This window comes from Algibacter miyuki (genome assembly GCF_030409805.1).
Taxonomy (GTDB): Bacteria; Bacteroidota; Bacteroidia; order Flavobacteriales; family Flavobacteriaceae; genus Algibacter; species Algibacter miyuki.
In genome coordinates, this window is the sequence record NZ_JAUFQP010000013.1 from 963,872 (window position 1) to 1,079,214 (window position 115,343).

The window sequence follows — 115,343 nt, forward strand, 5'->3', positions numbered from 1 at the left end:
AACAGCAAGTAACCCCGAGAAATTAGTTTTGGCAGTACCTTATTATGGGCAACAATGGAAAACAGATACTAATGCATCTGAATCGACAACAATTTCACATGTGGGGTCAACAAGATATAAGAATACGGTAACCGAAGCAGATACCCACGGTGGTTTTATTTGGAATGCCAATTTTGAATACCCGTGGTACACTTGGAATGATGGTGTAAATTGGAATCAAGTTTGGACAGATAATGAAATCAGTCTTTCAAAAAAATACGATTTAGCTATAGAAAATAATTTAGGAGGCATAGGTATTTGGGCTTTAAATTACGATGGCACACGTCCGGAACTTTGGGAACTTATAAACACAAAATTTGGAGAAACAGCTTCTTTAGATGATGCTTATGTAAAAGAAAATATTCAGGTTTACCCAAACCCTACTAGTACTGTAATCAATATATCCAATACAAACAATTTAACATTGAATAACATGGAACTTGTTGATGTATTAGGGAAATCTATTATGACGGTTAACTCTAAATTAGAATCAATTGATGTTCAACATTTATCAGAAGGCATTTACTTTCTGAAAATTGAAATTAATGGCGGAAAACAAGGAGTATTTAAAATTTTAAAATCAAATTAATTTTTTTATTAAAACGAACTTATGCAAACTAATTTAACTCATATAAAATACGTTCTTATATTATTTGTTTTTACATCCTTTTCATGTAATTCGAATACTAAAAAAAATACGGCTAACAATAGTGCTGTTGTAAAAGAAATTGTAAAAGATATTCCAATTATAGTAGGCGCTAATCAAACGGAAGATTACCTATCTATGTTAAAAGGGAAACGTGTAGGAATTGCAGCCAATCAAACAAGTGTTATTTTTAAGGAAAATAAAGATTACATACATTTAGTAGATTCTTTAATAAAAATGGATATCAGTATTTCAAAAGTATTTGCTCCAGAACATGGATTTCGTGGTAAAGCAGATGCGGGAGAGCACATAACCGATGGCATAGATGCTGAAACGGGTTTACCTACTGTTTCTCTTTACGGAAGTAATAGTAAGCCATCAAAAGAACATCTAGAAAATGTTGATGTTATGGTGTTCGATATACAGGATGTTGGTGTACGTTTTTACACTTATATTTCAACACTTCATTATATTATGGAAGCTTGTGCAGAGCTAGAAATTCCTGTTATTGTTCTAGATAGACCAAACCCGAACGGACACTATATTGATGGTCCCATGTTAGAAGAAAATGTCAAAAGTTTTGTAGGTATGCATCCTGTTCCTATTGTTTATGGTATGACAATCGGTGAGTATGCAAAAATGATTAATGGTGAAAAATGGTTAGAAAATGGTATTCAATGTGATTTAACAGTAGTATCGTTAGAAAACTACACACATCATTCTGAATACGATTTACCTATCCTGCCTTCACCAAACCTTCCAAATGCAACATCTATTAATTTATACCCAAGTTTGTGTTTTTTCGAAGGTACAGATGTTAGTTGTGGTCGAGGTACAGAAACACAATTCCAAATATTTGGAGCACCTTTTTTACCTAAAGAATCATTTGATTTCAGCTTTACGCCAGAACCAAATTTTGGAGCAAAATCTCCTAAGCATCAAGGAGAATTATGTTTTGGTAGAGATTTAACACAAACTAAAAAATTAAGTAAAATTGATTTAAGTTGGTTAATAGAGGCTTACAGTTTAGCACCACAAAAAGAAGCGTTTTTTAATAAATTCTTTCCTAAATTAGCAGGAACTACGGCGTTACAAACTCAAATAGAAAAAGGAATGTCTGCTGAAGAAATTCGAGCTACTTGGGCATCTGGATTAAAAGCATTTAGTGACGTTAGAGAAAAATATTTACTATACAAGTAAAATAATATATGGCAGCAATTTTAGAAAAGGGTTTTAGCGAGTTATCAAATAGTTTAGAAGGGGATCTTTTTAATGATGTATTGCATAAAACGATTTATGCGACAGATGCTTCTGTTTATAGAAAAATGCCTTTGGGCGTAGCTTATCCTAAAAACAATCAAGATCTAAAAATATTAGTTGAATTTGCATCAAAAAATAAGATATCTCTTATTCCTAGAACAGCAGGAACTTCTTTGGCTGGCCAATGTGTGGGCGATGGCCTTGTGGTGGATACCTCTAAATATTTCACCAAAATATTAAGTTTTGATGAAAAGAAAAAAACGGTTACCGTGCAACCGGGAATTATTAGAGATGAATTGAACCTGTTCTTGCAACCATACGGGCTCTTTTTTGGTCCGAATACCTCGACCAGTAATCGCTGTATGATTGGTGGTATGGTTGGGAATAACTCTTCCGGAACCACGTCCATTAAATATGGCGTTACCAGAGATAAGGTTGTCGAATTGAAAACGATTTTAAGTGATGCTTCCGAAGCTGTGTTTAACGATTTAAAAAGTGAAGACTTCTTACTGAAAATGGAAGGAGAAACGCTAGAGAGTAAAATATATAAAAATATTTATAATGAACTCACTAATGTTGAAGCACAATTGGAAATAAAAAATCAATTTCCTAAAAGTTCAATTCACAGAAGAAATAATGGTTACGCGGTTGATGAATTATTGAGTTCAAATTTATTTGGAGGAAATGAAACTCATATAAATTTATCGAAGTTGCTGGCCGGTAGTGAAGGTACACTTGCTTTTACAACGGAAATTACCTTGCAATTAGACGATTTACCACCATCAAAAAATATTATGGTGGCAGGGCATTTTACTAGTATAGAAGAAAGTATGGAGGCTGTTGTGATTGCGATGAAGCACAATCTGTATACCTGCGAATTAATGGATAAAACCATTTTAGATTGTACTAAAAATAATAGAGAACAGATTAAAAATCGATTTTTTGTGCAAAGTGACCCCAAAGCGATTTTAATGTTCGAAATATGTACAGATGATGATGAGCAATCTAAAATACAAGCCAATGCATTAATTGCAGATTTAGAACAACACAAACTAGGCTATGCTTTTCCGAAGCTATCTGGCAATGAAATACATCAAGCCTTGGAGTTGCGTAAAGCAGGACTTGGTTTATTAGGGAACATAGTTGGCGATAATAAAGCTGTGGCCTGTATTGAAGATACAGCTGTGGAATTAAAAGATTTACCAAACTATATTTTAGAGTTTTCTAAAATGATGGAAGATTTTGGACAACAGGCTGTTTATTATGCGCATGCTGGAGCTGGCGAATTACATTTACGTCCTATTTTGAATTTAAAGAAACAGGAGGATATTGTTCTGTTTAGAGAAATAACCTCTAAAACGGCAGAATTAGTCAAAAAATATGGTGGCTCATTCAGTGGCGAACATGGTGATGGTATCGTACGGGCAGAGTTTATTCCTAAAATGATTGGAGAAAAAAACTACCAACTTTTAAAGCGTATTAAAAACACCTTTGATCCTGATAATATTTTCAACCAAGGAAAAATCGTTGATGCGTTTCCTATGGATAAAGATTTAAGATATGCACCCGACAGAAAAGAGCCCGAAATTGAAACTATTCAGGATTTTTCAGATAGTTTAGGGGTTTTAAGAGCAGCCGAAAAATGTAATGGTTCCGGAGATTGTAGAAAACTTCCATCAGCAGGCGGCACCATGTGTCCAAGTTACAGAGCAACCAGAAACGAAAAAGATACAACCCGGGCTAGAGCGAATACGTTAAGAGAGTTTTTAACAAATTCAGAAGAACAAAATAAGTTTAATCACAAAGAATTGTATGATGTTTTTGATTTGTGTTTAAGTTGCAAAGCATGTGCTAGCGAATGTCCAAGTAATGTAGATATCGCCGCTTTAAAATCTGAATTTTTATATCAATATTATAAAACAAATGGAGTGCCAATACGAACCAAACTCATTGCAAATAATACCAAACTAAACAAACTAGGCAGTATTGTTCCAGGTTTAACTAATTTAATTTTAGGTTCGAGTATCACAAAAAATATACTCGGAATAGCTACAGAAAGAAATCTCCCTAAATTAGCTAAGACAACGGTATTCAAATGGTATAAAAAGAACGAAAAAAGAATCCTTGAAAAACCAAAAAGTAAAGGAGAATTGTTTTTGTTTATTGATGAATTTACCAATTATTATGATGTTAATATCGGTATTGATTGTATTGAGCTTTTAACCGATTTAGGATATAAGGTTGCTATTACTAATCACGAAGAAAGTGGAAGAAGCTTTATTTCTAAAGGCATCTTAGACGAAGCAAAAAGAATAACCAATTTTAATATATCGTTTTTCAAAAATCGTATTACAGATGAAGTACCTTTAGTGGGTATAGAACCTTCAGCAATTTTAACCTTTAGAGACGAATACATTAGGTTGGCAGATGATAAAAAATCGGCCATAGAAATTGCAAAAAACACGTTTACCATTGAAGAGTTTATTAAACGAGAATTTGATGAAAATAACATTTCGGCAAAACGTTTCACTAGTGAAAAGAAAGTAGTGAAAATTCATGGACATTGCCAACAAAAATCATTGAGTAATATGCAACCAACATTTACCATGTTGTCGATTCCTGAAAATTATAGTGCCACTATTATAAGTTCTGGTTGTTGCGGTATGGCAGGATCTTTCGGTTATGAAAAAGAACATTACCAAATCAGTATGCAAGTAGGCGAGGATACCTTGTTTTCAAAAATTCGTAATACTAATAATGATGTAATTATTGCAGCGGCAGGGACTAGTTGTAGACATCAAATAAAAGATGGAGTTAATCGAGATACTGACCATCCAGTGAGTATTTTAAGAGCGGCTTTGTTATAGTGAAAAAATCAAAAAAAATATCTTTAAAAAATAACATTAAATAAAAAATATAAATCATGCTAAAGAGTAGTATAGACAAAGCGACAGGATTTGAAAAGCGTTTCGAGAATATTGGAACGTTGGTTTATGAAGATTCAGCAAATGCATCAAAAGCTGTAGCGCAGGAAATTGCAGATCTTATTAAGGTTAAACAATCGCAAAAGCAACCTTGTATATTAGGGTTGGCTACAGGATCGTCGCCAAAAGGGTTGTATGCCGAACTGGTGCGTTTGCACAAAGAGGAAGGTTTGAGTTTTAAAAATGTTATATCTTTTAACTTGGACGAATACTATCCAATGGAACCAGATTCTGTAAATAGTTATGTGCGTTTCATGAAAGAACAATTATTTAATCATGTGGATATTTTGCCAGAGAATTATCATATTCCAGACGGTACATTATCCAAAGAAAATATAGCGAGTTATTGTGATCAATATGAAGTGAAAATAGAAGCCTTAGGCGGTATCGATTTACAAGTTTTAGGTATTGGCGGTAATGGTCATATTGGTTTTAATGAATCGGGATCGCTTCAAAATTCAAGAACTCGTTTAGTGGCTTTGGATCATATTACAAGAGTGGCGGCAAGTAGTGATTTTTCAGATTTAGAAAACACGCCTAGAACAGCCATTACCTTAGGGGTTAAGAAAATAATGGAAGCTAAAAGAGTGATTCTTCTTGCTTGGGGAGAAAGAAAAGCAGACATTATAAGAAAATCTACAGAAGGCGAAGTAACAAGTCGCGTGCCTGCATCGTATTTGCAGGAACATAATAATGCAACGTTTGTTTTAGATAAAGCTGCGGCTTCAAAGCTAACTCGTATTAATACACCATGGTTGGTTGAGAAAATTGTTTGGACAGATAAATTAATTAGAAAAGCGGTATTGAGTTTAGCGCTTCACGTAAAGAAGCCTATTTTGATGCTAACCGATGACGATTATATCGAAAACGGAATGAGTGATTTATTAGCAGATTCTGGGCCAGCTTACGATATTAATATTAAAATATTCAATAAACTACAAAATACGATTACGGGATGGCCAGGAGGAAAACCGAATGCCGATGATGACAAACGTCCAGAACGTGCAGAACCAGCCAAAAAACGTGTGCTTATTTTTAGTCCACATCCCGATGATGATATCATTAGTATGGGCGGTACATTTAAGCGATTGGTTGAGCAAGGACATGAAGTGCATGTGGGGTATCAAACTTCAGGAAATATAGCTGTTGCCGATGATGAAGCCTTACGTTTTGCTAGTTTCGTTTGTGATTATAACGATAAATTCGGAATAGAAAATAAAGAAGCGAATGTTATTTATAAGAAAGCTGCTGAATTTCTAAAAAATAAAAAATCGAGTGAGATTGATACTGCAGAAGTGCGATATATAAAAGGATTGATACGAAAAGGTGAAGCAAGAGCTACCTGTCACTTTATAGGTATTCCAGATGAACAAATCCATTTTATGGAACTTCCATTTTATGAAACGGGAGCCATTAAAAAGAACCCTATAGGTATAGCAGATGTAAAAATAACTTCTGATTTAATAGAAAAAATAAAGCCGCATCAAATTTTTGCAGCAGGCGATTTAGCAGATCCGCATGGTACACATCGCGTTTGCTTAGATGCTGTTTTTGCATCGGTAAAGGAGTTGAAACCCCAAAAGTTTATGAAAGATTGTTGGTTATGGCTTTATAGAGGCGCATGGCAAGAATGGGGCATTGATGAAATTGAAATGGCGGTGCCTATGGGGCCAGATCAAGTACTGGAAAAACGAAAGGGTATTTTTAAACACCAATCGCAAAAAGATGGTGTTGTATTTCAAGGTACAGATAGCAGGGAGTTTTGGCAACGTGCAGAAGATAGAAATAAGGAAACGGCAGATCTTTATGATCAATTAGGATTATCGCATTATGCAGCGATGGAGGCTTTTGTAAAATGGGAATATTAATTTCTTAAATTTATTAGCCAAAGTAATTAAAGTTAAGGTTTGATGAGAGGTTTCCCTAAACAGACATTAAACAACTCATTTTTTTTAAATTACTTGACCGCCGAAATAAGCTTTGGAATGTAAATGGATATTAACTGAGTAATTATTAATAGCAGCCTTTTATAAGAATATGTTTTAATCATATAATTGTAAAAGGCTTTAATATTTTAGATACTCCAAAATAATTTCAAAAAAAAACATTCCAATTTTATTTTTTATCGTTAAGTGGTAAATGTTTTAAAAAAAAGAAGAAATATTTAAATGATAAATTAAGAGAATTGTTGCTTTTTTTTTATTTTTACTGTTGTAGGTTTTTTTTTAAGTAAAATATAAGAAGATATTTATAAAAAAGATTAACTTTTTTGTTGTTAAGAGGTTTGATTACAGTGTTTTATGTTGGTGTTGTTTTTTATGTCAATTAATTTGTGACTTTTTATATTTCTTGTGTCTTATTATTAGCACGTTTTCTACGTAGTATATTATACCTGAATTTTAAATATATGTGAACTTTATTTTTTTATGTTTTTACTTAAAAAGAGATTTTTTTTTATTGTTTTTTTGTGTTTGTTCAACTTTTTAAAGGCACATAACTCCGATGATATTGATAATGTTTTAATAGAATCAAAACAAGAGTTTAATCAATTAAACTTCTTTAAATCCATTGAGTTAGGGAAAGAAGCCTTACAAGCTTCAAAAGATATAAATTACTCAAAAGGTATAGCTACCTCCTCTATATATTTAGCTAAAGCTTTTATTGAATTAGGTAATTATAATAAGGGATTGTCTTTATTATCAGAAGCAGAAAAAGAACCCTTTTTCTCAAAATATATAAATTTTCAAGTAGAGAGTTATAGGTTGAAAGGTCGCATTTATGGCTACCTTGAAATGTATGATTTGGCTGTGGCTCAATTTTATAAGCAATTACATCTTTCTGAAAAAATAGAACCGCTTGAAGTAAAGCGGTTATCTACTTTATGGGCATATCAAAATTTAACTCATATATATAATAAAAAGAATAATAATGATTCCATAAATAAATACTTATCACTTCAGGAGAAAAGTTTGGTTTTCTTTAATGGAAGTCATGATTATTATAATAAAATTGGTACTTACAACCAGATTGCTGAACAACGTATTAAAGAAGGTGATTTTGAAAGTGCCGAGCGATATGTTACACAGTCCTTAGAGCTTTTAGCAAGTAATAAATCTACTTATTTTTATCCTTCTTTAGAAATTTTGGGAAAGCTAGAGGAAGCCAAAGGAAACATTGATACAGCGGGAAATCATTATAAAAAAGCGCTCGATAACGCATTGGAAATTAATGATAAAGATGCTATTAGTCATTGCTATAAAGTGTTGTCTGATTTTTATAAGGAGCATCAACCTAATATGTTAGAGGGGAAAGTGTATTATGAAAAACATAAAAAAATAGAAGACTCATTAAAATTAATAAACAGCAATATATTAGATAAGGTATATCGAGAAATTATAAAAGAAGAAAGAGCAAATAATATAGCAAGGGATAATTATAAGTATTATTTCCTAGGAAGTATTTTAACGAGTGCAATGGTTATTGGTGTGCTATACAAAAGGAAAAAAAGGTTCAGAAATTTATTAAGTAAAAAGAAAATGGAGGCGGATTTAAATGAGCAAAAAGTTGCAAAGCTAAAAGAAGCCTTAGAAAGTAAAAAGTATGAAGATTTGATTCATATGTCAAAAAATAATAATCCTGAGTTTTTAAACGCATTTAAGGAGCTTTTTCCTTCCGAAATAGAAAGTCTCAAAGAAAATAATCCCAACACAACCACTTCAGAGATGTGTTTTTGTGCTTTGTCATATCTAAATTATTCAACTAAAGAAATTGCAGAGATTCAAAATGTAACTATACGTGCGGTACAAGTGCGTAAGAATAGAATTCGGAAAAAATTTAATATACCATCCGAAATAGATTTTAACATTTGGATGATAGAAAATTTAGGTAATATATAGATTCTTAAAAGTATTTAGTACATAGCTTAAGCTTAAAAAAAACTCAGGATTGAATTTCAATTCTGAGTTTTTTTTTATTTAACAGTAGAGGTTAAATCTCGTGCCTTTTTAGAGTGTTTTTTTTGTTTTATACATTGAATTATATTCCGTACTAAGCCTTTAAAATAAAGTTGAAGATATATGTGTTCCTTTTTTGTATTTTTATAAACACTTTTTGTGCGCGTTTTAATTTGTGTAAAAGTAGAAACTGAAAATAGCCATCAACATTATCTGTTTTTATTATTACTGGTGTTGCTCTATTGAGTTGTAATGCCTATTATTTGATATTAAATTAAACCATAAAATTATATGAAGCCCACCCTCATTATTATCGTGATTTTTCTTTTTTTTGGATGTAAATCAAAACAAGAAAAACCTTTTGATAGTGATGCTATTTTACAAGAGCGCTATAAAAAAATAGCCGATTATCAAGTCGATTCTTTAAACTTTCCTCGAAGTTATTCTTTTAAAGAAAATACCGTTAATAAGGTAGGATCTAAAGATTGGACTAGCGGATTTTTTCCTGGTAATTTATGGCAAATTTATGAATTAACAGGTGATGTCGCTTTTAAGAATAAAGCAAAAATATGGACCGCTTTTGTAGAAAAAGAGAAGTACAATAATAGAACGCATGATATGGGGTTTAAAGTGTTTTGTAGTTTTGGAAACGGTTTAAAGCACGAAGACAATCAAAACTATAAAGATATTATTGTAAAAAGTTCACAGACGTTAATATCGCGTTTTAACGCTACTATTGGCAGCATTCGTTCGTGGGATTTCAATAAAGAAACTTGGGATTTCCCGGTGATTATTGACAATATGATGAATTTAGAAATGCTTTTTGAAGCAACTAAAATTACCAAGGACAGTATGTTTCATAACATCGCGGTAGATCACGCCAATACCACGTTAAAAAATCATTTTAGAAATGATAATAGCTGCTATCATGTTGTAGATTATAATCCTGAAAATGGAGATGTTAGAATGAAAGTAACCCACCAAGGATTTAATGATGAATCAGTTTGGGCAAGGGGGCAAGGCTGGGCTATTTATGGTTATACTATGGCATACCGATATACAAAAGATGCAAAATATTTGGCACAGTCACAAGCCACGGCCAACTTTTTTATCAATCATAAAAACTTACCAAAAGATGGTATTCCATACTTGGATTTCAACGATCCGGCTATACCCAATGCCCCCAGAGATGTTTCGGCAGCAACAGTGGTGGCTTCTGCGATGGTAGAATTATATCAATACACTAAAAATGAAACTTATTTAGAGTATAGCAAGAAAATAATAAACACGTTAAAAACGCCAGAGTATCTTTTAGAATCGACAATCGATGCTCCATTCATTTTAAAACATAGTACAGGAAACTGGCCAAAAAAAGACGAAGTAGATGAGCCTATTGTTTATGGGGATTATTACTTTTTAGAAACGTTATTAAGATTAAAAGCACTTTAAATGTAGGAAGCTTTTTATTGTTTCAAAAAAGCATACATTTTTTTGAAACATAAAGAACTTTAAAGTCAATTGATAATATTTGGAAATGAGCATGCCTTAAAAAGGAAGCTCATTTTGTGTTTAATTCATTCTAAAAGAAAACATAGTAAATTATTAAAAGATAAAATGTCCAAGAGATTCATTTCAAACTATTTAATGATAATAGTGATATCTTAAAAACATTTTATACTCCTTTAATTTTTATTGTTGATTATTCTCACAATAAGGCTTTGAAAACAATAATTATATCATTTGTTTTATAAAATGGTTCATATGTTCTAAAGTATCAGCGTTCCATAGTTTATTTTTGAATTTAAATTTTCAAAAACAAGGACTGTAAAATCATTTTTTCAAATCTGTATAAAAATAATAGTATTTCAAAAAAATAAAATTTATTAAAACAAAAAAACAACCAACCTAAACTAAATAAAATGAAGATTACAACAGTATTATTTTTATTAATAACCCAATTAACTTTTTCGCAATATAAAGATGTAAAAGTTGAAGGTGAACTTCAAAAATGGAAAAAAATAACCTTGAGTTTTAAGGGGGATACTTTTACCGAGAGCCAAGAAGACAATCCGTTTTTAAATTACAGACTTAATGTTGTTTTTAAACACAAAAATAAAACATATAAAGTACCTGGTTTTTATGCAGCCGATGGTAATGCCGCAGAAACAAGTGCAAAAAGCGGAAACATTTGGCAAGTACGTTTTACTCCAGATGAAGTAGGTGAGTGGACTTACGAAGTGTCTTTTAGAAATGGAAAAAACGTAGCTGTCAATGATGCGGCTGATGCTGGTAAACCGGCTGCTTTTGATGGTTTACAAGGACGTTTTGAAATTGCGGAACCCGAAGCAAAAGCTAAAGGTCGATTGGTTTATACCGGTGATAGATATTTACATTACGCAGAAGATAATACGCCATTTTTAAAAGGAGGAACAGATAGTCCTGAAAACTTTTTGGGCTATTATGAGTTCGATCAAACACCGCCAAGCCATAAATATGAACCTCATGCTAAAGACTGGAAACAGGGCGACCCTACGTGGCAAAACGGTAAGGGAAAAAACATTATTGGCGCTTTAAATTATTTAGCATCGAAAGGTATGAACTCGGTTTACTTTTTAACAATGAATGTACAAGGTGATGGTAAAGATGTATGGCCATGGACCGATGAAAACGAACGTTACCGTTTTGATTGTAGTAAATTAGATCAATGGGAAATTGTATTTAATCATATGGATAATTTGGGCTTAATGCTTCATATTGTAACCCAAGAAACAGAGAACGAATTGTTGATGGATATTGGAGAACTAGGCGTGCAAAGAAAATTATATTACAGAGAACTTATCGCCCGATTTTCACATCATTTAGGAGTAACTTGGAATCTAGGTGAAGAAAATGGTCCGGTGCATTGGTCTCCTAAAGGACAAAATGATAAGGATAGAAAAGCAATGGCTAAATACATTAAAAAACAAGATCCGTATCAAAGTTTAGTAGTGTTGCACACACATGCTGTTCCAAAGTCGCAAGATTTATTTTTAGAACCTTTGTTAGGTTATCAATTTCTTGATGGGCCTTCGCTTCAAACACATAAGCCAGAGTTAGTGCATAACATTACTAAAAAATGGATAAGTGAATCGCAAAAAAATGGTAGAAACTGGGTGGTTAATCAAGATGAAATAGGACCAGCTGATACAGGAGCAAAACCAGATAAGGATGATCCTGGTCATGATGGAATTAGACATCAGGTATTATTGGCTAATTTAATGGCAGGAGGCGCTGGAGTAGAATGGTATTTCGGTTACAAGTTTGCACACAACGATTTAAAGTGTGAAGACTGGCGCTCTAGAGATATACTTTGGGATCAAACCAGATATGCTATAGATTTTTTTCAGCAGTATTTGCCGTTTACCGAAATGCAATCTGCCGATGATTTAACGGATAATAAAAACGATTTTGTTTTCGCTAAAAATGATAATACCTATGCTATTTATCAAGCAGAAGTTAAAGCGACAACGCTTAATTTATTTGGTTCTAAAAACAGTTTTGTTGTAAAATGGTTTAATCCAAGAACGGGAGAAGCACTTCAGAATGGTACAGTAAGAAAAATTCGTGGAGGTGGAAAAGTTGATATTGGTTTTCCTCCAAAAAAAGATAAAGATTGGGTGGCGTTAATAACATCGAAAAGTCAGTCTCGTAAAGGAATCTCTAATTCTAAAAAAGAAGTGGTTAAGCTAGATGCTTTAAAAGATTTTACTATTGATGAGCCTAGTGATAATACCGTATATTATAGTGATGAAGCTAATGGTGTTTTAGCAATTAATGCGGCCGATACAGCACAACGAGCAAAACTAGCTTACGCGAGTACAAGGTTTGAAAAATTATCAGGACTCTATAACTTGTCGTTTATTTCTATGGCCGAGAATGATGGTGAATCAGAATATATTATTTTCAAAAATGGTACGCCAATAGCTACTGTTACTAACCCAGAAACAGATAAAGCATTTAAAGTAGCAACTCACGATTTAGGTAAATTTTTTATTGCTGAAAACGATATTATCCAAATCGCATCCAAAGCAGTAACCAATAATAAAATTCCTGAGAATAACGAGACCGCATGGTCTAGAGGACGATGGAGTCGTTTAGTTTTAATTCCAGAAGGTGTTTCTGCAGCAGCTGCTTTAGAAGGTAAAAAGCCTTTTGAAGAGAAAAATGGATTATTAGAAATTGAAGCTGAAGCGTTTCATTTTAGTTCAAAAAACGGAACAGAAAGAGCGTGGGTTATTAAAAGTCATTCTGAAAAAACAGACCAAAGTGAAACAGCAAGCAAGAACACTTACATACAGGCCGTTCCTGATACTAGAGTAACACATGATGATGTTTTAATTGAAGGTGAGAATTTTTTTCCGTTTGCAGGTGTGGGCGGTGTTGTTTCATACAAAATAAAGATTAATAAGCCTGGTCGTTATTATGTATGGGCAAGTGTTTATTCTAGTGGTTCGGAAGATAATGGAGTGCATGTTGGGATTAATAATACATGGCCAGAAAGTGGAGCGCGTATGCAATGGTGTGCAGGAAAACATAAATGGACTTGGTCTTCGGCGCAACGTGTGCCTGAAAACCATTGCGGTACTCCAAAAACAATATATTTAGATTTAGAAAAGGGTGAAACTATTTTATCGTTCTCTATGCGTGAAGATGGTTTGAAAATGGATCGTATTATTTTAGCTAAAGACGCTAGTTTTAGTCCAAATTAAGAGGTGTAAACTATCCATTAAAAACGAATGCTAAGGTGTGTTTTTAATGGATAGTTATATTAATTTATGATATTTTTATTTAAAGCTGATGTACAATTTTAATAATGGTAAACTCTGCAGGTTTTATTGTAGCTACCCCAATTTGAATTATCATTTTTCCATCTTGAATATCTTGAGTGGTCATGGTACGGCCTAAACCAATAGCAACAAAATAAGCCTCGCTGGGAGTAGAACCTTGCAGTGCACCTTGCCTCCATAATTGATTCAAATAATTTTCAGTTATTATTTTTACGTCTTGCCAAGTATCAGCAGTATTGGTTTCAAAAACCGTAAAATTTGTTGCTTTTTTTACTGATTCTTCTATTGTATTTGATAAACGTCTTACAGGGACATAACGCCATTCGCTATGGTTTGCCTCTAAAGTACGTGCACCCCAAACCATAGTACCTCTTCCGGTGAAAAAAGCAATTGGATTAATTGATTTTCCTGCAACGCCATCATTAGTGAGATAGGCCTGCTCCGCGCTTGTTAACTCTGGGGATGGCTTTGTAACTCCAGTAATACTTGCGTTTGCTGGGGCTTTCCATACACCACGATCTCTATCTGTTTTAGTATATATCGCTGTCACAGCTGCACTCGGAGGCAAAATTACTATGTGTTTTTGTAAGGCCGTTTTTATCAATTTATAAGCATTGGGGTTTGTTTTTTTTAATGAAATTAAATATGTTGTATGCTTTTCAATGGTATGAATACCTTCAAAAGCGACTTCTATTTTACTTTCATCATAACCATAAGAAAATGTGCTGTTCAGAAAAGGCATGTAGGCAGCACCATATTTTAAATCGCCTACTAAACCGGTTCTAAAATCAGTTACTGATGTTCTAAGATCATCTAGTGTAGCAACGTCAAAAATAGCAAAACGATCTCTTAACTCAGAACATTGATTTAGTGCAGCATAACAATAGTTGTAGTAGCCAGAACTTAAATGTACCGCATCAGGACTTACCAATAAGGTAACTTCATCTATTTGACGAACTGCCGAAAGAGCTTCAATGTAGGCCTCCGATTCATCGCTAAGATGTCGTTTTTCTAAATCGACATCATTGGGGATGGGAATAATATAACAAGCACCTCCGCCATTCATAAAGTAAAGGCGAAGTGCGTAATACATAGTCTGTTTTTCGGCTTCGCTGTCTGTGCCTAAATCAATTATTTTAACCGTATTGTTCGTTGCGTTTTGTTTTACTTTTATCTGATATTGATAAGGTTTGTAAGTACCGAAGTAAGACTCGTACTCATGCATACTACTAATTTTAACAGGAACTAAATCTCCATCTATCGGGTAAGTTGCTGTTTTTCCAATAAAAGCAGGTATTGCTGTAGCAACTTGAGCAACAGCAGGAGGTAAGGAAGAAGTTTCTTCGATGTAAACACCTGGAGCTTGGTATTCCGAGGCAGGACTATTCATTTTTTTCCAAGTGCCATTATCATAAATTAAAAGTGAGTCTCCTTTTTCGGTAACCGCTTTTACTTGTGCAGAAACTTGTAAACTAAAGATAAGGAGGAAGATAATATGGATTAATGTTTTCATAGTTTTGGTCGTTTTTGAACATATACATAAACCTCACTGTAATTAAAAAGCGAAGTGAAATATTTGCAACTTCTTTTTAGTTAGAATGTTAAGTTAAAGATATGGAAAAAGAAGTTATTTTTTCAAGCTGAAAAAATATTGACCAATTTTAATCTTTCTGTAAAAATATTTTTATCTAAGATTGATAACTTTTTATGATTTTCTGCACATCCATATTATCATTTTGTGGAATTAGGAAATTTTCTAATGCTTCATCCGAGGTAATTTGTTCCGAAGCATCAATAAAACCATAACCTAAGTAAATATTGTTCTTTATAAGCACAAAGGCTTCTTCTTCGGCATGTCTACCGTTTTGTTTGATAACAATATCTTTAGATTTTTCAAGCGTGTCGTTTATTGCTTTTTTTACTCGGGTATTATATGCGTCTACGGCTTCATTTTCGTTACAAATACCACGACAGGTTTCAATACTATAGTGCGAACATTGTGCAACACCTTCTTGTAAGTGACAGTATTTCGGGCACAGTTCAAAAGTGGTGCAAAGGCGCTCTAAAAATTGTCTGCAATCAGTAATACTATAAAAGGTGAATAATGGATTAGGGGTTGCTTTTAAGGTGTTGTAAGCTAGATGAATAATGCCTTTTCGGTCCTCAAACTTGGTAATGCCAAAAGCTTTTGGGTTTCTTTTAGAGACCTTGTTGTATTCTGGAAAATGTTCTTTAATTGCGGCATCTTCCATGAGTAACGCGATGAGTTCGCTTCCCGATAATTCAAAATCGATATCTGCGGTTTCACGACATAAGTTTAGTTCTTTTAATGATTTATTATAAAAATGACTTAACACGCGCTTTTTTAAATCTTTGGCTTTGCCAACATAAATAATGGTGCCTTTTTTGTTTTTGAAATAATATATTCCAGCTTCATTCGGGATTTTATTAAAAACAGCACTCGGCAGGTTAGGAGGCAAGGTGGCTTCTTTGGAAGTACTTTTTAGGAAATCGGCAAAAACGGTTTCTGAATTGTCTGCTTTTAATAACATTTCAAACAAAATCACTGTGGCTTCAACATCACCTTTGGCTCTATGGCGTCCATTTATATTAATATTTAAGGCTTTGCATATTTTTCCTAAACTGTAAGATTTATGCCCAGGAATTAATTTTCTAGAGAGTCGAACCGTACAAAGTTTTTTCCTATTGAAATCAATACCAATGTCTTTAAACTCGTTACGGATTGCATTGTAATCAAAATTCACATTATGAGCCACAAATATGGTGTTGGCTGTAATTTCTAGAATATCTTTTGCTATTTCTGCAAATGTTGGAGCGTTGGCAACCATGCTGGCATCAATTCCGGTTAAGGCTGTAATGTGCTCCGGGATGTAAGATTCCGGATTTACTAAGGATGTAAATTCCTTTATCGTTTGCGAGCCATCGTATTTAAAAATAGATATTTCTGTTATTTTATTTCCCGGACCCGTAGTCTCAACATCTATAATTGTGTACATTAATGTGCTCGTTTTCTTTAATTTAACGCCTAAAACATATGGTAAGTGTATCTTACTTAAAATGCAAGCGTACTACAAATGTAAGCAATAAATACTTTTAAATGTAGTTAAATGTTGTTCGGAGTGTCAAAGGTTTGATATATTGATTGTTATCTTTTATTATTTAGGTTTAGTAATCAGAAAACGATTTGAGTAATGATAAACAGCAGTCTAATTTCCTTTTAATCGCTGCCATAAATCACCCATGAGCTTTTTACCATCACGAGATGTTTTTTCTTGTTCAATAAAATGAACTGTTCCTGAGGCGTCCACGTCAATTTGATATTTAAAAACGAAATTTTGAGATTGTTTTTCAAAATTCATCACACCAAAACGTAAATCGTTATAGTATAATTTTCCGTTTACTTTATTAATAGTGTACCAACCTTCAGAAATAGCAATCATACGTTTCACTTTTTCGTTTTCTTTAAGTTTACCTAACCATTCGTGATGTTTTGGATAGGTTTCAAACTCGATGGATTTTGTATCAAAAAAAGAGTAATTTCCTAATAAATAAGCATCTTCAGTTTCAATATTAGCGCTCCATAAAATGGTGTTTAATGGCGATGGCCTTGTGTCTATTTGCTTATAATCAATGTTCTGAGTTTCGAGAGCTTCTTCAAATTTATGAAAAGCAACTCCTTTTAAAACAAAGGTTAATGCTAAATAAAGCGTGCTCATGGTAAGCCCTAAATAGTTATAAATTCGTCGTTTTTCCGAAGTTCTTTTTTGTAGCATGGCTAGTATTAAAAAGACTAAAAAAGGCAACGTATAAAGTGGGTCTATTACAAAAATGGTTTTAAAAGCCAAACGCATATCTATAGGCCAAAATAATTGTGTGCCCCATGTGGTGTGTGCATCTAAAATGGGGTGTGTTACTAATGCCCAGAAAAATAGCCAACTCCATCCTTTAAAGTCTTTATAGGTTTCATAACGCGATACGAGCCAACCAAAAAGCGGTGCAAAAAGTAAAGAGAACACTATGGAATGGGTAAAGCCACGGTGTATGGATAAGGCAGAAACCGTATCCGTAAAATAGGATGCGAAAACATCAAAATCGGGAATAGTACCGGCAATGGCACCATATAAAATAGCTTTATTACCAACTTTTTTGCCTAAAACAGCTTCGCCAACGGCGGCCCCTAAAATAATTTGCGTGAGTGAATCCATAATACAACACAAAAGTAAGGTTTAAGATTGAGAGTGAGGTTATCAAAAAAATGACCGTTATGTTTTATATAAATGAGGTGCGGTTTAATTGTTAAAAACGCAAAAAAAAGCACTGTTTTTTACTGATTTTCGGCTTAATTAGGTGGTTGTGTTTTTGTTATGTGTTTTATACTACCTAAGCACTGAGATTGTTGATGTGTTTTATATGTGTTTGATTTTCTGTGAGTTGTTAATTGTTTTAAAGCTAGTACATATGTTGTTTTTGGTAACATGAATTCTACAATGTAACAAAGTTACTACAAAACGGGAACGTTCGTTTTAATTCTATTCAGGGTTAGTCTTTAATTTTGATAAATAACTTTTTTTCACCGGTAACTAGGTGTCTATTAGTTTCTATAGCCATAGGAGTAGAAGTGTTTTTTTATTCCAAAAATATGGTCTCAACTAAAACGAATTACTAACCAAAACTAAATTTAATTGAATGAAACAGCATTTACGTACATTACTCAAAATAATGTTCTTTTTTAATTTAATGATGTCCACATCGTATACCACTTATGCGGCAAACGCAGATGGTGATATGCTAGACATTTTAAATGAACAGGAATTAATAATCGAAGGAACCGTCATAGCATCGGATAATGGTTTGCCCTTAGCAGGTGTAAATATTATGATCAAAGGGCAGAAAAACGGAACGTCTACCGATTTTGATGGAAACTTTATTTTGAAAGCAAAAGCTACCGACGTTTTAGTGATTTCTTATGTCGGATTTTTAAAACAAGAAATTCCTATAGGAGGGAAAACTAAGTTCGACATTATTCTAGAAGTTGATACGGCTAAATTAGACGAAGTTACTGTTGTAGCTTACGGACAGCAAAAAAAGGAAAGTGTTGTGGCTTCTATAACCACAGTAAAACCACAAGAATTAAAAATACCTTCTAGTAATTTAACGGCATCATTCTCAGGGCGAATTCCTGGGGTTATTTCTTATCAAACATCAGGAGAACCAGGAAATGATAACGCCGAGTTTTTTATCCGTGGTGTATCAACATTTGGGTATAGAACGTCACCATTAATATTAATTGATGGTATGGAATCTAGTGTGGACGATTTGGCCAGAATGGATGTAGATGATATAGAAAGTTTTTCTATTATGAAAGATGCATCAGCAGCAGCATTATATGGTTCTCGTGGCGCAAACGGTGTTATTTTAGTTAATACAAAAGAAGGAAAAGAAGGAAAGGCTAAAATATCTTTTAAATATGAAACCTACCTATCGTCTAACGTAAAAGATATTGAGTTTGCAGATCCTGTAACCTATATGAATTTATGGAATGAAGCTGTTTTTACATCTAGTAATGGAGGAGAAATTGTAAACCGTGTGTTTACACAAAACGAAATTGATAATGTGCAAAACAATGTAGATCCACAAATATATCCTTCAACCGATTGGTATGGTACGTTATTTAAAGATCATGCTATTAATAAGCGGTTAAACTTGAATGTTTCAGGTGGAGGTAAGGTTGCCAAGTATTATTTATCTGGAACCTATACTAATGATACAGGTATATTAAATGTAGATGAGAGAAATAATTTTAATTCTGGTATTAGTTTAAATAAAATACAAATACGTTCAAATAACAATATTAACATATCACCGAGCTTTAAAGCAAAAGTACAGTTTTATCTAGCTTTAGATGATTATACAGGACCTTTAGATGGTGCGCAAACGGTTTTTGATATGGTAGGGAAAACAAGCCCTGTTTTATATCCAGCATATTATGAGCCAGATGCTGCTAACCAGCATGCTACACAAATATTATTTGGAAATTACTTAGAAGGTGCCGATTATATTAACCCTTATGCAGAATCTGTAAAAGGATATAGAGATTACACCAGATCTAAATTAAGTGGACAAATTAATCTAGAAAAAGAATTCTCTAAAGATTTTAATGTGAGGTTAAAAGTAGGTTATGATAATTCTTCTTATTTTCAAACTAGAAGACAGTATAGACCTTTTTATTACAATATAGGGCGGTATGATAAATACACTGGAGACTATACATTAGCATGGCTTAACGAAGAGAGCAACCCGGAAGATGCTATTGATTATTCGCCGTCTTCAAGTCAAGTGTCTGCTGTTTTTTATTTAGAAGGCGCTGCTAATTATAGCAAACAATTAAATGATGATCATCTAATAGGAGGTACCTTGGTTTATACCATGCGTGAAGAAAAGAATAATACAGCTTCTAATTTACAAAACTCTTTACCTAATAGAAATTTAGGTTTAGCTGGTAGATTAAATTATGCTTATAAAGACAGATATTTTATCGAAGGTAACTTTGGGTATAATGGATCGGAACGTTTTTCTGAAGATAATAGATTTGGTTTCTTTCCATCTATTGGAGCAGGCTGGTATGTTTCTAAAGAAAAATTTTGGGAGCCTTTAGAAGATGTGGTGAACAAATTCAGAATCCGATCGTCTTATGGTTTAGTTGGTAATGATGCTATTGGTAGCGCTAGTGATCGTTTCTTTTATTTATCAGAAGTAAATCTAAACAATAGTGGTAATTCTGCAACCTTCGGAGAAGACCGAGAATATACTGTAAATGGTGTTGCTATTAATAGATATGCTAATAGTGCGATTACATGGGAGAATGCTGAGAAATTTAACTTAGCGGTAGATTTAGGCTTGTTTAATAGCAAAATAGATATTACTGCAGAGTACTTTTTTGATAAACGACATGATATTTTTATGGAGCGTTCAGAAATTCCTGCAAGTTTAGGATTATCAACAAATTTATATGCAAACTCAGGGGAAGCTGAGAGTCGTGGATTTGAGTTTTCATTAAAAGGAAACCATCATGTAAATAAAGATTTCTGGATTCAAACCATGGCTAATTTTACTTATGCAACCAGTGAGTTTTTAGCTTATGATGAGCCAGATTATACCAGTGCACCATGGAGAAGTAGAATAGGGCAACCTATTAGACAAAATTATGGTTATGTAGCCGAGCGTTTATTTTATGATGAAGATGATGTAATAAATTCACCATTACAAATAGGTGTGCAAAATTCTTATGAAGGTTATGGTCCTGGAGATATTAAATATAAAGATATTAATGGCGATGGCGTTATTGATAGTGAAGATAGAGTGCCAATTGGCTATCCTTCATCTCCTGAAATAAACTATGGATTTGGATTTTCAACAGGATATAAAAACTGGGACTTTAGCTGTTTCTTTAATGGTATAGCGCGTACATCCTTTTTTATAGATTCTTCTGGAACACAACCATTTTACCAGTATAGTGTTGATGAAGGGGAAGCTATCAATCAATTACTTGATATTTATGCACAAGATCATTGGTCGGAAGATAATAAAGACCCTTATGCACTTTATCCAAGATTAACACATGCTAGAAGTGATAATAATCGTGTAAATAGTACATGGTGGTTAAGAGATGGCTCTTACCTAAGGTTAAGACAAGTGGAACTAGGTTATAATATTTCTAAAGATTTTATAAAAAGTAAACTACCGTTATTACAAAGCGGAAGACTTTATTGTTCTGCAACAAACTTATTTACCATTAGTAAGTTCGATTTATGGGATGTGTCACTTTCTGGAGATCCATACAATTACCCAGTTCAAAAAGTATTTAACTTAGGGATTAGACTTGAATTTTAAAAAACAGCAATATGAAAACTAATATAAAACACATATTTATAATATTTACACTATCTGTGTTTATCACAGGGTGTTCAGATTATCTCGATATTGTACCAGATAATGTAGCAACAATAGCCGATGCTTTTGATGATGAAAACTCGGCAGAAAGCTTTTTATTTACTTGCTATAGCCATATGCCAAGATTAGGAGAGCCTAAAAATAATGTGGGCTTTTACGGAGGAGATGCATCATATAGAATAAATTCTGTAATTAGGGGAGATGAGCCAGCACATTTAGTGAATTCCGAGTTAGCATTAGGCGCGCAAGAAGCCGATGTTTCTTATTTGGATTATTGGAGTGGTGGTAAAAATGGAACCAATTTATACCTAGGTATTAATGATTGTAACGTATTTCTAGAAAACATCAACAGCCTGGTGTATATGGATGAGGATTTAAGAAAACGTTGGATTTCTGAGGTTAAATTTTTAAAAGCATACTATAACTTTTATTTATTTAGAATGTATGGACCAATTATTATTAATGACACTAATTTACCAATAGATGCTGATATTTCTGAAATTCATAAATTTAGAAGTCCAGTAGACGAATGTGTCACTTATATTGCCGATTTATTTCTTGAAGCTAGTGATGGTTTACCTTTACTAATAAACGATAGAGAAACGGAATTGGGTCGCGCAACAAAAGGAGCGGCATTAGCCATGCGCGCTAAAGTATTAGCTACTGGAGCTAGTCCGTTATTTAATGGGAATGCAGAGTATGCCAATGTAATTGATGCCAACGGGACACGTCTTTTTTCTGATTATGATGCTAATAAATGGCAATTAGCTGCCGATGCTTGTAAAATGGCTGTAGATACTTTAGAGTTTGCAGGTGTTCAGCTTTTTAAGTTTGATACTAGTGATATGCAATATCTACCAGCCAATGTTAACCGAGATGAAGTACCAGAAGAAATAGTAAATGTTTTAACTATACAGCAGTCACTATCAGAGCGTTGGACGGATGAGAAAATATTTGTTTCTACTAACGGAATAGCAGGAAGAATTCAAAATCATGCTCAAGCAAGAACACATGTTAAATTTCAGGGTAACGTTGAAGCTATGGGGTTCTATTCGCCTACTTTACGTATAGCCGAAATGTTTTATACTAAAAATGGAGTGCCAATTGATGAAGATTTAACATGGAATTATGCAGATCGTTATGGCTTAATCGATTATGATGTTGATAATGATAGCGATACAGATGGAAATGGAGTGCCAGATAATCAATATTTTGTAAAAGATGGTGAAACTACTGTAAACCTACATATGAATAGAGAGGTACGTTTTTATGGTAGTTTAGGATTCGATAGAGGAATTTGGTATGGTAACCCAGCACAATATAATTCTTCTGGAGGACAGGCAGGATTTGAAGATCATTATGTAGAAGGTAGAGCTTTAGAATATTCTGGTACGGCCATTGGTTCTGGGGTGTATTCTCAAACGGGGTATTTTCCTAAAAAATTAGTAAACTACGATAATGTTATTAGTAGTGACGATATGGATTACAGTAGAGAGAGTTACGCTTTTCCAGAGATGCGTTTAGCAGATTTATATTTATTATATGCTGAATGTGCAAATGAGGTAGATGATAGAGCAACGGCCTATATTTATATAGATAAGGTGAGAGAAAGAGCAAATTTAAAAGGCGTAGTGGAATCTTGGGCAAATTATTCTTCAAGTCCTAGTAAACCATCAACTAAAGAGGGATTTCGTGATATTGTGCGTCAAGAGCGTTTAATTGAATTGGTTTTTGAAGGACATAGATTCTGGGATTTAAAACGATGGAAATTAGCAGAATATTATATGAATATACCTTTTAGAGGTTGGAATTATTTAGGTAGTGAGCCTGAAGATTTTTATGTTCCAAATGTATTAGGCGTACCAACATATTCATTTAAAAATAATTTATGGCCTATAGAAACAGGTGAAATTTTGTCTAACCCTAATTTAATTCAAAATGGCGGTTGGTAGTCTTATTTTTAATTCAAAAACAACAATTATGAAAACTAAATATAAAATATCCTTTATTACCCTTATGGGCTTGTTTACTTTTATCGTTGCTTGTGGTAGCGAAGAGTTTATTGGTCAGCCAGCATCCGATGGGACAGCACCAGGCATGATATCAAATGTTTTAAGTGAAAGTACGCCCGGAGGCGCCAAAATAACTTATGATATTCCTACCGATGAGGATTTTTCTCATGTAGAAGCCGTGTATTATGTTGGCGAAGGTCAAGAAAGAAAATCTGTAGCCACTAAATACACACAAGAGTTATCTGTTAATGGTTTTGGAGACACACTTCCTAAAGAGGTTGAACTTTATGCGGTTGATAAAAGTGGCAATAGGTCAGAGAAAGTAGTGGCTGAAATAATACCGTTAACACCACCCTATATTACTATGAGGGAATCATTAGAAGTTTCAAGTGATTTTTCTGGTGTTTTGTTAAAATGGGAAAATGAAGCACAGGCTGATAATCTTGGAATTACAATTTTAAGATATGATGAATATGGCGATTTTGTGCCTTATGAAACGGTTTACGACGATGTTTCAAATACGAATTTTCAAAACGTAAGAGGCATGGATACGTTGCAAGTGGAATTAGGATTTTATGTAAAAGATCAATGGGGAAACATAAGTGATACACTTATTGGAGAGTTTAAGCCACTTTACGAAATACAATTAGATAGAACAAAATGGAAAGCCTTACGATTAGATACCGATATACCAGAGGAACAAAGTTCGCAACGATTTGAAAAAGCTTTCGATGGAGATATAACTAAATCGCGGTCTAATGCATTTAGTACTGTTTTAAATAAGGAAGAACAATATTCTCCGCTGCATTATACTATGGATATGGGAGAGATAAACTTATATAGTCGTTTTAAAATTTATGCTACAGAGTGGAATGGTTATTCACGTGGAGGAATGCATTTCTTTGAGATGTATGGTACCAATGATCAAAGTTTGATTGATAGAGAAACTAATGGCGCTTGGGAATGGTCTAATGGTGACAATCCACATGAAACAGGTAATTGGAGAGAAGAAGGCATGGACGGCTGGGAGCTTATTGGTGAGTTTGAAGTACTAAAAGCATCAGGGTTACCTGGGATAGAGAAAATTAATGCTATTGATAGACCATTTTCTGAAGGCGGTATGGAATTCCTTATGCCAGGAGGAACACCTCCATATAGGTATATTAGAATAAGACAAATTGAAAACTGGGATACAGTATACAAGGAAGTAACTTATGCCGAAATTGAATTTTTTGGAGCGCCCGTTAATAACTAATAAAATACAGACCAATGAAAAAAATATTAATAATAACATTAGCTCTAATTGCATTTTATAATTGTTCCGAAATGAACGATTTACATCAGCCATATTTAGATAAAGGTGAAGCCATTTATCCTGCAAAACCAGATTCTTTAATTTCTTTTTCAGGACATAATCGATTAAAACTACAATGGTTTGTACAATCGGATTTGAGCATAAAGGGCGCAAGAATCTTTTGGAACGACAAAGCCGATTCTCTTGATATTCCTATTACGGTAACTCCTGGAGTAAGAGATACTATTGGCGCCGTAGTTGAAAACTTGCCAGAAGGCGGTTATGTTTTTGAAGTGGTTAGTTTAGATAGCTATGGAAATAAATCTATTCCGGTAATTAGGTCGGGTAAATCTCTTGGCGATATATATTCGTCATCCTTAAATAATAGACAAATTCTTTCGTATAAAACAACCACGAATAATATCACTTTTACCATGAGTTCTAGTGATCCTGCCGATTATATTTACAGTGAGTTTCTTTATTATGATGAAAACAATGTTGAAGTAACAGCAGCGTTAGCATTAGATAATTTACAAACTATTAAAATTCCTTTAGATGAAATTGATATCACTAAAAACATAAAGTTTAGAAGTGTTTATCAACCGTTTCATAATGCTATAGATTTATTTTATACAGATTATAAAGAATTTATTATTGAAGAATAAACATAATCTCGATAATACTCAATCAATTATTATTTAATAATGATTAAAAGGTGTTTTCTCAAGGTTGTTGTGTTTTTCTTTTAAAAAGTATAATAATATATAGACATATTGTTTATACTACAACAGGCTTATATACATATAAGCCTGTTTAGTTTGCTATGTCTTCAAATTGATTTTTAAAATCTCTTAAACAGACCATGAGAAGATGCTTTTTGATAAATAAAAAGCACAAAAAATGAAAACAAATACTTTTAATTTAAAAAAAACAATAGCATCACTTTTATTTACTTTATGCTTTAGTTTTTTTAACGTTTACGCCACAGATTATTACATCGATGCTACAAATGGAGACGATTCAAATAACGGAACCTCTGCATCCACAGCATGGGAAACTTTAGCAAAAGTAAACACGACTATCTTTCAACCGGGAGATGCTATATTGTTTAAGGCTGGTGAGTCTTGGTATGGCACAATAAAACCACAGGGTTCAGGAGCTGTAAATAACCCGATAGTTATGGGTAAATATGGTTCGGGTGCTAATCCCGCAATACATGGCGATGGAACTGTAAACTGTTCAACAGAGACAACTAAAGTAAGATATTGCACCCTATATTTAAATAACCAAGAATACTGGGAAATACGTGATTTAGAGCTTACTAATTTTGATAGTTCCGAAGAAGGAGGGATTTCCTTAGAACAGTGGGAAATTAACAATACTAACAATTATGCAAACGTTCTAAAACCTGAAAAATATGCAGGTGTTAACTCTAATAAAGTTGCTATTTTAGTTGAAGCAAAAAATATGGGTGCCATTAACCAATTACATTTTATAAACCTTGAAATACATGGTGTAAATGGCGATATTTCAGATAAAGATAATGGTGGTATTTTTTTAGAAATATATAAAGGCGACAAAACGCCAACTTATTTTGACGATTTATTATTTGAAAACTGTTATATACACGATGTAGACAGAACAGGACTTTCTAATGTGTCGTATTTTGATACGCGTACATTAACTGAAAACACCAATTGGACGCCAACTTTAAACTTTGTAATACGTAATTGTACTTTTGAAAAATCGGGAGCTAATGCACTAATATTTAGAGCCGCAGAAAACCCTATAGTAGAGCATAATTTATTTACCCATTGTTCTATTAAAGAAACAGGTAATGCAGCTTTTAATTTTAATACCGATAATGCCGTGTTTAGATTCAATGAAGCACGTTTTACCAAATATAATGTTGGAGATAACGACGCAGGAGGATTAGATAGTGATTACCGCACAAAGAATACCACTTTAGAATATAATTACATTCATGATAACGATTTTGGAATATTAATAACAGGTGGTCCAGGTTCAGGAACAGGATTTAATGATAATACTATTTTTAGATATAACATTTTAGAAAATGATGGTGTTTTAGAAACCGAAGGTTACGGTGCTTGGGCTTTCAAAATATCTGGTAATGCTACAAATACGCATGTTTATAATAATGTGATTTATGTGGGGACTTCTAAGAGTTATACGGATATTGTTTATCATAAAAACTGGAATGGCGGGCAACCAGATGGTTCTTTTTATCATAATAATATATTTTATAATGAAGGAGCAGATACAGCATTTAACATTACAACTAGTACAAATAATTATTTTTCAAATAATCTGTTTTACGGAAACACCATGTTATCTGTACCATTAGATATTAATAAAATAATAGCAGACCCTAAGTTGAGTAATCCAGGAGGTGGCGAGTCTGGCTATACATTAGCATCAGACTCACCTGCTTTAGCATCGGGCGTACGTTTATCAACTACACCTGATAAGGATTTTTACCAGAATACCATTCTAGAAGCGGCTTCTATCGATATAGGAGTAGAGCAGATTACAGAAGACTTTGTTTTTCAAACAAGTAATAACGTTTTAGTTATGGAAGATAGTTTTGTAAGAGGAGGTTCTAATTATGAGACTAATTATGATGGAACCCTAATGGAAATAAAAGAAAGCAGTACTGGGAACTTAGATTTTGCTAGACGCGTGTGGTTAAAATTTGATGTGAGTGCTTATAGCAATATAGCAGCTGCGACATTGCATATTTCAGGAAATCAATCAGCAGGTACGCCTTTCAATATAAATGTTAATGAAGCAGCTGATTTATGGACAGAAGAAACTATAACATGGGATAATGCTCCTGCAGTATCCTCACTTATTGGAACTTTTGCTACCCCTGGAGATATTGATAGCGCCTATCAAGATTTAGAAATAGATATTACTAATTATGTTAAAAGTCAAATAGCAGGTGATAAAATAGTGTCTTTAAATTTAGCAGCGGCAGAAGCTTCTACGAATACTTTTAAAATCAATCATAAAGAAAATACTTCTGGCGTAGCAGCGTATATACGAATACAAGGTACTACACTTGGACTTGATAGTAAAATGAAATCGGAATTCGTTATGTTTCCAAATCCAGCTCAAGAGTCTTTTTTAATACAAACTTCAAACGCTGAAATCAGTCATGTAAAAGTGCTCTCTATCAATGGAAGTCTACTTTATAATATAAATGATGTAAACTCTAAAAGCTTAACGGTTGATGTTTCTAATTTTCAAACGGGAGTCTATTTTGTTCACATTAAAAATACACAAGGGGAGCTAAGTGTTGAGAAATTAATTAAAAATTAGACGTACACCTTAAAAATATGAGAAATTATAAAGCACAAATTTTAAAACGACGTGTGATAAGAATCAACTTATTGGCTGTAATTCTATTATTGTCTACAGCGTCATTTGCTCAAAACCCGAACTATCAAGCCATTCGATTAAACAATGGAAATCCAATTGTTGTACCAGCAATGTTTAGTAACCCGGCTGATGGAGAAAATATTAACGGACCATCTCTAATTCGTGTTCCAGATTGGATACCATTAAGTGAACGTGCCGATGTAACGGCGCAATACTATTTATACTTTGCGCACCATTCAGGAGATTATATACGTATGGCTTGGGCGGCAAATATAGAAGGTCCTTATAGTTTGTATAACGATTTTGTAACCGTTGGAGATAGAGGCGTTTTAGATAATAATGGCAGTAATATTGTCTTGGATAATAACATCTATATTGAAGAAAATCACCTGGCATCTCCAGATGTTATGGTTGATGATGCAAACCAGCGCATTATCATGTACTTTCATTCAGGGTCTTCTTATTATGTAAACAATGTGGAGCAGAATGATCAAGTGACTTGGGTATCAACATCACCTTATGGTTTAGAATTTTATGATGGTATTGAATCTGTTCAGTTAGGAAGTTCTTATTTCCGTGTGTTTGAATATGATGGAGATTTGTATGCTTTTGATAATGGAGCAAAAACTAATAAAGCTTTAGATGGCGCAAATCCATGGGCAGTGCCATCAGGGCACGATTTTACCAAACAATTATGGGATAGAGCTTCAAATAACGTATTTGCAGATGATATTCCTGTACCTAGTGGCGATTTAAGAATCCGTCACACGGGTGTTCATGTTGATGGAAATCAATTGCAAACATTCTATTCCAGACGGGGAGATCTTCAAGAAAGAATTCAATTATCGACTATAGACCTGACGGTAGATTGGGAGTCGTGGGACCCAACATACGCGCCAATAGAAATTTTAACACCAAACCCAGGTTGGGAAGGAGGAGAGCGCACTCTGGCTAACTCTGAAACAAGTTCGGGTGTGGATTTAAATCAATTAAGAGATCCTGACGTTTTTGAAGATGTCGACGGACAATTATATGTCGTTTATACAGGAAATGGAGAAGGCGGACTTGGAATAGCAAAACTATACGAAGCACCACCAATAACTAAAACCTTAACAACAACAGCAGATGCTCATGTTAGAGAAGGTAATACGTCTAATTATGGCGCATTAAATAATTTAACAGCATCAGCCGGATCAAGTACTACTAGTAATAGAATGATTTATATGAAGTTTGACTTAACCGGAGTTACAGAAATAGAACATGCCGTAGTGCGTTTGTATGCAAATACCACTAATAGTGGTACCTCCGTTCTTGATTCAGGAGGGCCTTTAACTGTTTATGAAACATCAAGTAATTGGGATGAAGGCACAATAACTTCAAGTAATGCGCCTGCATTAGGAGATGTAATAACCACAAACTATTTAACAGATGATGATAAATATTATGAGTGGAACATTACCGAATATGCAAAAGCAAATTTAGGCTCGGAAATAAGTGTTGTTTTCGATATTGCACCAGATAATACGGCAAGTCATAAGTTTGATAGTGTGAATAAAGATGGGGGCAACCCAGGACAATTATTAATATCAGATAATATCACATTATCAGCAAAAGCGCTATTGAGTAATGCGGAATTAACAACATTAAAAGCTTACCCAAACCCATTTGTAGATAATTACACGTTAGAATTAACAGATTATGATGGGCAAAGTAAAGTTGAAGTGGAATTAATTAGCTTATCTGGTGGTGCGTTAGTATTTAAAGAAACGTACAATAAATCAGTAATTAATTTCAAAAACAAGTCTTTAGAAACCGGAGTTTATGTTTTGAAAGTATCTTATAACAATGGTAAAACCTTAATTAAAAAAATGCTTAAAACAGATTAATAAGCATACTAACTATTTATACTAATTATCAACTAAACGAGTTAAACCTGTTGTGCATTTCGTTAGAAATGAGCAACGGGTTTTTTTCTAACTATGATGTCGTTCAGGTTGAAAAATTAGTTCTTTTTTGGTCCGCGTTTTGCTCTGTTTCTATTAAATCCAGCAGTAATGGCGCCTTTATTCTCAACTGTTAATGTAATGGTGTATTCATGCGTCATAGCTTCACACATGGTGGGTGTGCAGCCAAAATAATGTAAAGAAATCTTAATATTATCTCCAGCTTTAGCATTTTTAATATCAACTACAAATTGGCGTGGTTTGGTATCGCTGTCTCCTTCACCTTTGTTAGCGGTGGCTTCTATCGGTGTGGCCTGCATAGTATTTAGTAATGTTAGTTTATACTTCATAGGAGGGACTAAGTTATTCCAATGTGTATCATAAATAGGGTCTGGAAAAAAGCTTAAATATAATTTTCCTTCTGTTCGATTTAAATCTAACGGATCCATTTCTGCACGTAATTTTACATAATAGGTTTCATTAGGTGTGCTAGGTGTTATGCTTAGTGTTTTTAGGCTTGTAGGGCGTTCTACTTGCAACGCGTTAGTCACGTTTCCTGGTAAAACAGAGCGTTTTATTCTAGGAAGGTTTAATGTACTTGCTAATGTTGTAGTGCTACTAGGTCCAATAAACTGCTCTAAGGCATTACGTAATTCAGCCTCGTTTATATTAGAGGAAGCGTACAAAATTTTTCCTTTTGGCGAAATAAGATATACCGATTCAGAATTAGACAATAGAGCTGTTTTTATGTCGTCCTGCATCGTATCGGCAAGCCATGGCACTTTGGTATTTAACTTCTTTTTTGCGGCTTCAATGTGCAGTAAACGTTCCGAAATATTTTGCGATTCAACATAGCCATTAAGTTCCGGGTGTCTTAAGCTTTTATAGAAATATGAAAAAACCACATTTTGATTAGCATAATCAGCGTATGCCGTTTCAATGGCGCTGTAATCTCTGTGGAAATGTGGACAGGTTAAGCAACCAGAAGATAATACCAGGTATTTATCTTGCTGAATAGCTTTGAGATTGATTAATTTACCAGAGGTGTTATAGGCTTTTAGTTCGGGTATGGTTGTACCAATTAGCGTTTCGGGCATTAAGCCGCGTCGTCCTTTATTGTTCTGTTTTTGTTGTGCAAATGTTATAGCTGTTGCAAAGCCTAAAATTAATAGAGCAAATTGTTTTAAGAACATGTTATGATCGTTTAGTTCATCGTTGGACTCCAATACTCAAATAAAGTTTAATTATTGGGAGCTTTAATTTTGAAGAAAACCGTTTCTTAAAAAGTCAAATAGCTAAGTGTAATTTTTTTTAGATGACATATCTCAATTCAAATAATTTCTTAAAAAAAAAATTATTCTTCGGAAACGTCAAAGTTTTCCTTGATAAATTCCGAAGGTGTTTTTCCATATTGCTTTTTAAACGATTTAGAAAAGTAGTTGTGCGAGTTAAAACCAACGGCAAATCCAATTTCATTAACTAAATAATCGCCTTGTTTCATCAGTTCAACCGCATGTTTTAATCTAATACTTCTAATAAATTCGGTCGCCGATTGGTTGGTTAACGAAGTTAGTTTTCGGTGTAAATGAGTTCTACTTAGATGTAATTTTTCAGTTAAATATTCTACAGAAAAATCAGGATTACTAATGTTTTTTTCTACCAAACTAATGGCGTTTAAAAGGAATTTCTTATCTAAATCAAGTACTTCAATATCGCTTTCCCAAACCTCTTGCTGTGTTGAAAATAAAGAGCGAAGGGTTTTTCTAGAATTTAATAAATTATGTATTTGTGCCACTAAAATATCTTCATTAAAGGGTTTCGAAACATAAAGGTCGGCACCCGAATTAATACCCGAGATTCTGTCTTTAACCGTGTCTAAGGCTGTGAGTAATACCACGGGCGTATGGCTAATTCTAATATCGTTTTTAATTTTTGCACATAATTCTATACCGTCCATTTCTGGCATCATAATGTCTGAAATTACTAAATCTGGAAACAAAGAATGTATTTGTTGGTAGGCTTCGTTACCATTTTTTGCAGTTGCAATCCGGAAATGGTTTTGTAAAGAACTTGATAGAAAATCTAATAATTCAGGGTTGTCTTCTGTAATTAATATTAAGGCTTCTTGGTTTTTTGTCTGTTCTTCTGCTTGGTTTTCAGTATTTATTATTTGTGAAGTTTCAAAAGAAATAGGAGTAGGGTTCGAGGTGTTTTCGTTATTAATAATGGTTTTTAATGCATTTGGTTGGTGCTGAGGTATGCAAATGCAAAATGCAGAACCTTCGCCTTCTAATGTGCTTACAATCAGTTGTCCGTTGTGCATGGCAATGTAATTTGTAGATAATGAAAGACCAATACCTGTGCCTTTATTATAATTATTTTCTGTTTGGAAAAAGCGTTCAAATATTTGAGGCAGGGTCTCTTCTGAAATGCCATAACCAAAATCCGAAATATTAATAGAAATATAATCGTCATTAATATGGTCTCCAACCGTATAAATGTTCCAATTTGGCTTAAAGGCTGGCTTCTGGTTGTTTTTTATGGTTAAGGTTATTGTGGTATTATCGGGCGAATATTTAAACGCATTCGATAGCATGTTTACCAAAATCTTATCTAATTTATCGGTGTCAAAATCTATTTTTAAATTTGGAACTTCCGATATAAACTGGAAATTTATACCACGTTGCTTAGCGTGTTCTTCAAAACAATCAAAAACATTTTTGGAGAAAGAAATAATATCGGCATTAACCGGGAGTAGTTTTAATTTACCTGAGTCGGCACGTCTAAAATCAAGAAATTGATTAATAAGCCTTAATAATCTATCGGTGTTGTTTTTAATTAAGGCTAATTGTTTATTCGTGGATGCATTGTTTGTTGTACTTTTTAAAAGTCTATTTACGGGGCCTTGAATTAATGTTAATGGCGTTCTAAATTCGTGAGAAATATTTGTAAAAAACTGAAGTTTCATTTGGTGCAGTTGTTCTTCATTTTCGCGATGTATTTTCTCCATACTTATTTGAGAGCGTAAATTCTGACGGTTTATTACTTGTTTTCTGAAATAATAAATAGACGCTACAAAAGCCAAAAAGTAAGCTAAATAAGCATACCAACGCTGCCAAACGGGCGGGATGATATTAATGTTTATTTTGGTAGAAGTCTCGTTCCAAACGCCATCATTATTAGCTGTTTTAACTTCAAAAATATAGTCGTTTGGCGGAATATTTGTAAAATTAGCTTTGCCATTATAGTCGGTTTCAATCCATTCATCTGTAAACCCTAAAAGCCTATATTTAAAGGTGTTTTTCTTAGGGTTAATATAGTTATTGGAGGTAAACTGGAAGCCAATAAAATTTTGAGTATGATGAAGCTCTAGAGCTTTATTGGTATTGAATAGAATATCTTTATTATTAACCTGAACTGATATAATATGTGCTTTTGGAGGCTTTGGGTTTTTTATAATTCGAGTTGGAGCAAAACGAATAACCCCGTTAGAGCCTCCAAAAAACAAATCGCCATTTGTTGCTTTTAACGCCGATGTTGGATGAAATAAATCGCTTTGTAAACTGTTATTGGTGATATAAGATTGCCCTACGTTGGTTTGTTTATCAAATTTACATAAGCCGTTTTCGGTAGTTAGCCACAGGTTTTTTTCGCTGTCCTCAAGTATCGAAAATACTTCATTTCCAGATAGACCTTCTTTAATACTGAAATTTTCAAAATCACCAGTTTTAGGGTCAAATTTATCCAGTCCGGCACCATTAGTTCCTATCCATAAATAGCCTTCACTATCTTCGTGAATACAATATATATAGTTATTAGAAACGCCTTTCGGGTCATTTTTATTTTCAAAGTAACGAATAAATTCTCGTGTGCCTTTTTTTAATTTATTGAGTCCGTTTCTGGTAGCAAACCAAATATTTTTATTGTTATCTTCAAGAATGTAATGTATGCTATTGTTAGAAATGGATTTGATGTCGAGCGGATTGTGTCGGTATCTAGAGATTTTTTTTGATTCAAAATTATAAAAGAAAGCACCTGAAGGATAGTCGCTTACCCATATCCCGTCATCTGTAGTTAAAATATCTAAAGCTTGAAACCCTATATCAAACGCTGCATTTAATCGCTCAAAATTAGTGGCGCCTTTTTTTAGATATAGCACGCCCTCGCCGTAGGTACCTACCCATAAGGTTTCGTTTTTATCATAAGCTAATGCTTTTATATTTTCAATTTTTCTTCCTTCATAAGAAATGGGAAAAGTAGAAAACGCATTAGTTTTTGGGTTGTATTGGTTAATGCCACTATCATCTAAGCCAATTAAAACGTTGTCGCTATTAGGTACTTGAGCAAAACAACTAACAATATTACCATTTAAAGTTCTTTTTGTGGTAGACTGATTGTAGCGAATAAAGGAGTTGTTAAAGTCGCTATGAAAGGCTAAACCGCCCATCCAAGTGCCCATCCAAATGTTTTTTTGAGAATCTTTATATAAAGACCAAATGGAATGGTTAGGCAGTTCGGAATAATTTTGTTGGTCTATTTGGTAAGTTATTTTAAAGTCTTTAATTAAAGTAATGCCATTATAAGTTGCTACCCAAATTCTGTTATTTTCATCTTTTAATAAGCTTCTAACTTGGTTGCTAGGTAATTTAAAAGCATTATTTTTTGTTTCTGAAGCGGAGTAGTGCTTTTTTTTATTGTTAATTATATTGATAGAGAGCAAACCTTTAGATTCGTAGCCAATCCAGATGTAATCATCATCTATTAAAACAGACCGCACCATATTGCTTAACCCTTTTGTTAAAAACTGAAAGGTGTTAGAGCCTGCTGTTGCAAAATAGATGTCTCCATCATTATAAAATACCCAAAGTGTTCCTTTTTCATCAATAGAAATACAACTCACACGGGCGTTTATATTATCCGTTTTTTTGTAAAAAGCTCTGTTTTTTTCAGGATCTAAAATACCAAAACCATGCTCATCTGAAAACCAAAGATCACCTGTTTCATCTTGAAGAATAGAGGTGATGTTTTTACCAATATTGTTATCATGTTGATCTTTTATGGTATATCTTTTAAAATTATCTTCATTGGGATTATAATGGCAAAGTCCATTTTCGGTAGCCACCCAAATACGTCCATTATGGTCTTTATAAAGTTTGTTTATTCTATTTGTAGGCAGTGAAAGATCGTTATTTTGTAAATGACTATAGCGTTTTGTTTTAATTGAATTGTAAGAGAAAACCCCATTATTTGTGCCAAACCAAATAAAGCCCATATCATCTTCTACAATTGAAGTTACTTGAGAGTATGCTACACCGCCATCTGGGGTTACTTTGCATATGGATATGAAAGGATCGGTGGTAGCATGAAGTAGCACTGTAAATAAAAGATACAGTAAGGCGCAAGAAAAAAGTCTCATTATAGGGTTGGTTTAAAAAAACTAAAGTACAAATAATATCAAGTTTAGGCTTTAAGTGTTATTAGTAAAAGCTAGTAATTATGTTGTTATTTGGAACATTTGTATCCTAATGAAACATAATTGATACTAATAGGGAACGATAATTATAAATTTAAGAAATATGATGGGGTATTTTTGTTAATCTAAAATTTTACTGTATGAAACGGATTCCTATTTTATTACTATTTATTGTTTTGTTGCAATCATGTCAAGTCTCTAAAAACAAAAAGGCTGGAGATGATAAATTAATTAATACCATATCAGAACAACTTTCTTATTTTCCTGAAATAAAAGATACTTTAGATCTTAAATCTTCTCGTCGAATTTTTCCACGAACTCTAACGGCATCAGGTAAACTTCATTTAGTAGGAAAAAGAGATTGGACTAGCGGTTTTTATCCTGGCGTTTTATGGTACATGTATCAATTAACAGGAGAAAATAGTTGGAAAGAAAAAGCAGAATATTATACTTCCCAATTAGAAAGTGAACAATTTAATGACTCAAATCATGATTTAGGTTTTAAAATGATGCCAAGTTATGGAGAAGGGTATAAGCTTACTAAAAACGAAAAATATAAAGACGTTTTAATACAATCGGCAAAAACATTAATTACCAGATTTAATGAGAACGTTGGAAGTATTCGATCTTGGGATCATAATACGGATAAATGGGATTTTCCGGTAATTATAGATAATTTAATGAATTTGGAATTATTGTTTTGGGCATCTAAAGAAACTGGCGACCCTGTATTTTATAACATCGCCGTTACGCATGCCAATACCACCATGAAATATCATTTTAGAAGTGATTACAGTTCGTACCATGTGGTAGGTTATGATCCTGAAACAGGAGAAGTTATTTCTAAAAACACACATCAAGGTTATGCTGATGAGTCTTCATGGTCAAGAGGCCAAGCTTGGGCACTTTACGGATACACCATGATTTATAGAGAAACTAAAGATCCGAAGTATTTAAAACAAGCAGAACACGTGGCGAATTATATTTTAAACATAGAAAAATTACCAGAAGATTATGTGCCACTTTGGGATTTCGATTTAAAAGATTTTACAAATGAACCTAGAGATGCTTCGGCAGCAGCTGTTATGGCCTCTGCTTTTTTAGAACTTAGTGAATATTCAGAAGATAATAGTAACACTTACATAACTACAGCTGATAATATTTTAACCTCATTATCGTCAAATAAATATTTTAGCGCAAAAGGTACTAATAAAGGTTTTTTATTAGCGCATTCCACAGGGTCTAAACCAAAAGATTCCGAAGTTGATGTTCCGTTAATCTATGCAGATTATTACTATTTAGAAGCTTTACTAAGACAAAAAAAACTTGCTAACTAAACTAAACTAACCAACTAAACTAAAACTAAAACTAAATTTATGATGAAAAAGCAACTATTAATCAAACCCATATGTTTGGCGTTTATTTTATTTACCTTTTTTGGGTATGCTCAAAATAAAACGATAACAGGACAGGTTTTGGGTGAATACGGCGGTGCATTACCAGGTGTTTCTGTACTTTTAAAAGGTACTAACACTGGAGCAATGACAGATTTTGACGGAAATTTTACTCTGCAAATTTCGGGAGAAGCAAATACGCTTATTTTTAGTTACATAGGTATGGAAACTCAAAATATCGAAATTGGTAATAAAACCGTTATTAATACGGTAATGAAAACCTCTGAAACAGCCTTAAATGAAATTGTTGTTGTGGGGTATGGGACTCAGAAAAAAAGTGATGTTACAGGATCGGTAGTGTCCGTTAGTACAGAAACACTTGAATCTCGACCTAGAACCAGTTTAGAGCAAATGCTTCAAGGAACAATGGCAGGTATGAATATCAGTGTTAATGCTTCAAATGCTGAAGGATCAAGTAATTCGATGTTAATTCGTGGACAAAATTCTATTTCAGCTTCAAATGGGCCTTTAATTATTTTTGACGGTGTGCCTTATGCGGGAAACCTATCGGAAATTAACCCGAAAGATGTGGGCTCTTTAGAAGTTTTAAAGGATGCTTCTGCGGCAGCAATTTATGGATCTAGAGGTGCAAACGGTGTTATTCTTATTACTACGAAAAAAGGTAAAGAAGGACAAATGACTGTGAATTATTCGGTTTCTACAACATTCAACCAACCGATAAATATTCCTAGTTTAATGGATGGTAAAACATTTTATGAAGCTAAAATAGGCAGAGGCTTATCAACTTCACTTGTGGAAGATGAAGGTTATGCTGAAGGCAGAAATACTGATTGGGTGGATCTTGCTACAAGAACAGGGCAAACCTTACAACACGATTTGTCTTTTTTAGGCGGTTCAGAAAAAACAAAATATTATGTATCGATGTCTTATTTAAATTCCGAAGGTGTTTCTCTTGGGGATGATTTTAAGCGTTATACTTTAAGATTAAATTTAGATCATAAATTATTGCCTTGGATGACGTTTAACACAAGTACACAATATGGTTATTATGACCGTAGTGGAAATAATGCGAGTTTTTCAACAGCATTTAGCATGAATCCTTTAGGTGTTCCATTTAATGAAGATGGTACTCAAACATTAGAAACTTGGGACGATGGTGTTTTTGTTGAAAACCCTTTAGCAGGATTGTTATATGATAATAAAGATATAACAAGACGATTTACTTCTAATAATAGTATTTTAATAGATGTGCCTTTTATTAAAGGTTTGTCTTATAAAATAAATACAGGTTACGATTATCGTTCTAGATTAGTACAAACTTACAGAGGAAGAAATACGCGCGCAGGTTTAAGGGTTGGAGGATCGTTAGATTTAGCTAATGAGTATGATGAAGATTGGCTTGTTGAAAACATTATCAGTTATAAAAATACATTTGGTAAGCATTCTATCTTTTTAACCGGATTATATAGTGCACAAAGCGAATGGGCAGAAAATCATGATGTAAGTGCAGAAGGTTTTCCAAATGATGTGATGACGTATTATCAAGCCGGTAAAGCTAGTTTAATAGAGCCAACGGCTTCATATAATAAGCAAACACACCTGTCTCAAATGGTTAGAGCTAATTATGCGTTTGATTCTAGATACTTGCTAACATTAACGGCTCGCCGCGATGGGTATTCAGCATTTGGAACCGATAGTAAGTTTGGTATATTTCCATCGGCAGCATTAGGTTGGAATATTTCAAACGAGAAATTTTTAGAAAATTCTAACACGATAAATAATTTAAAATTAAGATTATCTTATGGTGAAAGCGGAAATGAAGCCGTTTCGGCATACTCCACATTACCAACGCTTTCATCTGTAGATTATGTAGATGAAAACGATGGAACATTATTCGGGTTTTACCCAAGTAGATTAGGAGATCCTTCTTTAGGTTGGGAAACTACGGTGTCGTTTAATGCTGGTCTTGATTTTGGACTATTTAAAAATAAAGTAAGAGGTTTAATTGATGTGTATTCATCTAAAACTTCAGATCTTTTATTGAGTAAATCAATATCAAATGTTAATGGTACAGGTTCTATAACTCAAAATATTGGTGAGACTTCAAATACAGGGGTTGAATTTCAAATATCAACTGTAAATGTGAGAAACTCCAATTTTCAATGGAAAACAAATTTTAATATAGCGCATTATAATACTAAAATTGTTAATGTAGGTTTAACAGATGTTGATGGAAACTATATTGATGATGTGGATAATGAATGGTTTATAGGGGAACCAATTAATGTTAATTTTGATTATGTATTTGATGGTATATATCAAGAAGATACTGTTGGTACTCCACAAGGCGATGTGGATGCTGGAGATATTCGTTATTTAGATTTTAATGAAGATGGCTCTATAACACCAGATGATAAGCAAGTTATTGGACGTCAAATTCCTGATTTTATAGCAGGATTAACCAATACTTTTGAATATAAAAACTGGACGTTTAGTTTCTTTTTAAATATGGTTTCTGGCATTACACAAGCGAATGCATTATTATATACTCAAGATAATGATCTTAGAGAAAATAGATATAATGTAGATTTTTGGACTCCAGAAAATCTAAGTAATACGTACCCAAGAAATGATAGAACGGCAAGTGTAAATCCTCGTAGCATGGGGTTTTATCGTAGTACCGATTTTATAAGATTACAAGATGTAACATTGAGCTACCAATTTCCAACAGATGCATTGGATAAATTGAAAATTGATAACCTTGAGCTTTTTGCTAATGTTAAAAACTTATATACGCAAACAGATTGGATTGGTTTAGACCCTGAGTTTTCAAATAGTTCATCTCAACAAACAGCAGTGCCTCAAACCACTTCTTTTTTACTGGGATTAAAAATTAGCTTATAATTTAATTATATAAAAATAACAACATGAAAAAAATACTGATATTATTCACGATTATTGGTGCCGTTTTTATGAGTTCTTGTAATGAAGAAACTTTTTTACTTGAAGAACCTAAAGATGATATTTTTGCCGAAAACCTTTTTCTTAATTATGATGGTTTTGTAAATGGTTTAAATGCCTTATATGCCTTGGTAAGAGAGGATAGAGAAACGCAAAGTAATGTAGTGAGAGCCTCATTATGGCAAATGGGTACAGACAATGCCTTTGTAAATAACGGGGCGTCGCAATCCGATCCATTTAATGATTATAATGATTTAAATTCTGAAAACAATCTAGTGTCTGCAAATTTTAATTGGCTGTATCGCATTATTAATTCTTCAAATTTAATTATTAACCGTGCAGAAAACACGCCTGTAGATTGGATGGGCGGAAGTGATGCTGGTAATTTAACAAATCAAAATAAAGTGATAGCACAAGCCAGAGTTATGCGCGCTTGGGCATATAGACATTTACGTTATGGTTGGGGCGCCGTGCCTTTAAGTCTTGAAGAAATTGACGGAACAACTTACCGTAATGATTGGGAACGAAACTCTATCGAAGAGATTAATGCTCAAATGGAAATAGACTTAATATTTGCTACTAAAAATTTAGAAATGAAAGAGCAAACAGGTCTAGTTAATGCCGCAGTGGCAGGTACCATGTTGGCCGAGTTGTATTTAGATATGGGAGAAAATGGAAAAGCAGAAACAGAGGCCCTTAAAGTTATAAATAGTCCGGAGTATGAATTAATGACTTCGAGATTTGGAGTAAATGCTTCAAAACCTGGAACGGTGTTTACCGACTTATTCATGAACCCGATGCCTAATGATGGCAATAAAGAAGTATTGTGGGTATTAAATAATGCCTATGCCGATGTCGTTGGTAATTCTTATGTAACCATTAAAAATATTTGGATTAGCTATTATTCAAAAGATTCAAAACTTAAAAAGTACAATTTAGATGTTTTATATACTTATAATGGCGGAAAAGGTTCAGGTAGAGCTTCAGTAACCGACTCTGCTTTTGGATGGTACGAAGCTACCGATGATAGATACTCTGAGTATGCTGTGAAAAAAGAATTTATTTTCCCAACAGATGATACGGCTACAGCTTTTGAGGTTATTGGCTCTACTAATATGGATTATGATAATCCAGACGATTTAGAAGATAATTTCCTTTGGCCATACGTAACAAAATGGACTTATAATGATCCTTTTGTTTTAGATAATGCATCATTATCAGGTCAATATAATGATCAAATGTATATGAGATTAGCTGAAACGTATCTTATTGCTGCCGAAGCTTTAATGAAAAATAGTAAACCAGATATTGCAGCTAATTATTTAAATGATTTAAGACGACGCTCAAACGCATCAGAAATAGAAGCTGATGATGTAACCTTGGAACTTATTCTTGAAGAGCGTTCTAGAGAGTTAGTTACCGAAGAATATAGAAAACACACCTTGGTTCGTACAGGAACTTTCTATGATAGAACAGTTTTATACAATCCGAGATTAGATGCTACTAAAGTATTTGATTATAATGAGTATTTTCCAATTCCACAAGGTATTATAGATGCCAACACGGGAGCAGAAATGGAACAAAACTTAGGTTATGATTAATTTTAAAAAAACAGCCTCATTTTATTGAATAAATAATTCAATAAGCTAAATAAAAAAACATGAAAAAATTAAGTTCTACTAAGCTACTGTTTACCATTGGAGTTTATTTAATGGTGGCCAACGGTTATGCCCAAAAGAGTGCATCTATTAAAAAGAAACCCAATATCATTCTTATCATGGCCGATGACCTTGGTTATGGTGATGTAGGGTTTACAGGCAATAAAAAAATTATAACACCGCATTTAGATAACATGGCTAAAGAAGGTGTTGTACTGTCTAACTTTTATGCGGCGGCACCACTATGTTCTCCAACACGTGCTAGTGTTTTAACAGGAAGAAGCCCTTTCAGACAAGGCATATTTGCTGCGCACACAGGAGCCATGCGCCCTGGAGAAATAACAATTCCGGAGTATCTAAAAAAAGAAGGCTACCAAACAGGCTTTTTTGGTAAATGGCATTTAGGTTGGGTGGAGCCAGATAAAGTGGAGTCTAGAGGAAGTTATTCTCCGCCATGGCACCATGGGTACGATGAAACATTTGCAACTAAAAGCGCAGTGCCAACTTGGAACCCAACTAAAACACCAAAAGGTTGGACAAGCTGGGGATCTATGGATGATGGATCTTGGGGAGGCTCGATATACGTTGAAAATGGAACTCCTGTTACTGATAATTTAGAAGGAGATGATAGCCGTATTATTATGGATAGAGCCATTCCTTTTATTGAACAATCTATAGCTGAAGATAAGCCCTTTTTAGCAACCATTTGGTTTCATACACCACATGAACCAGTTGTTGCTGGTCCAGAATATTTGGCTAAATATCCAGATCTTCCTGAAGGTCAAAAGCACTTATATGGTTGTATAACGGCAATGGATGATCAAATTGGTCGTTTACGTGATTTCCTAAAATCGAAAAATATAGATGAAAACACTCTTATTTTCTTCACTAGTGATAATGGCCCTTCTGGTCCAATTACCAGAAAAGGAATTGCGTCTGCAGGCCCATTTAGGGGCAATAAACACCTGATGTATGAAGGCGGTTTACGTGTGCCTTCCATAGCATTATGGCCAAAGCATACTCAATCTGGGTTAGTGTCTAATTTTCAGTCATCAACAGTAGATTATTTACCAACTATTTTAGATATCCTGGATATTCGAGCAAAAAAGAAAATTCCTTTAGATGGGGTTAGTTTTAAATCGGTGATTTTAGACGGTAATTCAGAAGAAAGACAGGTTCCTATTGCTGCAGGTTATAAACGATTATATGGCGGTACCGATATTTATGCTTTTGTAAGTGGCGATTTTAAAATTTGTATTCCAAATAAAGGGGATAAGATGATGCTTTTTAATTTGAAAAAGGATCCAGGAGAAAATAATGATTTAGCTGAAGAAAATCCGGAATTATTAAAAAAGATGTCAGCAGAATTAGAAAAAGTTAAGGATTCATGGCGCTTAAGTAACGAAGGAAATGATTATCAATGGTAAACCGATTTCGGTATTAAAATAACCTTTTTGACAACATGATTTATGCAAAATACATCGGATACTTTAAGAACTAAACAATTTAAACGAATGAAAGGTAACTTGCTTTTATGTCTCATCATTAGCACGCTTAGTCATTTTTGTAATGCACAAGGGCAGCCGAATATTTTATTCATATCGGTGGATGATTTAAATGATTTTCCAGCTTATGCCAATCGATACGAAGGTGCAATTACCCCCAATTTGGATAAACTAGCGCGTCAAGGTACGGTGTTTAATAAAGCGTATTGTCAATATGCGGTATGTGGACCATCTCGTGCAAGCGTAATGTCTGGCGTTCATCCTAATAAATTATCAGGAAGTTTAAACGATGATGAGGTTGTGCAAAAATCAACTCGAAAACTCGGGTCTGAACTTATGCATACTTGGTTTCAAAATAACGGTTACAAAACGCTAGCAGTAGGTAAAATTTTGCATAGCCATTTGCCCGATGGTACATTAGATGATACTGGTGGGCGTGGACTCTTCAGTTCAGGACTTGGGAAATTAAAAAGAAACTGGCATCAAAACGGTACCATGACAGATTGGGCTAAAGGCCCCGAAACTGATGAACAAATGCCAGATCATCAAGCGGCTAATTGGGCCGTTGATAAGCTCAAGGAGAAACACGATAAACCATTTTTTCTAATGGTTGGGTTTTTACGTCCTCACAATCCTTGGTATGTACCAGAAAAATGGTGGGATATGTATGATCGAGAAAAGATAAAATTACCACCATATAAAAAGGATGATCTTGATGATATTCCAAAATTAGGACTTAAAAATATCAAAAAGCAGATGCCAAGAACAGAATGGGCTATTGAAACAGATCAATGGAGAAATATTGTGCATTCTTATTTGGCTTCAATCACTTTCGTAGATCATCAAATTGGAAAAGTGATTCAGGCACTCGAAGAAAGCCAATACAGCGACAATACCATAATCGTTTTATGGTCGGATCATGGCTATCAGATGGGGGAAAAAAACACCTTTCAAAAAGCATCGTTATGGGAGAGATCTACTCACGTGCCATTAATATTTGCAGGGAACGGTGTTCCGAAAGGAAAAAGTAGTGATCGCGTAGTGAGTTTACTTGATATTTATCCAACATTGGTAGAAATGAGTGGATTGCCAGAGAATTCAAAAAACGAAGGAAGAAGTTTGGTGCCTTTAATAAAGGAGCCATCAAAAATATGGCCATATCCATCCGTTACAGGTTATGGTGAAGATAGTTATGCTGTTCAAAACGAGCGCTACCACTATATACAATATGCCGATGGGAGCGAAGAGCTGTATGACCACAAAAATGATCCAAATGAATGGACAAACCTTGCGGGAAAACTTAATCTGACGGAGATAAAAGCCGATTTAGCCAAGCATATCATAGAAGTTAAGTCGAAGGATAATTAGATTTTTTTCTGAATATTCTTAAGTAAATAATAAACATAAAATTGAAAATACGATAACACATAAACTATGATTCTATTGAGAATTAAAAACCTTATTATAATACTCTTTTTGATTTTTGCTGTGAATACCAGTTATGCAACAACAAAAGATCCTTCGCCTGAGCGTGTCATCTTATTTATTATAGATGGTTTGTCTCCTGAAGCTCCGGCAAGAATTGATATGCCGAATTTCAATGCACTGAAAACACAGGGCAGTTATTATAAAGAAATGCACCTAACGTTACCAGGACATCCTGAGAAGAGCAATGCTTATCCATGGTCGTGCTCTATGCCGAACCCAATGCTAATGGCGGGAACGCCTTTTATTGGAAAGGATGAGGTTCGAAAATCAATGATACAACATGCTTTCAAGGATAAAGAGACCGCTTTTATAGTTAATGCCCGTGCATATCAAGACGTCAGCGAAGGATTTGGTACTTATCTTTCAAGTTCTTTTAATCCTGATGCTTTGGTTATTAATTTAAGTAAGGAAATTATGGAAGTTTCCGACCCTAAGTTTATGCGTGTTCATCTTCAGCGTTCCGGAATCGAAGGGCTTAGAGTGTCAAAAAACTGGACAGAGGACGAACCGTATCATCGTAATATCTGGCATAAAGCGTCTCCTTATAGAAAAGCCGTTACAGAGGCAGACCGTCAGTTAGGACGGTTTGTACAATATTTAAAAGATAATAATAAATGGGAGAACACGGTACTTATAATTTGTAGTGATAATGGGCAAGCCGATGAAGGTTGGCACGACCCATACAGTCCTAAATCTAGTGTTACACCACTTTTGATGGTTGGGCCTGGTATTAAGAAGGATGCTACTTTTGAGTATTGCGAGATTATTGATATTGCACCAACTATTACCAACATCCTAAACAGGAAGATACCAGAATTATCTGTCGGACGAGTTTTATCCGAAGCATTTATAAGTAATCAAGGCACGACTCCAATAGTTCCTGAAAATATTAAACGTCTCAATAAAGTATTGATTGAAGCTCATAATTTATCCGAGGAAAAGAAAGCTCTCCTTACCAAATATGGATTTATCACTATAGATGATTTGGGCCAATGGCACACTACACCTGCAGGTGATAACTTCAATCATTTTGTTATTCAACAAGAAAAAATATTAGAACAGGTACAATGAAAAACTAGAAACTCACTCTAAAGATTATTTGGTTAAACTGAATTTCATTAGTGCGTTATGGTCAAAAAAAACAAATTATCTCTGCCCATTACATGGGTTAACAAATAAATTATAAGCAAATGAAAAATATACTACTTTTTGCCTTGTTATGGTCTACATGCATAAGCTGGGCTCAGACTAATTATTATGTAGATAATGTTGGAGGAGATGATACTAATTTGGGTACAAGCGAGGCTACTGCTTTCCAAAGTTTAACAAAAATAAATACACTAACATTTTCAGCAGGAGATGCTATCCTTTTTAAAAAAGGCGGTGAGTGGACAGGCACATTACGTCCTTTAGGTAGTGGTGCTGTAGGAAGTAGAATTGTAATTGGATCTTATGGCTCTGGAGATTTACCAATAATTGATGGCGGAGGAATTCAAGCATATTCAGATTACATGTCGGCAGCCATTATATTATTTAATCAAGAATATTGGGAAATTAGAGATATAGAAGTCCGAAACTTAGAACCTGGTAATCCAACCAATCCCATTGAAAAAGCGGGGATTCTAGTTTTAGGAAAAGACTATGGAACATTACATGATTTCAAATTAGAGAATTTAAAAATTAACAAGGTAAACGGCTCTTTAGAAACTAGGGAAAATGGCGGTATTTTCTTTGATATTAGTACAGGGAAAGTGGCCGATAGGTTACCAACAAATTTTGATGGTATTCATGTTAATAATTGCTATTTTCTGGATGTAGATCGTGGCGGTTTTTTAAATCAATCTTATTGGAGTAGACGCGATTTAACTTCCAATTTTGGAGAAGAAAATCTTGACGGAACAACTAATAGATGGTATCCTAGCTACAATATTGTTGTTGAAAATTCAAAGTTTGAAAATATAGGTGGTAACGGATTGGTAATACGTGTGGCCGAAGCGCCTTTAGTAAAGCACAATTTATTTGTGAAAAATGGATTAAAAACTACAGGTAACGCCTCTTACCCATACAATTGTGATAACGCTTTGTGGCAATATAATGAAGCTTGCTATACCGTTTACAACGATGGCGATGCCGATGCTAGTGGGTTTGATAGCGATTACATGTGTAAAAACACAACTATAGAATATAATTACAGCCATCATAATGATTGGGGTGGATTGTTGGTGTGTTCCAATTCTGGTTTAACCAATGCTTTTAATGATGGTACGGTAGTACAAAAAAATGTTTTTCAGGATGAAAGTAACCATATGATTCGGTTTTCTGGTAATATCACCAATTCTACAATTTTTAATAATCTTTTTATTACCGATGCTAAAATTGATCAAGAAATGATGTGGTATAAGCACTGGGGAGGTACATGGCCAGAAAAAACAGAAATCAACGATAATATTTTTTATAATGAAGGTACTCCCGATTTTTTAACAATAGGGAGTACCATTGATAATTCGTTTTTAGGAAATGTATTATTCGGAAATGAATTTAGTGATTTTACCGATTTTGTACCTAGTAAAAGTGAAGATGAGGCAGATCTAGAGTCTAAAATTGATCAAGTGAGAGCTATTGGTAATCGTAGTGAACTTTTAGTATCGCAAGCAGAAAATGTTATTAATATTATATGGGATGAAGGTGTAAATTCTACAATAGTTGATATTCCTACACAAGTTAATGTTTCTGTAAAAGAAGATAGTTATGTAAGAGGCGGTACGTATGCAGATGATAATTTGAATGGGCCACTTATGGAAATAAAACAAAGTGGTAGTAATAACGAAAATTATATAAGAGACGTTTTTTTGAAATTTGACATCAAAGATTACAACGCCATAAGCTCTGCGATATTACACGTTTCAGGAAACCTTTCTGGTTCATCAGACTTTAATGTAAATGTTCGTAAAGTCGTTGACGATTCCTGGGAGGAAGGTACCTTAACATGGAATAAAGCACCAGTAGCATCGGCATTAATTGGTAGTTTTTCTACACCGGGAGATACTGAAGCTGTTTTTCAAGATGTCCATATTAACGTTACCGATTATATACAAGAGCAATTAGAAGCGAATGATGATCTTGTTTCTTTTAATTTGTCGGCAGCAACATCTTCTAGTAATGCTTTTAAAATAAAGGCTAAAGAAGGGACAGGCATTGTGGCTTATTTAAGTATCATTGAAGGCGCAACATTGAGTGTTCAAAATGAAGCTGTGATTGAATCTAAATTTACGGTTTATCCAAATCCTACTCAAAATTCATTTGTAATACAAACTTCAAATTCAGAAATAAGTAATGTGAACATATTTTCAATAAATGGAAGTGTGCTTTATAGTAACAATAATGTGAATTCAAATCGTTTTACGGTCGATATTTCTGCTTTCGAAACAGGAGTTTATTTTGTTCAAGTTAAAAATACTCATGGGGATTTAAGTGTTGAAAAAGTAATTAAAAAATAAGAAACTTTATAAAATGAAAAATAGATTCCTTTTAGTTTTATTAAGTTTTGCTTGCTTAGGTCATGCTCAAACCCAATATTATGTAGATAATGTTGGAGGAAATGATAGCTATACAGGAACCAGCGAAAATAATGCTTTTAGGAGTTTGAAACATATTAATGCTCAAACGTTTACTCCAGGAGATACTATTCTATTTAAAAGAGGCGGAAATTGGACAGGAACATTGAAACCAAAAGGAAACGGTAAAGCAGGAAATCCAATTGTAATTAGTGCTTATGGTGCGGGGCAATTACCTATAATAGATGCACAGGGGAAAAGTGGTGAAAACAATGCCATGTCTGCTAGTATCATGCTGTATAATCAAGAATATTGGGAAATTAGGAATCTAGAAGTACAGAATTTTGAAAAAGGAAACCCTGCGAGACCAACACAAAAAGCAGGTATTTTAATTTTAGGAAAAGACGCAGGGACTTTAAAGGGTTTTAAGTTCGAAAACTTAAAAATATCCAATGTTAATGGTTCTCTAAAAACAAGAACTAATGGCGGTTTGTTTTTTAACATTATTGCCGATAGTATCCCCGAAAATAGAATACCAACCAATTTTGATGGTATTTATGTTAATAATTGTTATTTCTTAAATGTAGATCGTGGCGGATTTATAAATCAATCGTTTTGGAGAACACGAGACATGGACTCTAAGTTTGGCGAGTTGTGTAAAGACGGAAGAGTGAACAATTGGTTTCCAAGTTATAATATCATTATTGAAAATTCAAAATTTGAAAATATAGGCGGAAATGGTTTGGTTACACGAGTAGCTAAAGCGCCTTTGGTGCAGAACAACCTATTTGTTAAATGTAGTTCTAAAACCACTGGTAATGCATCATATCCTTATAATTGTGATGATGCTTTATGGCAATATAATGAAGCTTGTTATACCGTTTATAATGAAGGAGATATTGATGCCAGCGGATTTGATAGCGATTATTTATGTAAAAACACAATCATACAATATAACTACAGCCATCATAACGATTGGGGGGGATTATTGGTTTGCTCGTGGGGAAAAGTTGTAAATGCTTTTAATGATGGTACCATTATTCGGAATAATATTTTTCAAGATGAAAAGCATCACATGATTCGTTTTTCAGGGAATATTACAAACACCGAAATTTCCAAGAATCTTTTTGTAACAGATGCTGAAATTGATGATGTTATGATGTGGTATAAACATTGGGGAGATGTCTGGCCAGATAAAACGGTATTAAAAGATAATATTTTTTACAATGAAGGAACTTCTAATTTTTTAAAGTTAGGAGAAACGAGTAATAATACATTTACAGGAAATATATTATACGGGAGTGAATTTATAGATTTTAACGCATTTGAATCTGTTCGTGATAAAAAGGATTTAAAATCAAAAATAAAAGAAATTAAAAAGGTTGGTAAACGTAGAAATTTTTCAACTTCAGAAGCAGAACACGTTATTCAGATAATGTGGCCTGATATTAAATAAAGGGCGCAATTATTAAATTAAGAAAGTCAGCTCAAATTATTATACTAATGGTTACAAGAAAGTAACAACAAAAATTAAATTACAATGAAACAAATTATTTCTATAGCCTTAGTTGTTGTGCTGTTTGGGTGGAATGTTACTAAGGTGTATGCTCAAAATAATACCAAAGAACCCTTTATTTTAGTAGACGCAAAAGTGAAATTATACCATAAAGATGGCACTAGAAGCTATAAAGATTATCAGCCATTTGAGACACGGACTTTAGAGTTTCTTTCAGATTTCGATGCTGAAGAAAGATTACCAAAACTAAGCAAGTACGGCGGCGATTTAAGGCATCAAATGGATGAAGCAACAGGTTTTTTTCATGTAAAAAAAATAGGAGATCGTTGGTGGGGCATTGATCCGTTAGGCTATAAATATTTTAATGCTGCATTAAACGGTGTTACTAATGGAAAATCAAAAAGAACCAAAGCCGCTTTTGCTGAAAAGTTTGGAACTAAGAAAAAATGGATTAATGAAACCGTTGATATGTTACAAGAAAATGGTTTTAATTGTGCTGGTTCTTGGAGTGATGTAGAGACAATTGTAGAAGCGAATAAAACCTTAGAAAAACCATTACCATATACTATTATTTGGAATTTCATGAGTAGTTATGGGCGTAAACGTGGAGGAACACATCAGCAACCAGGGCATACAGGATACCCGGAAGATGCTATTTTTGTTTTTGATCCAGAATTTGAAACTTTTTGTGATCAACACGCTAAAAAACTTTTAAAATATAAGGATGATCCTAATTTATTTGGTCATTTTTCAGATAATGAAATGCCTTTTAAATTTAAAGCTCTAGATAATTATTTAAAATTACCTAAAGATGATTTCGGATATTTAGCTGCAAGTAAATGGTTGGTAAACCATGGTATTACTAAAAAGCAAATCACCGATGAACATCGCGAATTATTTATGGCTTTTGTGGCCGATAAATATTTTTCTGTAGTGTCTTCAGCAATAAAAAAGTACGACCCTAATCATATGTATATTGGTTCTCGTTTTTATAGTTCGGAGAGAAATCATCCTGAATTTATGAAAACAGCAGGGAAATATTTAGACGTTATTTCAATTAATTATTACAACCATTGGACTCCAGATTTTGAGGATATGAGGAATTGGGGAAAATGGGCAAACAAGCCATTCTTAGTTACAGAGTACTATGTTAAAGGTGAAGATTCTGGTATGGGTAACACTAGTGGAGCAGGTTGGATTGTACGTACACAAGAAGATCGTGGTTTGTTTTATCAAAATTATAACTTGGCTTTAATAGAATCGAAAAACTGTGTAGGTTGGCATTACTTTAAATATCAAGATAACGACCCAACGGCCAAAGGTGTCGATCCTTCAAATGTAGATGCTAATAAAGGAATTGTTAGTAATGAATATGAAATTTGGACACCAATGATGGAAAAAATGAAAGCATTAAATATTAATATTTATGGGCTTATAGAATACTTTGATAAAAATGAAAAATAAAATGATATCTAAAAATAAATTATACTGGTTTGGTTGTTTTCTTGTTTTTATAGGAGCTATAGGTTGTGGATCTACTTCTAGTACTAAAAAAGGATATGAAAATGTCTTTGTACGCTCAGAAAATAATTTGATGATTTATCCAGAAATGGAAGGTTTAGAGGGGCGATTAGGCGAAAATATAAATGGGCCTTCAGTGATAAAAGTTCCCGATTGGATTGAAAATCCTTTAGGTCAATACTATATGTACTTTGCCCACCATCATGGAAAATTTATTCGCTTGGCGTATTCTGATAGTCCAACTGGGCCTTGGACGGTATATAAACCAGGCGTACTGCATATCGATAAAACAGCAGCCAAAGGACATATTGCTTCTCCAGATGTTATTATAGATGAAGAAACTAAAACCATTAGAATGTATTTTCATGGATACAATCAAGACAAATCAGGACAAAAAACATTTTTCAGTACTTCAAAAAACGGATTGGATTTTATAGCTTCTGAAACTGTTTTGGGGCCTTCTTATTTCCGTGTTTTTAAATACAAATCCAATTATTATGCTTTAGTAAAAGGCACGTTTTATCAATCTGAAGATGGTATGAAAGCCTTTAAGAAGGGCGCTTTGATTTTACCTAATGCTAGGCATACAGCCTTAAAATTAAATGGCGATAAATTAGAGGTGTTTTATTCTCAAAAAGGAGATGCTCCAGAACGAATACTAAGTTGCGAAGTCGATCTTTCTGAAGATTCGTGGCAAGGTTGGAAGGCTAATGCTCCAAAAGAAGTTTTAAAACCAAAAATGGATTATGAGGGTGTTAATCTTCCTATTCAAAAATCGGTAAAAGGCTTTTCTAGAAAACCATTACACGAATTAAGAGATCCTGCTATTTTAATTGATAATAAGGATGTATATCTCTATTATTCAGTTTCAGGAGAATTTGGAATTGGAGTAGCAAAACTCGAAAAATAACAAATAACATTATACTTAATAAATTAATTATGAAACAAATCATCACCGTTTTTATAAGCATATTACTTTTTTTAAGTTGTTCTTCAACTAAAAAAAAAGATACTATAGCAGATACAAAACCTAATGTGCTTTTTATTTCAGTAGATGATTTAAACGATTGGGAAAGCGCATTACTTGGGCACCCGCAAGCTATAACACCCAATATGGATAAGCTTTTTGCGCAGGGTGTTTTATTTACAAATGCACATGCTTCGCAACCTGTGTGTACGGCTTCTAGAAATTCTATACTTAGTGGTATTCATCCAACATCGTCAGGTTGGTATAGTTCTACGGCTAATATGAAAAAAAACTATGAAACGGTTATGGCTAACCATAGTATGTTACCAGAGCATTTTAAAAACAATGGTTATAATACCTATGCTACAGGGAAAGTTTTCCATAGTGGCGAGTCGGATTATAAGAATAAAACCGATGATTTCTGGACAGCATATTCTCCTCATTTCTGGAATAATATGGAACCCCACATCAAAGAAAATGGTTTTGGATATCGAGGTACTATGTTTTATCCGTTTCCAAAAAATGGCGGACAACTGGTACAATTGTATGGCGAAGATGATATTATTAAAAACTATAAAGATACTAACCGGTTCTATTCTTTATGCGGAGGTCCTTTAGAAGACGAAGATATTCCTGAAAAAGGCATGTACGATGAGCAAATAGCCAATTGGGCGATTGATAAACTTAACGAAAAACAAGAGAAACCATTTTTTATGGCCGTTGGTTTTATTCGTCCGCATGTACCGTACAGTGCACCAAAAAAATATTTCGATTTATATCCTATTGAAGATATTGTAGTGCCCGAAGTTCCCGAAAATGAGTTTGAAGATATTCCTATTATGGGAAAAGCTATCGCTTATGGTTATACGCCAAGAGGTGGTTGGGGTGATGTGACTCAGAGAAAAGAAATTTTACCAGAGTTGGTGCAATCGTATTTAGCGTGTGTCACGTTTGTCGATGAGCAAATAGGAAAGGTTATCGATGCGTTAGAAAAAAGTCCGAACGGTAAAAACACCATCGTTGTGTTATGGTCAGATCACGGCCAGCATTTAGGCGAAAAAAGACATTTCAGAAAACAAGCCCTTTGGGAAGAAGCCACAAAAGTACCTTTGTATTTTAAAGTACCAAATAATAAAAACAACGGCCAAAAAAGTAGTCAAGTGGTAAGTCTTTTAGATGTGTATCCTACCTTAACAGAACTCTGTAATCTTCCTAGTTTACCAAAATTAGAAGGCAAAAGTATGGTGTCGCTTATTAATAATCCGAAGAAAAAAGAAGACCGTTCTGTATTAACCACATGGTATTACAAAAATCACGCGGTAAGAAGTAACGATTGGAGATATATTCGATATCGTAATGGAGGTGAAGAATTATACAATCATAAAACAGATCCAGGAGAACATACTAATCTAGCAAATAATCCAGAATATGCAGAGGTTATTAAAGCACATAAAAAGTGGTTACCAAAACAGGATGCTATACCGGCTGGTTCAACTGAATGGGAAGGTGATAATTTGGATGAGTTAGTAAAAAAGTGGGAGACAAACGATGCTATTCCCGCTTGGTTGAAATAAGACATTAAAAAATAAAGATTATAACATTTGATAATAATATTCTATGAAACGATTCCTTCTCCTTTTTATAAGTTTAGTACTTATTGTAAGCTGTTCTTCATCTAAAAAAGTAAAAACAGAAAAAAAACCGAATGTACTTTTTATTGCGGTAGATGATTTGAATGACTGGGCAGGCTATATGGGCAATAACCAAACCATTACACCTAATATGGATGCGTTGGCTTCTCAAGGCACATTTTTTAATTCAGCCCATTGTCAATATGCGGTTTGTGGACCTTCGCGAGCAAGTGTCATGTCTGGAATGTACTATCATAACCTAGGTTTTGGAATTGAAGGAAGTTTACAAAGAAAGGATGAGGAAGTTGTTAATGCAGCTAAAAGGAAAGGGTCTTCACTTATTTATCAATATTTTTCAGATTATGGCTATAAGACGATGGCTGCTGGAAAGCTTCTTCATCACCACGTTCCCGAGGAAACCGTTGATGTATCTCACGGGCGTGGTTCATGGGACTTCAATTTTGATGAAAATGGAAAAAAGAAAAGACTAAATTGGTTTGGTTCAAAAGGGCTTTTGGATTGGGGGCCTATAAATAAACCGGAAAATGAAATGAGTGATTATAAAGCGGCTGAATGGGCTGTAGATCAACTCTCTCAAAAGCATGATAAACCTTTCTTTTTGATGACTGGTTTTATGCGTCCGCATACGCCTTTATATATTCAGCAAAAGTATTTAGACATGTATCCTTTAGATGAAATCGAGCTTCCTCCGTACAAAGCAGACGATTATGATGACATCCCTGAAGCGGCTAAAGCGGTTTGGAATTCCTATCCAGACGTACCTTGGGCGATTAAAAATAATCAATGGAGGAAGATGCTTCAGGCTTATATGGCTTGCATTACGTTTACAGATACTCAGGTTGGAAAAATATTAGAAGCCTTAGAAAATAGCCCATACAGAGATAATACCATTGTCGTTTTATGGTCGGATCACGGGTTTCATATGGGAGAAAAAAGCAGATTTCAAAAGCATACGGCGTGGGATCGTTCTACAAAAGTGCCCTTAATTATAAAGGACCCAAGATCGGGTTCGGTAAATGGTTTAACAAAACCGGTTGAGGCTAATGTGGAGCTTATTGATCTTTACCCAACATTATTAGAGCTATGCGGACTTCCGGAAAATAAAGTAGTCGAAGGGCGTAGCCTCGTACCTTTAATAAAAAATCCAACACTTAAATGGGAGCACCCAGCTTATACTTTCAGAAGAGGGAAATATGCTACCGTGAAATATGGTTCTTATCGATTCACAGAATATTTTGATGGTTCTAAAGAACTTTACAATCAGGAAAACGACCCAAATGAATGGAATAACTTGATCCACTCAACTAACGATAAAGACAAAGAGGTCATGAAACATATGAATGGATTATTTCAAAAACCGGAGGTCATATTGGGCTACGAGGAGTCTAAATAGAGGTGAAGCTCTAATTTTAAAAGTGAAGAATTAGCGGTTAATTATTATGCCGATACTAGAGTAATTAAGCATAATAAATCACTTAAATAAATGATATGTAGTTGGTTAGGCGCAAAATTGGTTAAGATAAAATAGACTACTGGGAAGTATGGAACGTACTCAATTCATCTATATTCAAATTAGGATTTAATTTAATTGATATTACTAATGGTATATCAGGGTAATATTTAATAAATATTAAAAAATGAAAAGACGCGAATTTACAAAGTTAGGTTTAATGGCATCTGGTGCATTTGTTTTACCAGTAGGCTTTTATGAGGGTTCAACATCTCCAATATTTGGAGGAGATGAAAAGTTGTTTCTAAATGAGCAAGATTTTGAACGGATTAAAGAAAATATAAAACAATTTGATTGGGCAAAGAAACGCTTTGAAGTATTAAAGCATAATGTTTATGGGGCAGAAGATGAGTTTTATAAAAGTCATTGGAAGGGAAGCTGGCGCCAATGGTCAACCGGACAATATTTGAAATATATAGCAATACATTATCGGCTGACTGGTGAAGAAGCAAAATTGATTGAGATTAAAGATCATTTGATTAAAGAATTTAAGTTGGATCAGATGGGAGTCCCCTATAATAAATTAGGCTTGCCTGCTAACAAGCAAATTTGGTCATGGGGTATGTCTAGAATGAATTATTTCTGGGCATGGGATTTGGTCAAGAACCATCCACTGATGAGTTCTATAAAAGATGACTTAATGATTCGTTTTGAGGAAGTTACTCAGCAATATTTTCAATATGAAGATAAATTTATTGGGAGATTGGGGAATACTCAGTTTTGGGGTATATCAGCAATGGGTGTTATGGGGTTTTTAACGTCAAATGAAGAAGCTATTGATCGTTCCATTAACGGTAAATTTGGCTTGAAAACTGTTCTTGAAAATAAATTACGGGATGGAAAGTTTTGGCCCGAACCAACCAACTACACCATTCACTACGTATTATGTGCGATAAGCTTATTGGCAGAAGCTTCAAGAGTAAATGAATATGAGGATTTATATCATTATGTATCTCCAAATGGAGGCTCTATAAAAGGTATGATTGATGGATTATTTGAACTGTGCTATCCGGTAGGTTTATTAGCTTCAAATGGAGATGCAGCTCATCTCGTCATCAAAAATTCAAATGGAGAAATACTCAGAAATCAATATAGTGGAGGCTATTTGTTTGATGATCCGTCCGATCGCGTAGTTAACAAATTTGAGATTTTTTATAATGTTTATAAGGACCCAAAATATGCATGGGTGATTAACAAACAAAAAGATCGTTTTTGTTTAGATGTGACTGTGTGGGGTGATAATACTCTTACTCATGGTATACCTTTTGGAAAGGAAGAAGCACCGTCTTTTAAAAGTTCTGTATTTAAGGAACATGGGCATGCTTTAATTAGTACTGTAGAGGGGGCAGATTATTGGAATGGAAAAAGCAATGTTTTACATGTTAGAAATGGAAATACCACTCAATACCATGGGAATGATGACCCTTTTCATTTCGATCTTATTGTAAATGGAAAAATGATATATCTTGACTGGGACATAGGCTGGAACTATCTGGCACCAAGGCCTTCAAGAGGCCATCGAAATAAAACACCAATTTCTCATTACAGTTTAGGTCATAATACGGTTGTGGTGGATAAAAAAGGACCAGATAGAAGACGGTATCAGCTTATTCAGAAAGCTGAAGAATTTAGCGATATTGTTTTTTCTGATATTGAAGATAGTGGGCGTATGAAAACAATTTCTCTTAAGGGTACAATCTATAAAGGTGTCACCCAAAGACGTACACTAGGGATTACTCCCGATTATCTTCTGGATGTATTCGAGTGTACCAGTGATGATATTCATACCTATGACTATATTTTACATAATGAAGGCCATTTTGAATTTTACACAAAAATAGATTTAGAAGATTATGATGGTTTTAATAAAGATTATAAACTAGAACCTATAGATTCTGAATCTAAGGAAGAAGGGAATTCTTGGCTGAGAAAAGGTAAAAAAGGTCTGGTTCATGAATCTTGGCAGGGTGGTTTTACCGACAGTGATGGAAAACGTGTTAGGCTAGATGTTGGAAGCGAGAAAGGTACCGAAGTTTTTGTAACAAACACCCCGATGGATGTAGGTAATGGATGGGATGATACACCTGACAACATCAAAAGAATATCCAAGCCAATGCTTATTCTAAGAAGAAAATGTAAATCAACGAAATTCATCGTGGTACATCAACTGAAAAATTTGGATAAACCGTTTAAGGTGAATAGGAGTGAAAATAAAATTGAGATTATTACAGATGATTTTTCAGATATGATAGAGCTAAAAGGAGATAGTATATTATTTGCATCAAAATAATGATTGACAATTTTAGCAGTGAAATTAACTAACATTTAAAAATAAAAAAAGACTTTAACATACACACTTGAATAATAATAATTATGAAAATAACTTGTACCCATTTTAGATTAGTTTTAATAATACTTTTTTGTACTGTATTTATGCCACATCAAGGGTATTCAGGAAATATTATTGATACTGCCGATTACGATTATTGGAGAAACTTAGCAACGACTTCTAAAATGTTTGCAGCCATGAAAACCAGTGCTATTACTATAGCAAGCGAAGGCGATGGTGAAACTAGAGATGTTTTGGGGGCTAATGCGCTGGCTTACATTCTCGACCCTGAAAATAAGAGTCAATATATAAATGCTATTAAAGATAAATTTGAAACTAGAATTCGAACTATTGAAATTGGTAACGGTGCAGCAACATCTTCTGTGCGTTCGCATGAATTGTTTTATGCCCTTTTAGCGCTCGATGTTATTCGATATGATTTAGATGCAGACGTACTTTCGAAATATGAAGGTTGGTTAGAGTCTAAAATTATGGCATTGGTAATTGGTAAATGGGATCCGCATGGCTGGGCTATGCGCATGCTATATTACAAATATATTGGTGATGAAACCAAATTTCAAGAAGCAAAAAAAGAGTTCGATATCGGTTTGTCAGAGCACTATATGCCTAATGATGGTGTGTCTCCAGCTGGTAATGGCTATTGTGTACAACGCTGGAATTCCATTGAACGTACAGTTAAAAATTCTACGCCAGATATCATGGAGTATATGGGGTATCATGATTATTACACAAACCCAGGAATTGTTGGATTAAAAGAGTTTATGTATGGCTATGCTACGGCTCCTTTCGGGAGAATTTTACTTTATGGTGATTCTCGGAATACTGAAGTGCAAAAACCATGGGATATTGAGGACGGGAATATTATTTTATCTCCACATATTGTGTCTGCAGCACGATTTTCTCCTGAAGCTTACAAATACGCGATGTGGACGTTACGTGAAGGTGCTGGAGTTTCTAAAGGGATTTTGAAAGGGCACTTGTCAAATTACCTCATTATGGCCGGAACAGCTGCAAATAATAATCCTATAGAATTTAATACGGATGATGCAGAGTTGGCACCAAGTCGTTTATTTGAAAATTACGGAGCTTTAAAATCAAGAGCACAATCTGTCAATGGCCTTTACTTGAGTATGCTTAATCTAAAAGGGAATATAGAATATCATACCCATTATGAGACTAACGCTATCGCATTGGCTGGCTATGGTGAAATTTTAATGAGAAATGCTGGGTACGATGGACCAAATAATGATGCCACTATAGATGGGGTAACAGCTACTTTCGATTTCATACATTCAAATTCAGAAGCAGGTAATAATTTAATGATAGGAGGAAAACGACATTCCTCAAAAGTGGGAGATGGAATTACAGAAGGCATTGTTGGGGAAGGTATCGAATATTTTAGAGGTTCCAGTTCCGAAGCTATAGAAGGTACTCATTTTAGAGATGTTGTATTTATGCAACCTTCAAATGATGTTAATGGGTATTATGTGGTTATGGATCATGTGAAAACGGATAAAGCAGAAGATAATGTTAATGTAGTATGGCATCCTAATTCAGCGATTTTAAATACGGTTAAGAATGCAACAGAGTATTTTTCTGAAATTAAAATAGAAAAAGGACATGTAGGACCTCGTTTGTATTCTGAAAATAAAGCGACATTAACGACCTTTTTAGGAACAAAACCGGCTTCGGTAGAAGTAAAGAAGACAGTAAATCAGGACCGGTCGGGATATGCTTTTGCTTCCGATTATATGTATGTAAATTATAATACACTTAACCAGCAAGCTGATATTCTTACTGTACTTTTTCCAGGGGATAAAACACATAAAGCAGGAAGTTTAACAAGAATTGTAGCTGGAGATTATTCAGGTAGTGAAATTACTCAAAAGGAGATTGTTGATGTGGCATTAACTTCTAATGGGAATAGTGTTGAAAAATACGGTTCAGAGACTTTTCAAGGTGAAAATATTTTATACAGAAAAGCATCAGGGAAATTGATTTCTTATTTTCTGAAAGGAAAATCATTCAAATCAGGACAAGGAAATTCAATAGGTTTTAAATCGGATAACTCGGTTGCACTATCTATGAATTGCGATGTTGATGGTAAAGGAATGAGTGGTAAGATTATTTCCCCTGGGACTAAAGTCACGTTTTATGCTCCTAGTATTTCATCAGTAAAAATAGATGGAATAAATGTTCCTATTGATGTTTTAAAAACAAATAGTGTTAGTTTTAGCATTCCGGAAGGGACTTTTAAACTAGAACTGTTCTAATAGCTTTTGTATCAAAAGAGGAAAGAAAATTAATTAAAAATAGAAATATTAAATGAAAAATTACAAAATACTATTATTGGTGTGTGTGGGATTGTTTTATCAATGTAAATCAACAAATAGTTTAACTAAAAGCGAAGCCAATTCAATGGATCTTTATTTGTGCATTGGACAATCTAATATGGCGGGCCGTGCTCCCATAGAGTTACAAGATCAAGATAGTATTCCAAATGTATTTCTATTTACAGGAAATGAAAACACACCATGGGAAAAGGCTGCAAATCCGTTTAATAAGTACTCTACAATTAGAAAAGATATAAAAATGCAAAAAATAGGACCGAGCTATGGTTTTGCAAAAGAAATGGCACATGCCATGCCTAACAAAAAAATAGGATTAATTGTTAATGCCAAAGGAGGTACCTCTATAGAGCAGTGGGAGCCAGGAAAAACGTTTTATAATGAAGCGATAAGTCGGGCTAAAAAAGCGATGAAAGGCGGTGTTTTAAAAGGAATTATTTGGCACCAAGGTGAAGCTAATTCTAGGAAATACAAACAATATATGCCTAAAATAATGGCATTGATTGAAGCGTTAAGAAATGATTTAAACGCACCTGATTTACCTTTTGTAGCAGGACAATTATCGGCTGATAAACCACAACGGATTAACTTTAATAATATGATTTTAGAGTTGCCAAAACATGTTAAAAATACAGGTGTGGTTACCACTGAAGATACTTCAACTATTGATGAAACCCATTTTGATAGTGCAAGTCAGCGATTGTTAGGTAAGCGATATGCTACTGAAATGTTAAAGTTAATTTCTAACAAATAAAATAATCATGATACTTAAAATTGTAAAAAAGTGTTCTGTTTTGTTTGCATTTATTTTTCAATTTAGTAATGCGCAAACCACTTATTTTGTAGACAATCTTATTGGGGTAGATACAAATAATGGTACTGCTATGGCTACACCGTTTAAAAGCATCGCAAAAATCAATCAATTAGAATTAAAACCAAGCGATTCTATACTTTTTAGAAGAGGCGGGCAGTGGATTGGGAATTTTGTTCCAAAAGGCAGCGGTGCTAAAAATAAACGCATAGTTATTGGTGCTTATGGTTCAGGATCAGCACCGATTTTAGATGCTCAAGGGCGTGTTTCGAAAGGTGAAATAGTTTCTTACACTATTCAGTTATTTAATCAAGAATACATTGAGCTACGCGATTTAAAAATAAAAAATTATGCAGTTTCAGAAACGCCAAGAGCTTATCCGTTAAAAAATAATATTACATACGTTTATGCGCCTAAAATGGGTATTTATATTGAAGGAAGGGATTCAGGAACACTTCACGATATTCAACTTATTAATTTAGAAATTAGCGATGTGAATGGCGATATGAGCACCAAAGATAATGGCGGTGTTTTTGTTGAAATTACAAGAGATAAAAACATTTCAAAACAAGTGAAATCTAATTTTGACGGCTTGTATGTCGAAGGTTGCTATATACATAACGTAGATAGAACGGGCTGGTCTAATAGGTCGGTTTGGGATCGAAGATCTTTAAAAAGTAGTTGGGGAGAAACTTTAGCAAACGGTAAAATCCATAATTGGTATCCAAATACAAACGCCGTTTTTAGAAATAATAAATTCGAAAAAGCGGGCGCCAATGCCTTAATTGTTCGCGTAGCAAAATCCCCTTTAGTGGAGCATTGTTTTTTCACTCACAATGGCATTAAGGGTAGTGGTAACGCTTCATTTCCGTTTAATTGTGATGATGCTCTTTTTCAATATAACGAAGCATCTTACACTTATTATAATACAGAAGCCGATGGTTGGGATCATAAACCAGACGTGGATGCTGGTGGTTTTGATAGCGATTGGAATTGTAAAAACACCATCATTCAGTACAATTACAGTCACCATAATGGGCATGGTGGCATTCTTATTTGTAACGATGGATCTAGTAAAACAAGTTTTAATGATGGCACAATTATCAGGTATAATATTTTTGAAGATAACGGACATCATATTGTAAGAAATTCAGGAACTACAACCAATACCAAAATTTATAACAATGTGTTTTTTGCTGGAAAAATGAATGATTCCGTGCAACTTATTTATCATAAAAGTTGGAACGGGTATCCAGATAAAACCGAGTATAAAAACAATATTTTCTATTCTTTAGGAAAAGGAAATAGATTTGAATTTACCGAAAGCACCAATAATACTTTTGAAGCAAATACTTTCTTCGGAAACATAAAAAACGAACCTGAAGATTTAGCTAAAAGTAAAAAGAATCCACTGTTTAAAAGTGCCGTGACTTCGGGAACACAATGGAAATCGTATTTACGGTTTTTGTTAAAAAATGAATCATCAGATATTAATCAAGGTGTTAAAATTGAAGGCCATCCGATGGAGGATTTTTTAGGAAACCCTATAAAAGGAAGCCCAGACCGCGGCGTATTTGAAAACCAATAACTAAAATATAACTACTAAAAATGACTAAGAAATTATATCTTTTATTATTTGCACTTACTGCTGTGTTTAGCTTGTATGCGCAATCACGTCAAACTTTTACAATCAATAATAATTGGAAATTTTATAAGGGAGATTTAGAAATTTCTAAAAGTTATGCGCTTTCAAAGCAAAATAATACCGATTGGGATATTATTGATATTCCGCACACTTGGAATAATATAGATACTACAGACGATACACCAGGTTATTACCGAGGTGTGGGTTGGTATGAAAAAAGTATTTTTATTACCGAAGAAGAAAACACGAAAACTTTAATCTATTTTGAAGGCGCAAACCAAGTTACCGATGTTTATGTAAATGGTAGTTGGGTAGGGCAGCACAAAGGTGGATACACCAGATTTCATTTTGATATTACGTCTTTTCTAAAATATGGTCAAGACAATATTTTGGCCGTTAAAGTAGATAATAGTCATAATATAGAAATTCCGCCACTATCAGCAGATTTTACATTTTTTGGAGGTATTTATCGCGATGTGTTTCTAGTTAAGCTTAGCGATGTACATTTTTCAATGGACGATTATAGCTCGTCAGGAATATATATAACAACTCCGGAAGTGTCAAAAGCAAAAGCAAAAGTTGAAATAAAAAGCTTAATCAAAAATGAATCGAACCAAAGCAAAACAGTACATGTTGTAAACCGAATTATCAATAAAGATGGCCAAACAATTTCTAAAACAACTAAAAAAGTTAAATTCAGTAAAAGTGAAGAAAATAAAACTGTTTTAGAAGAAATCACTATTGAAAGTCCAGAATTATGGTCGCCAGATCGTCCTTATTTATATCAGATTATCACTCAAATTAAAGATGGGAAAACGGGGCAGTTGTTGGACGAGTCGATTGCCCCTTTAGGGCTTCGCTGGTTTAAATTCGATGCTGAAAAAGGATTTTTTCTAAACGGTGAATATTTAAAATTAATTGGTACCAACAGGCATCAAGATTATTTGAAAAAAGGAAATGCATTATCAGACGAGATGCACATGCGCGATATTCGTTTACTTAAGGAAATGGGTGGGAACTTTTTAAGAATTGCGCATTACCCACAAGATCCAACGGTGCTTGAAATGTGCGATAGACTCGGGATTTTAACTTCTGTAGAAATACCTATTGTAAATGCCATAACCGAATCGGAAGCCTTTACTGAAAATTGTCTTTTTATGGCAGAAGAAATGGTGAAACAAAATTATAACCACCCATCGCTTATTATTTGGGCATATATGAATGAGGTGCTTTTGCGTTTACCGTTTAATCAAAAAACAGAAAAAGACCGTTACGAAATTTACGCCAAAAACGTAACTAAACTCGGGGCTCAAATAGACAAGCATATCCGAAAATTAGACCCAAGTCGTTATACTATGATTCCAAATCATGGAGCGATTAGTCGCTATAAGGACGCCGGTTTAACAAGTGTTCCCATGATACTCGGTTGGAATTTATACCAAGGGTGGTATGGTGGTGTTTTTGATGGGTTTGATAAAAGCCTAGATAAATTGCATAAGCTATTTCCTAATCAGCCTTTAATTGTAACAGAATATGGTGCCGATGTACATCCTAGATTGCATTCCTTCGATTCTAAACGATTTGATTACACGGTTGAATATGGTAATAAATACCATGAACATTACTTAAAGGCTATAGTCGAAAGACCTTTTATTGTTGGAGCTAATATTTGGAATTTAAACGATTTTTATTCAGAATCTAGAGGTTATGCCTTGCCTCGTGCCAATTTAAAAGGGATTACCACTCTAGATAGAGAAAAGAAAGATACTTGGTGGTTGTATAAAACGTTTTTGTCTAATGAACCTGTGGTGAAATTTGGTCAAAATCAATGGAAGATTAGAGGTGGCGTTGCCGAGGCAGGAAAAGATTATTGTACGCAACCTGTAACTGTTTATAGTAATGGTGATGCGGTAGAATTATATCATAATAATATAAAGTACACTGCGCAAGTTCATGATAATATAGCGCGTTTTTCAGTGCCATTTGTAAATGGAGAAAATAGGCTAGAAGCAAAAAGTACTATCAACTCAAAAGAATATATTGATATCTTGGATGTTGATTTTAGGTTAACTCCTAATTTGTTTTCAGAATTTAAAGATGAGTTTTATCAATTAAATGCACTTCTAGGTTCAAAAAGAATGTACGAAGATAAAATGCAAAGTATCATTTGGATTCCTGAAAAGGAATATCAATCTGGTAGTTGGGGATATGTTGGAGGAGAGTCTTACCGACCAAAAACAAAATATGGTGGTTTGCCAAGTTCGGAATTAGATATTATAGATTCAGAAGACGATCCCGTGTATCAAACACAACGCGTGGGCATAGAGCAATTTAAACTCGATGTTCCTGATGGGAAATATGCCGTAACTTTGCATTGGGCAGAATTAGAATCCGATAAAGAACATGAGAAATTGGTGTATAATTTGGGAGACGATAAAGTCTCGGAACGTATTACAGATCGTGAGTTTAATATCCTTGTAAATGGTGACTATATTGAAAGAGGTTTTAATTTAAGAGCACGTTACGGATCGGAAAAGGCTGTTCAGTTGAAATATCAAATATTTGTTTCAGATGGAAAAGGAATTAATATTGATTTTGAAAAAGTTAAAGGTCAACCTGTACTAAATGCCATTCAAGTTAGAAGGCTGTAGAATAAAATTCAAGTAAAATAAAAAAGCATCTCATTATTTTTTCATTTGTATGAAAAAGGGTGAGATGCTTTTCTTTTGTTGTAATTAAAACGTCTTTAATCTGTAAAAACGAGGTCTGTTAGTTTGTCTAAAGTAATCGGTTTTACAATATATTTACTGTCTATATTATAGTTTTTAGCACGTTCAATATCTTCCTCGTTGTTTGAACTTGTAAGGATATAGATGTTTATTTGTTCTTTAGTAGGTATCTGTTTAAAGGCATCTAAAAATTGCCACCCATCCCAAACAGGCATATTTAAATCTAACAATATTAATTCTGGTAGACTATCTCCATTAGCAATTATAGCTTTTAGTTTGTCAAAAGCATCTTTGCCGTTAGAGCATATTAAAATGGACTCTACAAGTCCGGTTAATTTTAAAAAGCGTTTTGTAATATAAACGTGTGTTGGATCGTCTTCTATTATGCAGGCCAGGTTAATTTTTTTCATGATTTAAATATACTTTAAATGTTGTTCCTTTATTTACTTCGCTCGTGACTTCTATTTTTCCACCCAAAGTTTCAATTTGATTCTTGGTAATAAATAAACCAATACCACGTGCATCTTCGTTGCCATGAAATGTTTTATACATACCAAAAAGTTTTTTTTGATGTAATTTTAAATCAATGCCAATTCCATTATCGGAAAATGTAATTACCGTAAATTTACCTTTTTTCTCCGAATTTATATGTAGAAAACTGTCTCTTTTTCCGGAACTATACTTTATGGAATTTGTTATAAGATTTAGTACAATACTTTCTAAATATGCGGGAACACCAAGTACTCGCGCACTGTCGTTTACGGTACTGGTTATGGTAACTTGTTTTTTATCGGCTAGTGGTATTACGGACTCTATTTGTTTATCAATAATGGAGCTTAGCGGTAATACGCTTAAATTTTCTTCGGAAGAAAGGTTTATTTGAACTACTTCTGATAAATGATCGATGGTTTCGTTTAAATTAATGGAAGAGGTTTCTAGTAATTGAATCATTTCATTTTCAAAAAAGCTAGGTTCATCATCTTTTAAAATTTGTAAAAGAGCTGAAATACCACCAGAATGCGATCGTAAATTATGAGATACAATGTGTGCAAAATTTTTCAGACGTTCATTTTGATCTTGAGTAATAGATATAATACGTTTTAATGCATTTTCTTGCTCTTTCAAAAGGGTGATGTCAATAATTTGTGATACAAAATGAAGCACTTGGTCATCGATATCTCTAACAACTGAAACCGCTAAGTGGATAAATATAATTTGTCCGTTTTTATGAAAATAGCGCTTGTCCATTTTATAATGGTCTCTTTCACCACTAATAATTTCGGTTAATAACTTTAAGTCTAGGTCTAAATCTTCAGGATGTGTTATTTCTTGAAAAGATAATTGGTGTAGCTCTTCTTGTGTGTAACCTAATATATCGCAAAGGGTTTGGTTTGTTTTAATCCATTTGCCATTTTTATCTAGTAAAGCCATACCAATGGCTGAGTTTTCAAAATTACCTCTAAAAGCTTGTTCGCTTTGTTCTAGTTTTATTTGAGATATTTTTAAATCGTTAATATCTTGAATTGTGCCATAAACACGTTCGTTTACTTTTCTGCTTCTGTCAGGTATGCCAAGTACTTTAACCCATCGAGTTTCTCCTTGTGCTGTTACAATTTGCAACTCCTGAGTAAAAGGTTCGCTAAAGGATAGCGCTCTAAAAACAAGGTCGGAAATTTTAGTTCTACTATAGCCTTCTTTGTAGAAATCAATACCGGTTTCTAAGCTCGGTTTATAATCTTCTGAGACGCCATGAATAGATTTTGTGGTATTACTCCATGTTATGGTTTTGTTTTCTGTAGATAAATCCCAAAAGCCAATATTGGCTTGCTGGTTGCAACGGTGTAAGAATTCTTCTTTTTCCTTTAACTCCGTAATTTCCGCATGCGAACCAAACATTCTAGTAGGTGTGCCTGCTTCGTTGCGTATCGCAAAACCTTTACATCTAATCCAAATGGTTTTACCCGTTTTATGGGTGTATCTAATGGTTAAGTCGTAAGGGAAATTAGGGTCATTAATATGTTTGTTGTAATTCTCATGAGCAGATTTTAAGTCGTCTTCATTTATAAATTTTTTCCAAGCTCCATTTTCTTTAGGTATTTCTTTTTGAGAGTAGCCTAGTATTTCCCAAAATCGATCATTCATCCATTCATTCTCCCTGTTTTCAAGATCCCAATACCACATACCATCTAGTGAGTGGTTTTGTATGAAATTGAAAATTTCAGGATTTGTCTTTAATGAATCGTATAATTCTTTTTTTAAGTAGTTCATGAATTAGGGAGGGGATTTTGTTTCTAACTTTCATTTTGTTCTTCGGAAGGATTATGCTATCGTAATTCTAACTAGAATAGTTATGCTATTAATGTATGTTTATAATTGTAAATATATACTTTTATGTAATAGCATTTATGTAATTGTGAGTAAAATCTTTGTGTTTAATAAGGGGTTTAATGGTTTTTATCGTATTTTTTTAGTTATTAGGCTGAGATGTAATTATTTGACGAGGTGTAATAAAATGGATTATTTTTAATTTTTTTCCGATAAAACGATTGGTTTTAACGGTTAATTACATAAATTTGCAATGTTGACCTCAAAAAATCTACATATGAAAACTAGAGTTGTATTATTTTGTTTTAGCCTTTTACTAGTAACAAGCTTGGGTTATGCTCAAAAGAAAAAAGAAGCAAAAAGCATTATTAGTGCTAATGTTGCTATTAAAAAGTATCACAATAAAGCCGATTTAGATCGCATGCAAAAAGGTGAACTGTTAGATCTTTATGTAGAACGAATAGAGAGTTTGGTAAAGCTACTGCCTTATATTGCCTTTGCAACTAAGCCAGGGGTTACCATGACTACTTTGGGGATTCCTAATGATAATGATAACAGAAAATCATTGGATGATCAGTTTGAGGCCACTGCCGATTATTTAGAGAAAACAAAAGAATTTCAAAGTCGAATATTACCATATTCGGATACCGATAACCTAGTGGCTGCTATTTTGTTTTATGAAGAAACTATGAAATCACTGCACGAATACAGTGAATTTCATTAGTATATTGTCTTTGTTGAAGGTTTAGAAAAGACGAATTTCATGGGTTAGCCATGAATCGTTTCCGATTTTCCATAATTCTGAATCACTTCACCTTCAAAGTCAATAAGTTCTTGCCAACGTTTATCAACATCTACAGGCTGACCGTATTTTCTAGCAAATCCAATAAAGGTGGTGTAATGTCCAGCTTCGCTAATCATGAGGTCGTGGTAAAACTTCGATAATTCAGGATCTTTAATTTTTTGAGAAAGTAATTTAAAACGTTCGCAGCTCCGGGCTTCAATCATAGCTGAAAACAATAGCCTATCTACCATTGATTGCAGGCGACTACCTCCTTTATTCATAAATTTGTATAGCTCGTTAACATAACTGTCTTTGCGCTCACGTCCGAGCGTAAAACCGCGTTGTTTTATAATTTCGTGCACCATTTGGAAGTGTTCAATTTCCTCTTTCGCTAAAGCAAGTAGGTCGGTAACCAAATCTTCGTGTTCCGGGTTTAGGGTGACTATAGTAATAGCGTTAGTCGCAGCCTTTTGCTCGCACCACGCATGGTCGGTTAATATTTCTTCAATATTCGATTCTACAATATTTACCCAACGTGGGTCGGTAGCTAATTTTAAACCAAGCATGATATTTTATTTTTTTGTAAATGTAAGTATTTGTGGTAGGCTAGTAAAACCTAACTAATATAATTCCATATATTTTTATACTTCGTTAAGGCTTTGTACATGTTTAAAATCACTAGGTTTTCTGGTTTCGATAAACTTTTATCGTGCTTTAATATGTTTTTGGCATGGTATCTCGCGTGTTGTAAAATGTCATTATCCTTAATGATGTCTGCAATTTTTAGATTTAACACACCGCTTTGTTGTGTGCCCATAATATCGCCAGGCCCACGAAGACGTAAATCTACCTCGGCAATTTCAAACCCGTCATTGGTTTTAACCATGGTTTCTAGGCGTTTCTTGCTGTCTTGGCTCAATTTGTAGCCCGTCATTAAAATACAATAGCTCTGTTCAGCTCCACGTCCCACACGACCGCGTAACTGGTGTAATTGCGATAAACCAAACCGTTCGGCGCTTTCAATAATCATTACAGATGCGTTAGGCACATTTACACCAACTTCAATTACGGTGGTAGCCACCATAATTTGAGTTTCGCCTTTTATAAAACGTTGCATTTCGAATTCTTTATCGGCAGGCTTCATTTTACCATGTACAATAGAAATTTGATATTCCGGCATTGGGAAATCTCTAGAGAGACTTTCGTATCCGTCCATCAAATCTTTATAATCCATTTTTTCGTTTTCTTTAATCAATGGATAGACCACGTAAACTTGACGTCCTAATTTAATTTCATCACGAATAAATCGGAATACATTTAGTCGGTTTTTATCATAACGATGAACCGTTTTTATGGACTTTCTTCCAGGTGGTAATTCGTCAATTATCGAGATGTCTAAATCACCATAAACCGACATCGCTAATGTTCGCGGAATAGGGGTAGCCGTCATCACCAAAACATGTGGTGGCGACGTATTTTTGTGCCACAATTTACTCCGTTGTGCTACGCCAAAACGATGCTGTTCATCAATAATAGCGAGTCCTAAATTTTTAAATTTCACCTTATCTTCAAGTAGCGCATGTGTGCCAATTAATAGCTGTAATTCGCCACTTTCCAATTTTTCATGAATAATTTTTCGTTTTGAAGTTTTAGTTGAGCCTGTTAGTGTTTCAATGCTGATATTCAGTTCTTTAGATAATTCTTGTAGTCCGTTGTGATGTTGGGCTGACAAAATTTCAGTCGGCGCCATTAAGCAGGCTTGGAAACCGTTGTCAAGCGCCATTAATGTTGACATGAAGGCGACTATGGTCTTTCCGGAGCCAACATCGCCCTGTAAAAGTCGATTCATTTGCGCATTACTTCCTAAATCGGATCTAATTTCTTTTAAAACACGTTTCTGTGCACCCGTTAAATCGAAGGGTAAATGATCTTTAAAAAAGGTATTGAAATAGGTGCCTACTTTATCAAAAGGAAAGCCTTTTATTTTTGATTTATGAATTAAATTTTTAATAATTAATTGTAGTTGAATATAAAATAATTCCTCAAATTTTAAGCGAAATTGTGCTTTGGAAAGTAGCTCCTGACTCTTTGGGAAATGAATGTTAAAAAGGGCTTCACTTTTACTAATTAATTTTAATTCTGAAAGTAAATCTTCTGATAAAGTTTCAACAAATCTACCGTTGGTATCAATGAAAATTTGCTGCATTATTTTGCTAATCATCCTGTTTGAAACTCCTTTATTCGAAAGTTTTTCGGTAGAAGGATAAACTGGTTGCATTGCCGAACGCATGTTTTTTTCGTGCTCCTCCAGCAGTTCTAGGTCTGGATGCGGCATACTGTATTTTCCACCAAAAGCATTTGTTTTTCCAAATGCAACGTACTCTTTATGTAGTTTTAGGTTTTCACGAATCCATTTTTGGCCACGAAACCAAACTAATTCCATGGCGCCAGTTTCATCAACAAATGTGGCTACCAAACGTTTGCCGCGTTTTTGTGCTACTTCGGTAAATTTGGTTATTTTTCCAATAACCTGAATTTCGGCAGTATTGGGTTGTAATCCCTTTATTTTGTAGTATTGTGTGCGGTCTATATAGCGATTTGGAAACAGGTTTATTAAATCTTGATAGGTATGAATACCGAGTTCTTTCCGCAGTAAATCTGCGCGATTCGGGCCTACGCCTTTTAAATAATCTATGGGGGTTTGCAGGTAATTACTTTTCACTGAACTAAACTAGAAATAATTATTAAACTACAATAATTTTGATGCGAGTTTTTAACTTTCTAGGCTGAAAACAGTTATATTGGTGCTGTTTTTGAAGGGATTTATTTATGAGATTGTATTTTGTTTTGTTTTTTGCCGTTTTTAATTATGCCGTTGCGCAACAGGCGGAATACGTGAATTTCATAAAGGCTCAGGCTAATATTTCTTTTGGGGACTTAAGTAAAAAAGAAGTTGAAGGAGAAATAACTTATCAGTTTGAAATTCTAAAAAACACCGATTCGGTTTATATTGATGCTAAAAATTTCGATGCTATTTCTTATGTTTTAGATGAAACATTTTCAGGTTACGATTATAATGGTAAACATTTGATTATAAGGCGTAATTTTAAAGAAAACACGAAGCATAACGTTGTTGTTTCATTTAAAACGCGACCTAAAAAAGCGATGTATTTTATAGATTGGGAATACCCTGATGGTAATAAGCAGGTTTGGACGCAAGGCCAAGGTAAATACACTAGCAATTGGTTGCCGAGTTTCGATGATATGAATGAAAAAGTAGAATTCGATTTAAATATTTCGTTCTCTAAGAATTACGAGGTTATTGCCAACGGAAACCTTGTAAATAAAGTAACAACAGGTGATTTGAGTACTTGGCATTTCGATATGAAACACCCCATGTCGAGCTATTTATTGGCAATAGCTATAGGTAAATACAGTAAAAACACTACGGTTTCTAAAAGTGGTATTCCTTTAGAAATGTATTATTACCCTGAAGATTCCTTGAAATTTGAACCTACATACCGCTATACAAAGCGCATGTTCGATTTTTTAGAAGATGAAATTGGCGTAAATTTTCCGTGGCAGAATTATAAGCAAATTCCGGTAAAAGATTTTCTTTATGCCGGTATGGAAAACACTAGTGCTACGCTGTTTTCTGATGCTTTTGTAGTAGATTCTATAGCTTTTGTAGATAAAAATTATGTGAACGTCAATGCTCACGAATTGGCACATCAATGGTTTGGCGATTTAGTTACTGAAACTTCCGGGACGCACCATTGGTTACAGGAGGGTTTCGCGACTTATTACGCGCTTTTGGCAGAACGTGAGGTATTTGGACACGATTATTATTTCGGGCGTTTATACGAGTACGCCCAAGAGTTATTAGCGCAAGATACGGCTGGCGAAAGCACCTCGCTTTTAAACCCAAAATCGAGTAGTGTTACATTTTACAAAAAAGGAGCTTGGGTGCTGCATATGTTGCGCGAGCGTGTTGGTGATAAGGCTTTTAAATTAGGTGTGAAAAATTACTTATTGAAATATCAATTCAAAAATGTTGAAACTGAAAACTTTATAGATGAAGTAGAGCAGACTAGTGGCATCGATTTAAGTCTGTTTATAGAAAACTATTTGATTGATACAGCCTTTTTTAAGGATGAATTAATCAAAGAATCTGAAGCTGTTTTGAAAAATTTAAGGTTGAAAAATGAAACGTTTTTGACAGAGCCGCCTTCTGAGCTTGAGGTCAATTTTTTGAAATGGGATTCAGTTTACGGCGGTATGAGTGATTTTGCGCGTATCGATTTTTTTCAAACTCTAATGAAGGATTCTGTAATTGATAAAACACGTTTGTTTCGAGGAATTCTGAATTCAGAAGATATTAAAATACGTCAGTTAGTGGCGCAAAATTCACCTAAAATTCCTTTAGAGTTAGAGTCTGAATATGAAACCTTGTTGACAGATGGATCTTACGTGACTATAGAAACAGCCTTATATAATCTGTGGGTTAATTTTCCGCGCAAGCGAAACGTTTATTTGAATTCAACTAAAAATATTGAGGGGTTTAAGGATAAAAATGTTCGACAATTGTGGTTAACTTTAGCTTTAGTAACCGATGGTTTTGAACCAGAAAATAAAGCTAAATATTTTGAAGAATTAACCCGGTATACCAGCCCTAATTATGGTTTTGAAATACGTCAAAATGCGTTTCAATATTTACATCAAATACAGGCTTGTAACGCGCTTTGCAATAAAAACTTAGAGAATGCGACGAAGCATCATAATTGGCGGTTTTCTAAGTTTGCTAAAACGCTTCTTAAATCGGAATAATTTACTTTCTACGTTCTAAATTTGCTGGGTTTCTACAGGTTAAGCAACCTGTTAAATAGGTCACTGAGAATTCAAATACTCCATCTGTTCTACCAATATTTGTGGTATTGATATCATAAGAAAATCCAAATCTTAAATTCTCCATTTCTAAACCAATAAAAGCATTTACTGAGGTTAATAAATGGCTATTCGCATCGTTTTTCGCTGGATTGGTAACTGCTGTTGCGCCTAATAATAGTTTTTGTAATTGGATGTTTGTGCCAATGTCTAAACGATTGTAAGCGCCTTGTTGCATGTAATTCATGGACAGAAGCATATCATTACGATCAAAATACGGAAATTTGTAATTGGCATGTATGGAATAAAAAATATCTAAGGGTGCATTACCATTTTCAACAAAAGAAATATTAGGTTTATTAAGGTGTTTTATGGAAGCGCCGAGCCATAAATCGGTGTCGTTTCGTAGGTTTCTTTTATCGAAAACAAAACCTGCTGTAAAATCCATAAACATAATTTTATCGTTGGCATTTGGTGCTAATGGGTCGGCACTATTCGGGTTAATAATACCAGAATTAATATTGATTTGATCGGATAAAAGAATGTTGTTAAAATTAAAGGATTTCTGACCAAAACCAGCTTCAATTGCAGGTCTAAAATACCAATCGTTTGAGAGTTCTACATGATATGCAAAATTTAAATTAGCCTGTAAATGGTTGTAATTGGTATTGTTTTCATGCTGATTCATGATGCTAAACCCAATACCGCCAAGGTTTTCAATCCATGTGTTGTAAAATGCATACTCTGTGTTGACGCGCAAATCTAAGCTAGGCCATTGTGTACGATGAATTACTCCGAAATATGCGGCATCTTCAAACCCTGAAAACCCAGGGTTTAATGTTTCAGGTACTAGAAAGTACTGTGAAAAAATGGGGTCTTGTGCGTTGGCTTTAAAATAAAAGCAACTTAAGATTAATAGTATTGAGAGTTTTAATTTCATCTTACGTATTGCTTTATTTTATAGATACAAATTTACCTTTCTCAGTAATGATTTTACCGTAAGAGGTTTTTGCTTTTAGTGTAAAATAGTAATTGCCGTTTTCGGCTTCGGTATCTTTAATTTTTCCGTTCCAGCCTGTTAAATTATCACCTGTTTCACTATAAATTAAGCTGCCCCAAGTGTCATAAATATGAAACTCGAAATCGTTTAAAGCTTTAGTTTCTGGGTGGAAATAGGCATTCATAGTATCTCCGTTTGGGGTAAAGGCGTTCGGCATAATTAAATCGTAACCTTTGGTAACATCAATATTTATTGTTTTCGTGTAAACGCAACCAAAAGGATACGTTACGGTTTGTGTAACGGTATAGTTGGCTTCATTTAAATAGGTGTGTTCGGGGTTTTCTTCGGAAGAAAAGGTACCATCTCCAAAATCCCAACTTACAGCAATAAAATCACCTGTTGCTGTGTTTGTAAATTGTATAGGATCGTGTATGGAATAAAATCCGAAATTGCTTAATGTATTTGATGTTACGTTGAAATCCGCATCGCCTAATACAGGAATCTCAACTTGGTAAGATAGGTTGGTGGTACAGCCGATATTATCGGTAACTTCAATAATAACAAGTCCGTTAAAATCGGTGTTCATTAGTTGTCCGCTGCTACCACTAACGGTTCCGCTAGACCAAGTGTAACTGTATGGTGGCACACCTCCAGAGGCTTGCGCTTCAAAAGTTTGCTGCACAGTTTTGGCGTCGCAATCAAATATCGTGTTTGTGTTGACGTCTATTTCAAGAGGTTCAAAACGATTAATAGTCCAATTTCCTGAGATATCACAACCATTAGCATCGGTAACTAAAACCGAGTAATCACCAGGTGGAATATTGTTTAAATCTTCCGTAGTAGCACCATTAGACCATAAATAAGTTAAGGGTAAAGTGCCTCCGGTGACAATCAAGTTTATTTGTCCGCTATTAGCATTTGCACAGTCGAGTGCGTCTGTTGTATTCCCCGAAAGGGTTAATGCATCAGGTTCTGTAATGGTGAATGTTTCTGTTATTTCACATGGTGTACCATCAGTAATTGTAACAGTATATGTGCCAGGGCCTATGTTATTACGTTCTACGCCTGCGGAAGGATCGTCGTTCCAAACCAGATTTACGGGAGTTATACCACCGACTAGATTTAAAACAATACGACCGTCGTTAGCTCCAAAACAAGACACGTTTGTTATGGTTGGTGTAATTTCGAAAACAGGTACTTCTTCAATAATAACGGTAGCTTCTTTTTCACAATTAGTGGCGTCGGTAACCGTAATAATGTAAGTGCCGGGAGATAAATTGCTTTGTGAGTTTCCAGAGCCTAAATTGCTCCAAGCTATGGTATATGGTGCGTTTCCGCCGGTGATGTTGTTAATGGTTATCGAGGCATCATTATCGCCATAACATTTAATTTCTGTTGCGGTATAATCTATGATAATCTCGGTGCTTTCAGTTAAAATAACGTTGAGTGTATCAGTACAATTGGATTTATCGGTAACAGTGACTTGGTAAGTTCCAGCTATTAATCCTGTTACGTTTTGTTGATTGCTTGTGAAGCCGTTGGGGCCTTGCCAAGTATAAGTATAGTCAAAAACACTTGGAGATACCTCAATTGGGCGACCACCTGTAGTGTTTATGTTTATTGAGCCAGTAGAAAAACCGAAACAATCAATGTTAGTTTGATTTACTAAAGTAACGTCTAATACAGTTGGTTCTATAATTTCAAAATCTTGAGTAATAGGTGAGCAACTACGGGCATCGGTTACGGTAACTTCGTAATCTCCTGGAGCTAAATTGTTTAAATCTTCAGTATTGGCAAAAGGGCTGCCGTTTCTCGTCCATGCATAGGTGTAAGGTGCCGTTCCTCCTGAAATTTCAATACCAATACTACCATCGTTAGCACCAAAACAAGAGATGGTTTCAGGATTAAAATTGATATTACTGAAAATTAATTCATCCGGTTCTTTGATGTTTAATGTTTCTGTAAACGGGCAACCGCCATCATCTAAAATATTTACGGTGTAGTCACCAGGTTCTAGATTTGAAATATCTTCGGAAGTACTACTGAAGCCATTTGGTCCCGACCATGATATTTGGTAAGGATTTCCTGTTGAAAACGGAACGCCTCCAGAGATAGAAATATCTAAAGCACCGGAATTAGCACCGAAACAATTGCTATTAGTTATAGTTGAGCTTATGCTAATTGAAGGGTTTACCGTGATCGTTACAGTGAAATTGTTGCCAACACAAATTCCTGAGGTTGGTGTTACGGTATAAGTAACAGTTGAAGGGGTTGTGGTATTATTGGTTAAAATTTGATTAATGCTACTTTGCGGGCTGTTTTCCGCGGAAGCGCCAGAAATTGTACCAGTTGGGGTTATAATAGGAGCTGTCCAGGTATATGTGGTGCCCGTTGGAACTATATTTCCTGCGGAGTTGCTAGGCGTAACGCTGAATGAAGTGCCACTACAAATAATATCCGAAGTATTATTGATGCTTGGCGTTTGATTGATGATTATTTCAGCAACATCCGAAGTAATTAACGTACAGCCTCCCGAACTAAATGTGATTACAACATAGTAATAGTTGCTAGTCGCTGTTCCGGATGGAGGGTTAAAACTAGATCCTATTTCACCTGAAATAGGGGAGCCTGTATTAGTGTCGTTTGTACTGTTAGAGTACCATTGATATGCAGGTGTGCCAACGCCATCGGTATAAGACACTGATAAGGGGTTTATCACATCGCCCAAGCAGTAGGTTGCAGAAACAGGTTGTGCGGTAATGGCTGGAGCAGCGTTAACTACAACTTCTGCCGTGTTGCTTGTTGTATTGCAATTGAAACTGGTTTGTGAAATTTCAGCATAATAATACAAGGTCCCAATAGTTGATGTTGGAGGTGTAAATATATTGCTTGTTGCGCTTGTGATTAACGTTCCGCCAGAATTACTATTCACGGAATTACTATACCATTGATAGGTGTAGCTTGAACCAATACCATCAGAAACTGAAACTTCTAAATTTTGAGGGGCAATGCCTTGGCAAAGGGTTTGTGTTGGAGTGGGTTGAGTGTTAACTACAGGGGTATTGGAAACAATAACTTCGGAAACATCACTCGTAATTGGACTGCAGCCGCTCCCGTTTAAGGAAATCATAATATAATAATAGTAGTTTCCTGCTAAAGTAAAAGCTGGTGGTGTATAATTGATATTGTTGGCTCCTGAAATTGCAATGCCACCGGTGTTTGAGTTTGTACTATTGCTGTACCATTGATACGACACAGTGCCAGTGCCACCAGAATGTGTTACGCTTAGCGCGGAAGGAATGGTGCCGCCAATACAAATGTTTTGTGAATTTAAAGGTTGACTGTCTATTTGTACACCTTCAACAATTTCTACGCGTGCAGTCTGTGAAGTAATTTCATCGCATCCAGCACCCGATGTAAACGATGCAATAACATAATAGTAAGTTATTCCGGTAGGTGTGTTTGACGGTGTAAAACTGTTTGATGTTTCCAAAGGAATAAGAGTTCCAGTAGTATTATCATCTGTTGTATTGGAGTACCATTGATATGCAGGTGTTCCTGGACCATTTACTGAAACTGTTAAATCTGTAACCGCCCCATTTAAACAAATGGTTTCGGGTTGTGGTTGAGTTGTAAATTCTGGCGCGGGTTCTACGGTAATAATCAAATTAACGGGTGTTCCATCACAGCCACCAATAGAAGGGGTGATTGTAAAAGTAACGGCTTCGGAAGTAGTGTTGCTGTTGGTTAATGTTTGTAATGGAATAACATCCGATGTTCCAGACGCTGTATAGCCGGAAACAGCTGTAGGCGCTGTAGCGATCCAAGTATATGTGGTATTTGCAATGTCAGAAGTTAGTGTAACTGCATTGGTGTCTGTTCCGGAACAAATGGTTTGCGTTAAATTGGTATTGGTGATATTCGGAATTGGATTTATCGAAAACGTTTCTTTATCTGTGGTTGTTCCACAACTTGAAGTCACGCTAAATGTAATTTCGTAGTCGCCAGATGTTGCGTAAGTGATGGTTCCGGGATCTAAAGTGTTTGCTGTAGCAGGCGATCCTCCAGGAAAATTCCAAGCATAAGTTAATACTTCCGAAGCAGGTGCACAGCTGTCAACTGTGGCTATAGGTGTTATAGATGCCGAACCGCAAACATCGGCAATGGAGTTAATTGTTGCTTTTGGAGGTTGTTTGACTTCTATGGTTTGTGTGGTATCACTACTTCCGCATGAATTAGTAACGGTTAGTTTTAAATTGTAAGTTCCGGAGGTTTCAAAGTTAAAAGTAGGTGCTGCAGAGTTTTCATCAGTTCCGCCAGTGAATGTCCATTGTTCTGCTCCAGTGGCGCAAAGTCCAGAAGTATAGGTTACTTCCCAAAGGTATTCTTCTCCTCCACAACTTTCTGATAAGTCGGTGGTGTTTGTAGTTTGCACGGCGAGTGGTGCGCAACCTTCGGTATTGTTTAGGTTGAAATTGGCAATGAGTTGAGGTTCTATACAAATGTCTTGTTGGAAATCAGTTTTGGCACAGATTCCATTGTCTGCTGTTAATGTTACAGAGTAATTTCCTGAATTTAGATAAGTATGATTGACAGAGTTATAATTGTTAGTTACAATTTCTGGAGAGCCATCACCAAAATTCCATGTGAATTCTATAAAGTCAGAACAATCATAAGAAGAAGCGGTGTCAGAGGTATTTGTGAAAAGCACTGGGGTATTGAGGCATGCAATATCATCCGCTTCAAATTTGGCATCTGTGTTTTTTAGTATTCTTATACCTCCCGAGTTACCAGGAGTTGTTGCGCAAGAGTTTTGGATAAAAATGGTAGCTTCAAAATCACTAGGGCAATTTGATGAAGAGTAGGTGTGAGGTATTGGGAATGGAGTAGAATTTTTTGGGTCGGTAGCATTATAATAACTTGTGCTTATCATGTCTTCTTGTAAAAAAACAGATGTTGTACCATCTCCATAGTTGATTTCATAGGTGGTGTCAATGGAATTAGCTCCCCAGTTAGACGAAATCGTGAACCCTATTTCGGCTGGGGCACATAGGTTTTGAGTACTTCCTGGACTAACAATATTACCTTGAGGGTTTGATGCGTTTTTTACAATATAGGTTTTTGTGTTTTCGCAGCCATTACTACCTGTGCCTGTAATTTGCATTTTAAAAGTATTGGCGTAAGTATAAGTATGTGTTAATGTTGGAGTGTTAAAAGGTTCAGAAGTGCCATCTCCCCAGTCTACAGTGTATCCTGTTACGCAGGTTGGTCCAGTTATGTTTTCTACTGTTATTGTGAAATTTTCATCAGAAGAAGTATTTGAGCAATTGTTGAAGAATTGGGCGGGATTAGAAAAGTTGAAATCTTTAAATTCAATGTCAGGTTTGTCTATTACTGAAATATTTTTTGTTACGGTATTAGTACAGCCATTATCATCTGTCACTGTTAGGGCGACACTGAAAGTGCTAGTTGCACAGCCTAAAGCGGTGAATTTATGTATAGGATTTTCGCTTGTTGAAGTTGTACCATCTCCGAAATTCCAACTGTATGTAAAAGGTCCGTTTCCAGTAGCGTTAGAGGTAAAGGCAATTGAAGTCCCAGAGCAGGTGTTATTATTGTTGAAGCTGAAATCAATCGTTGGTTCGCTAATAACCACGGTAACGGTTTTGTTAATGGTTGTGATTTCGTTGGCAGCATCACGAACAGAAATAAGTTTGTAAACAAAACTACCAGTAGTAGAGGTGTTTCTATTGATAGTGGACGTGTTTCCCGTTGAGGTTATGTCTATGTTCGCTCCTCCATTTATATTATAGGTAAAAACATATGGAGCAGCGCCGTTACTTCCTGTAAAAGTGATTTCAGGTTCTGGAGATGCATTTTTACAAACCGTTGCATTCCCCGAAATACTAGCGGAAGGTGGCAGCGGCGTAACTATTAGGTGCTCACTTTCTAAAGAAATTCGCGGGTTTAAAGCCGTGGTTTCCATGGTTTCTGTTTCATTTTGGGTTAGGCCAAAATAGAGCGTAGATGCTATAAGTGAAAATAGCAAAGCTTGAAGAGTGAAATTCTTCATAAGGTTAGGTTGGTTAATAGCTGACACTAAAGTAATTATTTTTTTGCGTTGTCATCGAAAAACTACAATTTAAATGTGTTTTTTCAGAAATATTATTAATTGGAGTATTAATTTTTGTAATTCTTAGTGGTGTAAGTTTTAATTGAAAAATAAGCTATCTCTAAATTCTTGTTTATATTTACGCATAAAATTTTTAGATGAAAGCATTAGTTATATCGGGTGGAGGAAGTAAAGGCGCTTATGCAGGAGGTGTGGCTCAATATTTGATGCAACATGAGGGGCGCGAATACGATATGTATTTAGGTACATCTACCGGCAGTTTATTGGTGCCGCATTTGGCTGCTGGTAAAATTGAAAAAATATACGATGTTTTTACTAATGTTAAACAGAGTAACATTTTTAGTATCGATCCTTTTGTAAAACGGAAGAATGGCGATCGAGAATATGTTACCATCAACTACTTTAACACCTTAATACAGTTTATTAAAAGTAAGCGTACTTTTGGTGAAAGCACAGCGCTTAAACGGTATTTGAAAAAACATTTTACTAGAGAAGAATTCGACTTAATTAAAGCAACTAAAGACGTTATTGTTACGGTGTCTAATTTATCTAAAAATAGAGTAGAGTATAAGTCTATTAAGGACTTTACTTATGATGAGTTTTGCGAATGGATCTGGATTTCTTGTAATTATATTCCGTTTATGTCTTTGGCGAAGGTGAATGGTTTTGAGTATGCCGACGGTGCTTTTGGTTGTGTTGTGCCTATTCGGGAGGCTATTTTACGTGGAGCTACCGAGGTTGATGCCGTAATTTTAGAATCGGAAAATATGGAATATAATAAGGTGCTTGGTAAAAACCCATTTTCGTTAATGCTGAATTTATTTGGGCATTTATTAGATCAGGTGGAGCGTAGTGATATTGCTATTGGTAAGTTAGCAGCCAAATACAAAAATGTGCAACTTAACTTGTATTATACACCTTCGAAACTTACAGAAAACTCATTGATTTTCAATAAAAAACACATGACTACGTGGTGGCAGCAAGGTTTTGATTATGCTGAAGCTAAAAGCAAACAAGCACGTTCTAACGAGTTGCGCCCTGATATTTTACCATAAATCGGACACTTCATTTTTTATAAAGGATAAGGCTGCATCGGTGGGGGCAAGTCGGTCCATCATTTCAGTTAAAATAACTTCTCTTAATTTATTTGCAGTATCTGTTTTTTCTAACAAAGTCGCTTTTCTTATCAATTGAATCGTGGCGTTTTTCGATGCTGTTACAATACTCCAACACTTATCGCTTATATAAATTTGTTGCGATAAATTATGTTCAAATTCTTGTTCGATGCTCTGTATCAGTAAAGCTTCGTAATGTTCTTTATTTGTAGATGTTGGAGCGACACGAATAAGTAATTTTGAAGGGGTAATACGCTCAAGAAATAAGGCCATGCGCTCGTAAGCTTGCAGACGTAAAGGTAGTGCGTTTACTTGCAGGTCTTTTTGGAGTAAAAAACGTCTTCGGCCATCTTCATTTTTAATGTGTTCTCTAAAAAAGTAAAAGGCGATTAATCCCGTAATTATCGAAGGGATTATATACATGATGAGGTTTAATAGCTGTGCTGTCATAGGCTTAATAATACACTTACAAACATAAGGTGTTTTTTTATAAAAACATAAGATTTTCTAATGCTTGCATGAAATAACACTTTCGTTGAACCAAAAAATGTTGTGAGTAAATACATCTATCGAACATTATATTATAGATAATATTTTGCCAAAGCTGTTAACTTTTTCAACCTAATTTTTTTACACAAATAGGAGTAATGTTTTGCAATACAAAACAAATCTAACTGTTAGTATTGCCGACGTTAATATTATATAGGAACAATGCAAACGGACGCTAATGGTATGGTTGAGCTTTTATAGATTTCCAGGAAGCATAAAAAAAAATTGAATAACAATACACGTCATTAGAGATATGTAAAGCACTAATGAGACTTAAAATTAAAAGCCATTTCTTTTAAAGAAATGGCTTTTTTTTTATTTTCCACCAAGAAACGGACAGTCTTTTAGGCTTTGCATGCCCGTAAAAGGAACTTTTGTTTTTTCGTACATGTAGGTGCGACTTAAATCTTTAGCAAGGTCGTTGCCATCGATATTAATTTCTATATCAGTCATTTTAAACTGACACGGATGTTCGTAACCTGCAGCATGAGAAATCTCTATTAATTCTTTTCTAAAAGTCTTATAATATTGCGCTAAACGTTGCGCTTTTATTTCAGGATCTATACCGTTTTGCAACCATTTATTTTGGGTGGCAATACCTGTAGGGCAACGGTTAGTGTGGCAAATTTGTGCTTGTATACAGCCAATACTCATCATAGATTCTCGAGCAACATTAATGCAATCTACCCCCATAGCAAAGGCCATAGCAGCTTTTGCAGGAAAACCTAGTTTTCCACTACCAACGAATACAATGCGTTCGCTTAATCCTTTATCTTTAAATAGTTTGTATAAATCTGAAAAACCATAAACCCAAGGAAGAGAAACATGGTCGGCAAAACTTGGTGGCGCTGCTCCGGTACCACCTTCGCCACCGTCTACGGTAATAAAATCGGGGCCTTTACCGGTTTTTTGCATAATATCGGCAAGCTCTTTCCATTGGTCTAATTTCCCAATAGCAGCTTTTATACCTACAGGTAATCCTGTGGCTTCAGCAATTTCCTCGATAAATTCAACCATTTCTTGTACGTTAGAAAATGCTTTGTGATTTGGAGGTGAAAGCACATCTTTTCCTATTTCAACATGACGAATTTCTGAAATTTCCTGTGTTATTTTTGCGCCTGGTAATACGCCGCCTTTTCCAGGTTTTGCACCTTGCGAAAGCTTAATTTCAATGGCTCGGATAAAAGGTTTTTTCGCAACTAATTCTACTAGTTTTTCTAATGAAAATCCACCATCAGGATTACGTACACCAAAATAACCGGTTCCAAAATGAAAAATAACATCGCCGCCATGACTGTGATATGGCGATAAGCCTCCTTCACCTGTATTGTGGTAAGCGTCTGCAATTTTTACGCCTTTGTTCATCGATTCTACAGCTTTTGCTGAAAGGGATCCGAAACTCATGGCCGAGACATTAATTACCGATGCCGGACGAAATGGTTTTCTACGCTGATTGAATTCTCCCATCACTTTGGCACATGGAAGAAAGGAGTTATCCACTTTATTAGGGTGATTTTCGTCTTTAATTTCATAAGGCATCATCGCATTATGAACAAAAAAATGCTGATGCTGAAAGATGTCACGGTCGGTACCAAAACCTTCGTAGTTATTTTCTTTCTTTGCTGAAGCGTAAATCCAACCACGTTCAATACGGTTAAATGGTAATTCTTCCCGGTTGTTGGCTACAAAATACTGACGCATTTCTGGTCCAATACTTTCTAACCAATATCTTAAATGGCCAACAATTGGGAAGTTGTGACTTATAGTGTGGTGTTTTTGTAAAACATCACGAATGGCAATTACGGCTAGGGCAATTAATACCCATACCCACCAAGAAATGTTTCCGATAAAATCTAACATACGTTTTTGAGGTTTTAATTTAGGAATTTAGACGTAAAGATATTTAAAACTTAAATATTTAATGGAATTGTTCATAATTTTTATGAATTCAATCTTAAAAAATGCTGAACAATAGTTAATTTCACGCTTTAAAATGTATTGGATTTGAAAAAGGATTTAGAGAAGGAGTTAAAGGAGCAGTTAGGTAAGTTAAACGAAGCACAATTGGCGCCTACCATACAAAAGGATGGTCCCATGATTGTTATTGCCGGCGCTGGTTCGGGAAAAACACGTGTGCTTACATTTCGTATTGCTTATTTAATGAGTCAAGGCATTGATGCTTTTAATATTTTGTCGTTAACTTTTACCAATAAGGCGGCAAAGGAAATGAAAGAACGTATTGCTACTATTGTAGGAAATAGCGAAGCGAAAAACCTATGGATGGGAACGTTTCACTCTGTGTTTGCTAAAATTCTACGTATGGAAGCCGATAAACTTGGGTATCCATCAAATTTTACAATATATGACACGCAAGATTCCGATAGGTTAATTTCTTCTATTATTAGAGAAATGGGTCTGGATAAAGATCTTTATAAATATAAACAAGTCCGTTCTAGAATTTCATCTTATAAAAATAGTTTAATTACCGTTCGTGCTTATTTTCAAAACCCGGAATTGAAGGAAGCTGATGTTATGGCACGCCGACCAAGAATGGGGGATATCTATAAGGAATTTGTAGACCGTTGCTTTAAAGCTGGAGCAATGGATTTTGATGATTTATTATTGAAAACCAACGAACTATTAACCCGTTTTCCTGAAGTTTTAGCAAAATATCAAAATCGATTTAGATACATTTTAGTGGATGAGTATCAAGATACAAACCACTCGCAGTATTTAATTGTGAGAGCTTTATCTGATAAATTTCAAAATATTTGTGTGGTTGGTGATGATGCGCAGAGTATTTACGCCTTCCGTGGTGCCAATATCAGTAATATTTTAAACTTCCAGAATGATTATGATGATGTGAAGGAGTTTAGATTAGAACAAAATTACCGATCAACTAAAAATATTGTAAACGCTGCAAACTCTATTATTGATAAAAATGAAACCAAACTAGATAAAGTAGTTTGGACGGCGAATGATGAAGGACCCAAAATTAAAGTAAACCGATCATTAACCGACGGAGATGAAGGGCGCTATGTGGCCAGTACCATATGGGAAACTAAAATGAACGACCAGTTACCAAATAGTGATTTTGCCATTCTATATCGTACCAATGCGCAATCGCGTTCTATTGAGGACGCCTTAAGAAAGCGTGATATTCCTTATAGAATTTACGGTGGTTTATCGTTTTACCAAAGGAAAGAAATTAAGGATGTTTTAGCTTATTTAAGGTTAATTATTAATCCTGCTGATGAAGAAGCATTAAAGCGTATTATCAATTTTCCAGGCCGTGGTATTGGTCAAACTACGGTAGATAAATTGATTGTTTCCGCTAATGGATATAAGCGTTCTATTTTTGAGGTGATGAAAAACATTGATAAAACAGATGTTAAAATCAATGCAGGAACAAAAACCAAACTTAAAAACTTTGTTACTTTAATTGAAACTTTTCAGGTATTAAATGAAACCGCTGATGTTTTTGAATTGGCAGAATACGTAACCCGAACAGCAGGTATTATTACCGAATATAAAAAGGATAACACGCCAGAAGGTGTTGTTAAAATTGAAAATATTGAGGAGCTTATCAATGGTATGAAAGATTTTGTGGAAGGCCAAAAAGAAATAGCCGATACCACAGGAAATTTAGCCGAATTTCTAGAAGATGTTGCTTTGTCAACAGATATGGATGCCGATAAAGGTGATGCTGATCATGTGGCGTTAATGACGATTCACTTAGCGAAAGGTCTAGAGTTTCAACATGTATTTATTGTTGGTTTAGAGGAAGATTTATTCCCGAGTGGAATGAGTATGAATACACGTAGCGAACTTGAAGAAGAACGTCGTTTATTTTACGTGGCCTTAACACGTGCCGAAAAACAAGCCTATTTAACCTATGCTTTATCACGTTATCGTTGGGGTAAATTAGTAGATTCTGAACCAAGTCGTTTTATAGAAGAAATAGATGAACAATATCTTGATATTGTAACACCAATAGAAGAACGTCGTTTTAACCCGATGTTGGATGCTAATATTTTTGGTGATAGTGGTAATAAACCTGTTAATCCAAATAAAATACGATTCAAGCCAGCTAAACAAGCTGTTTTGAAAAAAGGAGAGCCAGCAAAAGGAGGGCAACAAAAATTTGTGGCAAATAAAACGCCTAAGAATTTAAAACCTGTAGGAAAAGCTTCAAGTAGTAGTGCGGCTGCCGCAGCTGGTGGAGCGAATTTATTTGATGGAAAATTAACTGTTGGAAACGTGGTAAAACACATTCGTTTTGGTACTGGTGAAGTACTAAAAATAGAAGGTGCAGGCGCCGATATTAAAGCCGAAATTAAGTTTCAGCATGGTGGCGTTAAAAAGTTATTGTTACGTTTTGCTAAGCTTGAAGTTATTGGCTAGGTTATTTAATGGGGTTATAGCGAATTATTTCATTTTATAATTGGGCTGTTTCGCCTACAAATATCCAAAGGAATGAATAAGTTTGTTGTCATATCGATATTTTTTATTCTTAATTTTTCTTGTAAAAATAAAGGTGCTAAAACTATTGAAAAGACCAAGTTTCAAGAAATAGCGCATGTTGATTATGTTTTAAACAAACCGGTTGAAACTATAAAAGGTGTTTTAGTATTGTTTGGTGGTTATCCAAAAAAGGCTGAAGATATCAAACGTGAATTTCCGATAATTAATAAAGCAAAAGTGCATAATATTGCTGTTTTGTATATGAATTATAATCGCACGATTTGGCTTACCATTCAAGAACAACAAGATTTATCTGCACAGCTTCAAAAGATATTTACGGAGAACAAATTACCGACAAATAACATTTTTATAGGCGGGTTTTCAAGTGGTGGAAATGTGGCATTATTAATTAGTGATTTTTTAGCGGAGCAAAAATCGAAGCTAAATCCGCAGGGTGTTTTTATAGTGGATTCCCCAGTTGATTTAGTGGCCTTATATGAGACTGCTGAAAAAAATATAATACGTAATATCTCTGAACCTGCCGTTCTAGAAAGTGCTTGGATACTCGAAACTTTCAATAAAGCATTTGGAAGCCCCGATCAAGCTATTTCTAAGTATGAAGCTTCTGCCATATTTACTTCTAGAACAAATAATAGGCATAATATAAAGCATCTGGCTGAAACTAAGATTAGGTTGTATACTGAACCTGATACTCTATGGTGGAAAACAAATAAAGGGGCTGAATATGATGAAATGAATGCGTTTTACATAAAAAAGCTTTCCGAGAGTTTGAAGGATTCAGGTTTTAAATCTGTTGAATATATTTCCACAGAAAACAAAGGCTATCGTTCTAATGGAGAACGCCATCCGCATAGTTGGGCAATTGTTGATAAAGCAGGATTGGTTAATTGGATGTTGGATAAATAAAAACACGTCTTTATTTCGTTTGAAATTTCCCTATATAAGTTTCTTGTTTTTTTGAATATTATCTTCTCAAAATTATTTGAACAAACCACTTTTTTTAGAGAAGTTTCAATATTGATTTCAGTTCTACTTCAGAATAAATTGTTAAAATATTTAAACACCGAAAGTTTTTTTGTTGTTTAGCATCTAAATTAAATAACCAAAATTTAAATTTAGATGAGATTCCTTTTTGTATTAGCAAGTATTTTGAGTTTTAGTGTAATGTCTGCACAACGTGGTGGAGGTGGACAAGGAGGAGGTACTAGAGGCGGTAACTCGGGAGCTGAGCAACAACAACGTAAAGAGATAACCTTTGAGGCTGCTAAAGCAGCGGGAATATTTAATTACGACGACGTTGCATCTATTAAAAAAATTAAAATCAAGAAAAAAGATGAGGCTTTAATTTTAAATGTGCGTCAGGTTATTGAAAGATATAACAACAAAGTAAACGAGATTGCGCTTTTAAATAAAGATAATTTTGATACTTTAAATGTATACATGAATACAGTTATAAAAGAATCGCGATCTATTAGAAGTCAAAATAGAGAAACGGGAAGTTATGGCAGCATGGAACGTGGGGAAGAAGACCAAAATAGTGCCATGAGTGTAGCAAGAAAACTCAGCAAAGAAAAAATAGACCCAGCAAAAAAGGCTATTAAAATAGCAGAAGAAAAGTTAAATGCAGATATGGAAGGTCTTTTAAGCGAAAATCAATATGCAAAATGGTTAAAATATCAAGTTCAGGTTAAGGAGGAGTTAAACCCTAAACCAGAATCGAAGTCAAGTAGCGATGTTATTCAATCACAAGGAGGGGGTAGACAAGGCGGAGGATCTCGTGGTGGAGGTAGAATGCGCTAATTTCAAATTGGTGAATAAAAAAGGCAGATATTTCTTAATAGAAATATCTGCCTTTTTTAATATATATAATCTGTTACATGGTTTTATTTATAAACAGGTTGAGTTTATTCCAAGTATCTAAAAAGTCAATACCATCCCAACCGTGTCCGGCATTTGGGTATAGCGTGTATTCGTGAGTCACATTAAGGGTTTCAAGTCGGTTGTTTAAATCGGCTCCTTGGCTTATAGGAATCAACGGGTCTTGACCGCCATAAAATAAAATGGTTGGGGGAGCTGCAGCGGATACTTGATGGTATGGACTGGCGGCTTCCAAATATTCATCGGTTGGTGTTTCACCAAATAATGTTAAAAATGTATATAATTCACCACTAAGTTCTGCCGCTATTTCAAAATTTGGGTCGGTTAAGTTAGATGGTCCAACAATACTACAAACCATATCTGTTTTTTGTAAAACATCGGAGGTGTAGGCCCAGAGCATCGATAAATGTGCGCCGGCACTTGTGCCAATAAATCCAAGCCTATCAGAAATACTGTATTTTGTTTGATTTACTTTTAAGTATTTAATAACGCTAGCAATATCATCTATTTGCATCGGGAACGGCTTATTGTTGGTATCTGCCAATCTATAATTAATGTTTACAACTGCCATATTTGGGAAATCGTTAGTCAGGAGCGTTTTTATAACGGTCATGTCCGATTTATCGCCTGAGGACCAGCCACCACCATGCACCAAAATCATGATTTTAGTGTCGGCGTTTCGGTTTGCTGGTAGGTACAAATCAAAAGTTTGTTTGTCGTGGTCGCCGTAACTTATGTTTTCGGCTTCGTAAATTGTATAGGGGTCGATAATATCGGCAATAGCTACGGGTTCTATATTATTGGAGCAATTAAAAAACGAAATGGCTATAATGGCATTAATGAGGGAATATTTAAACACTTTCATGGGTTTATTTTAATTTAAGTGTAATTTAGTGAAGTAATTGAATATGGATAATTTTATATTAAAAATAATATTTACTTTGTAACGGTAAAATATTTAATGCAAGATACTTATTATGGCTGAATTTTTTAGAATTTATGAGGAAAACCCTAATCCTAAGCAGATTGAGAAGGTGGTGGCTATTTTAAAACGTGGCGGACTTATTATTTATCCTACAGATACGGTTTATGGTTTGGGTTGCGATATCACCAATTTGAAAGCTTTAGAGAAAATTGCCAGAATTAAAGGCGTTAAATTGGAAAAAGCGAATTTTTCTTTTGTATGTCATGACCTTAGTAATTTAAGTGATTATGTGAAACAAATTGATACTTCGGTTTTTAAAATATTGAAACGGGCACTTCCTGGGCCATACACTTTTATTTTGCCAGGTTCTAAAAACTTACCCAACCCTTTTAAGAAACGTAAAACGGTAGGAATTCGTGTGCCAGATAACGCTATTGCTTTAGATATTGTAAAATTATTAGGGAACCCGATTATTTCGACTTCTATCCATGATGAAGATTCGGTTTTAGAATACACAACGGATCCTGAACTTATTCTTGAAAAATGGGGTGATTTAGTCGATTTAGTTATTGATGGTGGTTACGGCGATAATGAAGCTTCTACCGTAGTCGATCTATCGGAAGGCGATCCTGTTGTTATTCGTGAGGGCAAAGGAAGTTTGGAGATTTTTTAATTCACGTTCTGTTTGTGGCAACCGTTTATTCTTTCTTGTTTAGTTAAAGTCCAAACGTTAATTGCTTTGCTTTTTAGTTTATTATCGGAATCAGGTTCAATTAATTCAATTTCCATAATACTTTCAGTTGCAATTTTATAATCAGGATGTTCTATTAAATATCCATTTACATAAACGCTATTATTTTCTTTAATTCCGAAAAACGCATTGAGTTCATTTTGTGTTTTAAAAGCGACTTTTTTGTTTAAACGGACAAAAATAATTCCGTTTTCAGTTAGGTTGAAGAATTTATGGTCTTTCCGGTTAACTTTATCTTTTACAACACTTATTTCAGAAATCCATTCTTTTTTTGTTTCGGTGACACTTTCATTCGCAATAATGTTTTTTTCAATAATAATTGTTGGACAATTGCCTTTTGTAAAAGGTAATTTTATATACCCCTCCTGAGAATAGGTATTCGAAAAAAAGAAAGTAAAAATAAGAGCGAATAATATTTTGTTCAAATGAGTTTGGTTAATATTTATTAATGGTTGTTGCATGGTTTGTTGCTTGTTTAAGGACGTAATTTAAGAAGTGGCTAGAACCCGTAATAAATTATATGCGGTATTGGCATAGTAACTATTTTTTAAGTTTAATGTCTGGATAATTTATTTTTATTTCGGGTAAAATGTCCTTCTTTTTTTAACATTAAGTATGTCCAAGCACCTCCTAAAAAGTCTATTACTGCGATTATTATTACTCTCGGAGATACTAATTCTAGCATCACAAATGCTGTAAAGAAAACAATTACTGTAAATCGAATAAAAGCAGTTGCCTTCAATATCAAAATTAGCTCATATTTAGCACCGATATAATAGTAGACGGCAGTTGCCATTAATAAAATCCCTTCAAATCTAATCCAAACTTCACTGGTAGGTTCTATACCAAATAAGTTAAATAACATATTAGGTATAAATAGTAGCATTAATCCAATAAGCGCCAAATAGATACCATAGATAAAAACACTTTTTGCTGATTGACTCATTTCTTATCTAGTTTTATTATTTATTAATGCCAATACGGTATAACCGAACATATTAATAAAGTAAAAATACAATTATGCGAGTAGAAACCATAAATAATTTTGTGTTAATAAAACTAAAGGAGGATTGATGTAAACTAAACCTTTGTGTTAGTCCCTGCGTTAAGGATTGCAGTGGAAAGCCCACAGCCTGACGTAGGAAGTGCGCGGACTTGCAACGTAAAGCCTGACCCGATAGGGGAACGCCCAAAAAAAGGGTATAAAAAAAGCCCAACTTTGGAGTTGAGCTTTCTTCTATTTTATGAGCTAGGAATTAGTTTCCACCAGCTTCTAAATTTTTCATTTCTTTTTCAATCATATCGTAAAATTGATCGATTTTAGGAAGTACTACTACACGTGTACGTCTGTTTTTTGCACGGTTTGCAGCAGTATCGTTATCTACTAAAGGTACGTAAGAACTACGACCGGCAGCGATTAATTGTGCTGGGTTAACATCTAAATCTTGTAACACACGAATAATTGATGTTGAACGTTTTACACTTAAATCCCAGTTGTCTAAAAGTACACCTTTTTGGTATGATTGGCTGTCTGTATGACCTTCGATCATAGCCTCGAAATCTGGTTTGCTGTTAATTACTTTAGCAACTTTAGCTAATACTTCTTTAGCTCTGCTAGTTACAATGTAACTTCCGCTTTGGAATAATAATTTATCGGCGATAGAGATGAAAACAACACCTTTTTCTACGTTAACTTCGATGTCTGGATCGTTGATACCAACTTCGCGTTTTAAGCTTGTTACTAATGCTAGCGTAATGCTATCCTTTTTAGTCATCGCGTCTTGTAAACGAGCGATTTTCATTTCTTTTTCTTTTATACTTTCTAAAGTTTTTTCGATGCTGCTTGCGCCTTTTGCTGATAAAACTTGAAGGTTGTCGTTGTTTTTACGTAAATCGTTTACTTGCGATTCTAGTACAGATGCTTTGGCTGTTGCCGCGGCTCTGTCTTCTAAACAAGAGTTTAATTTTACGGTTGCTGAATTTAATAAATCTTGAGTTTCCTTTTGTTTGGCCTCTAGATCTGTGAATTGCTTTTTAGTTACACATGAACTTAAAAATAGCATGGTTGATAGACTAAGTAATAAAACTTTTTTCATGAGTTGATTTTAGAATTTTGGATTAAAAATTTCTTTTAAGAATAGGTAAAAGTATATAAAAATAGCTTGATAGCAGAGTTATTAACAAAACTTTTGCTAAATTTTATTCACATTTGTAATACCTCTTTTTATTTACGAAATAATCCATAACAATGGATGTTTTGGTATAGTAGTTTGTTTTGTTTATTGTGGCTTCTCGTTGTTTTAAGAGTCTGTTTAAATGATAATAATAGCTAAAGTGAGCTTTTAAAATGGCAAAAGAGTGTTTTGGTTTTAGTTCGAAAAGAAATTTAGCTGCCGCAATACCGTCGAGAATTAGCCTTACAAAAATGATAAAAAACAGATTCCCTTTCCCGTTTTTGGTAAGTGTAAATAGGCTGTTTCTGAAATTAAGATAGGTTTTTTGAGGATTTCCGGCGTTTAGCGTAGCGCCACCAACATGGTAAATGGTCGATTGGCCTACGTATTTAATGTTGTGTCCATTATTTTTTGCACGCCAACAAAGGTCAATTTCTTCCATGTGTGCAAAGAAATGTTCATCGAAGCCGTTTAAGCTTTTAAAAACTTCAGCTTTTATAAACAAACAAGCCCCTGTGGCCCAAAATATTTCTGCGATGTCATTATATTGTCCGTTATCTTTTTCAATAGTATCAAAAATGCGGCCTCGGCAATAAGGATAACCATATTTATCAATAAACCCGCCTGCAGCACCTGCATATTCAAAATGATCTTTGTTTTTGAAATCTAATATTTTAGGTTGAATAATAGCGGTTTCAGGATAATTTCTGAAAGTATTTATAATAGGAGGAAGCCAATTTGGGGTAACCTCTACATCACTATTTAACAAGCAAAACACATCGGCTTTAATATGTTTTAAAGCATCGTTATAACCTTTAGCATAACCTCCGTTTTTTGCATTTTGAATGGTTTTTATGGAAGGATATTGGCTTTTTAGAAACGACATAGAATCGTCTGTCGAGGCATTATCGGCCACATAAATTTCCGCTTCTGTGGAATGTGCGATAACCGATGGCAAAAATTGCTCTAAGAGTTGTTTTCCGTTCCAGTTTAGTATAACAATGGCAAGTTTCAAAAGCTATTTTATTTATGAGTTAAAAGTTGTTTTTTGTTTTGTAATCGTAATATAATGAACAATTTATACTATATGTATATTGATAACTATCCACGATATTCTGGAATATCTTTCAAAAATTGATAACGTTCGTTTTTAAAATCCATTTGACAGTAATAATGATTTAAACCATTAGTAACCATTAAATAGGTGGCGTTAAGTGCGGTGTTATAACGTGCAATTTGATCAAATGTTTGCTGATTAATAGTGATTTTTGGAGCTTTACATTCTACAATAATATGAATGCTTCCATCTGGATTAAATACCACAATGTCGTATCTTTTTTTTAAGGTGTTAATAGTGAGCTCCTTTTCAACATTTATTAAAGATATCGGATATTTTTTTACGTCTATTAAGTAATGAACACAGTGCTGCCTTACCCATTCTTCGGGTTGTAAAATCATGAATTTTTTGCGAATACAATCGAATATAGATACTTTATTTTCGCTATTTTTGAAACGAAATGAAAACTCTGGAAAATTTAGTTTTGGTAACACTGAAATTTTTAATTTTTTCAAAGTTAAGGCAAATAATCAAAACCCAATAGAAACAGGTTGTTTTTAGACTTTGCCTGTATAGATTTTAAAAAGCTCGATATATTAGTTAGGCATTGTTGTGGAATATAAGGGCTTTCAATAAAAAATAATAAGATTAGATTTGGACGAAGTAAAACAAATAGTAACCGATATAAAAAACAAAAACTTAAAGCCTATTTATTTTTTAATGGGTGAAGAGGCTTATTATATAGATAAGATTTCGGATTATATTGAAACGTCTGTTTTGGATGAAGCTGAACGCGGCTTCAATCAAATGGTTTTATACGGTCGCGATGTTACTATCGATGATATTGTTGGGCATGCCAAACGTTACCCGATGATGGCAGAACACCAGGTAGTGATTGTTAAAGAGGCTCAAGATTTAGCAAGAAGTATTGAAAAGTTGGCTAAATATGCCGAAAACCCACAGCCAAGCACGGTTTTGGTTTTTAATTATAAGTATAAAAAAATAGATAAGCGAAAATCGCTTTATAAAACCCTGAAAAAAACAGGTGTTGTTTACGAAAGTAAAAAACTTTACGAGAACCAGGTTGGCGATTGGATTCGTCGTGTATTGGCACCGAAAAAATATGAAATCACTCCAAAAGCGGCTCAAATGTTGGTTGAGTTTTTAGGAACCGATTTAAGTAAAATAAATAATGAGTTAGAAAAACTTCAAATTATTTTACCAAAAGGCACGCAAATTACGCCAGAGCATATTGAAGAAAACATTGGAATTAGTAAAGATTATAACAATTTTGAGTTACGAAAAGCGGTTGGAGAGCGTAACGTAATTAAGGCTTACCGCATAGTGTATTACTTTGGCGAAAACCCGAAAGATAATCCTATGGTAGTTACAGTATCCTTATTATTTGCTTTTTTCTCACAGTTGCTTACGTTTCATGGTTTGGCAGATAAGTCTCCTAGAAATGTGGCCTCGGCATTACGTGTTAATCCTTATTTTGTGAACGATTATATTACGGCTGCTAGAAATTTCCCAATGCGAAAAGTGAGTGGTGTTGTCGCTACCTTACGTGAGTTTGATGTTAAAAGTAAAGGTGTAGGCTCTAATGCGGTGCCGCAAGGCGATTTACTTAAAGAATTATTAGTACGTATTTTTAATTAGTATTTACAAGTCTAAAAGCGGTAAGTGCTTTACTTTATGGTAGGTTAAAGCGGTAGCTATACATTGTTTTAATTCGGTTTCAGGTATGGTATCATCCAATTGAAATACAATAGCGCGGTGCCCTTCAAATTGAAAAACATCTTTAAAAACAACTTTAAAAGTTTCAACCAGCTTACTGGTACATTTAAAATATATGGCGTATTGGTTTGGTGTTTTTGTTTTCCAATCTATTCTAACAGTGCTGCCTTTTTTCACTAAATAACTAGGCTCTCCCCATTTTAAAGTTTCTTCAATGGCAGTAATAGTTTCGGTTTCTTTAGCAACTTGCAAAATCAGGTCTCTTAAATGCTTTATTTTGTGTACAATATGTTTGGGGTAATTATTAAATACGTCAGCTACTTTTTCGTTCGTATTAATTTGTATATTTTGCTCAACCATTTTATGCTTAATTTGATGTAAATTCTATACTCTTTAAATATAGTATTAATTTTGGATGATTTTTTAAAAAAAATATAATAATGAATTTAAATTTTCACGAGAGTTGGAAACCTTATTTAGAAGCCGAATTATCTCAGGATTATTTTAAGCAATTAATAGATTTTGTTTCTTCGGAGTATGAAAAAGGAAATTGTTATCCTCCAAAGGAAGCAATCTTTAATGCCTTTAATTATTGTCATTTTAACGATGTGAAAGTAGTTATTATAGGGCAAGATCCTTATCATGGTGAAGGGCAGGCCAATGGGTTGTGTTTTTCAGTAGCCGATGGAATCAAGCACCCGCCGTCGTTAATTAATATTTTTAAAGAAATTGAAAGTGATTTGGGTATACCATATCCTGAAAGTGGAAATTTAGAACGTTGGGCAAAACAAGGTGTTTTATTATTGAACGCAACCTTAACTGTGAGAGCACTCGAGGCGGGAAGTCACCAAAAAAAGGGATGGGAAACTTTTACTGATGCTGTTATTAAAACAATAAGCGATAATAAAAAAGATGTGGTGTTTTTGCTTTGGGGTGGTTTTGCTAAAAAGAAAGCTAAACTTATAGACGCTAAAAAACATATTATTTTAAATAGCGGTCATCCATCACCTTTATCTGCAAATAGAGGGTATTGGTTTGGTAATACACATTTTAGTCAAGTGAATCAAAGATTAGCTCATCTCGGATTAAAAGGACTTAAGTGGTAATAGGCTTTAGGTAATTAAAACACCTTAACTATAATAAAAAAAACAGAGTTATTTAACTACCGGTAGGAGCAAGATGTTCCGAAGTCATATTTACCTCTGCATACGATGATAAAATAACAGGTTTTTTAATCACTTTTTTATGTTTAACTGTTTTGTTACAGCTAAATTTTAAAAGCAATAAGTTAAAAACAACAAGTAGGGAGAATGTTAGAGTAATTGTTAGTATCATATCCAATGGGGTTTAAATATATCGCTAATATACAGGTAATTACGTTTAAATGCAAATTAGTACGATTTTTTAATCTTGGTGCAAAGTTAGCTATTAAATCCTTCTTAATATTATCTTAATTTACCGGTTTTGCACTTTTATTGAATCCGTAAAATTGAATAGGGATACTTTGCGGTTAATGCAAAATATTAGCAAATTTATTATCAAGTACGTTTTTATTTAAAGTAACCGATATCATTTTTAATTTGAAGTAAGCTTCGCTCATGTAAATAAAACCCTCATTTCTAACTCTTTCAGAGTTTTTTCCCCATGAATTTTTTACTTTATAATAGGTGTTTCCCTTTTGGTCTTTAACTAAACCTGTAATATGCATTAAATGATCGTCGGTAGTGTTAAAGTTTTCAAACTCTTGTTGTCTGTAGGTTTGAGTAATCTCTTTTTCTGGTACAATTTCGGTTAATTCCTTTAGGTCTAAATTACTGTCTTTTGGAATTATGGCCATACCAGGATTTGCTGTAAATGTTTTTTCGCTTACATCGCAATCTAAGGCAATTGTGTATCCTTTTTTAAGCGCGTTATTTACCGTTTTAACCATCTCTTCAATAGGGATGTTATAGAAACTTCCGTTAGAAAAATTATCAGGAATATTTAAAATAAAGTTTGTGTAAAACGGTTGATGAGAAAAAGATGTTAAGCTCACATAATCTTCCGGGTTTATTTTTGTGAATTCTAAAAAAGATTGTGGTGTGTATTCTACGCCTTCATAATTAAAAGTTTCAATGTTTTTTCCTAAATAAATATCTAAAACGGACTCAGTAACCTGTTTCCATTTTGGAGATAAAGGTTTTTTTACGTCTTTAGTATATGTGTTTAATAAACCTCTTAAAACGGTAAGCATTTCAGTGTGGTTATGTCTTGTAGCATTTTCTTCAAGCCCCGTAAAAGCGAAAGCTGGAACTAAACCATGATCTTTCACGCTATTCAAAACATCGTGAGCCAAGCCACCATCACTAAATTGCGTTTTTCCTTGACGCATAATGTAATTCCAAGCCTTTTTCGGGTAGGTGTTTCTTACGGTATACATTTCAGATAAATCAATCTTTTTACCTGTAATCCTTATTATTTCACTTTCTAAAAAAGACGATGTAGAAAAACTCCAACAAGTTCCCGTGTTACCTTGACTAATAACTTCTGTAGTTTCAAGATCTATAACCGTTTCAAATTTATACGATTGCGCATGTATTGAAATAGAAATAAATAGTAAAACGAGTAAGGAAATATTATTTTTCATAGGGAATGCGGGGTTTTAATGAAATAAAATTTATTTTTGGCTAAAATAAAGAAAATGAGTCAAGAAAATTGGGTAACTGTTAAAGAATACACCGATATTACATATAAAAAATGTAATGGTGTTGCGCGCATAGCGTTTAATAGACCAGATGTGAGAAATGCATTTCGTCCGAAAACAACGTCAGAATTATACGATGCCTTATATAATGCTAACGAAGATGTAAATATTGGTGTGGTATTATTATCTGCCGAAGGCCCATCGACTAAAGATGGTGTCTATTCATTTTGTAGTGGAGGCGATCAAAAAGCACGTGGACACCAAGGTTATGTTGGTGAAGATGGTTATCACCGTTTAAATATATTAGAAGTACAACGTTTAATTCGTTTTATGCCAAAAGCTGTAATTGCTGTGGTTCCGGGTTGGGCTGTTGGTGGCGGACATAGTTTACACGTAGTTTGCGATTTAACTTTAGCGAGTAAAGAGCATGCTATTTTTAAACAAACCGATGCTGATGTTACTAGTTTTGATGGTGGTTACGGATCGGCTTATTTAGCAAAAATGGTAGGACAGAAAAGAGCTCGTGAAATATTTTTCTTAGGAAGAAATTACTCGGCTCAAGAAGCGTTTGATATGGGCATGGTAAATGCTGTTGTTCCTCACGATGAATTAGAAAGTACGGCTTATGAGTGGGCTCAGGAAATATTAGCAAAATCGCCTACATCTATTAAAATGTTGAAATTCGCCATGAATTTAACCGATGATGGTATGGTAGGGCAACAAGTATTTGCTGGCGAAGCCACACGTTTAGCTTACATGACTGAAGAAGCTACCGAAGGTAGAAATGCCTTTTTGGAAAAACGTAAGCCTAATTTTGAAAAAAAATGGATTCCATAAATGAATAAAACAAAAGTTTGGATTTCTTCCATGCGTTTGCGCACTTTACCTTTATCTGTTTCAGGAATTATTTTAGCCTCGTTTTTAGCAGCCTATCAGGGGGTTTTTAATTGGGCTATTTGTGTGTTTGCTATTTTGTCGACTTTAAGTTTTCAAATACTATCAAATTTAGCAAACGATTATGGAGATGGCGTAAAAGGCACCGATAACGATGATAGAATAGGGCCAGAGCGGGCTATACAAAGTGGTGTGATATCTCCAAAAGAAATGAAAAAGGCCATTACAATAAACGTTGTTATTTCGTTAATTTTGGCTATGCTAACCATTTTTTATGCCTTTGGAAGCGCCAATTTTTTACTGTCCTTGATTTTTCTAGCACTTGGAGTGGGAGCTATTGTAGCTGCCATTAAATACACTGTTGGCGGTAATGCTTATGGCTATAATGCCATGGGTGATATTTTTGTATTTCTGTTTTTTGGTTTGGTAAGCGTTATTGGCGGTTATGTTTTATTTGCTAAAACTATTGATTTTGTGGTGGTTTTACCTGCAATAATCATTGGTTTATTAAGTACAGCGGTATTAAACCTAAATAATATGCGGGATATTGAGTCTGATACTAAGTCGAACAAAATTACACTAGCCTTAAAATTAGGTAGTCAAAAAGCTAAAACCTATCATATTATTCTTGTGGTTTCGGCTATTTTATTATCTATTATATTTGGTATTCTGTTTTATAGTTCACCTTTTAATTTCATTTTTATTATTGCTTTTATTCCTCTATGTCTTCATATTAAAAAAGTAAATAACACTAAAATTCCACAGCATTTTGACCCTGAATTAAAAAAGTTAGCACTTACAACCGTGCTTTTATCTATTTTGATGGGTTTAGGACAATTGTTGTAAAAATTCAGTAAATTTAGAGTTCAATTTTATAATTTATTTCTAATGAAAATCACATTTTACGGTCACGCCTGTTTAGGCATTCAAATAGATGATATTAATATACTTGTCGATCCTTTTATTACTGGTAATGAAAAGGCTGCTGATGTTGATATTAATACGTTAGAAGCCGATTATATCATGGTAACACATGCGCATCAAGATCATATTTTAGATGTAGAAGCCATTGCTAAACGCACCAATGCCATTGTTATTTCTAATTTTGAAATTGTGGCGTATTTCGAAAAGATGGGTATTGAAGGACATCCAATGAATCATGGTGGCGAATGGGATTTTGAGTTTGGAAATGTAAAATATGTAAACGCCATCCACACGTCGTCCTTTCCTGATGGCTCTTATGGTGGTCAACCAGGAGGTTTTGTTATTGAAGGTGAACGTAAAACAATTTATATTGCAGGAGATACCGCTTTAACTTTTGACATGAAGTTAATCCCGATGAAAACGAAGTTAGACTTAGCTATTCTACCCATCGGTGATAATTTCACAATGGGGATTAATGATGCTATTGTAGCGAGCGACTTTGTGGAATGCGATAAAGTTTTGGGTTATCATTTTGATACCTTCGGTTATATTGAAATAGACCATGAAATGGCTAAACGTATGTTTTTTGAGAAGGATAAAGATTTGATGCTTTTAGAAATTGGTGAGAGCATTGAATTATAGCGTTTTTCTATAAAGTAAATAGGTTAACTTAGTTTGTTGCTTTTACTTTTTAGCTTTAAGTTTCATTGAAACCTAATGAACAAATCACTTCGGAAAATTAAAATCCCCACATAATTAAGGATTAAACACAACAAGTTATTGGCTTAATAAACAAGACGATACGGTTGCTTGAGACATAGCGTCGAGAAATACGATATTAGAAGATTTTTGCTGTTTTTGTTTGAATTTATTATCAATATAATATTTAAATATTAAAGTTTTAATCAATCAATAATTTATTCAGATTTAGGCTGTAAAGTTTTGATTACTCATAGAATAAATCGTTATTTTAGCATGATGATAACGGCAACCTATAAACCTTATATTCTAAATTTTAAGCAACCTAGTGGCACCTCTCGTGGTGTTTTGAAAACTAAGGAAACTTGGTTTATTATGTTATCCGATGGCAAAAAAAAAGGCGTTGGAGAATGTGGTTTATTTCGCGGACTTTCCATTGATGATTGTCCTGAGTATGAAACCAAACTACAATGGGTTTGCCAAAATATCAATTTAGGATTACAGGTCTTGTTGTTGAAACTAAAAGCTTTTCCTAGTATTCAAATGGGTTTAGAAATGGCTTTTATCTCCTTAGAAAGTTCGGATAAATTCAATTTATTCCCTTCAGAATTTACAAGACATGAAGCCGCCATTCCTATCAACGGATTAATTTGGATGGGTACGGAAAGTTTCATGAAACAGCAAATTAAAGAGAAAATTGAAGCTGGTTTCAGTTGTATTAAAATGAAAATTGGAGCAATAAATTTTCAAACAGAAGTTGATTTATTAAAATCCATACGGAAACAATTCCGCGCAAGCGATATCGAATTAAGGGTTGATGCTAATGGCGCATTTAAACCTTCGGAAGCTTTAGAAAAACTGAAAATTTTATCCGATTTCGATTTGCATTCCATAGAACAGCCTATAAAACAAGGACAAATTAATGATATGGCAGCACTTTGCGAAGCCACACCATTGCCTATTGCTTTAGACGAAGAACTTATTGGAGTGTTTTCAGAAGAAAAAAAGAAAGCCTTATTAGAGGCTATAAAACCGCAATATATTATTTTAAAACCTAGTTTAGTTGGTGGATTTGGTGGTAGCGATAGCTGGATAAATTTAGCCGAAAAACAAAACATTGGCTGGTGGATTACCAGTGCACTAGAGAGTAATGTGGGGCTTAATGGTATTGCACAATACACGTATTCTAAAAAGAGTAAATTGCCACAAGGATTAGGTACGGGAAGTTTATTTTCGAATAATTTTATGTCACCGCTTTTAGTTAAAAATGGTACATTGCAGTATAGTAATTTAGAATCTTGGACATTTAATTTATAAGTATGTATATAGAACAGGCCTTTGAAGGTTTACACGATTGGTGGCGATATATTGTTGGATCAATAATGATATTTATTGCTTGGCAAATTGTAGGTATGGTGCCTTTGCTTTTCGCTGTAGGAATTCATGTTGCTGAGTCGGGAGATATACCGACAGGAATCCCAGATATGATTGCCATATTGGGTAGTAATATGTTTTTGTTTTTAATGCTTGTATCTTTTGCTGTGGGTTTATTTGGCGTGATTTTTTCAGCTAAAATACTGCACAAACTGTCTTTTCTAAAATTGACAACCACACGAAAAAAGATAGATTGGAAACGTTTTTGGTTTGTGTTTTTTATTTGGGGTACTATTTCTTCAAGTTTTGTGCTTTTAGATTATTTCTTTTTTGCACCAGAAAACTATGAAATCAATTTCAAATTAAAACCATTTTTAATCCTTGCGGTTATAGCCATCTTACTTATTCCTATTCAAACGAGTTTCGAAGAGTACTTTTTTAGAGGTTATTTAATGCAAGGTATTGGAGTGATCTTTAAAAATAAATGGGCGCCACTTTTAATCACTTCGATTGGATTTGGACTTATGCATATTGCCAATCCGGAGGTCGAAAAATTAGGTCCTGTAATAATGGTTTATTATATTGGTACCGGATTGTTTCTAGGTATTTTAACCTTAATGGACGAAGGTTTAGAGCTGGCTTTAGGCTTTCATGCTGCCAATAATCTATTTACCGCGTTGTTAGTAACTGCCGATTGGACAGCCTTTCAAACCGATTCTATTTTAAAAGATATGTCGGATCCGGAAGGTATGATGATTGGCGAAATATTTGTTCCTGTTTTTGTGATATTTCCACTATTATTATTAATTCTTTCGAAGAAATATAAATGGCATAGTTGGAAAGATAAACTTACCGGGAACGTTGTTGAACCACCAAAAGAAGACTATAAAATAATAAACTAAATATGATACCAGATTACACTAAAGTACATTTAAAGTTTAAGTTAAACAACATGTACTATTCGCACGAAGATTTAATGGAAGTGGCGTATAGTTTTGTAAAAGAAGGCGAGCCTTACGAACAGGAATTGGGTAATTTTTTACTCGATTGGCTAGATAGGCATGATTATGTAAAAGTGCATACTTCGGGATCTACAGGAAAGCCTAAGGTTATAAAAATTAAAAAAGACGCCATGGTGAAATCTGCTATTGCCACAGGAGATTTTTTCAATTTAACACCAGGTAAAAAAGTATTACATTGTTTACCATCGAACTTTATTGCAGGTAAAATGATGATGGTTCGCGCTATTGTTTTAGGTTTAGAACTCGATATGGTTGAGCCATCGGCTTTGCCAAGAATCGATTATGAAAAAGATTACGAGTTTTGTGCCTTTACACCAATGCAGCTTAAAAATTTCGCAAAGTATTTCAACAAAATAAAAACGGTAATTGTTGGTGGCGGACGTGTTTCAGAAAGTATTAAAGCACTTATCCAAGATAAGAAGCCAAATGTTTATGAAACCTATGGAATGACCGAAACGGTGTCGCATATTGCTATTAAAAAAATCAATAATTTCACCAATTCAGAATCGGATACTTATTTTAAAACCTTGCCAAACATTACAGTTTCTCAAGATGACAGAGATTGTTTGGTTATTGATGCACCAGATCTTTTAGATGAAAAAATTGTAACTAACGATATTGTAAAGCTACATTCTAGCAGTAGTTTTGAGTGGTTAGGGCGCTTTGATAATGTGATAAATTCAGGAGGTATTAAGTTATACCCTGAGGTTATCGAAGAGAAACTTCAAACTAAAATAAAACAACAATTTTTTATAACATCTATTCCTGATGATACTTTAGGCGAAAAAGCGATTTTAATTGTTGAAGGCAATGATAATAATATCGATACGTCTCTTTTTGACGGGCTAGATAAATATGAAAAGCCAAAAGCAATTTATGCGGTTAGTAAATTTATTAATACAGCATCGGGAAAAATTCACCGTAAAAACACTTTAGAACAAGTTACTTTTTAAAAACAAGTAGCTATAATATATTGAATTTTACCTGCAAGGTTTTTATAATTTTGCAGGTATTTTTTTCTTGATTTTCTAATGATAAAGTAGTCTTAATCATAGAAAAGCAACTCAATTTAAAAATAACTCACTTTTTTTTAGGTAAAACTGTAACGTCTCAAACCTTTTTTATACCAATACAAAAACAACATTATGAATTTTATACAACGCGTATTTTCTACGGTAACCGGAATTATTGTATTCTGCATCCTTTCTTTTTTAGGTTTAATTATTTTAGGCGCCCTTTTAGGGCCTAGTGGTGGTGATATAGTGCAGGTAAAAGATAATTCAGTATTAGAATTGAAACTTGATTTTCCTATTAAAGATTATGCCGGTAAAATTGAATTTGCTGAATATCCGTTTTTAAATGAAGAAGAAAAAAATGGGCTTTTTAATATTATTGATGGTATAAATTATGCTGCTACCGATAGTAAAATTAAAGGAATTTCTATAGATAATAATTTTATAAATGCGGGTATTTCGCAAACAAAGGCCATTAGAAATGCGCTTTTAAAATTCAAAGAATCGGGTAAGTTTATAGTGGCTTACGCTGATATTTACACACAAAAAGATTATTATTTAAGTTCGGTGGCTGATACTATTTTTATGAATCCTGCAGGGATGATGGAATTTAAAGGATTATACTCTGAACAATTATACTTTAAAGACTTTCAAGAAAAATCGGGGGTTAAAATGCAAGTGGTGCGCTTTGGGAAATACAAAAGTGCTGTAGAGCCTTTTTTAGAAAATGAAATGAGCGATAATAACCGTGAGCAAATTTTGGTGTATTTAAATTCTATTTGGGGAGAAATGAAAGAAGATATCTCTAAAAGTAGAATGATTAATGTTGATAGATTAAACACAATTGCCGATAGTCTCTTAGCACGTACAGCAACTTTAGCAAAATCATCTAAGTTAGTAGATAAAGTTGCATATCATGATGAGTATGTAAACAGTTTAAAAAGTGCGCTTGGCGTTGCTGCCGATAAAAAATTGAAAACTATTTCTATAGAAGATTATGCTATTTATACAGCAGATAAATTAAAATTGAAAACGAGTCAAAATAAAATTGCCATAATCTATGCTGAAGGTGAAATTATTTATGGTGAAGGTGATATGGACAAAGTAGGGCAAATTACTATGAATGCATCGCTTAAAAAAGCTAGAGAGGATGATAGAGTAAAGGCAGTGGTTTTGCGTATTAATTCGCCTGGTGGAAGTGCTTTAGCAAGTGAGTTAATTTGGCGTGAAATAGAACTTACAAAAAAAGTGAAACCTGTGATTGTTTCTATGGGTAACTTAGCCGCTTCTGGAGGATATTATATTGCTTGTAATGCTGATAAAATTATAGCTGAACCAACTACTATTACAGGTAGTATAGGTGTTTTTGGTATGTTGCCAAATGCTAAAGGTTTAGCTGATAATTGGGGTATTAATGCCGAACAAGTAGTTACTAACAAAAACGCTATTGATTTTAGCTTTTTTGAAGAAATGACCGATGCGCAACATGGTTTTATAAAAGAAGGTATTATTGATATTTACGAATTGTTTACAAGTCGTGTAGCCGAAGGTCGTGGTATGGCTCAAGAGGATGTGAAAGCCATAGCGCAGGGACGAGTTTGGACCGGAATAGACGCTTTAAGCAATGGTTTGGTTGATGAGTTAGGCGGATTAGATTTAGCCTTAAAATACGCAGCCGAAGCAGCCGGTATTGAAGATTATAAAATTAAAGAATGGCCAATTTATGAAATGAATATTGATAAAATGCTTCAAGATTATGGTATAGTAAAAGCAAAAGAAACCATTTTGAAAGAAGAACTGGGCGAAGCACAATACCACATTTATAAGGAAGTAAAAGCTCGTTCAGAACGTAAAGGGATTCAGTTGATGTTCCCTTATAGTATTGATATTAGGTAGTTTCAGTAGGAACAAAATAAAGAGGAATCAAATCTTTGTGATATTTGTAATTGTACTTTCCAGTTTAACTTAAGGTCAAAAAGGGAAAGCAATACTTATTTTAAAAGATGATACTAGAATTAACGGAACAGGAGAAATTAGTGGAATTGATATTTTAGAAAATAATTAGTTTAGGAAATTTCGATATTTTAAGAGAAGTAATGGAGTAAATTGTCCAACTTGTAGCAGTATCAAAAAAAATAAGGAAACTGTTCTCGGTAGTCTTTTAATGATGCACCATTTTTTCTAAAGACTTTTCCTTTTTAATAGAATATCCATCAGTTGAAAAAGAAAAACTTTTATTGCTAAATTGCCCAATCATAATGGCTTGAATTAAAGGTTTTATTTCGGCATTTTTAGCACTTAATTCAACAATAAAATTAGCGCCCGATCCGCCACTGTTGTCTTCTTTTTCAATAACATAATTGACCGTGCCCATTGGGTTTATGCTAATGGTACGCTCAATATAATGTCTTACTAGCTGCCCTTCTGTGTTATAATAATCAATTTTAGATATGTAAATGGTATCATTAAAACTGGTGTTTCTAATGCTTAATGTTGCTGTTAGTAAATGTTTTTGGTTGTTGGTGTCAATGTAAATATCAGAATATATTGGTACGTAAATCAAGTCTTTAAAATGAATCTGATTTTTATCTAAAACGGTTTTAACCTCTAAAGATTTTAATTCATCTTCACCAGACGGGTTTAAATTTGGGTTTTTTTCAAAACAAGCACTTAAGGTTAGTGCCATAAGAGAAAAGATTAATATTTTAATACCGTTTTTCATTATAATCAACGTTTTTGAGTGTGATTAGTTACTCGATTAAGCACTAAAGTTAGTAAATAAAGCACAGATAGAAATTTACTGAAGCTTTCGTAAGTCATAAATAAGGTTAGTTGATTGATTTACAGTTTTCAGACTGTTATTATTTTTTATTTAGGTAGAAAACGTTTTAATTTTTAAGAAGCATTTACAGGAATAGTGAATTTAAAGGAGCTTCCTTTTGCTTCTTGACTTTCAGCCCAAATTTTACCGTTTAATTTATTTATTAAGTCTTGACAAAGAATGAGACCTAAGCCCGAACCTTGTTCTTTATTAGTGCCTCTTGCTGTAGTGTTTGTAGAGAGGTTAAAAAGGCTTTGTATCCTAGTTTTATTCATACCAACGCCATTGTCGGTAACAGTTACTTGCAATTCGTTTTGATTCATGGTAGTGGTTATAGTAATTTGCCCTCCTGAATTTGTGAATTTCACGGCGTTAGATATCAGGTTGCGCAAAATTGTTTTAAAAATATTTTGATCAGTAAGAATGGAGTAATTTTCTATGGGATTCCATGCTAAACTTATATTTTTTGCACTAGCAGGTGCCTTTTGAAATTCTAAGGTGTCAAAAATAAGTTGAGATAAAGATATTTTCTCTAATTTAATACGAAGTTCTCCGGTTTGCGATTGTGCCCAACTTAATAGATTATCGAGTAAATTAAGTGTGTTTTTCGCAGAAGAATTTATTATTTTAATAAAAGTTTCTGTTTCAGTTTCATCTGTGTTATTATTGAGAAGTAGTTCTGAAACACCAATCATGTGATAGAATGGGCCTCTTAAATCATGGGCCAAAACTGAAAATAATTTATCTTTAGTGGTGTTGAGTTCTTTCAACTGCAAGGCCGTTGCTTTAAGGGTTTCTTCAACCTTTATACGTTCTGTAATATCTGTTGAAATACCACAAATACTCTCAATTTTACTGGGGTCTTTTTTATCGAAGATAGGCGTTTTAATATCCCAATATACAACCCTGTTACCACTATTATCTGTAGATTCTACCTGGTTTGATGTGCTGTGTCCATGTTCTAAAATATCCCGTTCTATTTCTAGGAGTTGCTTGTAAGTTTTAGGAGGGAAAAAATTGGAGTCATTAAGGTTTGATAAATCTTCAATAGTGCAATTAAATAATTTTAGGGTTTTTTTATTGGCGTATAAATACTGGGATTTTGTGTTTTTTATGTAGACGTAAGTGTCTAAATTATCTAAAGCAAACTTAAACTGTTTAATTTCGCTATGAGCTTTTTCTGTTTTTATTTCAGCTCGTTTTCTTTCGTTTGTATTTTTAACGAGGTCTAATTTTAAGCGCTCATTCTCTTTTTTTAGAGCTTCATTTTGCTTTTTTAATTCGCTGTAAGAAAGGAGAGGTTGAGTCATGAGCTATGTTTAGGAACTACAGCGTAATTAAGAGCTGTATAATTATTAACTAAAAAAAGGAATTTGACTATGAAATTTTAATTTGATATTCTCACTATTTCCATTTAAGCGTAATATTATAAAAAAAACAGAATTCCTAAGGGTATAATGTTTTTTGAAGAATTGAAAAACTAGAAAATGGTATTAAAGTATTGAGAATTTAGGTTAAATTTTTAAAAAGCATGGTGTTAAAATGAAAAAACGAATGCCTTTTTTGTTTATTGTATGACTCTGTTTTTTAGTTGGTTAAATGATTGGTTTACACAGTTTATTATTGCCTTAGAGAAGTGAATAATAAATCTAGGTGTAATATATGAAGATAAATATTACTTTTAGTAAGAATATGTTAATTTTTTTCTTCTAATTATTTTTTAAGTGTTTCGTAAACTTCTTCAAAAATAGCTGGTCTATCAGCTAAAACAATTAAGGTATCTTGAGTTTCAATTACGGTAACACCGTTTGGAATAATATAGCTATCGCCTCTTTTAATCATGGCGATAATGGCATTTTTAGGAAAGCCTAATTCAACAATTTTTTTATTTACAGCAGAGCAACCCGCGGTAATTAATATTTCTTTCATTTCAGCTTTCGGGTTTTCAGCTAAAAGTAAATCGGTTGCATTTAGTTTTTTAGATTGTTCTGGTAAAGCGACATTCAACCATTTTGCAACAATAGAGAGCGTTGTACCTTGAATTAAAATGGATGTTACTGAAATAAAAAACACAATATTAAAAATCATGTGGGCTTTATCGATGCCTGCTAAAAGTGGATAAGTAGAAAACACAATAGGCACAGCACCTCGCAAACCTACCCAGGAAATATAAAATCGTCTTCGCAATTTCATCTTAAAAAACATAAGACTGATAAACACACCAACTGGTCGGGCAACTACAATTAAGAATAATGAAATAAGTAAACCAATCCCCATGTAAGGCACTATTTGAGATGGAAAAACAAGAAGCCCTAATGTTAGGAACAGTACAATTTGCATAAGCCAAGCCAGTCCGTCGAACATTTTTAGGATGGTTTTTTTATGTATAATATCTTGGTTTCCTAAATAAACAGCACAAATATATATAGCAAGGAAACCGTTTCCGCCTACAAAATCGGTAGCCGAAAAAGTCATAAACATCATAGCAATGACAAGTACAGGATAAAGTCCTTCAAAGTCTAATTTTATTTTATTGATAATGTATTTACTCAACATACCAAATCCAATACCGAAAATACCACCCAAAACCATTTGTTGTAAAAATAGCGGTATAATAGATAAAAAGCCTTTATCTTGATTGATTACTAGAGTTAAAAAAGCAAGTGTAAGTACATAAGCCATAGGGTCGTTACTTCCGCTTTCTAGCTCTAATGTGGGGCGCAGGTTGTTTTTTAAGGCCAAACTTTTAGAGCGTAAAATAGAAAATACTGCTGCCGCATCTGTAGAGGATACAATGGACCCCAGTAGTAAACTTTCGTATATTGTGAAATCTGTAACAAACCAAACAAAAGTACCTAACGAAACAGCTGTTAGTAGTACGCCAATAGTAGATAAAGCAATACCTTCCTTCAGAATAGGTTTTACAGCAGTAAAATTGGTGTCTAAACCACCGGAAAATAATATGAAATTAAGAGAAACAATACCAATGAATTGAGTTAGTTTAGGATCATCAAAACGAATACCTCCAATACCATCAGAACCTGCCAGCATACCAATTGCTAAAAACAGTAATAAGGTGGGGACACCAAATTTATATGATGTTTTACCTGCAAAAATACTGATAAGTAGTAATATCGAGCCAACTAGCAGGATGTTTTCAATGGTTAAATTCATTATTTTGTCTTTATATTTTGCTTTTCAAAGATACTTTTTCTCATTTAGCAGCGAAATAAAAAAGACGATAATTTTATGGTTTTTAATGGTTTATTGTAACTTTTAAAGGCTGTTTTTTTATATTTTAAAGTTCAAGGAGCATAACGTTGTAAATTTACTACAATGCAACAAACCATATTTTTTAGTTTATATTTGCTTTCCAATAATGGCAGCCATGTTTGCTGCAAATTGTTCCGAGTGGAACTAATGATTTCTACTGTAAATAATTAACCTTTAGTAGAAACATTTATTTAAGGTTATATGGATAAAATTAAAAAATTTCTATTCTCATTCGAGCAAACATCAGTTTTACTGTATCTTTTTAAATGGATATTTATCTGTTTATTGTTAGGTATTTTAACAGGAAGTGTTTCTGCTTTTTTTCTTACAAGTTTAGAATGGGCAACCAACTGGCGAGAAACTCATTTATGGATTATAGCACTGCTTCCTTTGGGGGGCTTTATTATTGGGTTATCTTATCATTTATATGGAGATAGCGTGGTTAAGGGAAATAATTTAATACTTGAAGAACTCCACACACCTAAAAAAATAATTCCTTTTAAAATGGCTCCATTGGTGTTGTTTGGTACTATTTTAACGCATTTCTTTGGAGGTTCAGCAGGACGAGAGGGCACTGCGGTACAAATTGGCGGCGCTATTGCCGATAGGTTTACAAAAGTACTTAAGTTATCAAAACGCGATAGACGCATTGTTTTAATTGCAGGAATAAGTGCTGGTTTTGCATCTGTTTTTGGAACCCCTTTAGCAGGGGCTATTTTTGCTTTGGAAGTTTTAATTGTTGGAAGAATACGTTTAGAAGCCATTCTTCCAAGTTTGATGGCAGCCGTTTTTGCCGATTATTTTTGTACCATTTGGAATGTTCCGCACACACATTATCATATTAATACGGTGGCCGAAATAACTCCAGTTAATTTATTATGGGCGCTACTTGCCGGAATTATTTTTGGCTTAGTAGCGATGTTATTTTCAAAATCAACTCATTTTTGGACTAACCTTTTTAAATCTAAAATAAACTACCCACCATTGCGACCTGTTATTGGAGGAACCATAATCGCGATTACTGTATACTTAATGGGGACTACAAAATACATCGGGCTAGGTATACCAACTATTGTAGAAGCTTTTGATGTGAATCTTAATTCTTACGATTTTCTATTGAAACTTTTATTTACGTCGTTCACACTTGGTGCTGGTTTTAAAGGGGGAGAAGTAACACCTTTGTTTTTCATTGGTGCTGCCTTAGGTAATGTGTTAATTTGGTTTATTCCTTTACCAATGGGGTTACTCGCAGGTATGGGCTTTGTAGCTGTTTTTGCAGGAGCCACCAATACTCCAATAGCTTGTACTATAATGGGGATAGAGCTTTTTGGTATAGAATCTGGTGTTTTTATTGCCTTAGCTTGTTGTACAGCCTATTTGTTTTCTGGACATACAGGTGTATATGCATCACAAATTATTGGTAGCCCTAAACATCACTTATTTAAGAGTGAAAAAGGTTTGGCTTTATCGGATATTGAAAATAAAAGGGCAGAGAAATGACGGTGTTTTTCTATAAAATAACACAACCTTCGTTATTATGAATTTCCTTTTTTATTTGAAATCGATTGTTTTGTATAGTGGTTAATCATCATTTAATCTAAAAATTTTCACTTCGGAATAATTACAATAGATCTTTTAGAATCTTTTTTTTATAGTTTTTGATTTTCTAATGTATGTTTTGTTTTCTTCAATCTAAAAACTTCTCACTAAACCTGTAAAAGACCTAAGTTAAAAGGCTTTTCAATAGGAGCGTGGTTCGCGGCTTCAATCCCCATACTAATCCATGTTCGGGTATCTAAAGGATTTATAATAGCATCGGTCCAAATGCGTGCGGCAGCATAATATGGTGATACTTGGTTATCGTATCGATCTTTAATTTTATTGAATAATTCTGCTTCTTTTTCAGGTGTAATTTCTTCTCCTTTTTTCAGTAAAGATGCTTTTTCTATTTGAAGTAATACTTTAGCGGCAGAGTTTCCACTCATAACTGCAAGTTCAGCACTTGGCCAAGCTACAATTAATCTCGGATCATACGCTTTTCCGCACATGGCATAATTTCCTGCGCCGTAGCTATTTCCGATAATTATAGTGAATTTTGGCACCACGGAATTACTAACAGCATTCACCATTTTAGCACCATCTTTTATAATACCTCCATGTTCACTTTTACTTCCCACCATAAAACCAGTAACATCTTGTAAAAATACCAACGGAATTTTCTTTTGGTTACAATTGGCAATAAATCGAGTGGCTTTATCGGCACTATCGTTATAAATAACACCACCAAACTGCATTTCTCCGCTAGCCGTTTTAACTAATTTACGTTGGTTGGCCACAATACCAACAGCCCAACCATCAATACGTGCATAAGCGGTAATAATGGTTTGTCCGTAACCGGCTTTGTATTCGTCAAACTCCGAGTTATCTACAATACGTTTAATAATTTCATACATATCATATTGATCGGCACGACTTTTAGGTAAAATTCCGTAAATATCTTCTGGGCTTTCTTTTGGCTTTTTAGCTTCCTTTCGGTTGTAACCTGCTTTATCAAAATCGCCAATTTTATCAATAATATTTTTAATGGTATTTAGCGCATCGGCATCGTCTTTGGCCTTATAGTCTGTAACTCCCGAAATTTCACAATGCGTTGTTGCACCTCCTAAAGTTTCATTATCAATACTTTCTCCAATGGCAGCTTTTACTAAATAACTTCCTGCCAAAAATATACTTCCAGTTTTATCAACAATTAGAGCTTCATCACTCATAATAGGCAAGTATGCACCACCGGCAACACAACTGCCCATTACGGCAGCAATTTGGGTAATGCCCATGCTACTCATTATGGCGTTATTTCTAAAAATACGTCCAAAATGTTCTTTATCCGGAAAAATTTCATCCTGTAAAGGCAAGTATACACCGGCAGAATCTACCAAATAAATTATGGGTAATTTGTTTTCAATAGCCAGTTCTTGGGCGCGTAAGTTTTTCTTCCCAGTAATGGGAAACCATGCACCCGCTTTTACTGTAGCATCATTGGCCACAACAATACATTGCCTACCTTTAACATAACCCATTTTTACAACCACGCCGCCAGAAGGGCATCCACCGTGTTCGGCATACATATCTTCTCCTGCAAAAGCTGCAATTTCTATAGACTTTTTATTGGCGTCCAACAAAAAATCAATACGCTCTCTAGCGGTCATTTTACCTTTACTATGTAGTTTTTCTATACGGCTTTTTCCGCCACCAAGTTTCACCTTAACCAAACGTTTGTTTAGTTCAGATAGTAAGAGTTTATTGTGATCTTCGTTTTTGTTGAAGTTAATGTCCATGGCTATGTTTTAATATGCTACGAATTTACAAAACCAAAAATCAATAATAAAGCGAATATTTTGTTAAAATAACTTCCTTGGAAATATATTCCTTGGAAACTAAATTTATTTGTGTTACTTTTGTACTATAAGAAACAAATTATAAGAAATGAAAAGGAACAAAATTATTTTTTACATCGCTACGGTATTATTATCTGTAATTGTACTGTTTTCGGTATGGATGTACATTTTTAAACATGATATGATTGTTGGGTCATTTACCCATTTAGGTTATCCGCCATACCTTATTTATCCGTATGCTGGATTAAAATTACTGGGTTTATTTGCTATTTGGAATCCCAATTTTAATGTTATTAAAGAATGGGCGTACTCTGCATTCTTTTTTGCGTTCGTCTTAGCCTTATCTTCTCATCTTATGGTGAATGATGGCGGACACACAGTAGCTTTAATGGCGTTAGTATTATTAATTATTTCTTATATATTTAAACAAACAAATAAATAAACATGAAAAATATTATAACATTTGCAGGAAGTAATAGTAAAACATCGATTAATAAAGCCTTAGCCATTTACGCGTCTAGTTTAGTTGAAGGTGTAAAGACGACGGTTTTAGATTTAAACGATTTTGAATTACCACTTTACGGTATTGATTTTGAAAACGAGAATGGTATTCCCGAAAACGTTCATAAATTTTTAGATATGTTGAAGCAAACTGATGGTATTGTTTTGTCTTTAGCTGAACATAATGGCGCTTATTCTACAGCTTTTAAAAACCTGTTTGATTGGATAAGTCGTGTAGAAGGAAAACTTTTCTTTAATAAACCAATGTTATTAATGGCAACATCACCAGGTGGTCGTGGTGGTTTATCGGTTTTAGAAATAGCAAAAGGAAGATTTCCATTTCATGATGGAAATATTATTGAAACATTTTCATTACCATTTTTTGGAGAAAATTTTAAGGAAGGCAAAATAGTGAACGCCGAATTAGATACACAGTTGAAAACAGCAGTAACACAATTTCAAAAAAGCCTATAAAACTCATGGGTGATTTTAGCAAGGATATTAATTCGAAATTCCCCAATAATAGGGTGAAAGCCATGCTGAATGTAATATACACAGCCAGTTGGATTTCAAGTTTACAGAACGAACACTTTAAAACTTACGGTATTTCGCCACAGCAATATAATATTTTGCGCATTTTAAAAGGGGCTAATGAACCGTTAAGTGTGCAAGTGATTAAGGATAGAATGATTGAGCGGTCGCCGAATGTAACCCGATTAATGGATAAATTATATGCCAAAAATTGCATAAAACGGTTGCCTTCAAAAGAAGATAGACGGGTCGTTTTTATTGAAATCACGAACACAGGGAAAGACCTTTTAGAGTCGGTACCCGATAATTTGAATAAGGATATTTTGAAAAATTTGAGTGAAAGCGAAGCGGAAACGTTGAGCGATTTATTAGATAAAATGCGATAAACTTTTAAAACAATTTTAAGATGAAAGCGATACTACATAAAGCAGATAGCAGAGGTTTTGCAAATCATGGTTGGTTACAAGCGAATCATTCGTTTAGTTTTGCAAATTTTTACGATAAAGATAAAATGCATTTTGGTGCCTTACGCGTGTTAAATGATGATGTTATTGCGCCTAAAATGGGATTTGGCACTCATCCGCATGACAATATGGAAATTATAACCATTCCGTTGTCAGGTGTGCTTAAACATCGCGATTCTATGCATGAAGACTGGCAGGAAGTAGTGCCAGGAGAAGTGCAAATAATGTCGGCTGGAACAGGTATCGAACATTCTGAAATTAACGGATCGGTTACCGAACATTTAAGTTTGTTTCAAATTTGGGTAATGCCAAGCAAACAAGACGTTACACCAAGATATGATCAGAAAACATTTGACGAATCTGATAGAAAAAATAAACTTCAAACTTTAGTAACATCTATAGATGACACTCATGAAGGTAGTTTAAAAATCCAGCAAGACGCTGTAATATCACGTATAGATTTGGATGCCGATGAAACCTTTAGTTATAAGTTAAAAACGGGGCAACACGGTGTTT

Annotated in this window: 76 protein-coding genes (2 of these 76 running past the window's edge); 51 read left to right on the plus strand and 25 right to left on the minus strand. The window is 34.2% G+C overall.

The window, feature by feature from the left end:
• The 7 genes from QWY92_RS16180 to QWY92_RS16210 all read left to right on the plus strand — a co-directional run.
• Window positions 1-628, plus strand: the final stretch of a protein-coding gene (locus tag QWY92_RS16180; RefSeq protein ID WP_290273131.1) for a glycosyl hydrolase family 18 protein. It extends 833 nt beyond the left edge of the window; 628 of the gene's 1,461 nt are visible here — the last part of the coding sequence; the start codon falls outside the window, past its left edge; its stop codon occupies window positions 626-628.
• Window positions 629-649: 21 nt separating this feature from the next.
• Entirely contained in the window at window positions 650-1,885 is a 1,236-nt protein-coding gene (locus QWY92_RS16185) for an exo-beta-N-acetylmuramidase NamZ family protein (protein ID WP_290273133.1), read from the plus strand.
• An 8-nt stretch (window positions 1,886-1,893) separates the two neighbouring features.
• Window positions 1,894-4,812, plus strand: coding sequence for an FAD-binding and (Fe-S)-binding domain-containing protein (locus tag QWY92_RS16190; protein WP_290273135.1), 2,919 nt, complete (start codon window positions 1,894-1,896; stop codon window positions 4,810-4,812).
• 56 nt (window positions 4,813-4,868) lie between these two features.
• Entirely contained in the window at window positions 4,869-6,797 is a 1,929-nt protein-coding gene (gene nagB / locus QWY92_RS16195; protein WP_290273137.1) for a glucosamine-6-phosphate deaminase, read from the plus strand.
• 558 nt (window positions 6,798-7,355) lie between these two features.
• Window positions 7,356-8,825 carry a tetratricopeptide repeat protein gene (locus tag QWY92_RS16200; protein ID WP_290273139.1) on the plus strand — a complete coding sequence of 490 codons (1,470 nt, stop codon included), beginning with the start codon at window positions 7,356-7,358 and terminating at the stop codon, window positions 8,823-8,825.
• Between the two features lie 348 nt (window positions 8,826-9,173).
• Window positions 9,174-10,331, plus strand: a complete 1,158-nt coding sequence (locus QWY92_RS16205; protein ID WP_290273141.1) for a glycoside hydrolase family 88 protein — start codon at window positions 9,174-9,176, stop codon at window positions 10,329-10,331.
• A 470-nt stretch (window positions 10,332-10,801) separates the two neighbouring features.
• Window positions 10,802-13,630, plus strand: a complete 2,829-nt coding sequence (locus QWY92_RS16210; RefSeq protein ID WP_290273142.1) for a DUF5060 domain-containing protein — start codon at window positions 10,802-10,804, stop codon at window positions 13,628-13,630.
• A gap of 79 nt (window positions 13,631-13,709) precedes the next feature.
• Here QWY92_RS16210 and QWY92_RS16215 read toward each other — a convergent pair whose 3' ends face one another.
• The 3 genes from QWY92_RS16215 to QWY92_RS16225 all read right to left on the minus strand — a co-directional run bounded on the left by QWY92_RS16215 (window position 13,710) and on the right by QWY92_RS16225 (window position 17,934).
• On the minus strand, window positions 13,710-15,221 hold the full coding sequence (locus QWY92_RS16215) for a phage tail sheath family protein (protein ID WP_290273144.1): 1,512 nt from the start codon (window positions 15,219-15,221) through the stop codon (window positions 13,710-13,712).
• Window positions 15,222-15,396: 175 nt separating this feature from the next.
• Window positions 15,397-16,725, minus strand: coding sequence for an exonuclease domain-containing protein (locus QWY92_RS16220; protein WP_290273146.1), 1,329 nt, complete (start codon window positions 16,723-16,725; stop codon window positions 15,397-15,399).
• 210 nt (window positions 16,726-16,935) lie between these two features.
• Entirely contained in the window at window positions 16,936-17,934 is a 999-nt protein-coding gene (locus QWY92_RS16225) for a metal-dependent hydrolase (protein WP_290273149.1), read from the minus strand.
• Window positions 17,935-18,415: 481 nt separating this feature from the next.
• Between QWY92_RS16225 and QWY92_RS16230 the strand changes: the two genes are divergently transcribed.
• From QWY92_RS16230 to QWY92_RS16255, 6 genes are all read left to right on the plus strand, one after another.
• Window positions 18,416-21,619, plus strand: coding sequence for a SusC/RagA family TonB-linked outer membrane protein (locus QWY92_RS16230; RefSeq protein WP_290273151.1), 3,204 nt, complete (start codon window positions 18,416-18,418; stop codon window positions 21,617-21,619).
• Window positions 21,620-21,630: 11 nt separating this feature from the next.
• On the plus strand, window positions 21,631-23,631 hold the full coding sequence (locus QWY92_RS16235; protein ID WP_290273153.1) for a RagB/SusD family nutrient uptake outer membrane protein: 2,001 nt from the start codon (window positions 21,631-21,633) through the stop codon (window positions 23,629-23,631).
• Between the two features lie 28 nt (window positions 23,632-23,659).
• Window positions 23,660-24,946 carry a DUF5126 domain-containing protein gene (locus tag QWY92_RS16240; RefSeq protein WP_290273155.1) on the plus strand — a complete coding sequence of 429 codons (1,287 nt, stop codon included), beginning with the start codon at window positions 23,660-23,662 and terminating at the stop codon, window positions 24,944-24,946.
• Between the two features lie 14 nt (window positions 24,947-24,960).
• The gene (locus tag QWY92_RS16245) at window positions 24,961-25,650 is read left to right on the plus strand and encodes a DUF4998 domain-containing protein (protein WP_290273158.1); all 690 of its coding nucleotides are present in this window, start codon (window positions 24,961-24,963) and stop codon (window positions 25,648-25,650) included.
• A 235-nt stretch (window positions 25,651-25,885) separates the two neighbouring features.
• Window positions 25,886-28,330 carry a CBM96 family carbohydrate-binding protein gene (locus QWY92_RS16250; RefSeq protein ID WP_290273160.1) on the plus strand — a complete coding sequence of 815 codons (2,445 nt, stop codon included), beginning with the start codon at window positions 25,886-25,888 and terminating at the stop codon, window positions 28,328-28,330.
• A 17-nt stretch (window positions 28,331-28,347) separates the two neighbouring features.
• Window positions 28,348-30,276: a CBM96 family carbohydrate-binding protein gene (locus tag QWY92_RS16255; protein WP_290273163.1), complete on the plus strand. Its 1,929-nt coding sequence runs from the start codon at window positions 28,348-28,350 to the stop codon at window positions 30,274-30,276.
• 116 nt (window positions 30,277-30,392) lie between these two features.
• On the opposite strand, the gene QWY92_RS16260 is transcribed toward QWY92_RS16255, so the two are convergent.
• Window positions 30,393-31,526 (minus strand): TlpA family protein disulfide reductase, encoded by a 1,134-nt coding sequence (locus QWY92_RS16260; RefSeq protein ID WP_290273165.1) that lies wholly within the window; start codon window positions 31,524-31,526, stop codon window positions 30,393-30,395.
• Window positions 31,527-31,687: 161 nt separating this feature from the next.
• Entirely contained in the window at window positions 31,688-35,749 is a 4,062-nt protein-coding gene (locus QWY92_RS16265) for a hybrid sensor histidine kinase/response regulator transcription factor (protein WP_290273167.1), read from the minus strand.
• 197 nt (window positions 35,750-35,946) lie between these two features.
• Between QWY92_RS16265 and QWY92_RS16270 the strand changes: the two genes are divergently transcribed.
• The 17 genes from QWY92_RS16270 (at window position 35,947) to QWY92_RS16350 (ending at window position 65,358) form a co-directional block, all read left to right on the plus strand.
• Complete coding sequence (locus QWY92_RS16270; protein ID WP_290273169.1) at window positions 35,947-37,143, plus strand: glycoside hydrolase family 88 protein; 1,197 nt, start codon at window positions 35,947-35,949, stop codon at window positions 37,141-37,143.
• 39 nt (window positions 37,144-37,182) lie between these two features.
• Window positions 37,183-40,125, plus strand: coding sequence for a SusC/RagA family TonB-linked outer membrane protein (locus tag QWY92_RS16275; RefSeq protein WP_290273170.1), 2,943 nt, complete (start codon window positions 37,183-37,185; stop codon window positions 40,123-40,125).
• A 23-nt stretch (window positions 40,126-40,148) separates the two neighbouring features.
• Window positions 40,149-41,783: a RagB/SusD family nutrient uptake outer membrane protein gene (locus tag QWY92_RS16280; protein ID WP_290273172.1), complete on the plus strand. Its 1,635-nt coding sequence runs from the start codon at window positions 40,149-40,151 to the stop codon at window positions 41,781-41,783.
• 59 nt (window positions 41,784-41,842) lie between these two features.
• Window positions 41,843-43,267 (plus strand): sulfatase family protein, encoded by a 1,425-nt coding sequence (locus QWY92_RS16285; protein WP_290273174.1) that lies wholly within the window; start codon window positions 41,843-41,845, stop codon window positions 43,265-43,267.
• A 42-nt stretch (window positions 43,268-43,309) separates the two neighbouring features.
• Window positions 43,310-44,713: a sulfatase gene (locus QWY92_RS16290; RefSeq protein WP_290273176.1), complete on the plus strand. Its 1,404-nt coding sequence runs from the start codon at window positions 43,310-43,312 to the stop codon at window positions 44,711-44,713.
• Window positions 44,714-44,980: 267 nt separating this feature from the next.
• A complete protein-coding gene (locus QWY92_RS16295) occupies window positions 44,981-45,904 on the plus strand; it encodes a sulfatase-like hydrolase/transferase (RefSeq protein ID WP_290273178.1) in 924 nt (307 codons plus the stop codon).
• Between the two features lie 119 nt (window positions 45,905-46,023).
• Complete coding sequence (locus tag QWY92_RS16300) at window positions 46,024-48,330, plus strand: T9SS type A sorting domain-containing protein (protein WP_290273181.1); 2,307 nt, start codon at window positions 46,024-46,026, stop codon at window positions 48,328-48,330.
• 13 nt (window positions 48,331-48,343) lie between these two features.
• Window positions 48,344-49,843 (plus strand): hypothetical protein, encoded by a 1,500-nt coding sequence (locus QWY92_RS16305; protein ID WP_290273183.1) that lies wholly within the window; start codon window positions 48,344-48,346, stop codon window positions 49,841-49,843.
• Window positions 49,844-49,927: 84 nt separating this feature from the next.
• Window positions 49,928-51,367 carry a glycoside hydrolase family protein gene (locus tag QWY92_RS16310; RefSeq protein WP_290273185.1) on the plus strand — a complete coding sequence of 480 codons (1,440 nt, stop codon included), beginning with the start codon at window positions 49,928-49,930 and terminating at the stop codon, window positions 51,365-51,367.
• A gap of 1 nt (window position 51,368) precedes the next feature.
• Complete coding sequence (locus QWY92_RS16315) at window positions 51,369-52,334, plus strand: glycoside hydrolase family protein (RefSeq protein WP_290273188.1); 966 nt, start codon at window positions 51,369-51,371, stop codon at window positions 52,332-52,334.
• Between the two features lie 29 nt (window positions 52,335-52,363).
• Entirely contained in the window at window positions 52,364-53,965 is a 1,602-nt protein-coding gene (locus tag QWY92_RS16320) for a sulfatase (protein ID WP_290273190.1), read from the plus strand.
• Between the two features lie 43 nt (window positions 53,966-54,008).
• Complete coding sequence (locus QWY92_RS16325) at window positions 54,009-55,436, plus strand: sulfatase (RefSeq protein WP_290273192.1); 1,428 nt, start codon at window positions 54,009-54,011, stop codon at window positions 55,434-55,436.
• A gap of 244 nt (window positions 55,437-55,680) precedes the next feature.
• Window positions 55,681-57,843: a hypothetical protein gene (locus QWY92_RS16330; RefSeq protein WP_290273194.1), complete on the plus strand. Its 2,163-nt coding sequence runs from the start codon at window positions 55,681-55,683 to the stop codon at window positions 57,841-57,843.
• Window positions 57,844-57,926: 83 nt separating this feature from the next.
• Window positions 57,927-60,176: a hypothetical protein gene (locus tag QWY92_RS16335; protein WP_290273196.1), complete on the plus strand. Its 2,250-nt coding sequence runs from the start codon at window positions 57,927-57,929 to the stop codon at window positions 60,174-60,176.
• Window positions 60,177-60,228: 52 nt separating this feature from the next.
• Complete coding sequence (locus QWY92_RS16340; RefSeq protein ID WP_290273198.1) at window positions 60,229-61,005, plus strand: sialate O-acetylesterase; 777 nt, start codon at window positions 60,229-60,231, stop codon at window positions 61,003-61,005.
• A 7-nt stretch (window positions 61,006-61,012) separates the two neighbouring features.
• The gene (locus QWY92_RS16345; RefSeq protein ID WP_290273200.1) at window positions 61,013-62,650 is read left to right on the plus strand and encodes a right-handed parallel beta-helix repeat-containing protein; all 1,638 of its coding nucleotides are present in this window, start codon (window positions 61,013-61,015) and stop codon (window positions 62,648-62,650) included.
• Window positions 62,651-62,670: 20 nt separating this feature from the next.
• A complete protein-coding gene (locus QWY92_RS16350; RefSeq protein ID WP_290273202.1) occupies window positions 62,671-65,358 on the plus strand; it encodes a glycoside hydrolase family 2 TIM barrel-domain containing protein in 2,688 nt (895 codons plus the stop codon).
• Window positions 65,359-65,453: 95 nt separating this feature from the next.
• Here the strand turns inward: QWY92_RS16350 and QWY92_RS16355 are convergent, their stop codons facing one another.
• Complete coding sequence (locus QWY92_RS16355; protein WP_290273204.1) at window positions 65,454-65,846, minus strand: response regulator; 393 nt, start codon at window positions 65,844-65,846, stop codon at window positions 65,454-65,456.
• A complete protein-coding gene (locus tag QWY92_RS16360; RefSeq protein ID WP_290273205.1) occupies window positions 65,833-67,704 on the minus strand; it encodes a PAS domain-containing sensor histidine kinase in 1,872 nt (623 codons plus the stop codon). The genes QWY92_RS16355 and QWY92_RS16360 overlap by 14 nt, the downstream gene beginning before the upstream one ends.
• A gap of 334 nt (window positions 67,705-68,038) precedes the next feature.
• Here QWY92_RS16360 and QWY92_RS16365 point away from each other — a divergent pair, with 334 nt between their 5' ends.
• Window positions 68,039-68,485, plus strand: coding sequence for a hypothetical protein (locus tag QWY92_RS16365; protein ID WP_290273206.1), 447 nt, complete (start codon window positions 68,039-68,041; stop codon window positions 68,483-68,485).
• A 44-nt stretch (window positions 68,486-68,529) separates the two neighbouring features.
• Here the strand turns inward: QWY92_RS16365 and QWY92_RS16370 are convergent, their stop codons facing one another.
• Window positions 68,530-69,111: a MiaE family protein gene (locus tag QWY92_RS16370; protein WP_290273208.1), complete on the minus strand. Its 582-nt coding sequence runs from the start codon at window positions 69,109-69,111 to the stop codon at window positions 68,530-68,532.
• Between the two features lie 50 nt (window positions 69,112-69,161).
• Window positions 69,162-71,267 carry an ATP-dependent DNA helicase RecG gene (gene recG, locus QWY92_RS16375; protein WP_290273210.1) on the minus strand — a complete coding sequence of 702 codons (2,106 nt, stop codon included), beginning with the start codon at window positions 71,265-71,267 and terminating at the stop codon, window positions 69,162-69,164.
• A 107-nt stretch (window positions 71,268-71,374) separates the two neighbouring features.
• Here recG and QWY92_RS16380 point away from each other — a divergent pair, with 107 nt between their 5' ends.
• On the plus strand, window positions 71,375-73,372 hold the full coding sequence (locus QWY92_RS16380) for a M1 family metallopeptidase (RefSeq protein ID WP_290273212.1): 1,998 nt from the start codon (window positions 71,375-71,377) through the stop codon (window positions 73,370-73,372).
• Between the two features lies 1 nt (window position 73,373).
• Here QWY92_RS16380 and QWY92_RS16385 read toward each other — a convergent pair whose 3' ends face one another.
• Together QWY92_RS16385 and QWY92_RS16390 are read right to left on the minus strand one after the other, a co-directional pair.
• Window positions 73,374-74,369: a PorP/SprF family type IX secretion system membrane protein gene (locus QWY92_RS16385; RefSeq protein ID WP_290273214.1), complete on the minus strand. Its 996-nt coding sequence runs from the start codon at window positions 74,367-74,369 to the stop codon at window positions 73,374-73,376.
• Window positions 74,370-74,382: 13 nt separating this feature from the next.
• Window positions 74,383-80,502 carry a PKD domain-containing protein gene (locus tag QWY92_RS16390; protein WP_290273215.1) on the minus strand — a complete coding sequence of 2,040 codons (6,120 nt, stop codon included), beginning with the start codon at window positions 80,500-80,502 and terminating at the stop codon, window positions 74,383-74,385.
• 197 nt (window positions 80,503-80,699) lie between these two features.
• On the opposite strand from QWY92_RS16390, the gene QWY92_RS16395 reads away from it, so the two are divergent.
• A complete protein-coding gene (locus QWY92_RS16395; protein ID WP_290273217.1) occupies window positions 80,700-81,617 on the plus strand; it encodes a patatin-like phospholipase family protein in 918 nt (305 codons plus the stop codon).
• Here the strand turns inward: QWY92_RS16395 and QWY92_RS16400 are convergent.
• Window positions 81,609-82,127 (minus strand): DUF7935 family protein, encoded by a 519-nt coding sequence (locus QWY92_RS16400; RefSeq protein WP_290273219.1) that lies wholly within the window; start codon window positions 82,125-82,127, stop codon window positions 81,609-81,611. The two genes, QWY92_RS16395 and QWY92_RS16400, sit on opposite strands and share 9 nt — an antisense overlap.
• Window positions 82,128-82,541: 414 nt before the next feature.
• Window positions 82,542-84,086, minus strand: coding sequence for an FMN-binding glutamate synthase family protein (locus QWY92_RS16405; protein ID WP_290273220.1), 1,545 nt, complete (start codon window positions 84,084-84,086; stop codon window positions 82,542-82,544).
• A 234-nt stretch (window positions 84,087-84,320) separates the two neighbouring features.
• On the opposite strand from QWY92_RS16405, the gene QWY92_RS16410 reads away from it, so the two are divergent.
• From QWY92_RS16410 to QWY92_RS16420, 3 genes are all read left to right on the plus strand, one after another.
• The gene (locus tag QWY92_RS16410; RefSeq protein ID WP_377879031.1) at window positions 84,321-86,630 is read left to right on the plus strand and encodes an ATP-dependent helicase; all 2,310 of its coding nucleotides are present in this window, start codon (window positions 84,321-84,323) and stop codon (window positions 86,628-86,630) included.
• Between the two features lie 72 nt (window positions 86,631-86,702).
• Window positions 86,703-87,617, plus strand: a complete 915-nt coding sequence (locus QWY92_RS16415) for a hypothetical protein (protein ID WP_290273224.1) — start codon at window positions 86,703-86,705, stop codon at window positions 87,615-87,617.
• Between the two features lie 213 nt (window positions 87,618-87,830).
• Window positions 87,831-88,511, plus strand: a complete 681-nt coding sequence (locus QWY92_RS16420) for a hypothetical protein (protein WP_290273226.1) — start codon at window positions 87,831-87,833, stop codon at window positions 88,509-88,511.
• A gap of 73 nt (window positions 88,512-88,584) precedes the next feature.
• Here the strand turns inward: QWY92_RS16420 and QWY92_RS16425 are convergent, their stop codons facing one another.
• Entirely contained in the window at window positions 88,585-89,454 is an 870-nt protein-coding gene (locus tag QWY92_RS16425) for an alpha/beta hydrolase (protein ID WP_290273227.1), read from the minus strand.
• Window positions 89,455-89,566: 112 nt separating this feature from the next.
• On the opposite strand from QWY92_RS16425, the gene QWY92_RS16430 reads away from it, so the two are divergent.
• On the plus strand, window positions 89,567-90,187 hold the full coding sequence (locus QWY92_RS16430) for an L-threonylcarbamoyladenylate synthase (protein ID WP_290273229.1): 621 nt from the start codon (window positions 89,567-89,569) through the stop codon (window positions 90,185-90,187).
• Here QWY92_RS16430 and QWY92_RS16435 read toward each other — a convergent pair.
• The 5 genes from QWY92_RS16435 to QWY92_RS16455 form a co-directional block, all read right to left on the minus strand.
• On the minus strand, window positions 90,184-90,726 hold the full coding sequence (locus QWY92_RS16435) for a hypothetical protein (RefSeq protein ID WP_290273232.1): 543 nt from the start codon (window positions 90,724-90,726) through the stop codon (window positions 90,184-90,186). The genes QWY92_RS16430 and QWY92_RS16435 overlap by 4 nt on opposite strands.
• Before the next feature lie 92 nt (window positions 90,727-90,818).
• Window positions 90,819-91,211 carry a hypothetical protein gene (locus tag QWY92_RS16440; protein WP_290273234.1) on the minus strand — a complete coding sequence of 131 codons (393 nt, stop codon included), beginning with the start codon at window positions 91,209-91,211 and terminating at the stop codon, window positions 90,819-90,821.
• Between the two features lie 310 nt (window positions 91,212-91,521).
• The gene (locus QWY92_RS16445) at window positions 91,522-92,361 is read right to left on the minus strand and encodes an OmpA family protein (RefSeq protein WP_290273236.1); all 840 of its coding nucleotides are present in this window, start codon (window positions 92,359-92,361) and stop codon (window positions 91,522-91,524) included.
• 103 nt (window positions 92,362-92,464) lie between these two features.
• The gene (locus tag QWY92_RS16450; protein ID WP_290273238.1) at window positions 92,465-93,454 is read right to left on the minus strand and encodes a glycosyltransferase family 2 protein; all 990 of its coding nucleotides are present in this window, start codon (window positions 93,452-93,454) and stop codon (window positions 92,465-92,467) included.
• A gap of 86 nt (window positions 93,455-93,540) precedes the next feature.
• On the minus strand, window positions 93,541-94,011 hold the full coding sequence (locus QWY92_RS16455; protein WP_290273241.1) for a type I restriction enzyme HsdR N-terminal domain-containing protein: 471 nt from the start codon (window positions 94,009-94,011) through the stop codon (window positions 93,541-93,543).
• Between the two features lie 139 nt (window positions 94,012-94,150).
• On the opposite strand from QWY92_RS16455, the gene holA reads away from it, so the two are divergent.
• Window positions 94,151-95,155, plus strand: coding sequence for a DNA polymerase III subunit delta (gene holA, locus QWY92_RS16460; RefSeq protein WP_290273243.1), 1,005 nt, complete (start codon window positions 94,151-94,153; stop codon window positions 95,153-95,155).
• 3 nt (window positions 95,156-95,158) lie between these two features.
• On the opposite strand, the gene QWY92_RS16465 is transcribed toward holA, so the two are convergent.
• Entirely contained in the window at window positions 95,159-95,593 is a 435-nt protein-coding gene (locus QWY92_RS16465) for a DUF1801 domain-containing protein (protein WP_290273244.1), read from the minus strand.
• A gap of 80 nt (window positions 95,594-95,673) precedes the next feature.
• Between QWY92_RS16465 and QWY92_RS16470 the strand changes: the two genes are divergently transcribed.
• On the plus strand, window positions 95,674-96,339 hold the full coding sequence (locus QWY92_RS16470) for a uracil-DNA glycosylase (RefSeq protein ID WP_290273246.1): 666 nt from the start codon (window positions 95,674-95,676) through the stop codon (window positions 96,337-96,339).
• 404 nt (window positions 96,340-96,743) lie between these two features.
• On the opposite strand, the gene QWY92_RS16475 is transcribed toward QWY92_RS16470, so the two are convergent.
• A complete protein-coding gene (locus QWY92_RS16475) occupies window positions 96,744-97,859 on the minus strand; it encodes a C1 family peptidase (RefSeq protein ID WP_290273248.1) in 1,116 nt (371 codons plus the stop codon).
• Window positions 97,860-97,913: 54 nt separating this feature from the next.
• Here QWY92_RS16475 and QWY92_RS16480 point away from each other — a divergent pair, with 54 nt between their 5' ends.
• The 7 genes from QWY92_RS16480 to sppA all read left to right on the plus strand — a co-directional run bounded on the left by QWY92_RS16480 (window position 97,914) and on the right by sppA (window position 105,738).
• Entirely contained in the window at window positions 97,914-98,753 is an 840-nt protein-coding gene (locus QWY92_RS16480) for a 1,4-dihydroxy-2-naphthoyl-CoA synthase (RefSeq protein WP_074939351.1), read from the plus strand.
• Window positions 98,754-99,656 (plus strand): 1,4-dihydroxy-2-naphthoate octaprenyltransferase, encoded by a 903-nt coding sequence (menA, locus tag QWY92_RS16485; protein ID WP_290273252.1) that lies wholly within the window; start codon window positions 98,754-98,756, stop codon window positions 99,654-99,656.
• A gap of 42 nt (window positions 99,657-99,698) precedes the next feature.
• Window positions 99,699-100,376: a metal-dependent hydrolase gene (locus QWY92_RS16490; RefSeq protein ID WP_290273254.1), complete on the plus strand. Its 678-nt coding sequence runs from the start codon at window positions 99,699-99,701 to the stop codon at window positions 100,374-100,376.
• A 336-nt stretch (window positions 100,377-100,712) separates the two neighbouring features.
• Window positions 100,713-101,750, plus strand: a complete 1,038-nt coding sequence (locus QWY92_RS16495; RefSeq protein WP_290274126.1) for an o-succinylbenzoate synthase — start codon at window positions 100,713-100,715, stop codon at window positions 101,748-101,750.
• Between the two features lie 2 nt (window positions 101,751-101,752).
• On the plus strand, window positions 101,753-102,709 hold the full coding sequence (locus tag QWY92_RS16500; RefSeq protein WP_290273256.1) for a CPBP family intramembrane glutamic endopeptidase: 957 nt from the start codon (window positions 101,753-101,755) through the stop codon (window positions 102,707-102,709).
• A gap of 2 nt (window positions 102,710-102,711) precedes the next feature.
• Window positions 102,712-103,782, plus strand: a complete 1,071-nt coding sequence (locus QWY92_RS16505; RefSeq protein WP_290273258.1) for an AMP-binding protein — start codon at window positions 102,712-102,714, stop codon at window positions 103,780-103,782.
• 192 nt (window positions 103,783-103,974) lie between these two features.
• Window positions 103,975-105,738 carry a signal peptide peptidase SppA gene (sppA, locus tag QWY92_RS16510; protein ID WP_290273260.1) on the plus strand — a complete coding sequence of 588 codons (1,764 nt, stop codon included), beginning with the start codon at window positions 103,975-103,977 and terminating at the stop codon, window positions 105,736-105,738.
• A 265-nt stretch (window positions 105,739-106,003) separates the two neighbouring features.
• Here the strand turns inward: sppA and QWY92_RS16515 are convergent, their stop codons facing one another.
• The 3 genes from QWY92_RS16515 to QWY92_RS16525 all read right to left on the minus strand — a co-directional run bounded on the left by QWY92_RS16515 (window position 106,004) and on the right by QWY92_RS16525 (window position 109,837).
• Window positions 106,004-106,564 (minus strand): DUF3124 domain-containing protein, encoded by a 561-nt coding sequence (locus QWY92_RS16515; protein ID WP_290273262.1) that lies wholly within the window; start codon window positions 106,562-106,564, stop codon window positions 106,004-106,006.
• Window positions 106,565-106,737: 173 nt separating this feature from the next.
• On the minus strand, window positions 106,738-107,973 hold the full coding sequence (locus QWY92_RS16520) for a PAS domain-containing sensor histidine kinase (RefSeq protein WP_290273264.1): 1,236 nt from the start codon (window positions 107,971-107,973) through the stop codon (window positions 106,738-106,740).
• Window positions 107,974-108,376: 403 nt separating this feature from the next.
• Window positions 108,377-109,837: a potassium/proton antiporter gene (locus tag QWY92_RS16525; protein WP_290273266.1), complete on the minus strand. Its 1,461-nt coding sequence runs from the start codon at window positions 109,835-109,837 to the stop codon at window positions 108,377-108,379.
• Window positions 109,838-110,137: 300 nt separating this feature from the next.
• Here QWY92_RS16525 and QWY92_RS16530 point away from each other — a divergent pair, with 300 nt between their 5' ends.
• Window positions 110,138-111,436: a voltage-gated chloride channel family protein gene (locus tag QWY92_RS16530; protein ID WP_290273268.1), complete on the plus strand. Its 1,299-nt coding sequence runs from the start codon at window positions 110,138-110,140 to the stop codon at window positions 111,434-111,436.
• Window positions 111,437-111,642: 206 nt separating this feature from the next.
• Here QWY92_RS16530 and QWY92_RS16535 read toward each other — a convergent pair whose 3' ends face one another.
• Window positions 111,643-113,271: an acyl-CoA carboxylase subunit beta gene (locus QWY92_RS16535; protein ID WP_290273270.1), complete on the minus strand. Its 1,629-nt coding sequence runs from the start codon at window positions 113,269-113,271 to the stop codon at window positions 111,643-111,645.
• Window positions 113,272-113,419: 148 nt separating this feature from the next.
• Between QWY92_RS16535 and QWY92_RS16540 the strand changes: the two genes are divergently transcribed.
• The 4 genes in view from QWY92_RS16540 to QWY92_RS16555 are tightly spaced (at most 20 nt apart) and all read left to right on the plus strand, a layout consistent with a single transcriptional unit that may run on beyond the window.
• Window positions 113,420-113,773, plus strand: a complete 354-nt coding sequence (locus QWY92_RS16540) for a DoxX family protein (protein WP_290273272.1) — start codon at window positions 113,420-113,422, stop codon at window positions 113,771-113,773.
• Window positions 113,774-113,775: 2 nt separating this feature from the next.
• A complete protein-coding gene (locus QWY92_RS16545; RefSeq protein ID WP_290273275.1) occupies window positions 113,776-114,306 on the plus strand; it encodes an NADPH-dependent FMN reductase in 531 nt (176 codons plus the stop codon).
• Between the two features lie 5 nt (window positions 114,307-114,311).
• Entirely contained in the window at window positions 114,312-114,749 is a 438-nt protein-coding gene (locus tag QWY92_RS16550) for a MarR family winged helix-turn-helix transcriptional regulator (protein WP_290273277.1), read from the plus strand.
• A gap of 20 nt (window positions 114,750-114,769) precedes the next feature.
• Window positions 114,770-115,343, plus strand: the 5' portion of a protein-coding gene (locus QWY92_RS16555; RefSeq protein ID WP_290273279.1) for a pirin family protein. 149 nt of this gene lie beyond the right edge of the window; only the first 574 of its 723 coding nucleotides appear in the window; the start codon lies at window positions 114,770-114,772; its stop codon lies off the right edge, out of view.

What these genes read in the sequence shown, in the direction of transcription:
- QWY92_RS16480 (WP_074939351.1), top strand. Translation starts at nt 97,914, where the DNA reads ATGAGTCAAGAAAATTGGGTAACTGTTAAAGAATACACCGATATTACA.
- QWY92_RS16335 (WP_290273196.1), top strand. Translation starts at nt 57,927, where the DNA reads ATGAAAATAACTTGTACCCATTTTAGATTAGTTTTAATAATACTTTTT.
- QWY92_RS16515 (WP_290273262.1), bottom strand. Translation starts at nt 106,564, where the DNA reads ATGAAAAACGGTATTAAAATATTAATCTTTTCTCTTATGGCACTAACC.
- QWY92_RS16540 (WP_290273272.1), top strand. Translation starts at nt 113,420, where the DNA reads ATGAAAAGGAACAAAATTATTTTTTACATCGCTACGGTATTATTATCT.
- QWY92_RS16400 (WP_290273219.1), bottom strand. Translation starts at nt 82,127, where the DNA reads ATGACAGCACAGCTATTAAACCTCATCATGTATATAATCCCTTCGATA.
- QWY92_RS16470 (WP_290273246.1), top strand. Translation starts at nt 95,674, where the DNA reads ATGAATTTAAATTTTCACGAGAGTTGGAAACCTTATTTAGAAGCCGAA.
- QWY92_RS16280 (WP_290273172.1), top strand. Translation starts at nt 40,149, where the DNA reads ATGAAAAAAATACTGATATTATTCACGATTATTGGTGCCGTTTTTATG.
- QWY92_RS16185 (WP_290273133.1), top strand. Translation starts at nt 650, where the DNA reads ATGCAAACTAATTTAACTCATATAAAATACGTTCTTATATTATTTGTT.
- QWY92_RS16415 (WP_290273224.1), top strand. Translation starts at nt 86,703, where the DNA reads ATGAATAAGTTTGTTGTCATATCGATATTTTTTATTCTTAATTTTTCT.
- QWY92_RS16420 (WP_290273226.1), top strand. Translation starts at nt 87,831, where the DNA reads ATGAGATTCCTTTTTGTATTAGCAAGTATTTTGAGTTTTAGTGTAATG.
- QWY92_RS16425 (WP_290273227.1), bottom strand. Translation starts at nt 89,454, where the DNA reads ATGAAAGTGTTTAAATATTCCCTCATTAATGCCATTATAGCCATTTCG.
- QWY92_RS16520 (WP_290273264.1), bottom strand. Translation starts at nt 107,973, where the DNA reads ATGACTCAACCTCTCCTTTCTTACAGCGAATTAAAAAAGCAAAATGAA.
- QWY92_RS16190 (WP_290273135.1), top strand. Translation starts at nt 1,894, where the DNA reads ATGGCAGCAATTTTAGAAAAGGGTTTTAGCGAGTTATCAAATAGTTTA.
- QWY92_RS16265 (WP_290273167.1), bottom strand. Translation starts at nt 35,749, where the DNA reads ATGAGACTTTTTTCTTGCGCCTTACTGTATCTTTTATTTACAGTGCTA.
- QWY92_RS16210 (WP_290273142.1), top strand. Translation starts at nt 10,802, where the DNA reads ATGAAGATTACAACAGTATTATTTTTATTAATAACCCAATTAACTTTT.
- QWY92_RS16535 (WP_290273270.1), bottom strand. Translation starts at nt 113,271, where the DNA reads ATGGACATTAACTTCAACAAAAACGAAGATCACAATAAACTCTTACTA.
- QWY92_RS16395 (WP_290273217.1), top strand. Translation starts at nt 80,700, where the DNA reads ATGAAAGCATTAGTTATATCGGGTGGAGGAAGTAAAGGCGCTTATGCA.
- QWY92_RS16525 (WP_290273266.1), bottom strand. Translation starts at nt 109,837, where the DNA reads ATGAATTTAACCATTGAAAACATCCTGCTAGTTGGCTCGATATTACTA.
- QWY92_RS16430 (WP_290273229.1), top strand. Translation starts at nt 89,567, where the DNA reads ATGGCTGAATTTTTTAGAATTTATGAGGAAAACCCTAATCCTAAGCAG.
- QWY92_RS16200 (WP_290273139.1), top strand. Translation starts at nt 7,356, where the DNA reads ATGTTTTTACTTAAAAAGAGATTTTTTTTTATTGTTTTTTTGTGTTTG.
- QWY92_RS16445 (WP_290273236.1), bottom strand. Translation starts at nt 92,361, where the DNA reads ATGAAAAAAGTTTTATTACTTAGTCTATCAACCATGCTATTTTTAAGT.
- QWY92_RS16545 (WP_290273275.1), top strand. Translation starts at nt 113,776, where the DNA reads ATGAAAAATATTATAACATTTGCAGGAAGTAATAGTAAAACATCGATT.
- nagB (WP_290273137.1), top strand. Translation starts at nt 4,869, where the DNA reads ATGCTAAAGAGTAGTATAGACAAAGCGACAGGATTTGAAAAGCGTTTC.
- QWY92_RS16315 (WP_290273188.1), top strand. Translation starts at nt 51,369, where the DNA reads ATGATATCTAAAAATAAATTATACTGGTTTGGTTGTTTTCTTGTTTTT.
- QWY92_RS16435 (WP_290273232.1), bottom strand. Translation starts at nt 90,726, where the DNA reads ATGCAACAACCATTAATAAATATTAACCAAACTCATTTGAACAAAATA.
- sppA (WP_290273260.1), top strand. Translation starts at nt 103,975, where the DNA reads ATGAATTTTATACAACGCGTATTTTCTACGGTAACCGGAATTATTGTA.
- QWY92_RS16360 (WP_290273205.1), bottom strand. Translation starts at nt 67,704, where the DNA reads ATGAACTACTTAAAAAAAGAATTATACGATTCATTAAAGACAAATCCT.
- QWY92_RS16370 (WP_290273208.1), bottom strand. Translation starts at nt 69,111, where the DNA reads ATGCTTGGTTTAAAATTAGCTACCGACCCACGTTGGGTAAATATTGTA.
- QWY92_RS16355 (WP_290273204.1), bottom strand. Translation starts at nt 65,846, where the DNA reads ATGAAAAAAATTAACCTGGCCTGCATAATAGAAGACGATCCAACACAC.
- QWY92_RS16500 (WP_290273256.1), top strand. Translation starts at nt 101,753, where the DNA reads ATGTATATAGAACAGGCCTTTGAAGGTTTACACGATTGGTGGCGATAT.
- QWY92_RS16215 (WP_290273144.1), bottom strand. Translation starts at nt 15,221, where the DNA reads ATGAAAACATTAATCCATATTATCTTCCTCCTTATCTTTAGTTTACAA.
- QWY92_RS16260 (WP_290273165.1), bottom strand. Translation starts at nt 31,526, where the DNA reads ATGTTCTTAAAACAATTTGCTCTATTAATTTTAGGCTTTGCAACAGCT.
- QWY92_RS16385 (WP_290273214.1), bottom strand. Translation starts at nt 74,369, where the DNA reads ATGAAATTAAAACTCTCAATACTATTAATCTTAAGTTGCTTTTATTTT.
- QWY92_RS16340 (WP_290273198.1), top strand. Translation starts at nt 60,229, where the DNA reads ATGAAAAATTACAAAATACTATTATTGGTGTGTGTGGGATTGTTTTAT.
- QWY92_RS16530 (WP_290273268.1), top strand. Translation starts at nt 110,138, where the DNA reads ATGGATAAAATTAAAAAATTTCTATTCTCATTCGAGCAAACATCAGTT.
- QWY92_RS16405 (WP_290273220.1), bottom strand. Translation starts at nt 84,086, where the DNA reads ATGTTAGATTTTATCGGAAACATTTCTTGGTGGGTATGGGTATTAATT.
- QWY92_RS16255 (WP_290273163.1), top strand. Translation starts at nt 28,348, where the DNA reads ATGAGAAATTATAAAGCACAAATTTTAAAACGACGTGTGATAAGAATC.
- QWY92_RS16365 (WP_290273206.1), top strand. Translation starts at nt 68,039, where the DNA reads ATGAAAACTAGAGTTGTATTATTTTGTTTTAGCCTTTTACTAGTAACA.
- QWY92_RS16505 (WP_290273258.1), top strand. Translation starts at nt 102,712, where the DNA reads ATGATACCAGATTACACTAAAGTACATTTAAAGTTTAAGTTAAACAAC.
- QWY92_RS16475 (WP_290273248.1), bottom strand. Translation starts at nt 97,859, where the DNA reads ATGAAAAATAATATTTCCTTACTCGTTTTACTATTTATTTCTATTTCA.
- QWY92_RS16285 (WP_290273174.1), top strand. Translation starts at nt 41,843, where the DNA reads ATGAAAAAATTAAGTTCTACTAAGCTACTGTTTACCATTGGAGTTTAT.
- QWY92_RS16380 (WP_290273212.1), top strand. Translation starts at nt 71,375, where the DNA reads ATGAGATTGTATTTTGTTTTGTTTTTTGCCGTTTTTAATTATGCCGTT.
- QWY92_RS16235 (WP_290273153.1), top strand. Translation starts at nt 21,631, where the DNA reads ATGAAAACTAATATAAAACACATATTTATAATATTTACACTATCTGTG.
- QWY92_RS16390 (WP_290273215.1), bottom strand. Translation starts at nt 80,502, where the DNA reads ATGAAGAATTTCACTCTTCAAGCTTTGCTATTTTCACTTATAGCATCT.
- QWY92_RS16275 (WP_290273170.1), top strand. Translation starts at nt 37,183, where the DNA reads ATGATGAAAAAGCAACTATTAATCAAACCCATATGTTTGGCGTTTATT.
- QWY92_RS16290 (WP_290273176.1), top strand. Translation starts at nt 43,310, where the DNA reads ATGCAAAATACATCGGATACTTTAAGAACTAAACAATTTAAACGAATG.
- QWY92_RS16295 (WP_290273178.1), top strand. Translation starts at nt 44,981, where the DNA reads ATGCACCTAACGTTACCAGGACATCCTGAGAAGAGCAATGCTTATCCA.
- QWY92_RS16345 (WP_290273200.1), top strand. Translation starts at nt 61,013, where the DNA reads ATGATACTTAAAATTGTAAAAAAGTGTTCTGTTTTGTTTGCATTTATT.
- QWY92_RS16465 (WP_290273244.1), bottom strand. Translation starts at nt 95,593, where the DNA reads ATGGTTGAGCAAAATATACAAATTAATACGAACGAAAAAGTAGCTGAC.
- QWY92_RS16305 (WP_290273183.1), top strand. Translation starts at nt 48,344, where the DNA reads ATGAAAAATAGATTCCTTTTAGTTTTATTAAGTTTTGCTTGCTTAGGT.
- QWY92_RS16410 (WP_377879031.1), top strand. Translation starts at nt 84,321, where the DNA reads ATGATTGTTATTGCCGGCGCTGGTTCGGGAAAAACACGTGTGCTTACA.
- QWY92_RS16270 (WP_290273169.1), top strand. Translation starts at nt 35,947, where the DNA reads ATGAAACGGATTCCTATTTTATTACTATTTATTGTTTTGTTGCAATCA.
- QWY92_RS16250 (WP_290273160.1), top strand. Translation starts at nt 25,886, where the DNA reads ATGAAAACAAATACTTTTAATTTAAAAAAAACAATAGCATCACTTTTA.
- QWY92_RS16495 (WP_290274126.1), top strand. Translation starts at nt 100,713, where the DNA reads ATGATAACGGCAACCTATAAACCTTATATTCTAAATTTTAAGCAACCT.
- QWY92_RS16550 (WP_290273277.1), top strand. Translation starts at nt 114,312, where the DNA reads ATGGGTGATTTTAGCAAGGATATTAATTCGAAATTCCCCAATAATAGG.
- QWY92_RS16325 (WP_290273192.1), top strand. Translation starts at nt 54,009, where the DNA reads ATGAAACGATTCCTTCTCCTTTTTATAAGTTTAGTACTTATTGTAAGC.
- QWY92_RS16320 (WP_290273190.1), top strand. Translation starts at nt 52,364, where the DNA reads ATGAAACAAATCATCACCGTTTTTATAAGCATATTACTTTTTTTAAGT.
- QWY92_RS16225 (WP_290273149.1), bottom strand. Translation starts at nt 17,934, where the DNA reads ATGGATTCACTCACGCAAATTATTTTAGGGGCCGCCGTTGGCGAAGCT.
- QWY92_RS16205 (WP_290273141.1), top strand. Translation starts at nt 9,174, where the DNA reads ATGAAGCCCACCCTCATTATTATCGTGATTTTTCTTTTTTTTGGATGT.
- menA (WP_290273252.1), top strand. Translation starts at nt 98,754, where the DNA reads ATGAATAAAACAAAAGTTTGGATTTCTTCCATGCGTTTGCGCACTTTA.
- QWY92_RS16220 (WP_290273146.1), bottom strand. Translation starts at nt 16,725, where the DNA reads ATGTACACAATTATAGATGTTGAGACTACGGGTCCGGGAAATAAAATA.
- QWY92_RS16240 (WP_290273155.1), top strand. Translation starts at nt 23,660, where the DNA reads ATGAAAACTAAATATAAAATATCCTTTATTACCCTTATGGGCTTGTTT.
- QWY92_RS16230 (WP_290273151.1), top strand. Translation starts at nt 18,416, where the DNA reads ATGAAACAGCATTTACGTACATTACTCAAAATAATGTTCTTTTTTAAT.
- QWY92_RS16300 (WP_290273181.1), top strand. Translation starts at nt 46,024, where the DNA reads ATGAAAAATATACTACTTTTTGCCTTGTTATGGTCTACATGCATAAGC.
- QWY92_RS16350 (WP_290273202.1), top strand. Translation starts at nt 62,671, where the DNA reads ATGACTAAGAAATTATATCTTTTATTATTTGCACTTACTGCTGTGTTT.
- QWY92_RS16310 (WP_290273185.1), top strand. Translation starts at nt 49,928, where the DNA reads ATGAAACAAATTATTTCTATAGCCTTAGTTGTTGTGCTGTTTGGGTGG.
- QWY92_RS16490 (WP_290273254.1), top strand. Translation starts at nt 99,699, where the DNA reads ATGAAAATCACATTTTACGGTCACGCCTGTTTAGGCATTCAAATAGAT.
- QWY92_RS16330 (WP_290273194.1), top strand. Translation starts at nt 55,681, where the DNA reads ATGAAAAGACGCGAATTTACAAAGTTAGGTTTAATGGCATCTGGTGCA.
- QWY92_RS16245 (WP_290273158.1), top strand. Translation starts at nt 24,961, where the DNA reads ATGAAAAAAATATTAATAATAACATTAGCTCTAATTGCATTTTATAAT.
- QWY92_RS16440 (WP_290273234.1), bottom strand. Translation starts at nt 91,211, where the DNA reads ATGAGTCAATCAGCAAAAAGTGTTTTTATCTATGGTATCTATTTGGCG.